90 protein-coding genes are annotated in these 115343 nt (G+C 52.3%); 43 read left to right on the top strand and 47 right to left on the bottom strand.

All coding sequences use genetic code 11. The features are described from left to right. Positions 1 to 123 precede the first annotated feature (123 nt). Positions 124 to 1071, top strand: coding sequence for a hypothetical protein (locus tag J7619_RS30905; protein WP_291208369.1), 948 nt, complete (start codon positions 124 to 126; stop codon positions 1069 to 1071). 6 nt (positions 1072 to 1077) lie between these two features. Here J7619_RS30905 and J7619_RS30900 read toward each other — a convergent pair whose 3' ends face one another. Together J7619_RS30900 and J7619_RS30895 are read right to left on the bottom strand one after the other, a co-directional pair. After that, positions 1078 to 1806: a LytTR family DNA-binding domain-containing protein gene (locus tag J7619_RS30900; RefSeq protein ID WP_291208367.1), complete on the bottom strand. Its 729-nt coding sequence runs from the start codon at positions 1804 to 1806 to the stop codon at positions 1078 to 1080. A 6-nt stretch (positions 1807 to 1812) separates the two neighbouring features. After that, positions 1813 to 2886 (bottom strand): sensor histidine kinase, encoded by a 1074-nt coding sequence (locus J7619_RS30895; RefSeq protein WP_291208365.1) that lies wholly within the window; start codon positions 2884 to 2886, stop codon positions 1813 to 1815. 346 nt (positions 2887 to 3232) lie between these two features. On the opposite strand from J7619_RS30895, the gene J7619_RS30890 reads away from it, so the two are divergent. Further along, positions 3233 to 3832: an RNA polymerase sigma factor gene (locus J7619_RS30890; protein ID WP_291208362.1), complete on the top strand. Its 600-nt coding sequence runs from the start codon at positions 3233 to 3235 to the stop codon at positions 3830 to 3832. Positions 3833 to 3838: 6 nt separating this feature from the next. On the opposite strand, the gene J7619_RS30885 is transcribed toward J7619_RS30890, so the two are convergent. The 3 genes from J7619_RS30885 to J7619_RS30875 are packed head-to-tail and all read right to left on the bottom strand — an operon-like array spanning position 3839 to position 6773. Continuing rightward, positions 3839 to 4630, bottom strand: a complete 792-nt coding sequence (locus J7619_RS30885) for a LytTR family DNA-binding domain-containing protein (RefSeq protein ID WP_291208359.1) — start codon at positions 4628 to 4630, stop codon at positions 3839 to 3841. Next, positions 4627 to 5706 (bottom strand): sensor histidine kinase, encoded by a 1080-nt coding sequence (locus J7619_RS30880; protein ID WP_291208357.1) that lies wholly within the window; start codon positions 5704 to 5706, stop codon positions 4627 to 4629. Before J7619_RS30880 ends, J7619_RS30885 begins: the two co-directional genes overlap by 4 nt. Continuing rightward, entirely contained in the window at positions 5703 to 6773 is a 1071-nt protein-coding gene (locus tag J7619_RS30875; protein WP_291208354.1) for a sensor histidine kinase, read from the bottom strand. Before J7619_RS30875 ends, J7619_RS30880 begins: the two co-directional genes overlap by 4 nt. A 338-nt stretch (positions 6774 to 7111) precedes the next feature. Here J7619_RS30875 and J7619_RS30870 point away from each other — a divergent pair, with 338 nt between their 5' ends. Continuing rightward, positions 7112 to 7528: a LytTR family DNA-binding domain-containing protein gene (locus tag J7619_RS30870; RefSeq protein ID WP_291208351.1), complete on the top strand. Its 417-nt coding sequence runs from the start codon at positions 7112 to 7114 to the stop codon at positions 7526 to 7528. A 63-nt stretch (positions 7529 to 7591) separates the two neighbouring features. On the opposite strand, the gene J7619_RS30865 is transcribed toward J7619_RS30870, so the two are convergent. The 3 genes from J7619_RS30865 to J7619_RS30855 all read right to left on the bottom strand — a co-directional run bounded on the left by J7619_RS30865 (position 7592) and on the right by J7619_RS30855 (position 10559). Beyond that, positions 7592 to 8581: a beta-ketoacyl-ACP synthase III gene (locus J7619_RS30865; protein ID WP_291208348.1), complete on the bottom strand. Its 990-nt coding sequence runs from the start codon at positions 8579 to 8581 to the stop codon at positions 7592 to 7594. A gap of 133 nt (positions 8582 to 8714) precedes the next feature. Next, positions 8715 to 9464, bottom strand: coding sequence for an OmpA family protein (locus J7619_RS30860; protein ID WP_291208345.1), 750 nt, complete (start codon positions 9462 to 9464; stop codon positions 8715 to 8717). 102 nt (positions 9465 to 9566) lie between these two features. After that, positions 9567 to 10559 (bottom strand): TonB family protein, encoded by a 993-nt coding sequence (locus J7619_RS30855; protein ID WP_291208342.1) that lies wholly within the window; start codon positions 10557 to 10559, stop codon positions 9567 to 9569. Positions 10560 to 10800: 241 nt separating this feature from the next. On the opposite strand from J7619_RS30855, the gene J7619_RS30850 reads away from it, so the two are divergent. The 5 genes from J7619_RS30850 (at position 10801) to J7619_RS30830 (ending at position 13554) form a co-directional block, all read left to right on the top strand. Then, the gene (locus J7619_RS30850) at positions 10801 to 11166 is read left to right on the top strand and encodes a virulence RhuM family protein (protein WP_291208339.1); all 366 of its coding nucleotides are present in this window, start codon (positions 10801 to 10803) and stop codon (positions 11164 to 11166) included. Then, positions 11093 to 11446 carry a RhuM family protein gene (gene rhuM, locus J7619_RS30845; protein ID WP_291208667.1) on the top strand — a complete coding sequence of 118 codons (354 nt, stop codon included), beginning with the start codon at positions 11093 to 11095 and terminating at the stop codon, positions 11444 to 11446. The genes J7619_RS30850 and rhuM overlap by 74 nt, the downstream gene beginning before the upstream one ends. Positions 11447 to 11468: 22 nt before the next feature. Continuing rightward, positions 11469 to 12071 carry a Crp/Fnr family transcriptional regulator gene (locus J7619_RS30840; protein WP_291208336.1) on the top strand — a complete coding sequence of 201 codons (603 nt, stop codon included), beginning with the start codon at positions 11469 to 11471 and terminating at the stop codon, positions 12069 to 12071. A gap of 84 nt (positions 12072 to 12155) precedes the next feature. Next, positions 12156 to 12989: a DUF2306 domain-containing protein gene (locus J7619_RS30835; protein WP_291208334.1), complete on the top strand. Its 834-nt coding sequence runs from the start codon at positions 12156 to 12158 to the stop codon at positions 12987 to 12989. Between the two features lie 88 nt (positions 12990 to 13077). Continuing rightward, positions 13078 to 13554, top strand: a complete 477-nt coding sequence (locus J7619_RS30830) for a GNAT family N-acetyltransferase (protein ID WP_291208331.1) — start codon at positions 13078 to 13080, stop codon at positions 13552 to 13554. Between the two features lie 7 nt (positions 13555 to 13561). On the opposite strand, the gene J7619_RS30825 is transcribed toward J7619_RS30830, so the two are convergent. After that, a complete protein-coding gene (locus J7619_RS30825) occupies positions 13562 to 13711 on the bottom strand; it encodes a hypothetical protein (RefSeq protein WP_291208328.1) in 150 nt (49 codons plus the stop codon). 150 nt (positions 13712 to 13861) lie between these two features. Here J7619_RS30825 and J7619_RS30820 point away from each other — a divergent pair, with 150 nt between their 5' ends. Beyond that, positions 13862 to 14479 (top strand): FISUMP domain-containing protein, encoded by a 618-nt coding sequence (locus tag J7619_RS30820; protein ID WP_291208326.1) that lies wholly within the window; start codon positions 13862 to 13864, stop codon positions 14477 to 14479. Between the two features lie 117 nt (positions 14480 to 14596). Further along, positions 14597 to 15088, top strand: a complete 492-nt coding sequence (locus tag J7619_RS30815) for an SRPBCC domain-containing protein (protein WP_291208323.1) — start codon at positions 14597 to 14599, stop codon at positions 15086 to 15088. A 27-nt stretch (positions 15089 to 15115) separates the two neighbouring features. On the opposite strand, the gene J7619_RS30810 is transcribed toward J7619_RS30815, so the two are convergent. From J7619_RS30810 to J7619_RS30790, 5 genes are all read right to left on the bottom strand, one after another. Further along, a complete protein-coding gene (locus J7619_RS30810) occupies positions 15116 to 15271 on the bottom strand; it encodes a hypothetical protein (protein ID WP_291208320.1) in 156 nt (51 codons plus the stop codon). 31 nt (positions 15272 to 15302) lie between these two features. Then, the gene (locus J7619_RS30805; RefSeq protein ID WP_291208319.1) at positions 15303 to 15794 is read right to left on the bottom strand and encodes a DUF6934 family protein; all 492 of its coding nucleotides are present in this window, start codon (positions 15792 to 15794) and stop codon (positions 15303 to 15305) included. A gap of 171 nt (positions 15795 to 15965) precedes the next feature. After that, positions 15966 to 17300, bottom strand: coding sequence for a T9SS type A sorting domain-containing protein (locus J7619_RS30800; protein ID WP_291208316.1), 1335 nt, complete (start codon positions 17298 to 17300; stop codon positions 15966 to 15968). Positions 17301 to 17348: 48 nt separating this feature from the next. After that, entirely contained in the window at positions 17349 to 18062 is a 714-nt protein-coding gene (locus J7619_RS30795) for a hypothetical protein (RefSeq protein ID WP_291208314.1), read from the bottom strand. Between the two features lie 264 nt (positions 18063 to 18326). Continuing rightward, complete coding sequence (locus tag J7619_RS30790) at positions 18327 to 19079, bottom strand: SDR family NAD(P)-dependent oxidoreductase (RefSeq protein WP_291208312.1); 753 nt, start codon at positions 19077 to 19079, stop codon at positions 18327 to 18329. Positions 19080 to 19183: 104 nt separating this feature from the next. Here J7619_RS30790 and J7619_RS30785 point away from each other — a divergent pair, with 104 nt between their 5' ends. Then, the gene (locus J7619_RS30785; protein ID WP_090154390.1) at positions 19184 to 19540 is read left to right on the top strand and encodes a helix-turn-helix domain-containing protein; all 357 of its coding nucleotides are present in this window, start codon (positions 19184 to 19186) and stop codon (positions 19538 to 19540) included. Here the strand turns inward: J7619_RS30785 and J7619_RS30780 are convergent. Continuing rightward, positions 19533 to 20162 (bottom strand): response regulator transcription factor, encoded by a 630-nt coding sequence (locus J7619_RS30780; protein WP_291208308.1) that lies wholly within the window; start codon positions 20160 to 20162, stop codon positions 19533 to 19535. The genes J7619_RS30785 and J7619_RS30780 overlap by 8 nt on opposite strands. Beyond that, entirely contained in the window at positions 20159 to 23215 is a 3057-nt protein-coding gene (locus J7619_RS30775; RefSeq protein ID WP_291208305.1) for a sensor histidine kinase, read from the bottom strand. Before J7619_RS30775 ends, J7619_RS30780 begins: the two co-directional genes overlap by 4 nt. 328 nt (positions 23216 to 23543) lie before the next feature. Between J7619_RS30775 and J7619_RS30770 the strand changes: the two genes are divergently transcribed. Beyond that, a complete protein-coding gene (locus tag J7619_RS30770; RefSeq protein ID WP_291208302.1) occupies positions 23544 to 24464 on the top strand; it encodes an AraC family transcriptional regulator in 921 nt (306 codons plus the stop codon). Position 24465: 1 nt separating this feature from the next. Here the strand turns inward: J7619_RS30770 and J7619_RS30765 are convergent, their stop codons facing one another. Continuing rightward, complete coding sequence (locus J7619_RS30765; protein ID WP_291208299.1) at positions 24466 to 24783, bottom strand: hypothetical protein; 318 nt, start codon at positions 24781 to 24783, stop codon at positions 24466 to 24468. Positions 24784 to 24993: 210 nt separating this feature from the next. Between J7619_RS30765 and J7619_RS30760 the strand changes: the two genes are divergently transcribed. Next, positions 24994 to 25647: a glycosyl hydrolase family 28 protein gene (locus J7619_RS30760; RefSeq protein WP_291208297.1), complete on the top strand. Its 654-nt coding sequence runs from the start codon at positions 24994 to 24996 to the stop codon at positions 25645 to 25647. Positions 25648 to 25659: 12 nt separating this feature from the next. Here J7619_RS30760 and J7619_RS30755 read toward each other — a convergent pair whose 3' ends face one another. After that, positions 25660 to 26697, bottom strand: a complete 1038-nt coding sequence (locus J7619_RS30755) for an alpha/beta fold hydrolase (RefSeq protein ID WP_291208295.1) — start codon at positions 26695 to 26697, stop codon at positions 25660 to 25662. 248 nt (positions 26698 to 26945) lie between these two features. On the opposite strand from J7619_RS30755, the gene J7619_RS30750 reads away from it, so the two are divergent. The 4 genes from J7619_RS30750 to J7619_RS30735 all read left to right on the top strand — a co-directional run bounded on the left by J7619_RS30750 (position 26946) and on the right by J7619_RS30735 (position 33751). Next, a complete protein-coding gene (locus J7619_RS30750; protein WP_291208293.1) occupies positions 26946 to 27557 on the top strand; it encodes an RNA polymerase sigma factor in 612 nt (203 codons plus the stop codon). 109 nt (positions 27558 to 27666) lie between these two features. Further along, the gene (locus J7619_RS30745; RefSeq protein ID WP_291208291.1) at positions 27667 to 28683 is read left to right on the top strand and encodes a FecR family protein; all 1017 of its coding nucleotides are present in this window, start codon (positions 27667 to 27669) and stop codon (positions 28681 to 28683) included. 191 nt (positions 28684 to 28874) lie between these two features. Continuing rightward, positions 28875 to 32123, top strand: coding sequence for a TonB-dependent receptor (locus J7619_RS30740; RefSeq protein ID WP_291208289.1), 3249 nt, complete (start codon positions 28875 to 28877; stop codon positions 32121 to 32123). A 17-nt stretch (positions 32124 to 32140) separates the two neighbouring features. Then, on the top strand, positions 32141 to 33751 hold the full coding sequence (locus J7619_RS30735; RefSeq protein ID WP_291208286.1) for a RagB/SusD family nutrient uptake outer membrane protein: 1611 nt from the start codon (positions 32141 to 32143) through the stop codon (positions 33749 to 33751). A 12-nt stretch (positions 33752 to 33763) separates the two neighbouring features. On the opposite strand, the gene J7619_RS30730 is transcribed toward J7619_RS30735, so the two are convergent. From J7619_RS30730 to J7619_RS30720, 3 genes are all read right to left on the bottom strand, one after another. Further along, positions 33764 to 33886: a hypothetical protein gene (locus tag J7619_RS30730; protein ID WP_291208284.1), complete on the bottom strand. Its 123-nt coding sequence runs from the start codon at positions 33884 to 33886 to the stop codon at positions 33764 to 33766. Between the two features lie 136 nt (positions 33887 to 34022). Next, a complete protein-coding gene (locus tag J7619_RS30725; RefSeq protein WP_291208282.1) occupies positions 34023 to 35570 on the bottom strand; it encodes a SusD/RagB family nutrient-binding outer membrane lipoprotein in 1548 nt (515 codons plus the stop codon). Positions 35571 to 35589: 19 nt separating this feature from the next. Beyond that, complete coding sequence (locus J7619_RS30720) at positions 35590 to 38769, bottom strand: SusC/RagA family TonB-linked outer membrane protein (RefSeq protein WP_291208280.1); 3180 nt, start codon at positions 38767 to 38769, stop codon at positions 35590 to 35592. A gap of 757 nt (positions 38770 to 39526) precedes the next feature. On the opposite strand from J7619_RS30720, the gene J7619_RS30715 reads away from it, so the two are divergent. The 11 genes from J7619_RS30715 (at position 39527) to J7619_RS30665 (ending at position 58033) form a co-directional block, all read left to right on the top strand. Continuing rightward, positions 39527 to 40423, top strand: a complete 897-nt coding sequence (locus J7619_RS30715; protein ID WP_291208278.1) for a histone deacetylase — start codon at positions 39527 to 39529, stop codon at positions 40421 to 40423. Positions 40424 to 40504: 81 nt separating this feature from the next. After that, positions 40505 to 41773, top strand: coding sequence for an erythromycin esterase family protein (locus J7619_RS30710; protein WP_291208276.1), 1269 nt, complete (start codon positions 40505 to 40507; stop codon positions 41771 to 41773). Between the two features lie 416 nt (positions 41774 to 42189). After that, positions 42190 to 47508 (top strand): S8 family serine peptidase, encoded by a 5319-nt coding sequence (locus J7619_RS30705; RefSeq protein WP_291208274.1) that lies wholly within the window; start codon positions 42190 to 42192, stop codon positions 47506 to 47508. An 81-nt stretch (positions 47509 to 47589) separates the two neighbouring features. Next, complete coding sequence (locus J7619_RS30700; RefSeq protein ID WP_291208272.1) at positions 47590 to 48909, top strand: serine hydrolase; 1320 nt, start codon at positions 47590 to 47592, stop codon at positions 48907 to 48909. Positions 48910 to 49013: 104 nt separating this feature from the next. Then, positions 49014 to 50291 carry a hydroxymethylglutaryl-CoA reductase gene (locus J7619_RS30695; protein ID WP_291208270.1) on the top strand — a complete coding sequence of 426 codons (1278 nt, stop codon included), beginning with the start codon at positions 49014 to 49016 and terminating at the stop codon, positions 50289 to 50291. Further along, a complete protein-coding gene (locus J7619_RS30690) occupies positions 50288 to 51259 on the top strand; it encodes a hypothetical protein (RefSeq protein WP_291208268.1) in 972 nt (323 codons plus the stop codon). Before J7619_RS30695 ends, J7619_RS30690 begins: the two co-directional genes overlap by 4 nt. Then, positions 51259 to 53739, top strand: coding sequence for a PEP/pyruvate-binding domain-containing protein (locus J7619_RS30685; protein WP_291208266.1), 2481 nt, complete (start codon positions 51259 to 51261; stop codon positions 53737 to 53739). Before J7619_RS30690 ends, J7619_RS30685 begins: the two co-directional genes overlap by 1 nt. Then, positions 53736 to 54833 (top strand): DUF3419 family protein, encoded by a 1098-nt coding sequence (locus tag J7619_RS30680; protein WP_291208264.1) that lies wholly within the window; start codon positions 53736 to 53738, stop codon positions 54831 to 54833. Before J7619_RS30685 ends, J7619_RS30680 begins: the two co-directional genes overlap by 4 nt. Positions 54834 to 54853: 20 nt before the next feature. Further along, a complete protein-coding gene (locus J7619_RS30675) occupies positions 54854 to 55510 on the top strand; it encodes a diacylglycerol/polyprenol kinase family protein (protein ID WP_291208262.1) in 657 nt (218 codons plus the stop codon). Further along, entirely contained in the window at positions 55507 to 56517 is a 1011-nt protein-coding gene (locus J7619_RS30670) for a hypothetical protein (protein WP_291208260.1), read from the top strand. The genes J7619_RS30675 and J7619_RS30670 overlap by 4 nt, the downstream gene beginning before the upstream one ends. Continuing rightward, complete coding sequence (locus J7619_RS30665) at positions 56498 to 58033, top strand: AMP-binding protein (protein WP_291208258.1); 1536 nt, start codon at positions 56498 to 56500, stop codon at positions 58031 to 58033. The genes J7619_RS30670 and J7619_RS30665 overlap by 20 nt, the downstream gene beginning before the upstream one ends. Before the next feature lie 56 nt (positions 58034 to 58089). Here J7619_RS30665 and katG read toward each other — a convergent pair whose 3' ends face one another. The 4 genes from katG to J7619_RS30645 form a co-directional block, all read right to left on the bottom strand. Next, complete coding sequence (gene katG / locus J7619_RS30660; RefSeq protein WP_291208256.1) at positions 58090 to 60363, bottom strand: catalase/peroxidase HPI; 2274 nt, start codon at positions 60361 to 60363, stop codon at positions 58090 to 58092. Between the two features lie 215 nt (positions 60364 to 60578). Beyond that, positions 60579 to 61478, bottom strand: a complete 900-nt coding sequence (locus J7619_RS30655; protein ID WP_291208253.1) for an SDR family oxidoreductase — start codon at positions 61476 to 61478, stop codon at positions 60579 to 60581. A 56-nt stretch (positions 61479 to 61534) separates the two neighbouring features. After that, entirely contained in the window at positions 61535 to 62134 is a 600-nt protein-coding gene (locus tag J7619_RS30650; RefSeq protein WP_291208251.1) for a Crp/Fnr family transcriptional regulator, read from the bottom strand. Between the two features lie 72 nt (positions 62135 to 62206). Then, positions 62207 to 64099 carry a hypothetical protein gene (locus tag J7619_RS30645; RefSeq protein WP_291208249.1) on the bottom strand — a complete coding sequence of 631 codons (1893 nt, stop codon included), beginning with the start codon at positions 64097 to 64099 and terminating at the stop codon, positions 62207 to 62209. A 241-nt stretch (positions 64100 to 64340) separates the two neighbouring features. Here J7619_RS30645 and J7619_RS30640 point away from each other — a divergent pair, with 241 nt between their 5' ends. The 5 genes from J7619_RS30640 to J7619_RS30620 all read left to right on the top strand — a co-directional run bounded on the left by J7619_RS30640 (position 64341) and on the right by J7619_RS30620 (position 67960). After that, the gene (locus J7619_RS30640) at positions 64341 to 65177 is read left to right on the top strand and encodes an SDR family oxidoreductase (RefSeq protein ID WP_291208247.1); all 837 of its coding nucleotides are present in this window, start codon (positions 64341 to 64343) and stop codon (positions 65175 to 65177) included. 342 nt (positions 65178 to 65519) lie between these two features. Continuing rightward, complete coding sequence (locus tag J7619_RS30635; protein WP_291208245.1) at positions 65520 to 66350, top strand: sterol desaturase family protein; 831 nt, start codon at positions 65520 to 65522, stop codon at positions 66348 to 66350. A 164-nt stretch (positions 66351 to 66514) separates the two neighbouring features. After that, positions 66515 to 67111: a DUF6134 family protein gene (locus tag J7619_RS30630; RefSeq protein ID WP_291208243.1), complete on the top strand. Its 597-nt coding sequence runs from the start codon at positions 66515 to 66517 to the stop codon at positions 67109 to 67111. A 202-nt stretch (positions 67112 to 67313) separates the two neighbouring features. Continuing rightward, positions 67314 to 67754 (top strand): rhodanese-like domain-containing protein, encoded by a 441-nt coding sequence (locus J7619_RS30625; RefSeq protein WP_291208241.1) that lies wholly within the window; start codon positions 67314 to 67316, stop codon positions 67752 to 67754. Between the two features lie 26 nt (positions 67755 to 67780). Continuing rightward, positions 67781 to 67960: a hypothetical protein gene (locus J7619_RS30620; RefSeq protein WP_291208239.1), complete on the top strand. Its 180-nt coding sequence runs from the start codon at positions 67781 to 67783 to the stop codon at positions 67958 to 67960. A gap of 58 nt (positions 67961 to 68018) precedes the next feature. Here J7619_RS30620 and J7619_RS30615 read toward each other — a convergent pair whose 3' ends face one another. From J7619_RS30615 to J7619_RS30605, 3 genes are all read right to left on the bottom strand, one after another. Continuing rightward, positions 68019 to 68279, bottom strand: a complete 261-nt coding sequence (locus J7619_RS30615) for a hypothetical protein (protein ID WP_291208237.1) — start codon at positions 68277 to 68279, stop codon at positions 68019 to 68021. Positions 68280 to 68638: 359 nt separating this feature from the next. Continuing rightward, complete coding sequence (locus J7619_RS30610; protein WP_291208235.1) at positions 68639 to 68899, bottom strand: hypothetical protein; 261 nt, start codon at positions 68897 to 68899, stop codon at positions 68639 to 68641. A 98-nt stretch (positions 68900 to 68997) separates the two neighbouring features. After that, positions 68998 to 69912 carry a DMT family transporter gene (locus J7619_RS30605; protein ID WP_291208233.1) on the bottom strand — a complete coding sequence of 305 codons (915 nt, stop codon included), beginning with the start codon at positions 69910 to 69912 and terminating at the stop codon, positions 68998 to 69000. 107 nt (positions 69913 to 70019) lie between these two features. Here J7619_RS30605 and J7619_RS30600 point away from each other — a divergent pair, with 107 nt between their 5' ends. Continuing rightward, positions 70020 to 70490: an Lrp/AsnC family transcriptional regulator gene (locus J7619_RS30600; protein WP_291208231.1), complete on the top strand. Its 471-nt coding sequence runs from the start codon at positions 70020 to 70022 to the stop codon at positions 70488 to 70490. Positions 70491 to 70504: 14 nt separating this feature from the next. Further along, on the top strand, positions 70505 to 71380 hold the full coding sequence (locus tag J7619_RS30595) for a glycosyltransferase family 2 protein (protein ID WP_291208229.1): 876 nt from the start codon (positions 70505 to 70507) through the stop codon (positions 71378 to 71380). 50 nt (positions 71381 to 71430) lie between these two features. Here J7619_RS30595 and J7619_RS30590 read toward each other — a convergent pair whose 3' ends face one another. Continuing rightward, complete coding sequence (locus J7619_RS30590; RefSeq protein ID WP_291208227.1) at positions 71431 to 71904, bottom strand: hypothetical protein; 474 nt, start codon at positions 71902 to 71904, stop codon at positions 71431 to 71433. A 216-nt stretch (positions 71905 to 72120) separates the two neighbouring features. On the opposite strand from J7619_RS30590, the gene J7619_RS30585 reads away from it, so the two are divergent. Continuing rightward, positions 72121 to 73410, top strand: a complete 1290-nt coding sequence (locus J7619_RS30585) for a M14 family zinc carboxypeptidase (RefSeq protein ID WP_291208225.1) — start codon at positions 72121 to 72123, stop codon at positions 73408 to 73410. Between the two features lie 20 nt (positions 73411 to 73430). Here the strand turns inward: J7619_RS30585 and J7619_RS30580 are convergent, their stop codons facing one another. Next, positions 73431 to 73832 carry a DUF3574 domain-containing protein gene (locus J7619_RS30580; RefSeq protein ID WP_291208223.1) on the bottom strand — a complete coding sequence of 134 codons (402 nt, stop codon included), beginning with the start codon at positions 73830 to 73832 and terminating at the stop codon, positions 73431 to 73433. 160 nt (positions 73833 to 73992) lie between these two features. On the opposite strand from J7619_RS30580, the gene J7619_RS30575 reads away from it, so the two are divergent. After that, on the top strand, positions 73993 to 74910 hold the full coding sequence (locus J7619_RS30575; protein ID WP_291208221.1) for a VOC family protein: 918 nt from the start codon (positions 73993 to 73995) through the stop codon (positions 74908 to 74910). A 60-nt stretch (positions 74911 to 74970) separates the two neighbouring features. Here the strand turns inward: J7619_RS30575 and J7619_RS30570 are convergent, their stop codons facing one another. The 3 genes from J7619_RS30570 to J7619_RS30560 are packed head-to-tail and all read right to left on the bottom strand — an operon-like array spanning position 74971 to position 78392. Continuing rightward, positions 74971 to 76014, bottom strand: coding sequence for a ferritin-like protein (locus J7619_RS30570; RefSeq protein ID WP_291208220.1), 1044 nt, complete (start codon positions 76012 to 76014; stop codon positions 74971 to 74973). Between the two features lie 24 nt (positions 76015 to 76038). Beyond that, positions 76039 to 77970: a hypothetical protein gene (locus J7619_RS30565; RefSeq protein ID WP_291208219.1), complete on the bottom strand. Its 1932-nt coding sequence runs from the start codon at positions 77968 to 77970 to the stop codon at positions 76039 to 76041. 32 nt (positions 77971 to 78002) lie between these two features. Continuing rightward, positions 78003 to 78392, bottom strand: coding sequence for a nuclear transport factor 2 family protein (locus J7619_RS30560; protein WP_291208217.1), 390 nt, complete (start codon positions 78390 to 78392; stop codon positions 78003 to 78005). Between the two features lie 282 nt (positions 78393 to 78674). Here J7619_RS30560 and J7619_RS30555 point away from each other — a divergent pair, with 282 nt between their 5' ends. Continuing rightward, positions 78675 to 81104: an ABC transporter permease gene (locus J7619_RS30555; protein ID WP_291208215.1), complete on the top strand. Its 2430-nt coding sequence runs from the start codon at positions 78675 to 78677 to the stop codon at positions 81102 to 81104. A 44-nt stretch (positions 81105 to 81148) separates the two neighbouring features. On the opposite strand, the gene J7619_RS30550 is transcribed toward J7619_RS30555, so the two are convergent. The 9 genes from J7619_RS30550 to J7619_RS30510 all read right to left on the bottom strand — a co-directional run bounded on the left by J7619_RS30550 (position 81149) and on the right by J7619_RS30510 (position 94772). After that, positions 81149 to 82006 (bottom strand): SDR family oxidoreductase, encoded by an 858-nt coding sequence (locus tag J7619_RS30550; RefSeq protein ID WP_291208213.1) that lies wholly within the window; start codon positions 82004 to 82006, stop codon positions 81149 to 81151. A 111-nt stretch (positions 82007 to 82117) separates the two neighbouring features. Then, positions 82118 to 82711: a Crp/Fnr family transcriptional regulator gene (locus J7619_RS30545; protein ID WP_291208211.1), complete on the bottom strand. Its 594-nt coding sequence runs from the start codon at positions 82709 to 82711 to the stop codon at positions 82118 to 82120. Between the two features lie 88 nt (positions 82712 to 82799). Further along, positions 82800 to 84773: a glycoside hydrolase family 127 protein gene (locus J7619_RS30540; RefSeq protein ID WP_291208208.1), complete on the bottom strand. Its 1974-nt coding sequence runs from the start codon at positions 84771 to 84773 to the stop codon at positions 82800 to 82802. Positions 84774 to 84799: 26 nt separating this feature from the next. Continuing rightward, positions 84800 to 86812: a beta-L-arabinofuranosidase domain-containing protein gene (locus J7619_RS30535; RefSeq protein ID WP_291208206.1), complete on the bottom strand. Its 2013-nt coding sequence runs from the start codon at positions 86810 to 86812 to the stop codon at positions 84800 to 84802. 43 nt (positions 86813 to 86855) lie between these two features. Further along, positions 86856 to 87962, bottom strand: a complete 1107-nt coding sequence (locus J7619_RS30530; RefSeq protein ID WP_291208204.1) for a glycosylase — start codon at positions 87960 to 87962, stop codon at positions 86856 to 86858. Between the two features lie 5 nt (positions 87963 to 87967). Further along, a complete protein-coding gene (locus J7619_RS30525; RefSeq protein WP_291208202.1) occupies positions 87968 to 89581 on the bottom strand; it encodes a RagB/SusD family nutrient uptake outer membrane protein in 1614 nt (537 codons plus the stop codon). Between the two features lie 32 nt (positions 89582 to 89613). Beyond that, a complete protein-coding gene (locus J7619_RS30520; RefSeq protein ID WP_291208200.1) occupies positions 89614 to 92991 on the bottom strand; it encodes a TonB-dependent receptor in 3378 nt (1125 codons plus the stop codon). 20 nt (positions 92992 to 93011) lie between these two features. Further along, the gene (locus J7619_RS30515) at positions 93012 to 94049 is read right to left on the bottom strand and encodes a FecR family protein (protein WP_291208198.1); all 1038 of its coding nucleotides are present in this window, start codon (positions 94047 to 94049) and stop codon (positions 93012 to 93014) included. Positions 94050 to 94094: 45 nt separating this feature from the next. After that, the gene (locus tag J7619_RS30510; protein WP_291208196.1) at positions 94095 to 94772 is read right to left on the bottom strand and encodes an RNA polymerase sigma-70 factor; all 678 of its coding nucleotides are present in this window, start codon (positions 94770 to 94772) and stop codon (positions 94095 to 94097) included. Between the two features lie 496 nt (positions 94773 to 95268). Here J7619_RS30510 and J7619_RS30505 point away from each other — a divergent pair, with 496 nt between their 5' ends. The 4 genes from J7619_RS30505 (at position 95269) to ppsA (ending at position 106261) form a co-directional block, all read left to right on the top strand. Beyond that, on the top strand, positions 95269 to 97677 hold the full coding sequence (locus J7619_RS30505) for an ABC transporter permease (RefSeq protein ID WP_291208194.1): 2409 nt from the start codon (positions 95269 to 95271) through the stop codon (positions 97675 to 97677). Positions 97678 to 97759: 82 nt separating this feature from the next. Further along, positions 97760 to 103045 carry a S8 family serine peptidase gene (locus J7619_RS30500; protein WP_291208192.1) on the top strand — a complete coding sequence of 1762 codons (5286 nt, stop codon included), beginning with the start codon at positions 97760 to 97762 and terminating at the stop codon, positions 103043 to 103045. A 150-nt stretch (positions 103046 to 103195) separates the two neighbouring features. Beyond that, the gene (locus J7619_RS30495; RefSeq protein ID WP_291208190.1) at positions 103196 to 103657 is read left to right on the top strand and encodes a MarR family winged helix-turn-helix transcriptional regulator; all 462 of its coding nucleotides are present in this window, start codon (positions 103196 to 103198) and stop codon (positions 103655 to 103657) included. A 3-nt stretch (positions 103658 to 103660) separates the two neighbouring features. Continuing rightward, positions 103661 to 106261, top strand: a complete 2601-nt coding sequence (ppsA, locus tag J7619_RS30490; protein WP_291208188.1) for a phosphoenolpyruvate synthase — start codon at positions 103661 to 103663, stop codon at positions 106259 to 106261. A 35-nt stretch (positions 106262 to 106296) separates the two neighbouring features. On the opposite strand, the gene J7619_RS30485 is transcribed toward ppsA, so the two are convergent. From J7619_RS30485 to J7619_RS30470, 4 genes are read right to left on the bottom strand one after another with little or no spacing between them, the layout of a single operon-like run. Continuing rightward, complete coding sequence (locus J7619_RS30485; protein WP_291208186.1) at positions 106297 to 108159, bottom strand: hypothetical protein; 1863 nt, start codon at positions 108157 to 108159, stop codon at positions 106297 to 106299. Positions 108160 to 108176: 17 nt separating this feature from the next. Next, on the bottom strand, positions 108177 to 108920 hold the full coding sequence (locus tag J7619_RS30480) for a porin family protein (protein WP_291208184.1): 744 nt from the start codon (positions 108918 to 108920) through the stop codon (positions 108177 to 108179). A gap of 18 nt (positions 108921 to 108938) precedes the next feature. Beyond that, positions 108939 to 110033, bottom strand: coding sequence for a PCMD domain-containing protein (locus J7619_RS30475; RefSeq protein WP_291208182.1), 1095 nt, complete (start codon positions 110031 to 110033; stop codon positions 108939 to 108941). 55 nt (positions 110034 to 110088) lie between these two features. Continuing rightward, positions 110089 to 111039, bottom strand: coding sequence for a tyrosine-protein phosphatase (locus J7619_RS30470; protein WP_291208180.1), 951 nt, complete (start codon positions 111037 to 111039; stop codon positions 110089 to 110091). Positions 111040 to 111191: 152 nt separating this feature from the next. On the opposite strand from J7619_RS30470, the gene J7619_RS30465 reads away from it, so the two are divergent. Continuing rightward, on the top strand, positions 111192 to 112772 hold the full coding sequence (locus J7619_RS30465; protein WP_291208178.1) for a Na+/H+ antiporter: 1581 nt from the start codon (positions 111192 to 111194) through the stop codon (positions 112770 to 112772). 17 nt (positions 112773 to 112789) lie between these two features. On the opposite strand, the gene J7619_RS30460 is transcribed toward J7619_RS30465, so the two are convergent. After that, positions 112790 to 115171, bottom strand: a complete 2382-nt coding sequence (locus J7619_RS30460) for an ABC transporter permease (protein ID WP_291208176.1) — start codon at positions 115169 to 115171, stop codon at positions 112790 to 112792. Between the last annotated feature and the right edge of the window lie 172 nt (positions 115172 to 115343).

Here is a 115343-nt window from a genome sequence, read left to right as displayed (position 1 = left end):
ATTCATTCATTCAAAATTCTTTACCAGATGCAACCTTACCAGCTTGGGTTTTGTCCTACACCCTGAGAAATAAGTTACTTACTGTTTATTTCTTTCGACATAATCAACCTAACCTTCTCAGCCATGAAAACATTTGCCGTCAGCTTTTTTGCAATCGTGCTATTCATAGCCGTTTTAAAGGAACGCCGGAGCACGGAGGGAACCATTAACCCGATCATCGGGGATGCCAGTTTCGAGTCGAAATTCGGTATAAGGCCCGATGCGGCGACGGATGATCAGCTTCGGATCGCGACGCATTTGGAATATGTAGAACAAAAACTGCGAAACCGCGATGTATCCCGTTTATCGGCTCCTATGCGGGCCAAACGCGCGCATTTGCTCAACTTGCTGCACGAATACCGCACGGCGGGGTTGTTTCCCAAAAACTACGAGCACGCGGAACGGAAACCCTGCTTTATCGACCGGAATGGGACGATCTGTGCAGTTGGTTACCTTATCGAGCAGACAGCGGGACGGGCAGTTGCGGAGGATATCAACAGCCGGAACCAATATGCCACGATATTTGAAATGAGGGATAAAAAGGTTGACAAATGGATTGTGGAAAGCGGCCTGAGCAAAGAAGAGTGTGCGATGATCCAACCCGCCTATAATCCTATGCCGACCTACAAACCTGAGATCAAACCTGCCTACGCGATCACGTCGTCAGTACTGATCGGGCTCAATGGGGCGTCGTCGGTTATTAATGCGATGGAAGTGGGCAAGGGAAGCCGGACGAATGCGACGCCGGTGCTCGGGATCGTGGGCGGGGCCGGGCAGTTCATTGCGGGAGCGGTCGGTTTCAACCGGGAAAACCAGGTAGACGGAGCTACTGGCACATGGTATGCGAGCAAAACGCAACGGAATATTTCGATGATGAATATGGGCCTAGGATCGCTGAGCATCGGGCTGAGTATCTGGAACCTGGCCGTGAATAACAAGCCTGTATCAAGACGTTCCGCCTGGGATTTGCGTAGCTTTCCTGATGCGAACGGAAAGTCGGGCCTGGCGTTGAGTTTTACGCACCAATTCTGACATACCTTACTGCCACTTGGCCAGTAGTTCCTTGAAGGCATCCTTGTAAAGGTCCCCGACCGGAATATCCACGCTGCCGATGTGGACGGCGCTTTTGCTGATTGAATCTACCTTACCGACGGCCACAATGAATGAGCGGTGAATGCGGATAAATTTGCCGGAGGGAAGTTTTTCTTCAATGGCTTTGAGACTGCTATGCGAAACCACCGGGCTGCCATTGGCCTGGTGGATTTTGACATAATCCTTGAATGATTCAATGAAAAGAATTGCGTCGAAATCGATGCGTACCAACTTGTAATCCGATTTGACGAACAGGTAATTTTCGCTCGAATCCAGCTCGGGTTCGTTCGAGCCTTCGCGCAGGTTTTCGAAATACTTTCTGGCTTTCATGGCTGTTGCCAGAAACTGGTTATAGCCGAACGGTTTGAGCAGATAACCCAGCGCATCCACCTCATAGCCCTGCACTGCAAACTGGTTATAGGCTGTTGTAAAAACGATGCGCGTCCGGCTGTCCGGGTTCTGGCTCAGGACTTTCGCAAGCTCCATTCCCGTTAGTTCAGGCATTTGTATATCCAGATAAACCAAATGAATATTTTCCTTTGTGATCACCTCCAGTGCATCCAGCGCATTGATATACCGGCCGTGCAAATGCAGGAATGGCGTTTGTTCCACAAATGAGCTCACGAGGCCTAATGCGAGCGGTTCGTCGTCGACGGTAATGCAATTCAGGGTCATATCGGTTTACGTCAGGTTGATGGTCAGGTTTACGGTATAGGTGTTCGCGCGTTCGTCGGTTTGGATTTCCAGCCGGTGCTTTTCGGGATACAAAAGGTCGAGGCGTCGGCGGGTATTGTTCAGGCCGATGCCGCCGCTTTCTGCTCCTGCCACGTTCTGTGCCGGAAAAATATGGTTTTCTACGCGGAGCGTCAATGAGCCGTTCGATAATCCGGCGTGGATCCTGATTTCGGATTCCTGCGAGGCATTGATACCATGCTTGAATGCATTTTCGATGAACGGCAGCAACAGCATCGGGGCAATGGGATAGTCGGGAACGGGCTCGTCGCGGGTGTACTGCACGTTGCTGCTGCTTTGCACGCGCAGCTTCATCAATTCGATGTAGTCGTCGATAAATGCGAATTCCCGGCTGAGCGGGGCAACATCCTGCTGCGTTTCGTAGAGCAGGTAGCGCATCATGCGTGAGAGCGTAAGCGTGGCCTCGCGCGATTCCTCTACGTTGGTGTACGACAGCGCGTATATATTATTGAGTGTGTTGAAAAAGAAATGCGGATTGATCTGCGCTTTCAGCAAGGCGAGCTCGGATGTGATGTTCTGTTTTTCCACCGCGTCACGCAAGCGCGCATCGGCCTGCCAGCGCTGGATTACGGCCATGCTGGTACTCACCCCGATGACGAGCAATGTGGTCATCAGCAGGATGCCATCAATCAGGTGCCGGGGCCTCGGAGGGCCTCCCCGGTGCCTCGGGCGGGGCATGATGTGTTCCATATGCCGGCGGATTTCCAGTTGCTGATCGGCTAATTTGCTGGCTGCCAGCATCAGTACAACCAGCGCTATTACCCACAAAATGAAGATGAAAATCCGGTTTTTCAGCAGGTAATTCGGTACCAGATAGTGTGAGTTGAAGTAGAACAGTGCTACGAGCAGCCCGAAATTCAGGAATTGTTTTACCCAAAACACGGCAGGCAGGCTCACGCCCCACGACAATGGCTGGTAAAATACAAGCACAAAGCCGAGCAGGGCCCATGCAAGCAAATGCATCGCGACCACTACGCCGCCTTTTGTGTTTTCTCTGGTCATTGACGTAAAAATAGCAGACAAACCACGGTATTGGATAACAGGGCACAGGTGTTTCGACGTATCGTGGCTTTTGCCGGTTAAAGGGCCACTCTTCGACGACGGGCCGATAAACTCGCCGGGTTCACGCTCCACCCGACCGGTTTATCGGTTAAAACAGCCCATTCAGCTACACTTTCGGGCTCTCCGTCCAAGCCGTTTTTATTCGCGGTTTCCATTAATTCTCTTTGTATTGGAGAGTTGCGGACGGCCAGTTGCGGACGGCCAGTTGCGGACGGCCAGTTGCGGACGGCCAGTCGCGGAAGTGTTGCGCAGACCCACTTTATGACCCTTTGAAAAGTAAGAAACTATGCTCAAATTCCTGAACAAAATCATTTTCGATCCGAACGACTTCCGCTCGGTGATTGCGGCGTGCATTGCGGGGAATAGTCAGGCTCAGCATATTTTGTTCAAAAAGTACTTCGGTTATGCCAAAAGCATTTGCCTTCGGTATACCTATTCACCGGAAGAGGCCGAGGAAGTGCTCAATGAAGGTTTTTTCAAAGTTTTCAATAATCTGGAAAGATATGATCCCGAGCAGCCTTTCAAGGCATGGCTGCGGACGGTGATGGTCAACAATGCGATCAGCTATTTCAGAAGAAACAAAAAGCACTATGCGACCCGGACGGCATTCGATGAGATTCCTGAGCCCGGCGTTGCCGATGATGCGGTGTCCGAAATCACGGCGGGCGAAATTATGCAGCTTATTCACGAATTGAAACCGATCTATAAAACAGTGTTCCTGATGTACGCCGTGGATGGTTACAGCCATAAAGAGATTGCCACAATGCTGGAAATCAACGAGGCGACCGTGCGCTCGCAATATGCGCGTGCGAGGGCGCAGTTGCAGGAGGTTATCACAGTGCATTACCCGGAACTTGCCGGCCAGTACGCGATGCTCTCGTTTTAAAATCCGCTATTTACCCATCCATATCTTAAAATCGTGGGCGCGTTCTCGGCTTACGATCGTCTCCTTGTCGAGTGCCGGGTGCAATGCAAGCGCCAGCCGGTGGTTGTAGTACGCCTGCATTTGCGCCACTGCCTGGTGCGTCACGATCAGCGCGCGGTTGACGCGGAAAAAGCGGTCGGGATCGAGGAATTCGTCCAGCTCATCCATTTTGTAGTCCACAACAAATTTCTGTCCCAGGTGATTTTTGAAAAATGTAAGACCATTGTCGATGTAGAAATAGGCTATTTCGGATGTCTCGATCGATAGCAGGCGGGCGCCCTGCTTTACCAGGAACCGCTTGCGGTACTCAGGTACAGGTGATTGCAAATGCAGGCTTTTCAAAATCGCTTCCAGGTTAAGCTGCGGTGTGGCTGCGGCTTTCCCGGGCGCGACGAGGTCGTAGAACTTACGGACCGCACGTTGAAGGTCTTCCTGCTGTACGGGTTTCAGCAAATAGTCGATACTATTCACTTTGAATGCCTGCAAGGCATATTCATCGTAGGAAGTGGTGAAAATAACGGTGCTCTGGATCTGGACGCGGTTGAATATTTCGAAACTCTGCCCGTCGGCGAGCTCGATATCCAGAAAGATGATGTCCGGCTCTGGCTGACTGCTCGCGCGGTTTTCGGTAATCCACGCCACAGTCGCGGCGATACTGGGCGTAATGCCTCGTATTTCGAACTCCGGTGCGGTTTCTTCCAGCAACTTGGTGAGCTTACGTACGGCCAGTTTTTCGTCTTCAACAATTAATATATTCATGCGTTGGTGGTTTTCTGCGTGATCAGCGGCAGGGTGACTGTAAAAAACTGTGCACCGTCGTCGATCACGGGTATACGTTCGGAAAGCAGCTCGTATTTTGCCATAATGTTGGCCAGTCCAAGCCGGGTCGACTTCACGGGCGTCGATTTGATCAGACGGTTGTTGCTGATTTCGAGCAGATCGTCGCCCAGGGAGCGTATCGATACCCGCAACGGGTTGGATTCAAGTATGCTATTGTGCTTGACGGCATTTTCCAGTAGCAGCTGCAAGGTTAGCGGCGGTATTTTTTTATCCAGGTCTTCATCGTTGACTTCCAACACAAGGTCGAAACCGATGTCGTACCGGGTACGCAGCAGGTGGTAATAAGAGCTGATAAAGCGTATTTCAGCCGAAAGGGCGGTCAGTTCGTTCTGGTTGGTTTGAAGCAGATAGCGGTAAACTTTGGCCATTTCGTCCACAAACTGCTCGGCCCGCCGGGGCTCGTCGGCGATCAGCGCCGAAAGCGTATTGAGGCTGTTGAACAAAAAATGCGGGTTAACCTGACTTTTCAAGCTTTGCAATTGCCCCTGCATCCCAGCTCTCCTAAGCGCTTCCTTATTGATTTGCAGGGTCTTCCATTTATTTAATGAGTAATTGATCTCATAGAGGCCCGTCAGCATAAGGACCGCCACGAACTCGAAAAGGTAAACATTAACCATCATCCGGGCATCGAGCTGCGCTTCGAACGGCCTGAAATGCATGATAAAAACCATGTAGGAGGTTACAAAAACAAACGTCAGGATCCAGAAGGCAACAGCCGTAAGCGCGCTTCTTTTGAGCGAGGAATCGAGCGAAGGGTATTTCAGGGCAATATACCGCGCAGCCCGGTCGTGCGGGACGAATGCCAGGATCGTCATCAGGAAGATCATCAGCGTGCCGCCGGTAAAATTGTATATACTGGCCAGATAAGGCTCGCCGATGAGCAGATAACTGATCGTTGGAACAAACCAGGGTACCAGCAATGCGAAAATCCACCTGCCGAAAAGGCTCAGCCATATTTGTCGGCCTATTCTGTTGTAAATGAGCGTTGGGGTCATGTGAATATCAGCGGCAGGATGATCGTGAATTCGTGGTCGTCTTCTTTCAGCTGAACTGCGCCCGCACGGTTGAAAAGAAATTTGTACCTGCTGATCAGCACGTGAATCCCCGGCGTATCGGGTGGCATTGTGAGCATTTTCGGCTGGCGGTTGTACCGGAATTCCAGCTGACCGGTTTCCGTGGTCGCAATGCGGATGTGGAGCGGGCGGGCGGGGGATACCATATTATAATGAATGGCGTGGTCGATCAGGATCTGGAAGGTGAGCGGTACCATCTGCCCGCTGAGAAAGACTTCGTTCATGTCCAGCGCAATGCCGATCCCGTTCTCGAACCGCGTTTCGAGGAGATAAATGTAGGATTTGATAAAACGCAGTTCTGAATCGAGCGTCACCAGAATATCCTCTTTGTCGGGGCCATTCACGCTCAGCTGATAGCGATACACTTTCGACATTTCATCCACGAACTTTTCCGCGGTACCCGGCGCGTCGGTGATCAAAACAGACAGCGAATTGAGGCAATTGAAAAGAAAATGAGGATTAACCTGCTGTTTGACCGCTTCCAGTTCGGTTTGCAGTTGCTTTTCCTGCATTTGCTCCACTTCGTTCTGGTTGGTCCTCCATTGCCGGAACGCGTAAGCAAGCTCGGTCAGTCCGGCGGCGATGAGCGAACCGCTCAGGATAAAAAAGCTCACACGCAGTGCCCAGAAAAGATCGAACCCCGCGCCCGTGAGGCCGATCTGATGATATGCCGGCAATGCCACCCAGAAAAACGCCACATTCACGACACCATACACCCCAAACCACAGGGCGACGCGGTAAATGGAATGATCGGTGTCCGGGAGCAGGCTGGTAACCCTGGGTGAAAGTGCGACGTCGATCCGGTAAGCCGCCCATATCAGGAGCATATTGACGGCACTTCCGGCCACAAACAGGCGCGAATCCGAAAAATAACGTTCCTGCCAGAGTCCCAGGCCGGCCAGCAAGGTTACCCCGGCCAGCAGCAGCACCGATGTGGTAACGCCTACCGGCTTGCGGCCGATTTTTGCCAGGTAGCTTTCAAGGATCATTTGCACGGATTGTCAATTCATGCAAAAGTAAAACGGGTACGGCCTAATCGGAAATAGGGAGTGCTTAACCGTCGTATTTATGGCCCAAATCGTCGCAAACATTGCCTAATATGATTTAAACCAACAAAAGGTATTGTCAATTGAGCAAATGGCTGTTTCAGTTTACCCCACGATTTAGCGTATTCATGAGGTAAAAGTTACAATTCAACCGGGTCGCTGTTTTCTACCGTCCCTTCTTATACCACTTTTGTATCGCAGCCAGGCCAGGCATCTGTTAGCCATCAAAGTCAATCAAAATTTTAGCCATGAAAGTAAATAACCAATTGCCAGATCAATCCATGAAAAATCAACCCGTCCTTTCACCCATGCAAAACCTGTCCATCATGCCGTCGGGCGGCGTTCCGTCGGGCGCTACCGGCGAAATCAAAAACGTCCCCGCGATTACTGTTTACAAGTTTGGGAAAGCGCTCTCCGTTAAATCCAGCGATATCACTTGTCTGGAAGGTGTTGGTAACTACACATTTGTATACACCCGGCATGAAAAACACCTGGTTTCGAAGTGTCTGAAAGAGGTACAGGATGAGCTTAGCAGCGATTTCTTACGTATCCACAAATCATACAGCATCAATGCACGCCATATTAAATCGCGGTGGCCTGATTATATTCATCTCAGCTGCGGTAAGGTGATTCCCATCGCGCGCCGTCGCATCCGTGAAACGCACGAGATATTGGGCAGAATGGCGCTTTCGGCGTAGAGGAGATGTGTAAATTATTGGCCGTCAGGATTTATAAACGTTTATAAATCCTGACGGCTTTTCTTAGTAAGCCCATTTCACATAAGCCGAGGCCCAGGTAAAACCGGCGCCGAAAGCAGAGAATATCAGATTGTCACCTTTTTTGAGCTGCTTTTCGTAGTCCCACAGACAAAGTGGGATCGTAGCGGCGGTGGTATTTCCGTAATGAGCGATGTTCATCATCACTTTATCCATTCCAACACCCATACGGTTGGCCGTTGCTTCGATAATGCGGCGGTTGGCCTGGTGAGGCACCAACCACGCAACGTCGTCGTGGGTGAGGTGGTTTCTTTCCATCATTTCCGCTGAAACGTCGGCCATGTTGCGAACGGCCGATTTGAAAACCTGCTGGCCATCCTGGTGGAGGTAATGCATGCGGGCGTCCACGGTTTCGTGGGTTGCGGGGAACCTGCTTCCGCCCCCGCGTTGTACGAGATTGTTGTAACCTACGCCATCAGCGCGGATCAGTGTATCGATTACGCCGTAGCCTTCGGTATTCGGTTCGAGCAGTACCGCGCCGGCACCGTCGCCGAACAGGATGCAGGTGCGGCGGTCGGTGTAATCCATCACGGCCGACATCTTGTCCGTCCCCACCACGACTACCTTCTTATATTTGCCGGTTTCGATGAACTGCGCACCGAGTTCGAGGCCGTAAACAAAGCCGGAGCACGCGGCATTCACATCGAAACTACCGATGTTTCGGATGCCCAGCTGGTCACAAATGAGGTTGGCGGTACTTGGAAAAACGAAATCGGGGGTAATGGTTGCGCAAATGAGGAGGTCTATTTCAGCGGGATCGGTATTGGTTTTTTCGAGGAGGCCCTTTACGGCGCGGGCTCCCATGTGTGAGCTTCCGAGTCCGGGTTCTTTCAGGATGCGGCGTTCCTTGATGCCGGTCCTGCTCACGATCCATTCGTCGCTGGTATCCACGAGTGTCTCCAATTCGGCATTTGTGAGAATATAGTCGGGTACATATCCTTCGATGCCTGAAATGGAGGCTTTTACTTGTTTCATATTCGATTTTAATACTGGTAAATTTCGCTGTTTGGGGATTCTTTTGCCCTAAATAACAAATATGCATCACAAAAGTGCGCATTTCTCCACCTTTCAATGGTTTTTTTGGGAAGTTAATTTGAAAAGAAAAATTCTACGGGACGATGCGTATTTCGACGCGCCGGTTGAGCCTGCGGTTCGCTTCGCAATCGTTCGGCGCGACGGGCAACCCGCTACCGAACGCTCTGCCACGAATGCGCCCCATCTCGATACGCTTCGAGAGCAGGAACTTTTTGACTTCATCCACGCGGTCGTAGGAAAGCAGAAGGTTTTTCCGGGGATCACCCACGTCGTCGGTATGGCCCGAAAGCTCGATCCGGGGCGCGGGGTTCCTGACCAGGTAATCGGCCAGGATTTCCAGCTCCTGGTTGCTCTCCGGCAGCATTGCCGGCTCGCTCTGGGTAAAAAGCAGAACAGTTTCGATCTCCTCCTTCAAATCCAGCTCTGATAAGGTAACGGGCGCTGCTTTGCAGGAATCGATGTTTTCTATCGGTGTTAAATAAAAAATCTTCGTTGGGCGAAGGGTGCGGGCGGCTATGACTTCCGAATGTGTTTCATAACCGTCGGCATGGATCGAAATAACGCCCATGTCCCTGGCCGACATCTTGAACTGGTAAGCACCGTCTTCGTAAATCGGCACAACCAGGTCCTCGGGGCGCTGTCCGACTACCATAATCGTCGCCTGTATCGGCTGTAAGGTGCGTTTATCGAGAACGCGTACCGCAACACGGGTTCGTTGCGGGATGATTTTTTGCTGGTTCGAGGCTACATTGGCCTGTTGCTGCCCACGAGCGGCAAAATTTGCTGCGGCCAACAAGATAAGGATGATTGTAAAAGTTTTCATTCAAGCTCCGGTTAGGTTGAACAATCGTATTTTACAAGCAGGAAAGTATTTTTATAAATATATAAAGGTTATTTATAGATAATGCTATGCCGGGCGGTTTTTTTAAGGTGCTATCATAAAATTGGGCCGTAATGGAACGTACAGCCGGGCCGGACTGGCGCCATAGCCGTACACCGAGAGTTTCGTTTGTGGCGGCTCATGGGCGGACAAATTCACTTTGCGGTTGCGGAATAACTTCTCGAATTCGTCTTTGATCAGGAAGGGAGCCTTCCAGGGTTCCAGTTTCATTTTCCTGCTGAAAAGCCTGGGCACTTCCTCCTTGACTTTCAGCGGTAGCTTGTCCAGTTCCGGGTCGAACTGAATACTGATCGTGTACCAGACCGCAATCGGTTTCCCGTCTTTCTGGGCGGGTGTCCATTTGGGCATAATGCGTATGAGCCGCATTGCCTCTTCGTCCAGTTCAATGCCGGGGCTTTTAATGATCCGCCCGCTACTGACGTTACCGTCTTCGTCGATCAGGAAGGACACCTGCACAGGCCCTTGTACACCCGCTTGCAGCGCCTCCTCGGGGTACTTGAGATTATTGGCAAGAAATTTCGTTAATCCCCTGAAATAGGGCCAGCGATCGAGCCGCAGGGAAGAACCGCTTTCGTTTCCCTGGTTTGTCTCCACGTCTTTCCGGGAAAGTTTTGATGGGCCTTTCATGCGCATGGCCAATACCTGCGGACGCATTTTCAACGCAATGAGATACTCGGTCGTCGATTTGACAATGGGGATTTGCCGCGGTTCAAAATCAGGATGCTGGATAATCAGTGTCCCGTTCAGAGGCGCATCCGCAATTTCGAAGCCGCCTGTCAGGTTAGTGACGGTGCCACGTTCTGATCCGGCGATCAGAACGGCGGCGTTGGCAACCGGCCGGGCGGATTCGTCGGTGATTTTACCGGTAATCCGTGTTGTCTGAAGAAATGCCGCCCGGATATCGAGGCTGTCGGAAATCGAATGTGCGGACGCCGTTGTACCCCAGTTGGCGGCAACGGCGAGCAGCGCGAGGGAGATGTATTTGGGGAGCAGCGGTGGAGGTATTCTTAGCAACATGAGTTTCCAGTTGTTTGAAATGGCCGATATTCACTCAACTATACCTTTTTTCCATAAACGATTGTATTTCAAATATAGGATACGCAAATAGCAGCAGAATGTGTAATTTTTTTGGAAAAAAATCGGCGATCGATCTACCAGCCGGCGGATCATCGGAATAGGTTTATTTTGTAAAAACATTTTACATTCGACCGGCGAGTTATTCAATCATCCATCTACAAACCATTCACGCACGCTGTCTATGGAAAATTTGCAAGCGGACATCCTATTTTACAATTCACCCGCAGGGAATATTAAGGTCGAGGTCATTTTTGATGATGAGACGTTTTGGTTGAACCAGAAGCGCTTGGCGGAGTTGTTTGGGGTAGAAGTGAATACGATCAACTACCATTTAAAGGAAATCTACAAATCTGGAGAACTCGAAGAGTCGGCAACTATTCGAAAAATTCGAATAGTTCAAAAGGAAGGCAACAGGGAGGTGGCGCGTGAAGTCGATTTCTACAATTTAGACGCAGCCATTGCGGTGGGATATCGTGTCAATAGCTTTCAGGCGACACAATTCCGTATTTGGGCAGGATATTGGTATAGCCAAAAACTATCTCATTGAAAAGGAGATAAAGGAGCTGGAACGCATCGTATCGATGTATCTGGATTATGCCGAAAATCAGGCGGCCAGACAGATTCCTATGAAAATGGCCGACTGGGCGGGTAAACTGGATGCTTTTTTGCAGTTTAATGAATACGAAATCCTGAAAGACGCGGGAAAGGTTAGTCGTGAAGTGGCGATTCGGCTTGCGGAAGAGCAATTCGAGAAATTTCGTGTGGAACAGGACAAAAACTTTGAAAGTGACTTTGACAGGGAGTTGAAAAAGTGGAAGTTGAGGTAGCGTTTCCCCAATTCAAACTGACATGGAACATTACTACACTGTACTCTTCGAATACATCTCCCGTATGATCGCGTTGCCTGATGCAGACCAGCAGTCGATACGAAGGTCGTTCAAGCCGGTGTTTGTACCCAGGGATACGATGTTGGAGAAGGCAGGTGAAGTGCCTGGTTATCATAATTTTATCGTATCCGGGTTTATGCGGAACTTTCATTTGGACGCGGATGGCAATGAGATCACCACCGACCTGAACGACGGTCCGCGGTTTTTTACATCCTACTTCCATTTCGTGAACCGGACCGTTTCGAATGAGAGCCTGCATTGTATCACGGATTGTGAACTGTTACGGATCAGTCGGGATGAGGCCGACGTAACTGCGGCACGCAGCTTCACGCAGAAGGACTATACGATCCGCATTTTGCAGGACCATTTGCAAAAGGACAAAGAGCGGATCAACGACATGGCCAATCTTACCGCAGAGGCTCGCTATGCGAAGTTTGTGAGCGCAAACCCTAACATCGTCCGGCATGTGCCTTTAAAGTACATCGCATCTTATCTCGGCATTACCCAGCGGCACCTCAGCCGGTTGCGGAGCGAAGGCCCGCCCGGTACTTCCACACAGAAATAGCACCGCTTATCCGTATTGGACATTTGTCTAACGTCCCTCGGCATGGCTGGTTTTAAGTTTGACCAAACTTAAATCTCCGACATCATGACCGAACAAATTTCTTATCCTTCCGTTCACGTTAAATATGATCCTCAAAAACTGTTGAATCTGGCCGTCAGGACGTGGTTTGCTGTCACCACGATCGGCCAATGGGCATTCGGAGCCTATATTGTCGTATTTTATGGCGCAAGCACGGCTTCTGGTGATCTCGCAAAATGGAACCAGGTGTTGCCGCATGGCTATGTAAAGGGCGACTGGGCAGGTAATCTGGTCGTGGAGGTACATGTTTTACTGGCGGCGATACTGGTGTTGGGCGGGCCGTTACAGTTGCTGCCGTTCGTTCGACGCAATGCTCCATTGTTTCATCGCTGGCTGGGGCGCGTTTATGTCGTTACGGCCGTTATTGTCGCGACCGGCGGTTTGGTGATGGTATGGACGCGCGGCGCTGTTGGCGATCGGGCGCAGCATGTGAGCATCAGCATTCAGACGATCTACATCATTCTTTTTGCTTGGCAGGCGTGGCGTTGCGCACGGGCCAGGCAGTTTGACCAACACCGCAAATGGGCATTGCGACTGTTCATGGTCGTAAGCGGCGTGTGGTTTTTCAGGATCGGGCTGATGTGCTGGCTTGTGATCAATGGCGGCCCGGCGGGCTTTGATCCCCGGACGTTCATCGGGCCTTTCCTCACGGCACTTGCAGTATTGGTTTACGCTTTGCCGGTATCGCTCGGGCTGCTCGAATTGTATTTCTACGCTCAAAAAGCGAAAAAACACAGCATCATAGCAGCCGCGGCCCTACTGATATTTGGCGTGACGGCGCTGATGGGCGTTGGTATTTTCGGTGCAATAGCGGGCATGTGGTGGCCAAGGATCGGATAGAGACTGTTCCCGCTATGAATCCCGGATCTGTACCTGTTCATATTGACTGTAATTTGTGAGCTTTGCGGGAAATGCAGCTTAAATATTTATGATGAATAGTACAATCAAATTGATTACTGCCAGTAGCGGAGCACATTTCCAGGACGGGAAGGCGCTGTTTCGTGAATATGCCGCTTCGTTGTCGATTGATCTTGCTTTCCAGCGTTTCGAGGAAGAACTCGATACCGTGCAGGAACAATATGGCCCTCCGTCGGGTGCATTGGTGCTTGCGTATGCGGACGAGCGTGCGGTGGGTTGTGCAGGTGTGCGGAGCAAGGGGGGCGGGATCGCGGAGCTCAAACGGATGTATGTCCAGCCCGAATTTCGCGGGCATCAGCTGGGGAAGTTGTTGCTGGAACGGTCCGTTGCAATCGCCAGGGATCTGGGGTATGAAAAACTCCGGCTGGATACGCTCGCCAGCATGACGGGCGCACGCAGGTTGTATGAATCGTTTGGATTTGAAGTCATACCGGCTTACTATGACAATCCGCATGCCGATGCCATTTACATGGAAAAGGTGCTTTGAACGTGATTCAGCGATAACGCCTCATGAGCAACGATAGCGGCCAGAAAATGGCTGTAACGATCGCCTTGCTCCAATTCGGGCGTTCCGGGTTTTCCCGGCACGCTTTCACGCAGTACCAGGTCAGGATGAACAGCGAAATGATCAGTGCGCCAGCCATAGCTTTGAAGTTTGACAGAGATAATATGTTGTAAATTAATATTTTAATCAATTGTCAACCAAAATGTTCGTACCGGCGGTAAACCGCGTCTTACGGAAGGACTTGATCCTGATATTTGCTAAATTTATGGGAATCCAAATGTCTTAGGCTATGCGAAACAAACTTTTGAACACCCTGTTGCTGAGCGCCTGTATTTATCTGATGAGCAATCCGGCAAAATGCCAGACGCAGGAAACAATATCCGATCGCGACGGAAATACGTATTCTGTCAGGATCATGCCCGACGGAAACCAATGGATGACACAGGATTTGAACATCCGGGTGGATAGTTCCTGGTGCTTTGCGGACGATCCGGCCAACTGCAAGGTTTACGGACGGTTGTACACCTATGCGTCGGCAGCGGAGGCGTGCGAGATGCTGGGTGATGGATGGCATTTGCCGTCCCGCAAGGATTGGGAAGGCCTCTCTGACCATTATGGAGGGGCCAGCAACAAATCGAAGGACGGAGGCAAAACGGCTTATAAAGCACTGCAGACGGGAGGTGAATCGGGTTTCAACGCTACGCTGGGTGGCAACCGGGAGCTCTCGGACGGCAAATATGCACGTTTGAACGCCCACGGTTTTTACTGGACAACCACTGAAATCGATGCGCTGACGGCCTGGAATTTCAATTTCGGTGCTGGAGGTAAAGCATTGCATTGCCAGGACGGCATGGGAAAACTCGAAGGGGCTTCGGTCCGTTGTATCAGAGCGCTGGCAAAGCGTTGAGATCTGTCCGGATTCCCCCGCGATAATGTCCGTTTTACACCGTTTTTGGTAGGAAGGGGCGCTGTAAATTTGTGTTGTCACTAATGACCAGCAATCAACAATTAAAATCACTCGATTATGTCAGCACAAGATTTTAGCGCAACGATCCTCGTGGATCAGACACCGGAAGAGGTTTTCGAGGCCGTCACCCATGTTCGCGGATGGTGGTCCGAAGAAATTGAAGGAAACACGGCAGCCCTTAACGACGAATTTAAATACAGTTATGAAGATGTGCATCGTTGCCATATCCGCCTGGTAGAAGTCGTTCCGGCACAAAGGGTGGTGTGGCTCATACTGGATAACTATTTCAAATTCACCGAAGATGAAAAGGAATGGACGGGTACCCGTGTGGTCTTCGACATTACCCGCGCCGGCAATCAAGCGCAACTGCAAATGACCCACCAGGGGCTCGTACCGGAATTCGAATGCTTCAACATATGCCGTGACGCCTGGAGCTTCTACGTCAAAGACAGCCTTTACAACCTGATCACCACCGGCACCGGCAAGCCGAATGCTAAGGGCAAACCTCAAACCGAGAACGAGAAGGCGATTGCGGCTGCGGAAAAATAGCGGGATTTCTAGCGACTGGAAACGCCACTATTTGGTAGGCTTAGGATATTTTTTCAAAGTCTCCGCCATGCGTAGCGACTTGAAGACAATGTTGTCTTCCTTTTGTTCGGCTTGTCGAGCCTCTTCGCGTTGTGTGCGGAGAGAGGCACCTTTGGTTACGGATTTTGTCACAGTTGAAGACATAAGCTCAGCGTGTTAGACTCAAATTTATCGATTATTTCATCGACAACAAAAAGGCATCAAAGTTGATCCCCGTCCGGAATTTGATAAATCCGACTTCGTTGTCGTTGACCAGTCCATAAACTTGGAGATTTTCAGGGATCAGGTGATGATGTCGGGTGATTTCTCGTTGATATAATCGCGTTCTGCTTGGCGTACTTCCTTCGGCATACAATGAAGCCGAAGGGTTCGCTTGAAGGAAATCCAGCGATATGTTGGCGATCGTAGCGAGTATGTGTTGAAAATCGCCATTTTTAAGCTCGACGATATCATCAACTGTGCGTTTTTCCGAATCCCAGACTCCAAACCCTAAACTGTAATAGGAATCTACGTAGTCTTTTGGTCGCGTAATAAAAACTCTGAGCTGAAAATTTCCGTTTCTACCCGAGCTGATAAATTTGCAAGCATATGCTACCTCAAGATACGGAAGGTATGCCTCGTAATCGCGAATTTTTAGCTTCTCGGTTTGATATTTGGGAAGGGTCATTGATTATCGGTACCTGTTTAAACCAGCATGTCTGGGATGAGCAAGGGATTGATAACCAATATTTAAAGGATTAGGTGTCTATTCCAAATTGGATTGTAAACCAATTTTCAAACGGCAGATTAATGTTCCAACGGAGGCGTCGGCACAAGCCGGTGCCTCCGTTGGAACAGATCACTTTCCCACTATCACTTTCTGGCTGGTTATCGTGCCGCTTCGCCAGCTTACTTCCACGATGTACAATCCGCCGGGTAAATGGCCCATGCGCAGTCCGTCAACCGGGTTGGTTGTTTCCAGAATGGTTTTCCCGTTCTGGTCGATCAGCCGAGCTTTCAAGATGGATGCCGGTTCGTTGAAGTACAGCTTGTCGGCAACCGGATTAGGATAAACGGTAGCAAATTCCACGCGTTCGAACTGCACCGCGCGTACGCGGCTGTACGCAAAGGAGCCCTTTGCGCCATCAGCAGCCTTATCGATCATTTTGAGCCGGTAAAGGTTTTCCCCGCGTAACGGCTTTTGGTCGGTAAAATCATAGTCGATCGTTACTTTGCTTTCGCCCCGCGATTTTACAGAACCAATCGCAGACCATACTTTACCATTCTCGCTGCGTTCGATTTCGAAACGATCGCTGTTGGTTTCCTCCGTCGTGGTCCAGTGGAGAATGGCGACGGTCCCTTCCGCACGTGCATCGAATGCAGCGAGCGTAACGGGCAGCGGGTTGACGCGTGAGGCGAAAGTATAGGCAGTATAGGTGTCAGGGGCAATGGCAGCATTGGTGGTGATCGATCCGGCCGTCAGGTCGCTGGCGCCGCCAAGGATGGACGTGGCATCGACGGTCGAAGGAATCGCCACCCATTGCGTCCCGTTCCACCCTGCTATGGTCAGCTTGTTAAGCTGAGCGGCAGTGAGTCCGTTGATATTGCTCGTCGCGTCCCAGGTGAGGGTCAGTTTGGTTGCATTGGTGCCGTCGATGTCCCAGTATTCAATCGTGCTGACTGCTGCCAACGCCGTTTCAAACGTTGTGGAAGGAAAAGGTCCCTCGTTGGGCAGTACGGGATAATCGCCTGAGGGTAGCATGCTGGTTATCGCTGTCGTAGGGTCGGTAAAAAAATAAGAACCCATGGTGCCGTCGCCCGCCGCTGCGAAGGGCCCGAAATGGCTATTGTCACCCACAGGGAAAATAAAGGACGATGTGCCCAATTTCCGGACATACCCGTCTACATAGTTTGCATCGTCGCCTCCCGTCGCCACATTGGCGGGCGATGCGAAGTTGAGTATCCCGAAGGGCGCGGTCCGGATCGTGTAGATCACACCTGGCTGGGTACCTCCACCACCGGTGTTGAAATTATGGTCGCCGAAGAAGGTCATTTCCGCCCCGCTGAATATGGTAGTATTCCCGGAGCTTCCTTCCTGTGCCTGCGCGAGATGTCCCAATGCGAGTAGCATCAAAAGAAGGGGTGGCTTGATCCATTTGGCGGTCAGTACGCGATTTTTGTATAAAATTCTCATTGCATAGTCAGTTATGGATTTCAGGATAGCTAATGAAACACCTGGTATCTATTTGGATACAAACAGAATATCCAGCTGACACAGCGTGAGGTTTACGTCGTCGGTGGTGGTAGTAACCCGTATGTCGACCAGGTCGCCGGCATTGAGGTGAACGATCGCATTTCCTCCGGCTGTGATGCCCGCACCGGGCCCCGAGTTACCGATAGCGAGGGGTCTTCTGTTCGTGCCGTTCACATAAATAAAGAAGCTGGCACCCAGGTTATGCGATTGCAACTGGGACGCAAAAATGCCGCTGATCTGGTAGTACCCGGTACCGTCGGCAGGTACGGTAAAAGTGTCGGTAGCGGAATTGTAGTCATTCCCCTTGTCGATCACCTCGGCGGTAAAATTGATTTTGGTAATGGCATTGTTCGCCTCGGGAGGAAGGTTTTGAAAAGGAGTGCCCGCTCTTCTTTCAAAAACAATGACCGGGGTATTTTGCACGCCGGGTGCCTGCCAGCTGCCACCGCCGTTGGCATCCGAAGTGAAAACCTTGGCTGCGCCCTCGGTACCGTCCTTGATCGAAACCTGGCCGGTCGTTTTGTTGATAAAAGTCTTGCGGTTGGCCGTGGATGCCTCTACTTCGAGGTTGTTGTTGAGATCGATCACGGTCGGGTTCGTGCCGATTTTGACCTGTGCGTTCGCCTCGGTGGCAATGAGTTGCGCCGCACCGGTCACTATTGCCGGGAGAACGAATTTTACCAGTAGTTTTTGTGCGTTCATAGTCGCTAATGTTAAAGATGAATAATGGAACAAACTGCTAGAAAGAAGGCATAGCAAACCCATCCGCTGCCGGAGGTGTCCGCAACGGCGACATTGTTACTGAAAACCAGTTCTCGAATGGGATAAACTACGAGTCAAATCTAGCAGGTGCCTATATCATTAGTTGTACCTGAACGCGATGCTTGTTTACGAAATAACTCTATAATTGCCATTTGTTTGCCTGGCGGGCATTGGCTATAATGTCCGCCAGACAAAAGTGACTGCCTAAAAAGGATAATGCCGCATACCACCGTCGACGACCACCGCTGCGCCGGTCACGTAACGTGCGCGGGGAGAGACGAGGAATACGGCCATATCGGCCATATCCTGCGGTTGACCGAAATCACCCAGCGGGATTTCTTTTTCGGCAAATGCCTTACGTGCTTCATCCGTAAAATAAGGACGGATGTTAGCCGTGTCGATCAGTCCGGGTTGCAGTGTATTGACCCGAATGTTGAATGGTCCTACTTGTGCGGCCAGTTGTTTCGACCATACTGCCATGCTGGCTTTGGCTACTGCCGATACGTTGATGCTACGGAGCTCATAAGTGCTGGTCAGGTTCAGGACCACACCCTGCCGGCGGTCGATCATATGCGGAAGTAATTCCTGCGTGAGCTGGCGGGGCCGGTCGAAATCCAGCGCCATCGAATCATTCCAGGGCTGTTCGGGGCCGGTGATCGCTACGGGGCGGCTTTGTCCGGCATTGTTGATAAGGATATCCACCTCACCTAATGCCGCCAGGGCAGCTTGCGCGATGCGCTGCGGGCCATCCGGTGCTGTAAAATCTTGTGCGAAAACAACGGGTACAATGCCCGTTTCCGCCGCTACTTCCTCCCGAAGGCTGGTCAACAGCTCCTCATTCCGGGCGGTGGCGAACACACGCACGCCTTCTCTGGCCAATTCCTTTACAATAGAGCGGCCGATGCCCTGGCTGGCCCCGGTTACGACTGCCGTTTTTCCTTTTAAATGCAAATCCATGACTGTATTTTGAATGTGTTAAAAACTGGTTGCAAACGTAGCCGGAAGCATCTATTTTTGAATGCTATACAACCAATTGTAGGGTACTAACAAAAGTGTAAGTAATGGCTGCCAGAAAAGAAAATTCTACCTATACCAGCAATGAAAAGTACATTGTGGAATGTGACCTTACCTATGCCGTGAACAAGATCGGCGGCAGATGGAAAATTTTGATTATCAGTAAACTGGAAAAAGGGAAAATGCGGTTTGGCGAGCTGAAAAAAGAGTTTCCCTACATCACCGAGCGGATGCTGACCTTACAGCTCCGTGCGCTCGAACAGGACGGGCTGGTCAAACGCACGGTGTATGCGGAGGTGCCTCCCCGCGTGGAGTACGAACTGACCGAAATGGCGGCGGCGTTTGGGCCGATATTTCAGCAGCTCAGCGAGTGGGGAGGAAAGCACCGGAAGCTGTTCAATTGAGTTTGTAGGCGTCGGCCAGTTGTACAAGTCCTTTGCGGTCGGCGATATTCAGCTTTTCGAAAATACGCCGCCGGAAGGTGCTTATGGAAGTGTATTGAAGCTGCATGAGCTCGCTGATTTGGGTAATAGTGTAATCCTGAATGATGTACATCGCCACCTGAAACTCCCGGGGTGTAAGTTCATCGAACGGGTTTATCGACTTGTGGTTCAGCGAGTCGTTCACAATGATATCCGCCAGATCGGCGCTCATGTATTTCTTCCCCGTCAGCACGACGTTCACCGCCTTGATCAGGTCTTCGGGCGAAGCATCTTTCTCGATGTATCCATGGGCACCCATTTGCAGGGCCCTTTTTCCAAAAATCGTCTCGCTGTTCATCGAAACGATCAGGACTTTTGTATCGGGGTGGAAGTTTCTGATCCAGTGCAAAATGGTCATAGGATCGGTGTCGGGCATGCCCAGATCCAGGAGAACGAGATCATATTGGTTGATTTTCAGTTGGGCCATAATCGTTTGGCCGTTCCAGCCTTCGTCCACCTGCGCATCGGCAAAATGGTTGAGCAGTGCAACCCTTAATCCGTACCGAACCAGGGAATGATCGTCGGCAATCAATATCTTTTTCATAACGTGGTAAAATTGGGCGGAGCAGTGTCCGTCAAAATAGCGTCTGTTCTGTTAGATTGGGCGGGTAAAAGCCCTGAAATAGTGACGGTTGTTCCCCCGCCGACAATGCTTTCCACTTCCAGCTGGCATTCGAGGCGGGCCACGAAATCGATGATGATCTGATAGCCCAGGCGGCCGCTTTGCTCGATCCCCGCAGTGGTGAGCACATTCTCGATGCGCCGGTTGATTTTACTCAGTTCGGCAGGCGACATACCCCGCCCGTTGTCTGAAACCGAAAGTCTCAAATATTTGTCATCCAGTTTGTCCAGTTCTACGCTGATATGTCCGCCCGTCGTGTATTTGTTCGAATTGTCGATCAGGTTACGGATCACAGCTTTCAGGATTTCGCGGTTGGTGAGGATGTCCCGGTGGCCCGGATTGAGGAATTCAAGTGTGTTGTTTTTTAAAAGAAGCATTTCTTTGAAAAACTCGCCGAGCTCGTCCGCGAGGCCGTCGAACGGAAAGGGGCGCTTGGAAAGGAAGAAGCCTTCCTGCTGCGACTTGGTCCAGAGATTGATTTCCTTGACAAATGCGTGGATATTCGTAGCCGCCTTTTTGATTTCGGCGGTGCCGGTCCTGGCGTCGTCGAGGTGGTCTTTTTCCAGCGCCGTTGTCACATGATCCGACAGCAGGTTCAGGAAATGCAGCGGCGATTGCAGGTCGTGCGCGAGCAGAAGCGTGATCTTTTCTTTCAGCCGGTTGCTGTATTCGAGCTGTTTGGTGCGTTCCTGGACCTGTGCTTCAAGCTGCTTTTTCCGCTGCGTCAGATAATGATAACGCAGTTTCACGACCACGTAAAAGGAAAACGCCAGCAGGAAAAACGCAAAAAGCGCCGCATACCAGGTTTGGTACCAGAATGGATCTACTGTAAAACTCTTGGTCAGCAGCCCCACATTATCCTTCCCGAAGCCCGCCTTTTTCCGGACTTGCAGCGTATAATTACCATAGCCTAAACGGTTGAGCGTGATGGTGAGGTTGTTACTCAATGGGTACCATTCATTATCGAGGCCTTTGATATTGTATTCCAGGTACTGGTTTTCGGGCAGCCCGAAATAGGGGGACGCCAGCAAAATCTCGATGCGATTGAAAGAAGGGGCGAGCCGGAGTTCCCCGCTGAACGGCTGTTCTTTCCCGTCTACGACAAATTTGTCGATCTGTATCCGGGAATCAGGGAGAATATCAATAATGCTGTCGGGATACACCTGTACGAGCCCATCCATCGAGGGAAAAGAAAACTTGCCATCCGGGAACGCCACCGACGACGGGTTGCAGCCTCCATTGAATTCATTGTTGGCAAAGCCGTTGCTTTTGTCGTAGTAGTAATAGAAAACGCTGGCGATTTTGCCATCGAGGTAATCGTAGAGGTCCTGCGTCCTGGCTTTGAAAAGCCCGTGATTGGTGGTCATCCACATAAATCCCTTCTTGTCTTCCAGGAACGTGTGCACGGCAAGCAGATGGTTGTTGCGGTCGAGGGGTAATGCGGTAGCCTTCCCATTGCGGATCGCGTAGAAGCCCTGCCCATAGGTTCCGGCCCAGAGCGTTTTCTTTTTATCAAAATACAATGCCCTGACTTCCTGCCCTTTCATTTCGGGCAACTCCTTGTAAGTGCCCCTTTTCACATCCATCAGGAATAATCCGGAACCGTCCGACGCCCAGAATTGGGTATTATTTATTGGAAGGAACGCTTTGATGTTTTTGGGCAAATCCAGCCATTGAATCGAATCGCCCAGGGCCTTTCCGAGTTTCCCGGAAACTGCACTGAGCCAGAAAGTTCCGTCGGGGGTCCGGGCGAACTTTAGCGCTGGGAAGTTACAGTAGAAACTATGGACCAGCTTCCAATCAGGTCTGCGCTGGTCTATTTTTTGATTCCGGCTGCTCATCCAGACATACCCATCCCGGTCCACCAGGATCGGGCTCCTTACCGCTAACGGAAACGGATCGCCGGAGAATATTCCGGTAGGGGATATGACGCCGGCTTCTGTCAGAAGACGGTCCTTTTGAAATAAATGCTGACTATAAAAATTGTTGCTGAAACCTGCAATGCGGACGGTTTTAAATAACTTCTTTTTGAAAATATACACCCCGTTGGTCAGAGTGCCCACCACGTGAATACCAGCTTCCGGGATGTTCAGATAGCAAGCGATATTGCCGATATCTCCGGTTTTCAGAACAGGTCTGCAAATAAGCTCTTCGGCATTCGGCGCTTGCAATTCATAGAAAGTATTCGAACTATGCAAGAACAGTCGTTCACCCTGTTGGTAAAGACGGGCGTCCTGCGTGAGAAGCGGAGCGCCGCTGCCAGCTATCCTGGACAGTACCTGATATTCCTTTCCCGTGGAATCGGTGCAGCGTATCCCGCCTTTCTGATCGAAATAATACATTCTGTTATCCAGCTTGCCCGCCCTGTCAAAAGTCATGGCGCCATAGTCGAATGTTTTGCTGAAGAACACCTTCTTCTGATGCAGGTACACAAGATGAACATCACCCACGCGCAGAAATCCGTCTCCGGGCGTCTTGGCCGGATAATAAAAGGACGCGGTTGCTAAAACGGCGAAAAGCGATTCGACGTGCCGGCGGTCCTGGGGGTTAAGGTTACGGATCACGTCGAACTGGTCGTTCCGGGACCGCAAAATCACTGCCCTGTTCCTGATGTGTCGGTTCAGTACGAACGTCTGGTTGTTTTGATCAAAAGAAAAGACTTTGAAATGGGAATCCTTGAAATGAATGGTGCTGTCGCCCGTCAGGCCGAGTTCAATAATGCGGTTGCTCTTGAGCTCGGGGACATTGGCGAGGTTGTAGGTCGTGAAACGCGTCCCGTCGAACCGCACGAGCCCGCCCTGGGTCGTCATCCAGATGAAGCCATTCTTATCCTTATGAAGTTGCATGACGCTATTTTGCGGCAGTCCGTTATCACTTGTGTAATGTTGTTCGGTGAAATCGGAGACCTCCTGTCCCGATGCCCGGAGTGTGGCCGTGAGGAAAATGAGAAGGGTAGTAATCCTCGCAAAATTCATAGCCGCGTTAACAAAAAATGCTTGTCCAGAAATGACAAATTTGGGGTCGGATTCGAGGATACAATAATAGCTTAGTTTTATAATAATTTCTATTCGTTGTAAAAACATTTCTAGGGATTCGGTCTGAGAAAATAGCGGCAAGGAATCGAAGCCATCAAATACTTTTGGGCGAGATGATCGCCGCGTCCCAAACCGCAGGCCGCCAGGGCTTTGCTGTCGGAAAAGATTTTCTCATGTGTCATGAAGAAAATAATGTAACCCTAATACTACAAATAATGCCACTTAATGCAAATTCAACTTATTGAGCGGTTTTTTTTACTTTTGACATATGGCACGCAACCTGGTTGTCAAGGACCTCTCCGAACTGTATGAAACGATGGGCCTGCCGGTCGACCCGGTCGACGCGTCGTCGGGCCTCACCGTCCATTTCCTGCAACAAACCTTTACTGAATTTCCATTCACATCGGTACCATTCAGGCCCAACTATTTCAGTTTCCTGTTTATCCAGGAAGCATTTGGCAAGTACACGATCGACGACCAGGTTTTTGAAGTCAGGCCGGGAACGGTATATTTCACCAACCCAGGCAATTACCGTGTTTTCGAGTGGCATAGTATTACCGACACCTGCCTGATCACATTCAATGAAGCCTATTTAAAGGAAAACGTGCACGAAGACGTGTACCGGGATTTTTCTTTCCTGCTGACGGAAACCGTGGAGCCGCGGGTTTTGTCCGACGACCAGTTTACCATCGTGCGGCAGCTCTATCAGCAAATACACCGTGAACACCGGGGAAACTCGCCCTACAAGAACCGGATCATCGGGAGTTTGATGGTCGCTTTGCTTTTGAAAATCAAGGAATATTTCTTTCAGGATTACAATCCTATTTATGAAGGCAACAGGAGTTCCCAGATCGTGAAGACCTTCAAAAGAAACCTCGAACAGCATTTCAGGGACCTTGTCAACGGAAAGGTGGAAGTTCCGCTACGCGTGCAGGATTACGCGGATATGCAATTTTTGCACGTCAATTATTTGTCGAGCGTGATCAGCAGTAAAACCGGCAAATCCGTGAGCGCCTGGATCGCCGATAAAACCATCGCCGAAGCCAAGGTGATGTTACAGGATCCGGCCCTGGCCATCAAGGAAATAGCCCTCCGGTTAGGCTTTCTGGAAGCCCCTCATTTCAGTAATTATTTCAAAAAACATACCACGCAAAGCCCGGCTGAATACCGGAAGCAGCATGCGGGTTGAGTTAATCGATGTCCTCGAAGCCATAAGCGTTGCCGTCCAGCAACAGCATCGACATCAGCCAGTTTTTGATTTCCTCATCCTCCGGTAGCGGATCCTGTGTCCATACACTCCACCCGTCGATATGCCGGTAATATTTCTGGTTGACTTGCTCGGCAAATGCCTTGGATTCGGCGAGTTTTTTCAGGGGAAATTCGACGACATCGGAGGTTTTTCGAGGTAGTTTCGATTGAAGGAATTCCGCTACTGCCCGGGTAGGCTCATCCATCCGGTTCTTAAAAGAGGCAAAGTCGGGAAGCAGACATGACGCGTAGTGACCCAATAGTGCCGACTTTAATTGAATGGGGGCGTAGGTCCTGTTGAAGCGAAAATGGTCGACGAGTATTTGCTTCCTTCGGTCCTTCCCTTTCCATTAATTTCATTTGTTGACAACCCACGATAGCAACACATCCCGGATTTTCTGCCGGATAAAATACCTCCTTTTTAAGAGTAGTTACCACCGCCCCTCGTCTTCCCGGTGAAGATTTTGGCAATGGTAGGCAGACATGACCGCCATTGCCTCGCCCGCGAGGGGCACGGGGGCATTACGTGCGGGAGTGAAACGGCCGGGATGATCCGTAACCTCTACGTCCACGACTGTGTTTTCGATGATACCGATACGGGCCTGCGTTTCAAAACGCGTCGCTCGCGTGCCGGTGGCGGCGATAACCTCACCTACGAGCGCATACGCATGATCCTGCGCGGCGACGCGGTGAAATTCGACATGCTGGGCAGCCGGCAATATGTGGGTGAGCTGGCGGATCGCCTGCCAGCCCGACCGGTCGATAAGCTCACGCCTGGGTACAGCAACATCACCGCCCGCAACATCATCGTCGAAAAAGCCCGGACGTTTGTCGATATTACCGGCATTCCGGAGTCGCCGGCGACCAACCTGCTCATTGAAAATGCCGATGTAAGTGCCCGGACGACCTTCAAGGCCAGCGACGCACTCGGCGTAACCATCCGGAATGCGTCGATTACGGTCACTGACTCGATTCTGCGTGGGCTGGATGTTCGGGATGTGCTTTTTGAGAACGTGGTTTTTAAAACACCTCAAAAACGGATATGGATGGATGTTCAGGGCGAGAATTCCAAAAATATCCGCTTTACAGAATGCCTTCCGGCAAAACCGGAAGGCTGGGAGTGAGGCAATTTGAAATCACCTGGCAAGGTTATCGGCCTCGATAATGGCATCGGCAAATGCCCTTGGTGCCTCCTGCGGCAGGTTATGCCCGGCGCCCTTTACCACATGGTGTACATGCTTGCCGGTTGATTTGCGGGCAAATGCCGAGCCGTCGCCGGCAGGTACCACGCCGTCCGAATCGCCGTCGAGCGTCACCGTAGGGACTGAAATGACCGGTCCGGCTGCGAGTTTTTGCTCGATTTCATCGTATTGCTTCTCGCCGGGCTCGATGCTCAGCCGCCAGCGGTAGTTATGGATCACGATCGCCGCATAATCCGGATTTTTGAACGACGCGGCCGAGCGGTCGTAGGTGGCCTGGTCGAAAGACCATTTGGGTGAGATATTTTTCCAGATAAGCTTGTTGAAGTCGTACCAGTTGGCAGTATAGCCTTTCTGGCCGCGGTCGGTGGCGAAATAGTACTGGTACCACCATCCCCATTCGGCTGCCGGCGACAGCGGCTGCTGGTTTCTTTCCAGGTTGTTGATCAGGTAGCCATTCACCGACACCATCCCTTTGACGCGTTCCGGCCAAAGCGAGGCGATAATGTTCGCCGTACGCGCACCCCAGTCGAAGCCGCCGAGGATGGCCTGTTTGATTTTAAGTGCATCCATGAGTGCGATAATATCCATCGCCACGGCGGCTTGCTGGCCATTCCGGAAGGTTTTGTCCGAAAGGAAGCGGGTCGTTCCGTGGCCGCGCAAATGGGGGACGATCACCCGGTAACCCGCCTGGGCGAGCAGTTCGGCGCTTTCGGCATAGCTGTGGATGTCGTAAGGCCAGCCGTGCAGCAATATCACCGGTTGCCCGCTCGCAGGTCCGGTTTCGGCGTAACCGATATTCAATACGCCCGCATCGATTTGTTTGATGTTTTCAAATGCATTGACCGAATGACCGGGCAGGCTGCCGGGTTTTCCGCCGGCCAGCGCTTTGGAAGGCAGTATTTGTGCTGCGGCGAAGGCGAGGGCGGCGAGGCCCAGAAAGTTGCGACGGCTGTATTGATGGCTATTTTCCATTTCTGCGATATTTAAGATTGATGGTTGAATGTCCGCCTGGTGATTTCCCGTTTGGATGATTCAAAATTAGCGGCATCCCCGCCCCGCAGGAATGGAAACCTGGCCCAACCGGACAAATCTGCGGGCGGACTAGACATTTCTCCCGCCGTATCCGACAGGGCAGGATAGTAGTTTTCCGGATTTTTACTTGTTTTATCTACAAAAGATCATATTTGGTATACATCGCTACCCGGGAACGGGGACTAATTATGCTGCGACAATCGATGCAGATGCAGGCAACGGATGAAAAAATACTGCTGGGCAGGCTGGCGGAAGGCGATGCGCCGGCATTCACGGCACTTTACGAAAGGTATAGTCTAAAGTTGTATGCCAATATTTTGCGCCTTGTCAAGTCCGAAGATACGGCGAAGGAAATCTTGCAGGAGCTCTTCCTGAAAATATGGGAGATGCGCGGGCAGATCGACCCGGAAAAATCTTTTAAGTCATTTCTCTACAAAATCGCCGGGAACCTGGTTTACGACCATTTCAGAAAGGTTTCCCGTGATAAAAAACTGTCGGATAGTCTGCTGTACCTGCTTGAAGAAGAATACAGCCACTCGGAAGAATCCGTCATTTACAACGAAAGCCTCGAACTAATCAACGTGGCGATCGGTCAGTTGCCCGAAATGCGAAGGCGGGTATATGTGCTGGGCAAGATTGAAGGCAAAACCTACGAGGAAATTTCAGCTCAATTGGGTATTTCGCATTCCACCATCAGCGATCACATTGTAAAAGCCAACCGTTTCATCAAAACCTATCTCACCAGCAGGACCGACGTGGCGCTCTCGCTCATTATCACGTTCATCGGTGCTGATTTGTAGTTTTAGGCTCAATTTTGGTATACATCAAAGAAAAAACTGAAATTTTTTTCGAAGCCGAGCAGAGGACAATTTCCCGCCAAACGTATTAGCGGAAACAAACGCGAATACTTTGGAAAACCCTGACCCCGTAGAAGCGCTGTTCAAGCGCTATTTGGAAAACAAATGCACGCCCGGCGAAGTAGCCTTGCTACTCGGTCACTTCCGGGCCGGCAACGATGAAACGCAACTGCGCCAGCTCATCGCGCAACAACTGGATGCTGAAAATGCCGACGCAGCGAAGCATAAGCAGGCCGTCGAGGAAGTGTATGCCTCGCTCGCCGGCCGGATTAGCGTGCCCGGGTACGGTGCGCCCGTCAGGCCGCTTATTGCACCATACCTCCGGAATGCGGCTATTTGGCTGCTGGTTTTATTTTCGGCGGGAGCGGCACTGTACTTATTCAGGCACCACGAAAAAGAGCAACGGCCTGTTGCCACGCTTCATGTGGGCGCAGCGCCCGGGGAACGGAAGGAGGTAGTCTTGCCCGACAGCTCGCACCTTTGGCTCAATGCCGGCAGCTCGGTCGATTATCCCGCCGTTTTTAACGGAAGCGAGCGGAATGTGAGCCTGAGGGGCGAGGCGTTTTTTGACGTCGCGCGCGACCCCGCGCACCCGTTTGTGATCCGTACGGGCGCATTACGCACGCGTGTGCTGGGTACGAGCTTCAATATCAAAGCATACCCCGAAGATTCCTCCATCGCGGTTTCGGTGGTCACCGGCCGGGTAAAAGTCAGTTCACCCAAAGCCTCGATGGACTTGCAGCCCGACCAGCAGGCGGTTTACGGCAAATCGGACGGCCAGCTCGTTGCACAGCCTTACCCGGGTGCCAGGGCGCTTGCCGCGTGGAGGGAAGGCAAGCTGCAATTCCGCAACAGACCGCTGCGCGAGGTGATACGGACACTGGAACGCCGGTACGCCGTTTCGGTCAGCCTGGACAACCGGTCGCGGGATTGTCCCGTGCTGCACGCGGATTTCGACGACACCGAGCCCGTCGGCCGCATTCTCGAAATGCTCGCGGTTTCATTGAATGGCAGGGTCGAAAAGGAAGGGGAAACGGGCTATCGCCTCACTACCGGCGGATGTTTTTAGATACACACCACTACCATGAAAGTAATCACCTAAAACCGGAACTATGGAGCACATTACCTAAAAGAAATCCCCGGACATGAACCCGGGGAAAGAGCCAAAATGCAAGTTCAAAATTGCGCCGGTGCCACAGGGGTCGAAGTCTAGGGCATCGCGCACAACCAGCTGATTTACATTTTAAACCTGTCAAAATTATGAAAAAATCTCTCCCAAGGGGTGAAGTGATTCACTATATTCTTATTGCGATGAGATACAGCGCTATTGTCATCTTCCTTGTTTGTTGCGCTGCTTCCCTGTCTGCTGCCCATGATTCGAATGCGCAGGCGCTGGAAAAGCCCGTGACAATCCACCTCAAAAATGTTACGCTCAACGAAGCCCTGGACGAGATAGCCGCCCAGGTGAATGTGAATATTGTTTTTACGGGCAAAGTCGCCGATCTGCCCAGAACGAATCTCCGGGCCAGAAATGCGAAGCTGCGCGATGTGTTGCCGAAGCTGCTGGGGGCGTACCACCTTTCCTACGCGCTCATGGGCAACAGCATTGTGATCCGCCGGGATGTGACGCCGGAAAAAGGTAAATCAAAGGCCGTCCGGGCCGATACGATCCTTGTGCGCGGCCGCATTCTCGACCAGAAGGAACCACCGGGCCCATTGACCGGCGTTACGGCGATCATTAAGGGTACCCAAAAGGGCGCTACCACCGACAGCGACGGTTTTTTTGAGATTTATACCCAAATAGGCGATGTGCTGGTATTCAGTTTCGTCGGTTTTACCGGCAAGGAGTACGTCGTGAATGGCAACGAGCGCAACCTGACCATTTCATTGCCCGAAACCACTACGGCATTGAACGAAGTGGTGGTAACCGGCTTTTCGGAGCAAAAGGTGAAATACCTGGCCAGTTCGGTCAGCACGGTTTCGATGAGTAACGTCAACAACAAGCCCATTACCCAGCTTTCGCAGGCGTTGCAGGGCGGTACTACGGGTATTAATGTCAATCAAAGCTCCGGGTTACCCGGTGGCGATGCGGCGTCGATCAAGATCCGCGGCGTGGGTTCGTTGCTAGGTTCTTCGCCGCTGGTACTGGTGGATGGTGTGCCGTTTGACATGAACAAACTGGACCCCAATACGATCGAGAGCATTTCGATCCTCAAAGATGCTGCTGCGGCATCGGTGTATGGGGCGCGGGCCGGCAACGGCGTGATCCTGATCACCACCAAACGGGGCGTGGCCGGGAAAGTGGACGTGCAATACAATGTGTTTTACGGGAACCAGACACCTATGTACAAACCCGATTTCGTGGACGCGGCCACCTACATGGAAATGGTGAACGAGGCCCGCAAGAATACCGGCGGCGATCCGACTTATTCGCAGGAGGTGATCAGCAACACCCGGAATGGCGTGGAGCCGCTGCGCAACCCCGATACCAACTGGGGCCGGTTGCTGATGAAGTCCAATTCGATGATCCAGCAGCATGGTTTGCAGGTGTCGGGCGGGAACAATTCGGCGCGGTTTTCGCTGGCTGCCAATTACATGAAACAGGACGGGATGCTTCAAAACTCCACTTTCAACCGGGCAAACGTCCGGGCGAACACGAGTATCGACCTGCGCAAGAATGTGGTGGTATTTATGGACCTGTTCGCCTCGCGCGACGACCAGTTGCAGCCCTACGCCTACGGAGGCGAAAGTGGGCGGCTGCTGAACTGGATTTACACCGCACCGCCGAATATCATGTCTAAATACCCCGAAAAGCCCGACCGGCCTGGTTACAGCTACTATGGAACCTATGGTGAAAGCTGGAACCCGCTCGCGCAGATCGAAAAGGGTGGTACCATGCAGCGGATCCGCGACGAGGTCCTCATTAACCTTCGTCCGAAATGGGATGTTTCGAGGGATCTGACGGTAAAGGGGCAGTTCAGCTACCGCGTTTCTTCCGGCGCCGACAAAGTCAACCGGGAGTCATTCGTATTCTTCGACTACTTCACCGGTGAAAAGGCGGGCTGGGATTATGGGACGATCAAATCGGCCGGGCCCACCAACCGTTCGAGCTATTATTATGCAGGCGGTAACCTCGATTACAACAAGAACTTCGGGGATCACCGGGTGAATATCATTGCCGGTTTTTCACGGGAGATGAACAATGCGGACGCCTGGCAGGAAATCGGACTGCTATCTGCATTTGGGAAAGCTTATTATAGTTTCAAGGATAAATACCTGCTCGAAGCCGGGATGCGCCGGGATGGCTCTTCGCTGTTTGCTCCGAAAAGGAAATGGGGGAATTTTCCTTCGCTGGCGGCAGGCTGGAACGTGAGCAACGAGGGCTTTATGAAAGAGCTTCGTGTGGTGAGCCAACTGAAACTGCGCGGCTCTTACGGGATGCTCGGTAACAACAATATCACGCCTTACCGCTACCAGTCCACGGTGAACACGTCAAATGGTACGGAAAACTCCATCGGCAACCCGGATATTACCTGGGAAAAAGTGGGGATCCTCGACATCGGTGCCGATCTCAGCCTGTTTGGCCGCAGGCTCGACTTTACTTTTGACTGGTACAACAAGAAAACCACGGACCTGATCCTGAACCCGCAACCGACGCTTACCTCGGCATTGCTCCCGGGACCGATCAATATAGGCAGTGTCGTCAATCGCGGCTGGGAGTTGAAAGCGGGCTATAACAGGTCCCTGACGGACCACATCAATTTCAGCCTGAATCTTGGCTATTCGCGGAATACCTCGGAATGGCTGAAACTGTCGCAGGAAACGCCTATCATCGACGACAACAAGATCAGGCAAAAAGGCCGGGCGATTTCGGAATACTACGGGTACAGAAGCCTGGGGCTGATCCAACAGGCGGATATGGATGCAAATGTCCCCATCATCTCCGGGCAGGGTGTGGGCGACGTTCGCTATGCCGATATGAACGGCGACGGGGTGATCAGCAACGACGACCGCGTGGCGCTGGGCTCGGTAGACCCGGTGTCGACCTATTTCGGTAATTTTTCCCTGAAAGTCAGAAATATTGATTTCGAGGTGCTGGTGACCGGTACGGGCAAAGTGCCGGTATTCTATTCCAGCCGGATCGCATTACCTTTGAATGTTTCCGGCGAAGGCGGCACGCCTCTGAATTGGCATCGCGATTACTGGACGCCCGAAAATACCAACGCCCGCTTTCCCAGGCTGCTGACCGCCCCCGGTAACAACGGCCTGCAGTCCGATTTCTGGAAGGCGAACGGTGCATTTGCCCGCGTGAAATATGTGCAGCTGGGTTACAACCTGCCAACCTCGCTAACCAGCCGCTTGCACATTCGCGGCGTGCGCGTGTATGTGAATGCGCAAAACCCGCTGACTTTGACCAAACTGAAAATCATCGACCCGGAAACGAAGGGGGACCAGGGCACTTATCCGCTGTTCAAAACCAACACCATCGGCCTGAACGTGCGCTTTTAACCAACATCGACATGACTATGAAAAGATACAGAATGATTTTGTTGAGCCTGGCAGTGCTGTTCGTCCAGGCCGGATGTTCCGATTTCCTGGAAAGGGATAATCCAACCGCCACCACGGACGATAAATGGTGGAACCTCGAATCCGATTTGCGGGCCTCGCTGGAAGACGTCTACGCGGGTGTGCCCTCGGGCGTGATCGTTTACAACGGCTTTTATTCCAACGCACGCGTCCATTTGTCGGGAGCGTCCGACGAATCCGTTTTCCGCGCCAACTATACCGATTTCGAGGTATTTACATTAGGTACAGCCACCAGCTCGTCGGGGATACCTGCCCAGCAATACGCCAATAAGTACAGAACGATCCGCAATGCCTGCCGGTTTCTGGAAAATTATTCCAAAGCGTACGTGCAGGACCCGGCGCTCAAAGAACGCTACGCCGCCGAAGCGAGGGCGCTGCGGGCCTGGTACCATTATGAACTGTTTGCCTACTTTGGTCCCGTGCCCATCGTCGACCATTCGTTTACGCCTGCGGAGCAATACGCCTCCCGGCCGACGCAGGAACAGATGGTGTCGTTTATCATAGCCGAACTGGAAGCTGCTGCGGCTGTCTTACCGGTCAAATACCCCGATAGCGAGGCTTACCGGATCAACAAGGCCATTTGCTACGCGATGCAATGCCAGGTGTATATGTTTGTGAATGATTATGCCCATGCAGCGGCGAAAGCCAAACAGGTGATGGATCAGAACATTTACGAGCTCTACCAGAGCTCCGATCCGAACATCGGCAATTACGCGGCGTTGTTTACCTACACCGGCGTGGTGAACAAGGAGAGGATATTCTTCTACCGGACCGGGCAGCGCCAGGCATTCCTGAGGCTGGGGCCTAAAAGTTTCGGCGGGGCCAATTCAACCACATCGCCCACGGCCGCCATTGTGAATACCTATGAAACCAGGCAGGGCAAGACAATCCAGGAGCTGGGTGCGGATAGCCTGGCCATTTATATTGAAAATCCCAATTTCAACGACAACCGCGACCCGCGCTTGAAAGCGTCGATCCTCGTTCCCGGTGAAATGTTTTTGGGTAAAAAAATGGACCCTTTTACGACCACCAGTGTGGATCTGATAGGGCAGACGCAATCGACGCAGACGGGGTTCTGGATTAAAAAATGGCTGGATTCCAGGGATATCAGCAACCAGGCCGACGGCCAGCTCGATTTCTTCATTATCCGCTATGCGGAAATCCTGCTCAATTATGTGGAAGCGCTCGTCGAGACCGGCAAGTGGCAGGACCCTGACGTCGCTAAATACCTGAATATGATCCGCAAACGGGCCGGAATGCCCGACGTGGATGTGAAAAAATACAATACGCAGGAGAAAATGCGGGAGTTTGTGCGCCGGGAACGGCAGGTTGAACTGGTATTTGAAGGACAGCGCTTTTACGATATCCGTCGCTGGAAAATAGGGGAGAAGGTTCTGAACGGCACGGTGTACGGTGCTGTGGATCCTGCTACCGGCAAACCGGTCGTGGTGGAGCAGCGGAAATTCAATCCGGGTCGCGATTACGTGTGGCCAATCCCGCTGACGGAGTTGAATGCCAACAAGAATATGCGGCAAAATCCCAATTGGTAAAACCGGGGCACGTCAATCCTGAGATTCGAGCAGTGCCTTCAACGCTATGAAACACATATAGGCGAGGTAGATAGGCACCAGCACCGGCAGAAAAACAGCCGTTTTCAGGATGTCGTCGTTCGTAAGGTTTTTCATAGTAGAATGATTTATACAACTTATTCTACATATAGATAAAAGTTGTGCCACAAATATAGGTTAACAAATTTTAAATTCCGGCAAAAAAAAGGCTGCTCACCGTTAAATGAGCAGCCTTTTTCTTCATGACCGTTTTTTACTTGTTCCACCACAGGGGCGTCGTAATGTCGTCGTTGCCTTGCGCCTTCACCGCATTCTGGTAGTTGGCCAGGTTTACGCTTTGTTCTTTCGGTGGGTAATACAAGCGCTCCGGGACGCCTTCGCCGAATAGCGGCTGGAATTTATAATCGGTGGTTTTGCCATCCACGGTGCGGCTCCAAACGATATCGCCGGGTTTCACCAGGAAGGTAGGATAACCGGTACGGCGGATTTCTGCCCAGGCCTCGTCGCCCTGCGTGTAAAGTGCCAGGTATTTCTGATTCAGTACGTTGGCTTTGTCGGCTTTCGGAAGCGCAGCCAGGTAAGTAGTGATATCGGCCTGTGCAATACCCCATTTTTGCAGGGAAGCGGTCACGCCGTTGATGTACTCCTGCTGGTCCCAGTTTTTGTATTCCGAAATCAGGAAGGCTACTTCGGCATATTCCTGCAAAACCTCCCCGTAATTGGCCGCATTCACTATGGCACCCGGAAGGCTCACATCGGTGGCGGTAAGCAACCCGGCTGCTGCCACAGGAAGCCCGTATGGCTGACCTACGTAATTGCCGGCGGCATTCTTGGTGGCATATATCCCCAGGCGTGGGTCTTGTACTTTCACAGTTCCCAGATCGCCTTTCAACACATTGATGATCACGTGCGAAACGGCGAAATCTTTACGGTTCGCGGTGACAGTCGCGCGGTAAAGTGGCGCTTCGTTCGGTGCGAGTGGCTGGTATTTGAATACCGCATTATCCGCATTCGAAGTGAAAACCCCTTTGGCCAAAGCATCGTCGAAATGCGTTTTGGATTCGGCGGGCTGCTGCTTGCGGATGCGCGTCGCAATACGCAGGCGCAGGGAGTTGGCGAATTTCGCCCAAAGGTCGTTCCTACCCTTATAGATTACGTCGTAGTTACCGAACGTCGTGGCGGTTTTATACTTGGTCAGCGTGTCACCGGCGGCTTTCAGCTCGTTCAGAATGTCGAGATAGATCTTCTGCTGGCTTGCGTAGGCGGGACTCAGGTTTTCGGGTTCCTGCTGTAATGCCTGAAACTCGGGATCCTGATTGCCGTACGATTGGTAAGGAATATTGCCAAACACATCCGTCAGGTTCTGGAACGTATAAGCTTTCAGAATGCGCGCGATCGCGATCTGGTTGGCATTGCTTCCCGCCGTACCGGCCGTGGCAATGCTTTTGGTAGCCGGGTCGGTATTCAGTTTGATGATCTCGTTGAGGTTGTTCAGCGCCTTGTATGCATTGCTCCAATAAGTATCGGAATAAGACCGTGGAATATCGTACCGCGATTGGTCGCTGTAAATGTTCTGGCTGTAATACTGCGCAAAAAGCTGTGAGCCGCGCAGGGAGCTGTTTTCGTTACGGATATTGTCGATCACCTGTTTTTCGGCGGAGAGCAGAATCGTGGTGGTCGTCACGTTCTGGGGACGGTTCGGATCTTTGTTGATGTCCTCGAAATGGCTGTCGGAGCAGCCGGCAAGCAGCGCGCCGATACCGAGCGCCAGGATGCCTTTTGGATATATGGTATTTTGCATGATTTTCTGTTTGAGGTGGTTAGAACTTCACATTTACGTTCAGGCCATATGTAGCAGGTACCGGAATGTTACCGCCTTCGAGGCCCTGGATGTTGCCGCCGCCATTGGTGAACTCGGGGTCGATATACTTGCTGGCGGTGTAAATGTTGGCCAGGTTACGACCATACACGCCGAAATAGACTTGCTTCACCGCTTTGCTGTTCAGCGCCAGGTTGTACCCGAATGTGATCTCGCGGAGCTTCACAAATGTCGCGTCGAAAATCGTTTGCGGGGTAGGACCGCTGTATTCTCCGCGTGACCATGCTTGTGCGGTAATACGGGTATCGTTCTGAGTGGTGTTGGTCACCTGGTAAGTACCGTCGGCATTGTAGGTAACGGTCCCTTTCACGCCGTCGAGCACCACGCCGGTTTCGCGGACGTTGTTGGCGGCGGTTTTATCCAAAACACCGGCATACATCGCCACTTTGTAGGTCTGCGAGAAGAACTTGCCGCCCACACGTCCATCGACGAGGAAGCCCAGGTTGAAATGCTTGTAAGTAAAGTTGTTCTGGAAGCCGAAGAGATATTTCGGCAACACGCTGCCCAGCGGGGTAAGCTGCTGAGCGCGTTCGTAGGTACCGTCCGCCTTGATCACCTTCTGACCGTCGGGCGCATACACGAAGTCGTTGCCGAGGATCTGGCCATAGGGCTGGCCTTCGCGCGCCACGAGCGTCACCAGGCTGTTGGCCAGCTGGAAAGTGTTGATGCCCGGCGCGAGTGCAATCACCTTGTTACGGTTTCTCGACCAGTTGAGGCTTGAATTCCACTCGAAACCATTCGAGCGTACCGGCGTGCCGGTGAGCGTTACTTCTATACCCTTGTTATTGATCTTACCCGCATTGATCACCTTCGAATCATACCCGAATGCCGACGACACCGGAATATTGATGATCTGGTTGCGGCTCACATTGTCATAATAAGTAATGTCGAGGCCGACGCGGTTTTTCAACGCCTGGATATTCAAACCGGCCTCCCATGAACTGGTAATCTCGGGTTTCAGCGACTGGTTGTTCAGCTGCGCCGGCAGTTTGTACGATGGCAAACCATCGAAAGATTGGCTCGCCTCGTAGGCACGTTGCAGCTGGTAAGGGTCGGTGTCGTTACCCACCTGTGCCCAGCCCAGGCGCACTTTGGCAAAATCCAGCCAGTTGATGTCCTTCACGCCATTCAGTTCAGTCAGTATCAAACTGGTAGTAAGCGACGGGTATGCGAATGAGTTGCGGTTCAATGGCAGGGTAGACGACCAGTCGTTACGCAGCGTTCCGTCCAGGAACAGCAGGCTCTTCCAGCCGAGCGAGAAGCTGCCGAAAATCGAGCTGATCTGCTTGCGGTAAGCATTCGAATTCACGAGTACCGAGCTCGCATTTTTCAGGTTATAGTATTCCGGGATGATCAACCCGCCCTGCGTAACGGCGTCGCTGATACGGCGGCGCTGGCTCATGATGTTACCGCCTGCATTTACATTCAATGAGATATCGCCCCAGCTCTTGGTCGCCGATGCCAGCAATTCGTAGTTGAACTCGCTGAAATTGTTGTTGTATTCCTGGTATTGCGATTGCGTCCGCGAGTATACGGCAATGCGGTCCTGGTATTGGTACTGGTACACGTCCGCATTCACTTTTCCGCTCAGTTTGAGCCAGCTGTTCACGTCGTAAACGACGCCCACGTTGCCATAGAAACGGTCACGGTTTTCTTCGAGGTAGCTCTGGTACGCCGACCAGTACGGGTTGTCGATGAACTTGGCCGCTTCGCCGGCGGGGGTATCCTGGTAGCCGCTCCGGTTCCAGAGGATCTGGCTGCCGTCCGTACGCTTGTAGTTTTTCAGCTTCTCATAATCCACCTGCACCTGTCCCCATTGGAAGGCTTCCAGGATAATGTTCCGGTTGGTAGCACCTGTCCAGGGCCGGCCGGTCGACTGGTTTTTGATATAGTTGAAATTATTATAAAACTTGAACTTGCCCGCTGTCGTCGAACCGGAGAAGTTGATCGAATTCCGTTTCAATGACGAGTTCGGAACGGTACCTTTTACGTTTTTATTGGTAAATGAAATGCGGTAGGTCGAATTCGCATTACCACCGCTCACCGCCAGGCTGTTGGTGTTTGAAACGCCGGTTTCGAAAAAGGTATGCACGTCGTTTTTGGGATAAGCCCATGGCTGCGGTTTCAGGTATTCGGAAGCATTCTCGGGATCAAGGTTGTACCAATGCAAAACAGGCGTGCCGTCCAGCTTCGGGCCCCAGCTTTCATCCACGGCATATTCGGCGATGTTGTACTCTGTGCCATTGATGGTTGCTTTCTGGAATGTACTTGAAAACCCGCCGCCGTACAGTTGCTGGCGTTTCGGCAGGCGCACGATGTTTTCGAACTCCACACCCGTGTTGAGCGTGATATTCACCTTGCTGTTTTCCTTGCCTTTTTTGGTGGTGATCAAAATCACGCCGTTCGCGGCACGGGTACCGTAAAGTGCCGCTGCGGACGGCCCTTTCAGTACCGAGATATTCTCGATATCGTCGGGGTTCAGGTCCTGGATCATATTACCTACGTCCTTCCCGCCGCTTCCCGCGCTGGTAGCCGCGCTGTTCAGGTCCGCATTGTCGATCGGCGTACCGTCGATCACGTATAAAGGTTGGTTGTTACCCGAAATGGAGTTGATCCCGCGCAGCAACACGCGCGACGAACCGCCCATATTCCCCCCTGAGGTAACCACCTGCAAGCCTGCCACCTTTCCCGACAACGCGCTCAGGGCGTTGGTTGGGCGCGTTTGCAATGCTTCGCCCTTCACTTCCTGCACCGCATACCCGAGCGCACGCTTCTCACGCGAGATGCCCAATGCGGTTACCACCACTTCGTTCAGGATTTTCGCGTCCTGTTTCAGGGCAATGGCGATTTTGTCGCTGTTGCCCACGGTCACTTCCTGGGTAACGTAGCCGATAAACGAAATGACCAGCACGGGCGACCCGGTGCTAACGTCCAGGCTGAAACCGCCGTTAGCGTCGGTCAATGTGCCTGTCGATGATCCTTTTATCGTGACGGACGCCCCGGGAAGCCCGCTGGCGTCGTTGGCGTCGGTGACAGTACCGGTAATGGTCCGTTGCTGCGCATGCGCGAGCCCGGTCGCAAGTAAAGTCACCAGAATGAAGTAGATAAATCTCGTTTTCATGAATTGTATTTTGGTGAGGATTTGTTGGTTTGTTGTTTTGAAATTTTCTCCTGTTTTTGGCTAAATAACATTAAAATTGATTTCCTGTAAACCGGGTTTTGAAAAATTAAATTCCGTTAAATCCGGCAATTTGAAGTTATTGTAAAGTTTGTATTATTAAATATTTTGTAAATGTATTAAAAATGAATTAAAACGCTTAATATCTATCGGAATAATAGATTAAAATATTAGAAAGGTGGAAATTGGATTGTTTTGAGTTTTAGGCTTCATGCTGAGCCGTGGTGGCTTAGAGGGGATCCGGGTACGGAGACTACTTGCGGCGGTTTAACAAAAATAACCCCGATTTTAGGGTGGGCGGTTAGTCAACCTTTCTTACAAACGATTCCCGGCGACGGTGCATTCATCCCGGGCGTTTGGGATGATAAGGGTGGTAATTGCCATGAGCGGCCGGGCGGTGCAGGCATCAGATAATGCTGATTAAGCTATGTATCCCGGGAGCTTCGGCCGGCAGGGAACGGCAAACCATGGTAGAATGAATTTCCGGCCGTGAGGTGAAACATTTCATCCCACGTTTCCCGATGTTCGCCCCAAGGCCAGGGTTATTTGCCCCATACTATCGAATTAATTATGCTGAATTCGCGGAGTTTGGCGTAATTGCCGGTGACAATGAATAATCCAGCACCCGTTTTTGAAAGCGGCCCTTTTCGGAGGGTCGCTTTCTTTTTTGCAAATTTGTGCCCCAGTACTGTCCATTTACATGTTTCCGATTGCATTTCATCCCGTCTTCAAGTATCCTGTTCCGGAAGGTCATCGCTTTCCAATGGATAAATATGAATTACTGCCTTTGCAGCTCCTGCGGGAAGGTATCGCGGAAGAATCGGACTTTTTCAGTCCCGAACCGATTGATATGCCTGCCGTGTATGCCGTACACGACAGGACGTATGTCGATCGCTTCGTAGCGGGTACGCTCACTCGGCAGGAGGCGCGCCGGATTGGGTTCGAGCAAACGCCTATGCTCGTGGACCGGGAGTTGCGCATTGCCCGTGGAACCGTGGCCGGTGCACTCAAAGCGCTCGAAACTGGCATTGCATTTAATATTGCGGGCGGTACCCACCACGCTTCACGCGATGCGGGAGAAGGCTTTTGCATGATCAACGACCAGGCTGTGGCGGCTCAATACCTGGTGGATCACAAAATGGTCGGAAAGGTGCTGATCGCGGACCTGGATGTGCATCAGGGCAACGGCACGGCTGACATTTTCGCCAACGAGCCGCGTGTTTTTACCTTCTCTATGCACGCCGGGAACAACTATCCTTTTCGTAAAAAGAAAAGCGACCTCGACGTAGACCTGCCCGACCGCATGGAGGACAATGCGTACCTTACGCTGCTCCGCGGAACATTCGCCAATCTTGTAGAACGCGTCAAACCTGATTTTATCTTCTACCAGGCCGGCGTCGATATCCTGGCAACCGACAAGCTGGGAAGGCTCTCGTGTACCATCGATGGTTGTCGCCGGCGCGATGAAATTGTCCTCCAAACCGCTCACCGGCTTGGTATACCGGTCCAATGCAGCATGGGTGGAGGTTACTCGCCGCTTATCAAAACGATCATCGAGGCCCACGCGAACACTTACAGGGTTGCCAGGCAGCTATAATTTCCCAAGAAAAGGGAAGTAAACTATGGGTTATAAATCTTTTATATAAAATTTAATTATATAATTGATTTAAACCTGTTCATGATGAGACTATCCCGCTTCCCCTTTACGCTGATTTATTTGTTGTTGTGCCTTTGTAGCTCCCCGGTGCCTGTGAATGGCCAGGGCGACCGTCTGGTCGATCAATTAAAGGGCTATGTTGTGGGACTCGATTCGGCCGATCTTGCGGGAGAAGGTAATGTTCGTGCGCTGAGCGGGGCACTGCCGAGGGAGTTTCAGGTTTTGGGAATAGGGGAGCAGTCGCATGGTACTTCGGAGTTTTTCACTGCCCGCCTGCTGCTGATCAAGGCGCTGGCTGCGGATCCTGCGTTCGCAAAAATCGGGCTTGAAGCACCCATGGCCGAAGTCGAAAAACTGAATGATTACCTGCTGGAAGGCCGTGGTGATTTAAGATCGATTTTGCGCTCTTTCCGGTTGTACGGGTACGAATGCCCGGAGTTGGTGGATTTGGTAGAGAGCGTGGGCCGGATAGGTAAAGCGCGCGGCAAGGCCATTCGTTTCTTTGGTTTTGATATACAAAGCCCATTTCAATCGTTGCAAAACCTGCGGGACTCCGGCGTGACGAGCGACATCGCAGATTCGCTGAAAAGCCTTTTGCACTCCTATGAATTACTTAGTAATGAGATTTATAACCATTCTTTTGGTAAGACGGATTTTGCAGAGTTGAAAGCATTAAGCGACCAGGTGCTGGATAAACTGGCTGTCCGGGCGCAGCGCGATGCGGTGGTTAGAAAAAACATACGCAACTACCGGCAATTTCTGTTGCTCAACGATCCTGCGTATGCCGGTGCGATCGACGCACAATCGGAAATCAGGGACTCGCTGATGGCCGAAAACGTACTGGCGGAGATGGAGCCCGGCCAAAAAATGGTGCTACTGGCACACAACGCGCATTTACAGCGGACGCCGAACATCTTTTCAAAAAGTGTCGGCTCGTTTCTGGCGAAGCAACTAGCCGGTGCCTATCAATGCATTGGGCTGACAACCTCCTACGGTTTTTATACCACATTTGATCCGAAAGCCGGCCATATTACGGATAAAAATAAAGTCTTCCCTGGCGACAGCACTACCTGGGAATACCATTTCTCGAAACTCGATCAACCGGTGTTCTTTTTCAACACGGCTCTTTTGAAGAAGCAGCCGAAAGGTGAGCGTTTGCCGGGCCGGTACAGGTTGCTGGTTTATGGTCTGGCCGAGAAACAGTTTTTCGACGGCTCCCTTCCCGATGATTTCGATTATATTCTTCACATCAGGCAAACAACTGGTAACCATAGCTTTTACCTTAAATAGTTTTTGTTTAAAAATTGGATTAAAATAATATTTAGAACCGCTTATCTGGTGGTGTCTGATTTGTGAATTAATGAAATGCTTCGTGTGCTGCTCCTCGCGCGGGCCAAGACTTCACCTTTGGTTTTGACAGAAAAAGGTTCTTGAAAACAGGTTAGGACATCGACCGGAACGGGCTTGCGGGAACGGGCCGGTCGGGTATCAATTTGCCTTCGCGATATGCGGTCGACGAACCGGTCCGCATTTGCGGAATAGCCATGCCGCTGATTTGATGGGAACAATAAATACTTCGCGTTAGTAACCGAATTTTTGAGGTTTTTCTATTGAAAAACAAATAGTTACATATTGTATGAAATGTTGAAAAAAGGGTTACATTCGATGTTCAGAAGTAAAAATTGACCCTTTCAATACTCCTCTATATGTGTTCGTTGAAGTATCGCTGCGTCCTCGTAGTAGTACTACTGGTACAGCACCTAACTAACGTTACGGCTCAGAAAAATAGGGCTTACAACCTTTACCTCAAAAGTGGTACAATCACGCCTGTACCCACGCTTGAACTTGTACGAAAGCGACCGGATAACAGGCTTCGTGTTGCTACTGTTGATGATGATGAATTTGTAATAATCCAATTTTTCAAAATTCCGGAAGCGTCGCAGGTTCAGCAGTTGATGACAGCCGGAATCACCCTGCTCGACTATATTCCCGAGAATGCTTACGCTGCCGTTGTCCACGGGGAGCCTGACCCGAACGTATTGCAAGCGACGGGAGTAAGGGCGATTCTGGAATTGCAGCCTGAACAGAAGATTCAGCCGGCATTGCTGGGACGTAACCTGCCACCGCACGTAGTACGGGAGGCGGGGAAAGCGGATGTACGGATCAGCTACGTAAGAAGATGGGGTCCCGACCGTGTGCGTCAGGCGCTCGATAAGCAGGGGGGGCAGCTACTATCCGACGCTTTGAGCATTTACCAGATCGTTGAAGCGAGGATCGCGATCGATGGGCTGCGCGCATTGGCAGAGCAACCATGGGTCCAGTATGTTGAAGCTGTGCCGCCGCCCGACGAGCCGCTTAATGACAAGAGTGAGGCAGCGACACGCGCGAACATACTCACATCGTTGTTGCCCGGTCAAAGGCAGCTTACCGGCGAAGGGGTGGTCATCGGGATTGGCGACGGCGGGATTTTACAGGATCATATCGACCTGAGCACGAAGGTGATCAGCTATAATACCGAGACTAGCTACTGGCATGGCACTCATGTGGCAGGAATCGCCGCCGGCGGGGGGATTGTGAATGAAAAATACAAAGGATATGCGCCGAGGGCGTCGCTAGTCAAGCGTGCCAACTCGGAAATCTGGAAACAAGCGTCAAATCTTGTTCGGGATTTTGGCATAGTCGTTACCAATAATTCCTACGGCGGAAGTGTCTGCCCTGACTATGGTTCCTACACTTTCGACTCTTACATTCTTGACCGTCAGGCGGCCGATCTGCCCAATTTACAACATGTATTTGCTGCCGGGAATAGCGGTCTAGAGGCTCCATGCGAAGGTTTTGTGGCGGGTTTCGGCAATGTAATCGGAGGAAGTATTTCTTCTAAAAATGTGATTAGTACGGGGCGGACGGGAGCAGGCGGCCTTATCAGCGTCAGTTCGAGCAAAGGGCCTACCCGGGACGGGCGCATCAAGCCTGAGATCGTCGCGCCTGGGACTTCCATTGTTTCGACGCTTCCGGGAAACACTTATCAGGGTGCCTCTGGGACCAGCATGGCGGCGCCCGCAGTTACCGGGGGGCTGGCGTTGTTGTATCAGCGGTACAGGCAGCTGAACGGAGGAAACAATCCCAGGAATGCGTTGATGAAGGCGCTGCTATGTAATGGAGCTACCGACAAAGGACTGGCGGGGCCGGATTTTACCTACGGTTTCGGTATGATGAATCTGTTAAGGTCGGTTTCCATGCTGGAAAAAGGGCAATATTTTAATGGTTCGGTGGCCAATCAGGCGAAGAACGGCTATGAAATATCGGTACCCTCGAACACGGCGCTGGTTAAGATCATGCTGTACTGGAACGACGCCGCGCCGGCGGTGCTCACCGGGAAAACGCTGGTTAATGACCTCGACCTGACCGTGATCCGGTCGGGTAGAGCTGAAATACAGCCGTCGTTTCCGAGGGCTGCCAATCCGGCGGGTGCGGCCGAGCCGGGTGTGGATAGTGTGAATAATGTAGAACAGGTCGTTCTCGCAGCGCCCGCGGCGGGAACTTACGTGGTGAATGTGTCCGGTAAAAAGGTGCCCAGCGGGCCGCAGGAGTACTTCGTCGTTTACGATATCATCGAAACTTCCGCTGTTCTCACGTACCCTGCCGGAGGGGAGCGTTTTTCCAAAGGCGATGTGATCGATATTTACTGGGATAGCTATGGTAACACAGGCAGCACGTTTTCGGTGGCCTATTCGCTCAATGACGGCGCATCGTGGACGAACCTGAATGACGCGGTTCCGGCCGGTACGAGCCAGCTCAGCTGGACGGTGCCCGATGCTTCTACGACCACAGCGAAGGTGCGCATTACCCAGAACAGTACCGGAGCGGTCAGGGAGAGCGCTGCATTTACCATCATGGGTATTCCGGTGATTACCTTATCGGCAAACCAATGCGAAAGCTATGCGGCGGTACAGTGGACGGCCGTTAGCGGCGCCACCGATTATGAGGTCATGCGTTTGCAGGGGCACGAAATGCAGTCGGTGGCCGTTACCAGTGACTTGAAATATGTGCTCAGCGGGCTCTCCCGCGATTCCACCTATTATATTTCCGTGAGGCCCCGGAAAAACGGAGTTCCCGGCCGGAGAGCGTTGGCTATCAGCCGAAAACCCGATTCCGGTACCTGCGAAGGGTTTGTCTCGGATGGCGACCTGGCTGTGGACGCGATCGTTTCGCCTTCGGGATCGGGCAGGTTGCTTACTTCCACCAGCCTGGGCGAATCCCAATGGGTGAAAATACGGCTCAGGAATTTCGATGACCGACCGGTGGTACAATCGTTTCAGGTAGGGTATTCCGTAGGCGGCGGAGCGGTTCACTGGGAGACGGTCACCGCGGATGTTACGGCCAATGGTTACCTGGATTACACTTTCGTCGACGCCATCGACATGCATAATGCGGGTTCGTATTCGCTCACGGCAGTAGTGAAGCTGGACGGGGACCAGGTCACGACGAACAATCAGAAATCGGTATTGATCCGGCAGCTTGCCAATGCGCCCGTAAGCCTGCCTTTTAGCGATGATCTCGAATCGCTGCAAAATGCAGAAGTCAATGTGAACACCATGGGTATTGGTGGGGCCGACCGCTATGATTTCTCTCAGGACCGTAATCTGGGGCGGTTAAGGACGTCGGTTGACCCGGGTCTGGCATATTCGGGTACCAAAGCATTCACAGTTGATGCCAACAGCAGCGATAACTCGCAGTACCCGACTTATCTGGATGCGACTTATAATCTGGCAGCTTACCATGCGGACAACGATGAAATCCGGCTGTCGTTCCGGTACCGGCTCTACGCGGCGACCTCGCCCGCCTGGCCGTTGCGCGTGTTCATACGCGCGAAAGATACCGATCCGTGGATACAGGCATTGGAAAGCACTGTTGTTCCTTATTTTACCAAAAACAACAATTACTGGCTGATGTCGATCGAAGTGAGCGATTTGTTGAAGCGGAACGCGAAGGATTTCAGCACCAGTTTTCAGGTGAGATGGGAGCAAAATTTCAGGTATCCCGCGCAAACGGATGGCTCTACGATCGACGATATCCGTTTATACACTGCCAGCAGCGATATGGCGGTGAGCAGGGTGAATGCGATTGCTATCCCTTCCTGCGATAGCAATGGGTACCAGGAATATAATGTACTGATCAAAAATAATGGCGCTGAGGATTGCTACCGGGTGCCCTTCGAGGCGCTGATCAACGACCAGTTGGCTTATCAGGGATATGTGCCGGTGGTCAGGGCGGGGGCTGATACGCTTTTTTCATTCAATTTTTCTTCCACGCTGTTTATGGACAGCGACCGGAACGTCAAAATCAAAGTCAAAAAAGCATTTGATAAGAATGCAGGGAATGACGCGGCAGGCACAACCGCGAAGGCCGCACAGGTGATTAGCCGTTTTCCATACCTCGAAGACTTCGAAAATGGCCAGGGCGGCTGGTATCTGACCGAATCGAATCCGTTGTGGGTATTTGGCACACCCAATACCGGAAAGGTAACGGCAGCAGCGAGTGGTAACAATGCATGGACGACCAACCTGGGCGGCGCGCGTTCGGGCGAGACCATATCCTATTTGTATTCGCCCTGTTTTGCCATGAGCGGGATGGCGCAACCTGCGTTGAGTTTCAGTGCGTCGATCGACCTTGCCGCTTGCGCCGGTGGCGCGTGCGACATCGCGTATGTGGAGTATAATGTAAGCGGAAATACGTGGACGCGCCTGGGGGCGATCAACAGTGGTACCAACTGGTATAACTCGCGGCCGGACGGTTCGGATGTGTGGAATGTGCAGGATTATACCCGGTGGCATGTGGCTACGGTACCGATCCCCAATAATTTCCCCGGTGGCTACGTCCGTTTCCGTTTTGTGATCAAGAGCAAATCGGCCGGGCGGGCGGGCATTGCGATCGACGATATCCATATTTATGATTCGCCGGCAATGGTGTATTTCAGTGCGGTTCAGAGCGACCCGGCTGCGTCCGCCGACGTGCAGGGCGACGAATGGGTGCCTTTCAAGCTGAATAACGCACTGGTTGCGGCCATTAACCCGCATGGTCAGTCGATGGGGCAGGTCTCGGTGAAGGCTTTTCAGGATAACGGGCCAATGCGGATTGAAAACAAGCTGTACTATCTGGGAAGAAGTTTCACGATTTCAGCAACGCAGTCCGACTTCGCGCAGCCCGTGGGCGTGCGGCTTTACATTACGGACGAAGAAACTGAAAGACTTATTTCCGCGCCCGGAAAGGAAGGTATTGTCAAACCGGCATCGGCCTATGAGCTGGCGGTTACCAAGTACTCCGGCAGTAACGAGGACGGCGATTTAACCAATGACGGCAGCACCGCATGGACTTTTTATCCCAAAAACGCGGTCAGAAAGGTTCCGTACGCACAGGGATATTACCTGGAATTCAGTGTGAAAAGCTTTTCTGAATTCTGGTTCGCCAAGGATTTTATCGGGTTCGGAACGCCGTTGCCGGTGCGGCTTGCAAGCTTTTCGGCCACGCCCATCGAAAATAATACCCACCTTGAATGGCGGACAGCCGAAGAAGAGCATGTCAGTCATTTTGAAATACAACGAAGCCCCGACGCCCGTACCTGGACTGCACTACCTGGCAACATTCCGGCGATGAGCGAGGGCGCGCATCGTTACGAGGCAGTTGACGCTGCGCCATTGGCGGGCGTGGCTTACTACCGGCTGAAAATGGTCGATTTTGATCAGACCTTTGCTTATAGTCAGATCGTTTCAGTCGATTTTGCCGGCACGGGTAATGTCCCGGTTGTCCTGTTTCCTAATCCGGTGACCGACAAGCTGTTCATCCGGACCGGTAACAGGCGTTTTTCGAAAGTTCAGCTGCATTCGCTTTCGGGGGTACACCTGTATACTTCCGCTGAAAATCAGTCGGTGCTGGATGTGGGCAGGTTGGCTTCCGGAATGCATTGGGTTACAATTCATTACTCAGACGGTTCTCAAAGCAGCCACAAAATCGTGATTGTGCATTGATTTAAATTAACAAAAATGTGACGATCGGTTACCTTAGATTCCGGGCTTATGGTTTATTTGCAAAAAAGACCATATCCTCTCATGAAGATCAAACTGATACCGATCGTCGCATTGCTTTTCGCGTTTTCCGCCTCGGCCCAGCAAATCAATACTGCCGATCTCGACCGGCTTTTCGACTCCCTTGCTGTACACAATAAGTCGATGGCGAGCGTGTTGCTGACGCACAAAGGGCAAAAAGTGTACGAACGGGCTATCGGCTATGCGGTGATCGACAGCGCACACAGTATCAATGCGACTCCACAAACCCACTACCGGATCGGGTCCATTACCAAGACCTTCACCGCAACGATGATCATGCAGCTGGTGGAAGAGAAAAAGCTCTCGCTGGATTCGCATTTGGATAAATACTTACCCGCCATTCCGAATGCGGGCCAGATCACGATTGAAATGATGCTACGCCACCGGAGCGGCATCCACAACCTTACCGACGATGACGCTTACTGGAAAAGCCAGACGGAACCCAGGACGCGCGCTCAAATGCTGGCCGTTTTTACCAAAAGCAAACCCGACTTCAACCCCGATGCCGAGGCAAAGTACAGTAACACCGGTTATATTCTCCTGGGGTATATCATCGAGGACGTGACCAAAAAGCCTTATGAAAGGAACCTGCAAGAACGGATTCTTTCCCGTTTAGGCCTTAAAAACACAAGTTTTGGCGGAAAAATTGATCCGGCTCGCGGCGATGCCTATTCCTATTCATTTTCAAAACGTTGGGAAAAACGGGAGGAGACCGATTTGAGCCAGCCGGCAGGTGCCGGGGCCATTGTTTCGACGCCGGGCGATGTGTTAAAGTTCATCAATGCGCTTTTCAGCGGGAAACTGGTGTCGCAGCAAAGCCTGACGCAGATGACAAAAATCGTCGACATATTTGGAATAGGGTTGGCACCTACTCCCTTTTATCAACGGAAAGGATACGGCCATACCGGTGGCGTGGACGGCTTTCAGACCATCGCGACATACTTTCCCGGTGACAGCCTGGCAGGCGCCGTTTTCTCCAATGGGGCGGATTATCCGCTGAACGACATCCTGATCGCCATGCTGAGTGCCTACTACAAGGTTCCGGTTATTATCCCCGACTTTAACGCAATGCAGCTTAGCCCGGAGGAGGCCGAACGATACGTGGGCGTGTACGAGAGCAAGCAGATCCCGTTGAAGGTGACGATCAGCTGTAAGGACAATAAGCTCTTCTTTCAACCGACGGGCCAACCCACATTTCTCCTGGCGTTCGTTAAAAAGGATACATTTAAGATCGATACCGTAGGCGTAACCATGGAGTTTCGGCCCGAGCAGAAAGAAGCGACGATTACGCAGGCTGGACAAGCTTTTCTGTTTACTAAGTGACGGGCGTTTGAATATGATAGGTATGTGAAATTTAGTATGTTAGCGGTTGCCAATGGATGCGTCCTTTGGTGCAAGCCCTTTGCTATCAAATACTTGTCCGTCCTATGTCTTCAACCAGCGAAACCACGAAAAAAGCGCTTCATGCCATGAGCGCCCTGCAGGACCTTGAACAGCTCCTGGAAGAGATCAAAAATAAGCCGTTAAGTAAATCGCTGCCCGAAAGTTTACCCTCCGAAATACCGGTTTCGGTTGAGGGGATCAGGAAGCGGCTTGCATTTCTTTTGGAAAAAACGGACCATGATTTTCCCTACCTGAGCGGGAAGCAGCAGTTTTCGGATGTTTCAAGGCTGGAAGGCAATATTGAAAACTATATCGGGATGTCGATGGTCCCCACGGGGGTGATCGGGCCGGTGTCGGTGCTCGGGTCCATGGCGAAGGGGGACTTTTACATACCGCTGGCGACGAGCGAGGGCAGCTTGCTGGCATCGTACCATCGTGGCGCGCGGGCGTGCTACCTGGCCGGGGGCGCTACATCGGTATGCCTGATCGACGGCGTACAGCGTTCGCCGGTTTTCAAGTTCGATAACCTGGGGAACCTGGGTACTTTTTTGGTCTGGATTATAAGCCAGCTGGAAGAATTCCGCCGCATTACCGAGTCGGCCAGCCGCTATGCGAAGCTGATCGACATGAAATCCAATATTGAAGGCAACCACCTCATTCTCACATTCGAATATCACACGGGCGACGCCTCCGGGCAGAATATGGTGACGATCTGCACGGATGCCATTTGCCGGTATATCATCCAAAATGCGCCGGTGCAACCGCAATTCTGGTTTATCGAAAGCAATTTTTCGGGCGATAAAAAAGCGACTTCGCAGTCATTCGCGAATGTGAGGGGTAAGAAAGTCACCGCGGAAATCACGCTCCCGCAAAAAATCGTGCACGAGGTGCTGAAAACGAGTCCCGAGGCCATGGCCGAATACTGGCGGTCATCGACGATCGGTACGATCCAAAGCGGCTCGATCGGTGCCCAGGGGCATTACGCCAACGGCCTTACGGCATTATTCATCGCTACGGGGCAGGATGTGGCTTGTGTGTCGGAAGCTTCGGTCGGCATTACGCGCATGGAACTTACATCGGATGGTGGGCTTTATGTGTCGGTCACCCTACCCAACCTGATCGTCGGGACGGTAGGTGGCGGTACGGCACTCCCTACCCAAAAGGAATGCCTCGAACTGATCGGCTGCGCCGGTGCAGGCAAGACCCGGAAATTTGCCGAAATATGCGGCGCGTTGGTGCTGGCAGGTGAAATATCCATCGCGGCGGCGCTTTCGGCGGGCCGTTTCACCGCAGCACACCAGAAATTTGGCCGGAAAAGATGAAGCTACCGGTCCAGGGGAATGCATTCAGCAATGCCGGGGAGAACAGTGCGTCGTTTTTCCGCCGGTTTTATATTTATCAAAAGGAGCGGTTTCCGCTGCTCGGTCACGGCTTGCTCGTAGCGGCTTTCAGCTTCTCGGCCATTTCCTATTCGCGCATATGCCGGGGGGCGGAAGGGTTTGTGGATCTCACAACATTTGCGGTCGGGATTTTTACGACTATATCGCTTTTTCTGCTGGTCAGGATATTCGACGAATTCAAAGACGCGGAGGACGACGCCCGGTTTCGCAAAGAACTGCCTGTTCCGCGGGGACTCATTACATTTCGTGAACTGGCCGTAACGGGTATTGTCGTCGCCATGGCGCAAGTGCTGGTAAACCTGATTTTCTTCCCCAAAATGCTTTGGATATATGCGGTGGTCGTCGGGTACTTGTCGCTGATGGGAAAGGAGTTCTTTGTCGCCGAATGGCTCAAAAAGCACCAGTTCTGGTACGTTACTTCGCATATGTTCATTATCCCGCTGATCGACATATATGCCAGCGGGCTGGACTGGCTCCTGGCCGGTGTGAAGGCGCCCGAAGGCCTGTTTTTCTTTTTTGCAGTATCTTATATGAACGGCATAGTGCTCGAAGTGGGCCGGAAGATCCGCGCCCCGCAGCAGGAGTCGGAAGGGGTACTTACCTACACCTCGATGCTGGGCGTGCCCAGGGCCATCGCGTTATGGCTTGCGGTGCTTGCGGTGACGCTTTTGCTTAGCATGGCCGCTTCGGTATTTGCGGGTTATGGCCCTGTGGTGTTGGCGGTTTTGGGCGTCGTGTTCCTGGTGTGCGAGTTGCCGGCCGTATTGTTTTGGAGGACCAGGACAGCAAAACTCTCCAAAATGGTCGAATATGCGTCGGCGCTCTGGACGATCGCGATGTACCTTACGCTCGGTGCGGGGCCGATGATCTCAAAACTGCTGTTCCATTGATGCATTTCATTTCCGATACAGAACCACACAAGGCAACCGGTGCTACAATAGGCGGGAAGGCCGGAAACCTGCTTCGTTTGAAGGCGCTCGGCTTGTCGGTGCCGCGTTTTGTGGTGATCCCGTGGGAGACGTTACGGGCCGATATTCCCGAATCCGGGCTTGTTCCGGGTCTGTTAAATGCTTTTGAAGAAACCCGCCTTTTCGCGGTGCGCTCGTCGGCGACCGGGGAGGATGGCGCGGCGTTTTCATTTGCGGGGCAGTTTGAAAGTTACCTGAATGTCCCGCCGGATGAACTAGCTGCGCGGATAGCGGATGTCCGGCAATCGGCGTTTTCGGACCGGGTAACGGCTTACCGGAAACACCACGGACTTTCCGATGCCGGTGGCGTGGCGGTGATTGTGCAGCAAATGGTCGATGCGGAAGCGGCGGGTGTGGCGTTTGGTGCTAACCCGCTGACCGGTAACCGGCAGCAGAAGGTGATCAATGCGGTGTTCGGCCTGGGCGATCGCCTGGTTTCCGGAGAGGTCAATGCCGACGAGTTCGTTTTGGAAAGTGGCGTAATCCAGTCCATTCTGGCCGATGGCCGGCAAGACCAACCGGCGCTTACCGATGGGCAGATCCGCCGGTTGGGCGAAATACTGGATTTGCTCGAAAAGGAGCTGGGCCGGCCGCAGGATATCGAATTCGCTGTCCGAAATGAGAAGGTCTATCTGCTTCAAACCAGGCCCATTACGACATTGAAGGCGAAGTCCACAGGCAATTATATTCTTTGGGACAACAGTAATATCATTGAATCATACCCCGGCGTAACCACCCCGCTGACTTTCTCTTTTATCAGCAAATCCTACGAAATAGCTTATAAGCTTTTTAGTGCCTACCTGGGTGTAAGTGAGTTGGTTATCAGGAAAAATGAAAGGGTGTTTGCCAACACGCTCGGTTTTTTGAACGGCCGGGTTTACTATAACCTCAAAACATGGTATCACATGCTGGCCATGCTGCCCGGTTACAGCATCAATGCCCGGTACATGGAGAAAATGATGGGGGTAAAGGAGCCATTCGATATCCCGGAATCCTACCGTTTACCGAAGGGAAAGGCGTGGTGGAGCATTGCGAAAATGGCGGTGCAGATGCTATTCCGGTTTCGAGCCCTGCCGCGGAAGCGTCGGGAGTTTATGCAGCTGGTGGACAGCACGATCAGCGAGTATAAGGCGATCCCGTTTGCAGAGAAGAGCGCCGACGAGCTCATGCATTTGTATCTGAATTTCGAACGTAAGCTCCTGCTCGAATGGAAGGCCCCGTTACTGAACGACTTCTTCGCCATGATCTGGTTCGGTATGCTCCAGAAGCAATGCGAGCCATTTACCGGAGGTAGCAACCCGAATCTCCATAACGACTTGCTGTGCGGCAGCAACGACATTATTTCCGTTCAGCCCGTGCATCGCAGCATTGCCCTGGCCGCACGCATTGCCGCGGTTCCGGCGTTGAAGGAGTTGTTTCTGATTGAAAACGAACAGGTTATCTACGAAATGCTGAGCACTAGCAACGATCCGGAATTCGTGGGGTTGAAGGCCGATATCGACCGCTACATCGCCGATTTTGGCGAGCGTTGCGTGGGAGAGCTGAAACTCGAAACGATCTCGTACGGCCAGGAGCCGCCGCGTTTCATCAAAGTGCTGAAATCTTACGTAGAGACAGGCATTACGGGCGCGCAGTTTTCGGGCGAGCGGGAAGACGTGATCCGTACGAATGCGGAGCGGGAAACAGCCAGGCATTTGAAAGGCAAGACATTGGGCCGGTGGAAAATGGGACTCACGTTGCGCTACACGCGCGAGCTCGTGAGCGCCCGCGAGAACCTGCGTTACGAGCGTACGCGTGCATTCGGGATCGTGCGGGAAATTTTTACATTCATCGGAAAGCGGTTTTACACCGATGGCCTCCTCGACAATGCGAGGGATATTTTTTACCTGACTAAAGAGGAGATTTTCGACTATATCGAAGGCACTGCAGTGACACAGGACATTAAAGCGCTGGCAGCATTGCGGCAAAAGGAATTTCATACTTATCAGCAAATGGGGCCGCTTTCGGAGCGGTTTGCGACTTACGGCGTGCCTTACGACGGTAACGATTTCTTCAATATTGATAGGGTCGAAAGGCCGGAGGGCGATTTGAAGGGCATCGGCTGTTCACCCGGGCGGGTAACGGGGCGGGTAAGGGTCGTGACCGACCCCGCCGAGGCGCCTTCGTTGAACGGCGACATCCTCGTGACCACCAGCACCGACCCCGGCTGGGTTACCCTTTTTCCGGGCGCGTCGGGCATCATTGTGGAGCGGGGCAGCTTGCTGAGCCACTCGGCGATCGTTTCCCGCGAAATGGGCAAGCCGTGTATTGTGGGAGTAACCGGTCTGCTGAAAAGCCTCAAAACAGGGGATGTAATTGAAATGGATGGCAGTACGGGCATAATCAGGACTATTTCCCAATGACGAAAGAGGATTTAACCCAAAGGGTCGATTTTGATATGATCCGGTACACCAATTGCTGGGAGGACGCGGACATTCTGCTGGCCGGGCTTTCGCCTGCGCCCGGAAGCAAGGTTCTTTCCATTGGTTCCGCCGGGGATAACAGTTTTTCATTCCTGGTCACGGATCCTGAGCTGGTCGCGGCGGTCGATATTAACCCTACTCAGCTTTTTCTGATTGAATTGAAGAAGGTTTGCATTCAAAACCTGGAATGGGAGGAAGTGCTGGCTTTCCTCGGTTTTTCGGAGTCGGAGAGGCGTCTGCAGTGCTTTCATACGTTGAAAAATCAGTTGAGCAGCGCCACCCGGGCCTATTGGGAATCAAACCTGGCGCTGATTGCCAACGGCGTTATCCACCAGGGAAAATTTGAACGATATTTTCAACTGTTCAGTGGGAGAATATTACCGTGGATCCATTCAGAACGCGTGGTAGATGCACTTTTTAAGCCCAAAACAGCGGAGGAACAGGCCCATTTTTACCAAACCAAATGGAATACCTGGCGCTGGCGGCTGCTGTTCCGTATCTTTTTCAGCAGGTATGTGATGGGGAAATACGGGCGCGATCCCGAATTTCAGAAACAGGTCGAGGGATCCGTTTCCAAGTTTATTTTCGGGAAGGCCGCAGTCCAACTCGCCTCGGTAGCCGCGCAGGACAATTACATTTTAAGATATACCCTCACAGGCTGTTTCGGGGGCCTTTTGCCGCATTACCTGCAAAAAGAGCATTACCCGCGGATACGTGCGAACCTCGACAGGTTGCATTTGAAGGAATGTTATGCGCAAGGCGCCATCGCGCACTATGGGAAATTTTACTGCATGAATCTCTCCGATATTTTTGAGTATATGGATGCGGACTTGTTCCGCGAAACGGCCAGCGCGTTGGTTACCGGAACGGAACAGGACGGCAGGCTGGCTTACTGGAACCTGATGGTACCACGCCGGATTTCACAGATTTTGCCCGAAAATGTCAAATACATACACACCGAAGCCGAACGTTTAACAGCGATCGATAAAGGCTTCTTTTACAAGGGTTTCATTGTCGACCAAGTCGTTCGCTAACGGGCCCGCATTACATAGCTATGAAAGAAATTGTCCCGCTGCTCATTCTCGCCTGCTGTTTCCTCGCACTCTTTGGACTGGCCGAATTGCTGTACCATTTTGGAAAGGTTAGAGCTGAATGGACGCGCAAGATCGTGCATATAGGCACCGGGTTGCTGACTTTGCTTTTCCCAGTCGTGCTGGTCAGTCATTGGCAGGTCCTGTTCCTCTGTGCCAGTTTTCTGGTGATTCTATTGGCCAGTTTGCGATTCGGCTGGCTACCTTCCATCAATGCAATCGATCGTTTTTCATACGGTAGCATTCTGTTTCCTATGATCGTTTACCTGCTTTTTGTGGTATTTCAAATGATGGGTAAAGGCCTGATCGTTTTCTACCTGCCGATCCTGGTACTTGCTATTTGCGACCCGGTGGCGGCGCTTGTCGGGAAGCGTTTTCCTTTCGGGAAGTACCGGATTATGGGTGGCGGCAAATCGGTGTCGGGTTCGCTGGCGTTTTTTGCGAGCGCGGTGCTGGTTACCGGCATTACCATTTCTGCATTCAACGACACGCATTCCGGCCTGCTGCTGATCCTGCTGGTCCCGGTAATAGCGACGATAGCGGAAGCATTGGGTGTGAAAGGAATGGATAATTTCACCATACCCGCAAGTGTGGTATCAACCCTCTTTATAGCATTATGATCACGATCACCGAAACGGGCCCCGGACATCCTGATTTTTCTTCTTTTCTGGATTTAACCCAAAGCATTTATCCTTCGGTAGATACCCGGTTCAGGATCCCTGACGGTATTCCAGCCGATTTCCATCGGGCATCCTTTTTATTAAAGGATGGAGACAAGGCAGTTGCCAGGGCAAATGTTTACGACAATCCGCTCCTGCAATATGCGGGGCGTCATGCCTTTTCTATCGGTGATTACGAATGCGCTGACCGTGAAGAATATGCGTCGGAGTTGCTGTCACATATTGCCTCGGTTGTAAAAAACTGGGGAGGCAGGTACCTGATCGGTCCTATGAACGGCAGCACCTGGGAAGGTTATCGTTTCCTGGCCGACGATGTTAACCGCTGGTTCTATACGGAGCCTTACCACCACTTGTATTATAATCAGCAATTCAAATCGGCCGGGTTTGAGCCGATCGCGCATTATTACAGCAATATCGATCGCGATATGAAGCTGGATAACCCCGAAATCCTGGCTCGGGAACGTGAGTTGTTGAATCAGGGCGTAACAATCCGACCGATCGATCTGGCCAATTTTGAAGCGGAAATCGGCCGGGTTTATGATTTTAACCTGGTAGCATTCAAGTCTAACTTCCTGTATACGCCCATCAGCAGGGAGGCTTTCATGAATAAGTACCGGCCATTAAAATCCTTCATCAATCCTGCTCTTACGCTCCTGGCCGAGGATAAAGCGAATAACCTGATCGGGTACTTTTTCTGCATTCAGGATTTGGCCGATGCCAGCAGAAAAACCCTGATCGTCAAAACCCTCGCCCGGCATCCGGCCCCGGAATGGAGGGGGCTGGGGCATGTGATCGGCAACGTGATCTACCACAAAGCGGTGGAGCTGGGTTATACCAGTGCCATTCATTCGTTCATCTACGAGCAGGGTACTTCCACGAAATTATCCACGCATTTCTCCGGTACCCATTACAGGAGCTACGTTTTGTATGGAAAACACATTGGCTGACCGGTTCAATATCGTCGATCTTTTTCACGATGCTGCGCGTGTAAACCCGGGCAAGCCGGCGATCATTTACCGCGGAAAAGCCATTTCATTCGGGGAGCTGAAAACGGCCGTGACGCAGACCGCCGGCTATTTCCTGCGCAAAGGCATCCGTAAGGGCGATCGTGTGCTCGTGTTCGTGCCTATGAGCGACGACTTGTACCGGACCGTGCTGGCCCTTTTCCGGATCGGGGCGGTAGCGGTGTTCCTGGATGAATGGGTGAGTGTGAAACGGCTCGTTGAATGCTGTCGCCTCGCGCAGTGCGCTGCGTTTATCGGGACATTCAAGGGGCGGGTATTGGCCCGGCTTTTGCCAGGCCTGCGGTCGATTCCGCTGCATTTGGGTTTGAAATACGATACGGGCCACACTGCTCTGCCGTTTCCCGAGACGGGCCGGGACGATATGGCCCTCATTACTTTCACCACGGGTAGCACAGGCATTCCTAAGGCGGCTATCAGGTCGCACGGCTTGCTTTTGGAACAGTTTCAGGCGCTGATCCCGCTCATTGAACCGGCTCCCGGAGCTATTTGTATGCCGGTACTGCCTATTGTTCTGCTCATTAATCTCGGCGCCGGCATCACGTCGGTGATCGCCGATTTTAATCCGCGTAAGCCGGATACCATAAAGCCGGAGCGTATTGCAGGGCAGATCAGCGCGTTTGGGGTTACTTCCATTATCGCTTCCCCGTTTTTTGTCAAGCAATTGTCGCGGTACTTGCGGGGTAATGCATTGTTTTTAAATACAATACAAAGGATACTAACCGGCGGTGCACCGGTGTTTCCTGCCGAAGCAAATATTTATCGGGAGGCTTTTCCGCATGCACATATCGGTATCGTGTATGGCTCCACCGAAGCGGAACCGATGAGTATGATTGCTGCCGACGAACTGATCGCTTCCGAAACGACCAGGGGATTGAACGTAGGGAAAGTGGAGCCGGTGGCGACGGTAAAAATCATCGGAATCAGCGACGATGCCATCGCAGTGCCTGACGATGAAGCACTCTCCGCGCTGGAAGTGGTGCCGGGCGAGATCGGGGAGATTATCGTTTCGGGAAAGCATGTGCTGCGGGATTACCTGAACAACCCCGAGGCATTGAAGCGCAACAAAATTTTCGTGGGAAACAAATGCTGGCACCGCACCGGCGACAGCGGCTTCCTCGACGGCAACCTGTTTCTAACCGGCAGATGTGCATCGCTTATCCCTACCCCGAATGGGCTTTTATCGACATTCCTGATCGAAAACCGTTTGCAGACGATGAATGGCGTGGAAATGGGTACCGCGATGCAGTTGAACGACCAGCTTACTGCGGTGATCGAGCTCAGTGATTCTGCGCAGCGGGATGCTGTTTCGGTGGAGATCAAATCACTGCCCGAAGCATTTGCTGATATTGTTTTTATACCAAAAATTCCCAGGGACCCGAGGCACAACTCTAAAATCGATTACGAGAAGTTGAGGAATTTGTTATCACGTAGAAATTAAAACGCCGGCCGGGAATGACCCCGGTCGGCGTTGTTCAAGGTGAATGTATGAATGAATCAGGCCAGATCGAACCGGTCGAGGTTCATTACTTTGTTCCAGGCAGCCACGAAGTCTTTTACGAACTTCTCGCCGGAATCCGAACTACCGTATATTTCGGCGATCGCCCGGAGTTCCGCATGTGAACCGAATACGAGGTCCGCACGGGTGGCAGTCCATTTGGGTTGGCCGCTGGCGCGGTCGGTACCCAGGTAGGTTTCCCTATCCGGCCCCATGGCTTTCCATGAAGTGTTCATATCCAGCAGGTTCACGAAGAAATCATTGGTGAGCACACCCGGGCGCTGCGTGAATACCCCGTTTTTGGAACCGTCGAAATTGGTGTTCAACACCCGCAAACCTCCGATCAGGACGGTCATTTCCGGGGCGGTAAGCGTGAGCAACTGTGCCTTGTCTATGAGCAATTCTTCGGTCATCGCACTGAATTTCGCACCGCGGTAGTTGCGGAAGCCGTCCGCGATCGGTTCCAGGTAACCTACTGATTCCACGTCGGTCTGCTCTTGTGTGGCATCGGCCCGGCCAGGCGTGAATGGGACGGTAACGGCGTGTCCGGCATCCCTGGCTGCTTTTTCTACACCGGCTGCACCAGCCAGCACGATCAGGTCGGCGAGTGAAATCTTTTTGCCTGTCGATTGCGTGCTATTGAACTCCTGCTGAATGTTTTCCAATGTACCAAGTACCTTTTGCAGCTGTGCCGGGTTGTTCACTTTCCAGTCCTTCTGCGGAGCAAGACGAATGCGTGCGCCATTGGCACCACCGCGTTTGTCCGAACCACGGAATGTCGACGCCGAAGCCCACGCTGTGGAAACCAGTTCGGAAACGCTCAGGCCGGATGCCAGGATATTGGCTTTCAGGCCCGCGATATCATTGTCGTTGACGAGCTCGTGGTCAACCGCCGGAATCGGATCCTGCCAGATCAGGACTTCCGCAGGGACGTCCGGACCCAGGTAGCGGGCACGAGGGCCCATGTCACGGTGGGTGAGCTTGAACCACGCACGGGCAAATGCATCCGCGAATGCGTCAGGATTTTCAAGGAAATGTCGTGAAATCTTCTCGTAAACCGGGTCGAAGCGCAGCGAGAGGTCGGTGGTCAGCATTGTAGGACGGTGCTTTTTAACGCTGTCGTAAGCATCGGGAATAATATCACCGGCGTCTTTGGCCACCCATTGGTGCGCACCACCGGGGCTTTTGGTAAGCTCCCATTCAAATGTAAACAGGTTTTCGAAGAAATTGTTGCTCCATTGGGTGGGAGTGGTGGTCCAGGTCACTTCCAGACCGCTGGTGATGGTATCGGCACCTTTTCCGGAACCGAAGCTGTTGCTCCAACCCAATCCCTGGTGTTCGAGATCCGCGCCTTCGGGTTCTGCACCGACGTGATCGGAAGGGGCTGCGCCGTGGGTTTTTCCGAAACTGTGACCACCGGCGATCAATGCGACGGTTTCTTCGTCGTTCATGGCCATCCGCCCGAAAGTGACGCGGATATCGTGGGCTGCGGCGATCGGGTCGGGGTTACCGTCCGGACCTTCCGGGTTTACATAAATCAAACCCATATGCGCCGCGCCAAGCGGTTCTTCGAGATGGCGGGAGTGGGTTTGACCATTTGCATTTTCGTCGGTTGACACTACACCCGGCTCGTCCAGGCCCGGTTTACCCTGTGCGTACCGGCGGTCGTTGCCGAGCCAGGTATTTTCCGATCCCCAATATACGTCCTCGTCAGCCTCCCACACGTCCGCACGGCCGCCTGCAAAACCGAAGGTTTTAAAGCCCATTGATTCGAGGGCGACGTTTCCGGTCAGGATCAGCAAGTCGGCCCAGGAAATTTTGTTGCCATATTTTTGTTTGATAGGCCAGAGCAAACGACGGGCTTTGTCGAGGCTGACGTTATCCGGCCAGCTGTTCAGTGGTGCAAAACGTTGCTGGCCCGAACCGCCGCCGCCGCGACCGTCGAATACACGGTAAGTACCGGCGCTATGCCACGCCATGCGGATGAACAATGGTCCGTAATGCCCGAAGTCGGCCGGCCACCAATCCTGCGAATCGGTCATCAGTGCATGAAGGTCTGCTTTTACTGCTTCCAGATCGAGGCTTTTGAACGCTTCCGCGTAGTTAAATTGTTCTCCCATCGGATTGGACAGGGACGAATGCTGGCGCAAAATGCTCAATTTCAACTGGTTTGGCCACCAGTCGCGGTTCCTGGTACCGCCGCCGCCTACATTGTGATTCAGTGTCCCATTGTGAAATGGACATTTGCTAATGTCGTTTGATCCGTTTTCCATTACGATAAGTTCATGTGTTAAACCATATTGCCTGCCTCTGGTATTTGTGCAGCGGGATAAAGGTATAATACTGAAATTGATTGTCAAAATCGATTAATTCTATGATTCAATAGTGAAAATCTATTTCGTCGCATTGTCAGCCCGTTGCAGGTTATGCGGCCCGGTTGGTAACACACGAACTTTTCGAAAGTCAGATGAAAGGAGTGCAGACAGTGCTAGGAGGCGGTGAGGTAGCCTGCTGTGGCAATGTCTGTGAGAAGGCCCGGGGCGGCGGGCTGCCAACCCAGCGCTTCACGGGTTTGGATACTGGACGCCACACAGCCGATGGCCGCAAAATGTTCGAACCAGCCGAAATGCGCCGTCGCTGCCTCACCGGTTTTGCTTTCCACCGGCAGGTCCAGGCCGGTACCGATCGCCGTAGCGATTTCCCGGAATGGAATGCCCTCCTCCGCCACCGCATGCAGGACCTTGAGCGCGGGACGTTTCTCCACGACTAACCGGTAAAGCGCTGCCGCATCGGACCGGTGCACAGCCGGCCATGGATTATTGCCGTCGCCGATGTAGGCCGATTCGCCCTTTTCTTTCGTAATACCGATAATCATCGGCACAAATCCATGATCGCCCGCGCCATGCACGCTCGGAGGCAGGCGCACCAGGTACACGTCCACGCCTTGGGCCGCTATGGCATTCGCCGCCTCATCGGTGGCCGCACGTGGGATCACATCCGATTTTACATTCAGTATATCATCCTCGGTTACGGGCCGGTCGTAGCGCAAAAGGCCCATTCCGGTGGTGACGACCAGTGGTTTTCCCGAGCCGGCCAATGCTTCGCCCATTATTTCAATGACCTTCCGGTCGGCTTCACAGCTCGCTTTGAACTGGGAAAAATCGTGGTTGAAAGCGGTATGGATGACGGCGTCGGATGCCTCGATCCCGCGGCGGAGTATTTCCGGATCATTCACATCGCCCAGAAGCGGCGTAGCGCCGGCGGCGGCCAGTAACTCAGCCGATTTTTCAGAGCGTACAAGCCCTAGCACCTCATGACCATTTCCTGACAATTCCTTGACAATGGCGGAGCCTACAAATCCTGAGGCCCCTGTTACAAATACACGCATGTTGGTTTCAATTTTGTTCAATGCAAAATTGACATGCTGCCAATGGGCAAACAAGGTCATTTGACCATACTTCGGGCCCCGCGTTGGAGTTGTGCGTGGCGTATGCGTGTGAGGGTTTTGAGGGAAATGCCGAGGTAGGCGGCGATCATTCGTAACGGCAATCGCGTGAGGTAATCGGGGTGTGCGTTAACAAAATCGGCATAACGTTCTTCCGGGGTGCCGCTGAGGATCGTCAGGATCCGGTTGCGATTGTTGTAAACGGTGCGGGAAATAAGCCGTTCCGAAAACTTTTTGAGCTCCGGGATGTCTTTCAGTAGTTTGTCAAAATCGGGTTTGGCCCAAAGCAAAACCGTACTCCGCTCCACGGCTTCGATGTTGACCAGCGAAGGAGTCAGGTTATCGTAGCTCTCCACATCCAGCGTCCAGGTGTGCTGCGGTGAAAAGTGGAGAATATGCTCATTGCCGTCCGGTTTGATATGATAGGTCCGCAACAATCCATCGCTGATGAAAACCTTGTGCCGGCATATTTCCCCAGCATTCATCAGTACCTCGTTTTTATGCAATCGCCGCACGGTGGCCATGCTGCTGATATGCCGGATCGTTTCGCCGGGCAGGTCGGTTTGGGAAGCCAGATAGTTTTCGAATTCGGTACGCATATACCAAATGTAGCAAAAACCAGCCCCGGTTCGACATGGTCAGGCGGGGCTGGCGACGGTATTTCCGGATTGTCAGTTAAAACTCACACAATTGCATATCGCCTGCATATTGGCCTGGGTAACATCGGCCAGGTATTTCCGTCCTTGTTGGGAGCTGTTCATGGTTACGTTCGTGAGTTGGTCTTGAATATAATTGTAAACAGCACCGATCACATCCGAAGCATAGTAGGAAGTACCCGACGAAACGTTGTTGTATGGCGGGGTCATGATATTGGTATTGGACCCGTCGGTGAACTGGACGGTCGCCTGCGCGAAGGTGAGCGTCGGCAGGTCGCCTGCCGTGTTTGGTATTCTAAAACCGAGGAGCAGGATCACGTGGTCGTCTTTGGAATTGTCGCCGATCTCGTAGTCGAGCTTGCAGGAAACGAATATCCCGAGCTGGGCCGAAACGGAAGATTCCTGGTACCAGGTGCGGAACGGGTAGGAATCGTATGTGTATTCCGCCGCCTGATTGAACGGATAGGTGCCCCCATTTCCGGTGTTTTCCTGTTGCCAGTTCTGCACCGAGCCGTAACCGGAAACAACCGAGTTCAGGCTGTTCGGAAAGGCGCTGTTATCGAATGCCATCGAGTAATTTTGGCGTTGATCGCCCGACTGTGTGTAAATCTGCGTATTGAATGGCTTGGCTACCGTTGTGCAAAGACGGTTGAGCGTGTGGCAGACAACAGGCAGGAAATAGAATTGGCCGCCGTTATCCGACACCTTGTAGATCGCAGCCGAAAACTTGTTGAATGCGGCTGTCACAAAGTCGAACACATCCACAAATGCATCCGCCGCTTCTTCCGAAATGCCGAGCGTTTCGATGGCGCCGGTAGTACCATAGTACCAGGCCACAAAATCGACCGTGTCGATCAAAGCCTGGGAAATCTGCATCGCCCCGTTCAGCTGCATGTCGAAATGCTGGATCGATACCAGCGTCCCGGTATTGTCAAAGTAAGCGTCGAATGTGCAGGTATCGTCACGGGTGAGTGCCGGGTTCTCGTGGGTGAGGCTCATGCCGTATTTCGTCCAGCCCTCGGCGGGCAGGTTGGTCGTATCGTCGTTCTCGTAGCTGGAAAGCGACTGCGTGGTGGATTGCTCGGTGAAATCGGGGCAGTCCACGGTGTAGGTCGAATCTTCCACCATGTACACCACCTTGTTGTCCGATTCGCTGCTCGTAGGGTAGGGATAAAGGCCATAGAACGTCGAAAAATCTACATAGGGACGGGAGTAGGGCGTATTCCAGAATTCGGGTTGATAAGCGTACAGCAGGAATGACTGGATCTGGTTCTTCCAGTCGCCGTCGTTATCGCCGTTGAGGTTTTTACGTTCCACATTATTGAGGTCGGGATAAGTAACGTTCGGCCCGATTTTGAGAAAATCCCCGTCAAAGTCCGTATCGTCGAAAATGATCAGCCACGAGCCGTTGCCGGTTCGCAGGGCTGTAACGCCACCGGTTCCGGTCATCTTGTCGCTGTCGTTCGCGTAGCCGATGTCCGAAAGCGAACCGGCGTTGTAGGGGCCGGTAAATACACGGTTATCCCCCTCGAAATTGCCGTTCTCCGTAAACAGCGCCTGGTTCTCCTGCAAAGAAATCAGCTCGCTTTTACTCGGCCATGACGAATTGTTCCAGAAAGCGGGCTCCTGTTTGTAGAGGATAAAACTCTGGATAGCGTTTTTCCAGACACCCACCTTGCTGCCCGAGGAATCGTAGCGGTCGACATGATTGAGGTCGCTTTCGTACGTACTGGGGTTAATCTTCCAGATATTGCCTGTGTATTCCGTTCCGTCAAAAACAATTACCCAGGTTCCGCTGGAAGTTTGCAACGAATCGTTGTTGGCGTCGATGTTTTCCTGGCCCTGCGCGCCGGCATAGGAATCGCTGCCGCCGCCCTGGTCGTTGTTGTTCCAAAGAATAAAGTCCATTGTAAAGTTTGTTTGAAATGTTGAAACAGGAAGGAAAGACTTGTAGAAATTATTTGTACAAGTAGTTTAGAATCAAAACCTACCTCTGCGACTGAGTACAACTGATTTAACGGTTGAATGAGGCCTGAATTGAAATAAAACCATTGCCGTTTGTGGTTTTGATCCGGTTCCCTGCTTACTTTAGGCGCCGGAGCCACCGTTATTTTCGATTAGCACTACTGCGATATTTTTATTCAATTCAATGCGTAAAACAGCACTGATTACCGGGCCCACTTCGGGCATCGGCCGCTTTACCGCCCTTGAACTCGCTCGAAGGGGGTATGATCTGATATTGGTAGCCCGGAACGAGGCAAAGGCCCGCGAGTTGCAACGGGAGATCGGACATGGCGTTAGTACGGGCTTTGTTCAATGCGATCTGTCGAGCATGGCGTCCGTCAAACAGGCGGTGGAAGAAATCAGGGCTAATTATCATCAGATCGATTTGCTCATCAACAATGCGGGGCTCATTGTCCAGCATCGCCAAACGACTGCCGACGGCATCGAAATGACCTTTGCTACCAATCACCTGGGACCTTTTGTGCTCACAACCGGCCTGATCGATTTACTCAAAGCAGCCGAATCGGCGAAGGTTGTTAACCTGGCCTCCGAGGCACATTTTTTCGCATTCCGGTACCAGACGGCCAAGCTCGCGAACCCACCGCATTACCACGATCTGGTAATTTACGGACGCTCCAAGCTGGCCAATATCCTGTTTTCCAACGAGCTTTCGGAACGGCTGGCGCCTTTTGGCATTACATCCAATGCGGTGCACCCGGGCACGGTTTCGAGCAGTTTTGGCGGCAATGGCAATGGGGCTACTGCCTGGTTTATGAAGATTTTCAAACCGTTTTTCCGCAGCCCGGAGCAAGCCGCCGCAGGCATCGTCCACGTGGCTACTGCGCCGGAGCTGAATGATGTTACAGGGCAGTATTTTGCCAACGGAAAACCTGCGAGATCTTCCGCCAGGGCGAAGAGCAGGGCACTGGCAAGGGAGCTATGGACGTTTTCCGAGGCGTTGACGGAGGCAGTTTGGATATAAATCTATTAAATCCATAGAGTTTGAATACTTTTTTACCGAAACACTTGGAAGTTAAATAGGCAATGCATTAACTTTGCATGCAATCTGATCATTCAATCGAGCTGAGAACCACCCGAAGCTGTGTCCATTTTTTACCGACATCGCATATGCGTTCGATGAAACCTACACATAATGCCCCTTTTGCCGGCCGCCGCGCCGCCGTCCTGTTTGCTTCTTCCGAAGCAGGCTGTTGTTGTTGCTAGCTGAGTCCCTGCATGCCGGAGTTTTCCCGGTAGGTCCCCCTTTTTTTCTCATTGTCAATACGTCGTCCGTCAGCGGTGCGACACAGATTTCCCATGCAACATGAAATTCACAGACAGCCATATTTACTACGAAATCCTCATTCTTTTTGCGGTGATCAGCTTTGCGGAAGCGTTTACGGGCCTTTATAAAAGCGAGAAATGGTCCAGAAATGAGTGGTACATCAATTTTGCGGGGCTTTTCCTGTCCAGCGTCATTACGCGGCCGCTCAGTTTCCTGCTCTCGGCCTACGTGCTCAACTATTTCTTCGCCGGCTATTATAATGTATTCGAAAACGTGCCGCTATGGGCGGGTGTACTCATTACGGCATTGCTCGAAGATTTTACGCAATACTGGTGGCACCGTGCCGCCCATACGTATACGTGGCTGTGGAAAGGGCACCGCGTGCACCACAGCGCACCCGAAATGAGCGTGTTCCTCACCGGCCGCAACTCCTGGGTTTACCTGCTGCTGTTCCCGCCGCGTATCGTTTCGACGGTCCTGATATTCCTCGGCTTCGGCCAGGCATTCCTGGTAGGGTATTTTTTCAAAGTATTGATCGGCATTTCCGCGCATTCGAGCGTGCGCTGGGATAAGCCGCTCTACGCGATCAAATGGCTGCATCCGGTAATGTGGGTGCTCGAACGGACCATTTCTACCCCTGCCACACACCATGCACACCACGCCGCCACCGACGCCGACGGTATTGGGGTGATCAACGGCAACTATGGTAACATGTTCTTTATTTGGGATATGCTGTTCGGTACGGCCAAAATCACACGACAGTTTTCGGAACATATTGGCCTCGAAGATTATCAGGAAGAGCCGTGGTATGTGCAGCTGGGTTATCCGCTATTCAAGTCGAGCGACCAGCGTAGCGAGCTGTCGAAGTGAATGGGTAAGTGGTTAGGTGTATTGTCAGGAATAGTCAGGTGTTGTCAGATTTGGCTTTGATTACATACACATTCGTTTTAAACATGTATGTGCAGCAATTTCTGACCATCAATGACAATACCTGACCACATTTTGACTATTCGGTCATTTAAAATCAAATAGACATGACAAAAACGCTACTAACGCTATTCCTATTGGCGTCGTTCGCGGGATACGCCCAGGTCGCGACATTCGATGTGGTCATGGCCGGGCATACGATCGGTTCGGTGAAGGTGCTGCCGCAGGACGACGGCGCACGCCTCCGCAAGCGCATCGAGGCGGAGTTCAGCGTGCCGTTTTATTCCGGCAGCTTTGTCTCGGAAAACCAGTTTTCGGATGGTGCGCTGCACAGTTCGCTCACCGAGCAGACCGTGAATGGCAAACGGCGGGAGCAGACGGTCACCACACGGCTGGCCTCGCAGCATTACCGCTTTGATTTATCGGAAAAAGCCGACCGGAACCGCAAATGGGAGGTAGTGGCACCTATTGCGCACACCATCACAGGGCTGTATTACCAGGAGCCCGCGCAAGTTCAGATGGTGTATTCCGAGAAGTTCGGCGCCATGTGCAAGGTTCGGAAGCTCGGTAATGGCAGTTACAGCGTGGAGTTGCCGAACGGGAAGGAAAGCGTTTATAGCTACGAGCACGGGCATTGCGTGCGGGTAATGACGGAATTGGCGGGCGTGAAGCTCAGCATCGTGAGGAAGCAGCGGCCTTTGTAATGCTGGTATTTCAGGTATAAACCAAGGTTCGTATATCGTCTATCGTTCAAAGTGGCCCGGATCACATTTAAATCAGTCTGATCCTGTATTGCCCACGCCCCAGGGGCAGGTCATCGGTGGTACGGTACCGGATTTCCTCACACGTCCTGGCGCGAAAACCGCCGACGGGCCATTTAATTTTTTAGTTTTGTATATTAAATCTATGAAAATAGTAGATTATTTTATCCCTATGAAGAAGCTATCTTTCCTGATCATCCTCTTTTTGGCGTCGACCATGGCTGTACAGGCGCAGCATTCCGCGCCTAAGAATATTGTCAAACCTGATCCGCAGGCATTGGCGCAGATCAAGGCCGGCAAGGCCTACCTGGTGGATGTGCGTACGCCCGAGGAGTTCGACGGTGGTCATCTGCAATATTCCCACAATATCAACTTCAACAGTCCTGACTTCAAGGCGCAGATCGCCCAACTCGATAAAAGCAAGCCGGTGTACCTTTATTGCCGCTCGGGCAACCGCAGCGGGAAGGCGGCCGACACCCTGAAAGCATTGGGTTTTCACTCTTATTACAACATTGGCGGTTTTGAGCAGCTCAAAGCCGACGGCTTCCCGGCCGAGCAGTTGCAAACCAGCGCATCCAGAAAGTAGTCCCGTCGTTGCAGGCATCAAAAAACATGAAGCATACCCCTGTTGAGAACTTCGTGATATTCGTCGTGCTGCTGTTGCTATACGTGCAGATTTCCGCGCAGCATTACTTCGCGGCGGAGCGCATGGGTGGCGACCGTTTCAAGAATCGGGTGCTTTATGCCGACGTAATGTTTCCATTAGTTAGCTCAAATTGCTGGAAGAGATAGCTAATGCTGGGAAAGATGGGATTGAGTTGGAGTGGAGAGGGTTGAAAACGATTGCTTTTCAGGCCTTTACATTCCAAAACTCCTCCGGCACCGAATTGTTTTTGATAGACATAGGCATCAGTCCGTCTTCAAATTCTGACAATTCCATTGATATTTTCCTGGCACCTTTGATTTTCACCTTCTTTTTACAAAGCCAGTAGCTATAAAGGTAAGATGGCAATGTGAAAATACCCGGATCTTTCAGGAAGATGTTGCCGTAATTTCTCTTAATATAGTCCCTATACTCGCTATTGAGTACGGGATATAAAGTGACCATCATTCCCATGGGTAGTAAACTATCGATAATGAATTGCCAAAAGATTATTAACGCACTGCGATTGTGATAAAGATACTTTTTGTTGATGGTTCATCAATAGCCCTCACTTGTCGTTATAATGCCCTTTTGCAGCCACAACATAAACGGTTATTGTCTCTTCAATGACTTGATATACAATGCGGTGCTTTTTGTCTATTCATCTTGACTATAGAGCGGCCGGATCGTGTTTAAGCGGTTCCGGCTTTCCCACGTCGAAATACGGGTGTTCTCCGAGCTCCTCCAAAATTCGGTCGATGCGGCGAATCACCGCTCTATCGCCTTAAATAGGAATGAAAGGTCTTTTTTTGCTCTGTCCGAAATCGTTACAGAATATCTGCCCATATGTTTTTGAGGTCGCGGATGGAAGTCACTCTTCCAGCCCTGACGTCCTCAATACCTTCCTTAATGGCATTTAGAACCTGCGGGTCCGAAAAAAAGACATCAGTTTCAGTGCTTTCATCAAGAGGCGTGAGCAAAACTGATTTCTTATTTTTTCCCCGGTGAATGATCACTCGTTCTGTCTCGGCCAGATCCAGATAGTCCTTCTGTTTCCCCCGAAACTCTCTGGCTGATATGATTCTCATGGGTGTACATGTTTGTGTACACAATTATAATAAAAGATCGGGACTTATTGTACTAATTTACACTTTCTTGCGACGATGTGATAATATTGTTTGGCGCCTCAAATCTCCCGCGACTCCACCGCGACGTCCCGCTCCATCGCCAGCAGAAATACCGTGGAAATGATCAGCCCCGCCCCGAGGTAGTCTACCAGAAGAAATGGTACGCCCAGCCAGCTTACGGACAGGAGCGCGGCGGAAAGCGGTTCGGCGGAGGTGAGGAGGCTTGCTTTCTGGCCGCCGATCAGTTTTACGCCGGTGAGGTAAGCGTAGAAGGGGATGAGGGTACCGAAAAGAACGACGAAGGCGGTGTAGGCGTAGGTATGCACGTCCCAGATCCCGTCGGTGTGCCAGGGGGCGCGTACGAGCGATATGCCGATACCGCCAATGAGCAGGCCCCAGCCGATGATGGTGGTTTCATGGTACCTTTTGAGCAGTGATTCCGGTTGGATGGTGTACATGGCCAGGCTCACAGCGGAGGCAAGGCCCCAGGCCAGCGCGGTGCCCGAAATGGCCAGTTCTCCCGGTTTTCCGTGTGTTACGAGCAGGAATGTGCCCAGCATGGCGACGGCTATGGCCACCAGGTTGAGCGGTCGCAATGGCCTTTTGAACTTGACAGCCAGGTAAACGGCGATGATAATGGGACTGGTAAATTGCAATATGGTAGCGGTAGCCGCATTGGAATGCTTGATGGCCGCGAAATAGGTGTACTGGACGGTAAGCATGCCCAGAATACCGAAGGATAACAAACGGATAGCGTCACGCTTGTCCCTCCAGGGGGCGAACGTATCCGAATTTTTTCTTGCCGCGCTGATGGCCACGAGGACTATCCCGGAAATGAGCATCCGTACCGACATCAGCCACTCGACGCTGATATGCTGTTGCTGAAATAAAAACTGACTGAATGTGCCCGATACACCCCACAAACTGGCGGCCATCAGCACCATAGCGATTCCCTTCCCCGCCTGATTCTGCATTTGACTTTGATCGAATTAAATTGTCACGCAAAATTAATTTTGGCCGGGCGTAATTTTTCCTCGATTTTGAGGGCAAATTTGCAATTTTGTTTCGTTGCGCTGACCTTATGATTACACTCGATTCCTTCGATATTTCCATTCTGGCGATCCTGCAAGCCGATAATACCACACCCCAGCGCGATATCGGGGAGCGGATCGGACTGTCGGCACCTGCCGTTCAGCGGCGTATCAAGCGGCTTCGTGAAACGGGTGTGATCAGGGCGGATATTTCGGTGCTCGACTCGGAAAAGCTAGGCCGGCCGATTACCATTTTCGCGGAGGTGAAGATGGAAGTGGAGAAGGTGGAAATTATCCGGCAAGCCAAAGCGATTTTCAGCAGTACTCCCCAGGTGCAGCAATGCTATTACGTAACGGGCGATGTGGATTTTATTCTGATACTGGTCGTTTACAGTATGAAAGAGTATGAAGAACTGACCCAGCAATTGTTTTTTGGAAATAACAATGTTAAAAGCTTTAAAACGAGTATCGTATTGGATATTGTAAAAGCCGGATTAAGTATTCCGATCAATAAGCCATAACTTTGGCGCACGTCATGGACAAAAGTGTATTAGCCATCATGTTTTCTATTCAGAATTTGCTTTCCCGATTCCGTAGCTCCCGCGCCGGTGAATCGATTGAACCTCAGTACTATTTATCCGTTTGCTGCATTGTAAAAGACGAGAATGATTACCTGTCCGAATGGCTGGATTATCACCGCAAAATAGGGGTCGAACATTTTTATATTTATGATAACGGCAGCAAGAGCCCGGTTAAAGATGTTATCGCTGCACTCGGTTATGACGAATGGGTAACGGTTACGCGCATTCTCGGGAAGAGTATGCAGGTGAAAGCGTATCAGCATTGCATTGATAACTTTGGTTATAATTCGAGATGGATCGGGTTCATTGATATGGACGAGTTTATCGTACCCAAAAACGAAAGTGCAAACCTGCCCCGGTTGCTTGAAAAGTATGAGAATTATGGCGGCCTTGGGCTGTCGTGGTTAATATTCGGGTCGAATAACCATATCGAAAAGCCTGCGGGAAGTCAATTGGAAAATTTTACCAGACGATCGGATGCCTCATTCCCGCCTAACCGCCATATTAAAAGTATTGTACAACCACGTTTTGTGCAGTCGGCATACAAATCCCATAATTTCAGATTCAAGCCCGGATATTTCTGCGTGAATGAGCATTTCGCGCCAATTGAAGGGGCGTTTACGGACGTAAGTGTCGACACGGTCCAGCTTAACCATTACTATTGCCGGTCGCTGGAAGAGTACCGCAAAAAAGTGGAGAGGGGCCTCGGCGATACGAAGCGACAACGCAAAATGGAGGAATTCCACTATCACGATAGCGAATCCAATGTGATAGAGGACACGACGATATTGAGGATTTTGGAAAAATTGAAAACGCCGCAAGGCAACTGAATCCGCCAAAGCAAAGCCCCGGGGCTTTGCTTTGGCAGATAACCACGGTTCTATTCGCGCGATGGTACGCCGCTGGTCTGTGTAGCCAGGTTCCGGTAGTTGCCGGTGGTACCAGTGTGGTTCTTGGTGTTCTTTGGCGCCGAGCCGCTGCCTTCCTTCACGGTTACGTCCGGTTCGGTGTGGTTTTTGCGGCGTATGGCAATGGCTTCTTTGGAAAACAGCATTGAGTTTTCGTCTTCGCGGTCGGAGTATCGTCCCACGTCGTTAGCGTTTTCATGGGTGGCGCCTCCCGGACGGTTGCTGCCGTCGTTTTCGCTGCTTTTCTGGGCTACCTGGTCGGTTGGATTGGCCTTACCCGACTGGTCAGTGCTTTTTTTCTCGCTTTCGGGGGCAGGTGTTTTCACGCCTTGTCCCGAAGCCTTCGTTGTTTTCGCCTTGTCGGTGGAGCTGGATGTACTTTGGGCAAATGCAGCCGTCGTTGCGCAGAACAATACCATCGCGGCGGTGATCACTATCTTTTTCATGCTTTCTATCAGTTAGTTGTTGATTTCTTACCATGAATATAGTTAAAAATTGTGCCAACGATTCCTCGGGATGGGTGTAGATTTTTGACAGTTCAGCGGGGTAGCGAAGCGGATTTATTTTTGAAAGTAGAACAAGGTTACAAACTGCTTTTGTGAGCTACGTGCACGTGCACATAATTTGGTTTGAGATGTAAAACCCGTAATTCAGGTTGGACGATGAAATTCCCGATATTTTCGACAATACTTGTCGGCTTACTCATTACAGGCGCCGGTGTGTGTACGGGGCTGCGTGCGCAAAGTTCCGGCGACAAGGCCGACAGCATCGCCGCGTCCCGAATTTTTATCCATACCGGTTTCGAGAATGCTTCGCCCATGAACTGGCGAATCGATTCGGCCGGCAGGGTGGTGGGCAGCCTGGTGTACGACCGCGAGCGCTTTTCGCGGAACAGGGCCGTGAACCACTTTCATTTCAGGGTGGAGGCAGCAACAGGTACGGAGGTGACCGTGATCCTGGAAAATTTTGACAATATCTGGAACAACCGGTTCGCCAGCGATCTTTCGGAACGTTCCCGGTTCGTATTGTCTTTTGACCAAAAAAAGTGGGAAAGTCGCCCGATAGAAGTATTGCCGGGTGGCGGCGCGCCGTCGGGTGGTGGTCCGTCGCGCGGTGGTGCCCAGGGCCGCAGGATGCTGTTCAAGTTCAGGATGGAGGCGCCATTTGCCTACATTGCCAGCGTGGAGCCCTACCGGATCAGCGACCTGGATATGATGCTGGCGAGAATCGGGAAGAACAAGCTCGCCGCTGTTACGACCATCGGTAAAACGTCGGAGGGCCGGTCGCTGGAAATCATCCGGATCGGGAGCGAAAATGCCCCTAAACGGCTCTTCCTGCGCGCGAGGGCGCATGCGTTCGAAGCGGGCGGGAACTGGACCGTGGAAGGACTGGTGCAAAAACTCCTCAGCAACGACGCGGATGCCCAACGCTATTTGAAGCGATACTGTGTTTACATTCTCCCCATGGCCAACAAGGACGGCGTCGCACGGGGCAAAACGCGGTTCAATGCCAACGGCTATGACCTGAACCGGAAGTGGGACAAGCCGGCTGACGAACGCATAGCGCCGGAGAACTACTATCTTGAACAATGGCTGCAACAGATGATCAAGGCGAACAAAAAGCCCGATCTCGCGCTCGATATCCACAATGATGCCGGCGGAAACCTGCATATCAGCCGCCCTGATGGCGATATTACCAGCTATTTGGCCAGTATGGACAAACTGGAATCGCTCCTGCGCAAGCATACCTGGTTTACGGAGGGCGCGACCAAGGCGAGTTTCAAAAATCCGGGGACATTGGGGGAGGGCTTCCTGACCCGGTTCGGTATTTATGCAGCGGTGTACGAGCTGAACTACGAGTGGATAAAAGGCCTGAATAAAGCCCCTCTTGCCGCCGACTGGATTTCACTCGGAAACAAGCTGCCGGAGGTGTTTTACCATTATTTCGAATAACCGCTGGACGGGCTGCACGGTTACCGGGCCTTATTGATAAATTTTACTTTGGATTTGATATCGGTCCGCAGCACGCTTTGCTGGCGGAAGCGGCGCAGGTAACGTTGGGCAATGCTGTCGAGCGCGGCGCTTCTTTCTTTGGTTTTCTTACCAAAAAAAGTGACCACTTTCGTCGGTTCCGTGATCGTTTGCCTGGTGTCGGTATCCTTCCAGCGGCCGTTGGCATCCCACTCGGTGTAGCCTTCGGGGAAATAGTTGCTGATGACGCTATCGCTAAAATTCTTCCATTGAGGCTCGCTGACCACGCCGCCGCCGGGAATGTCCCGGCCGAAATAGAGGTCGGTGCGCTGGTAGCTTGCACATGAAGAAAGGCACAGGCAGCCGATCACCGCCCATTTTCGCAGTTGTTCCAGGTTGATCATCGTTCAGGATTGAATGTATCCATAAACATACCATAAGTTATTACAAGCGAAAAGAGCTATCGAAGTAAAATGACAGACTGCTCGAACCGACCAATTCGTTACCTTTACAATCCTCCCGTCAGCACATCCCGTTCGAGTCATCAACTAAAATCAAATGGTCATGCAGAAAATCGTCCCGCATTTATGGTTTGATAAGGAAGCTGCCGAAGCGGCAGCGTTTTACGCTTCGGTATTTCCGGAATCACAGGTTAACAGCGTCACACGGATGGAAGATACGCCTTCCGGGGACGCAGATATGGTTATATTCGAGCTTTGGGGCCAGAAATTCATGGCGATCAGCGCCGGGCCGATATTCAAGCCCAATCCTTCCATTTCTTTCATGGTTAATTTCGACCCGCTGCTGTTTGGCGGTTCGGGAGACTCGGCGCGCGCGAAACTCGATGAGGTATGGAACAAGCTGGCCGAGGGCGGAAATGCGTTGATGCCCATCGATGAGTATCCGTTCAGCAAGCGGTATGGCTGGGTACAGGACAAATATGGTGTTTCCTGGCAGCTGATCCTTACCAACCCGGAGGGAGAACCACGACCGCCGATCATCACCTCGTTGCTTTTTGTGGGGGATCAGTGCGGCAAAGCGGAAGAGGCCATCAATTTTTACTGCTCTGTTTTTGAAAAATCCAGGCTGGGCTCACTGCATCGCTACCCCGAAGGACATGCGCCCGACAAGCCGGGTACGGTCATGTTTTCGGATTTCAAGCTGGAAGATTCGTGGTTCACGGCCATGGACAGTGCCCATCAGCATAAATTTGGCTTTAATGAAGGTATTTCGCTGGTAGTGAACTGCGAAGACCAGGAGGAACTCGATTATTTTACGCAAAAATTATCAGCAGTTCCCGAGGCAGAGCAATGCGGATGGGTCAAGGATAAATTCGGTGTTTCCTGGCAAATATCTCCGATCGAGCTGGAAGAAATGATGGTCAACGGCACCCGTGCGCAGCTCAACCGGGTCACCCAGGCATTGCTACCGATGAAAAGGCTTGACATCGCGGCATTGAAAAGCGCTTTTGAAGGAGTGTAAAGCATTAAATGCAGATCGGTGGCGCTGAAATGATCCGCCGCCGATCTGCAATAATATACCTTAACTTCCGACAGGAACGATAAACTCGAACGACGGCCCGATGGTATAGCCGGGTTTGCCGGGGAATGGCATGGCGCACAGTTTTTGGGCGGTCAGTTTGAGGTCGTACATGACGCCCACGGTATTGTCGAGCATTCCGGGCTGGCCGTTGAACGTCGTGTGAAGCCCCGAAAGCAACGAGTAATAGCTCGTATTGAACTCATTCATCCGGTTTAGCTCCTCACTGCCGGCAGGCAGCATGCTCGTTTTGGTGTTGGGAAACAACGGGAAAACATCGTCGGGTGAGAATGGGATTGTAGGCCCGGAGAATGAATAACCATTGGGCGCGGCGGGATCTTTTACCAGTCTTTTTCCCTTGTACAGCTCTTCAAACCGGTAGTAATGCGCGAGCTCGTCTTCCTGGTCGAGCGGGGAGGTCGAAGTCCCTTCGCCTTGCTCGATGATGATGTTAATCGCGTCGATCGCATTTTGCTTGGTGTAAATCGGAAAAAGCTCGTCGGCCGGGAAGAACGACGACGTAACCTGTTTGGCTTTGTCTCCCGGTAAGTCGTCTGGCGCCAGTTCTTCTATCTTTTGTTGAATGGCCTGGTAAAACTGGCCTATCGTGCTGTACGTAGGCATGGCAGCCAGGCTCACGGATTTGAAAACCAGCGGGTTCTCCGGCTCTTCAATCTCCATAAATACATTTTTGACAACATCTGTCGAATATTTTTCCAATCCGACGATGAGTCCATTGCCAATACCCATAGGCAACGGGCCGGGGTATTCGGGCACGAAATCGGCCTGGTCGATCACGGGGTTCCCTCCAAGGGCATTCAGGATATTCGCGGCAATGGTCATGTGCAGCATCTCCTCGATCACGATCGAGTGAATAATCTGCCGCTGCACGAGGTTGGAGCCGGGTTTCAGCGAAAACATCGCCGTGAGGTAAGGGGGGATGGTCGAATGTTCCAGTTCGACGGCGTTCTGAAGAAGCGGATAGAGCTCTTCCAGGGCATTGGCGCTCAATGCCTTCTCAATATATTTTGAATCTATTTGTAGCATGGTGAAGAAATTTTAAACCGTAAATCACAGATTTTCAAACAAATCGTTGGTAGCGGAGAAGCCCGGGAACGACCCGTTTTTCGCTTTCACGGCTTCCCGGTACCTGGTTTGTTTGTCGGTCAACGCCGTGCCGGGTGCCACCGGGTTGGCGGCCCTTACCTCCCTGGCATCGGACCTTACCACGCCTTTTGGAGCTATTTGCGGGTTATTGAGCCAGTTCAGGATGGTGTTGCGCTTGGTGGTCGACAAGTCGCGCGTTACCGGCATGTGCATCGTGTCGTTCATATCACGCGAGAATGCGAAAATCAGGATGTTCTTTTTCTCTGCAAGTGCCATAGGATCGGCGAGGTTCACGACATATTTGCTCATGATCGGGTAAAGATTGCTGTACTGGATCATCATCTCGGAAATGTCGTCCCAAACCGGCTGTGCTATCTCCTGGAAATAGTCGCGCAGGTGCACGACGACCTGTTCGGTACCAAATGCCTGATCGACGGTGGCCGTCTGGTAGGTAATGAAGTAGATCTGCCCGTCGATGTACACCCGCGGGCTGTAAATGGCATTGCCGGCCAGCAGCATCTGCGCTTTGCCTTTCGGATCGGTCGAAATCTGTCCGTTGAAGGTCAGGCCGTCCGCCGGAAAGTTATTGCCGTAAATTTCCGAGATCGGGTTTTGCGGGCTCACCGGCGTATCCGGGGTAGGTGGGTCGAGTGTCACGCTGATGCTGGCGTTCGGAAGCGGTTTCCCCCATTGGTAGGCATAAAAATCGATGTTCACCGATTGCCCATCGTCCAGTCGCTGGATGAAATTGTCGGCCCTGGCTACCAGTCCGTCGATCGCCTCCCGCGCGATAATCGCAAACTGTCCGGGCTGGCTTGTCGATGGCGTGATTAATATCAGCTGGTTATTGCTCAATGCCGATAATGTCGCATCGGGGAGGTTATTGAACGAAACGATCCCGCCCGTCTGATTCAGCCAGTTCGGGTCGGATTGATAACCCAGCGCCCCGATTTCGATAAAATCATTAGGATTAATGTAAAAAGTCGGTGTCTGGCGGCTTGCCACGCCGGTTTGCGGCACCTTGCTGACGGCCAGGCGTAAATCCTGGTTATAGTTAATGGTCCCGATAGAGTTAGCTACCGGAAAGCTCGCTCCAAAGTCGACGCTTACCCGTTTGGCATCGGGCTCCACCAGGAAATTGGAGGTGCTGAAATACGTACCACGTGCACTTGCGGTGTAGTTGATGCCGTACAACCTGCGTGCAGCCGCGAAGGTGAGCGGTTCTCCTTCGAAATACGGCCCGATGGAGCCGATGATCCTTCCCAATGAAAAACGGCCGTCGTTATGATTGTAATAATAGCCGAACGGGTTCATGTTAATAGCCAGGGTATTGTTCTGCGTGGTTGCGCGCAGTGCTTTCAGGAAAGCCGACTGCTCCGCGAGCGGGCCCCATTCGACATTGGTAATGACTGATGTCCAGCTGGCGCCCAATGGCTGTCCATTGCTCTTACCGCCGTCGAGCTGTCTCATCTGGAGGTCGCGGAACGAGGTGGTGGTAATATCACCCTTGAACAGCAAGTCGCCATTGGCGGCACAAATGCGAAGCTGGACGCACCATAATGCGGAAAACATCTGGGCATCGGGATCGAGGTCCACCATTTTACCCGTCGGACGCCCCTGGGCGCCTACCACGGCCTGGCCGATGATGATGTCGTCGGACTGGGAAGTCTGGGTGGTGCCGTCCGGAAGGAAAACCTGCTTTACCGCACAGTTCTGGAAGTCGAAAACCGCCCCTCCTTCGGGGTTCCACCAACCATTGGTGGCGCCTTTACCGGGCTCCTGGAAATTGGGTTTGAAAGTGGTGTTGTTGTAGTGGGCCGTGTCGTTATTGACCGTGCTGACGTCGGACAGGAAATCGCCCGTGAACACGAGCCTTGGCGCATGAAGATAGGACATGGTGTTTTAATTTATTGTGAGGATAAAATTCTTTAAGCGGCTGTGTTCCAGATAATGAAATGTTGCAGCCATGCTTCATTGTACTTTTTGTAGATCCAGAGCATCCTGCCTGTTTCCGAAGCTTTTTCGCCGGTTTGCTTGTCGGTGGTTGTCTGCTGGTAGATCGCCCATTCATAGGCAAGGTCTCCCCTGATCTCGATATCCTGCGATTCATAGGATATCTGAATGTAAAAAGCATCGAACCAGGAGCGCAGGAATTCTACACCGCCGGCTTTGGTGTTGATAACCGGCGAACCGGGCGCAATCACAGTGATGTCATCGGCGAGGATGGCGGTCATCATTTGCAGGTTGCCGGTGTTTTCAGCTTCCTGGACAATCAGCCGCAGTTTTTCAATTTGTTGTCTATCGTTGTCTCTGTTCATGGAGATGAAATTTGTTTGAAGGAGGAAGCGACCGTAGCGTTATTTTTTACTTACTAATTCGATTTGTTTGTAGAATTAGTTATTAAACGGTTGCAATGCATACTGCCGAAGCGGTTTTTTCTGCATGCTATCATGTCCGTTTTGGTACGTTTAGCGTTCGAAAGCGGACATTTTCTTTTGGGATAATCAATAAAAAGGGGCCGGATGTTTCCCATGCGGGTTTACTGAAAACTGGCATGCCATTAGTGGGTCGCGAAGCGAATCAAAACTTCGCGCCCGGTCATGATCAAAAACCACTTAACCATCGCTTTCAGGAGCTTTTTCAACGGAAAAGGCTACACGGTCATCAATGTAACGGGCCTCGCCGTAGGCATGGCCTGTGCGATACTGATCTTTATGGTCGTGCGGCATGAGACAAGCTACGACTTGTCGCAATCGAAGCTGGCCCGGATCTACCGGGTTGAAACCGAGAATATCAAGGAAAATCATACTTATCCGGGCACTTACACCGGCATGGCCAACGCGCTGCGCACCGATTTGCCCGAAGCAGAGACCATCGCACCGCTCATGCAAACCGGCGGGCGGACGCTGGCGGCAGGCGATCCTGCCGCAGGATCGCCTGCCGCAGGATCGCCTGCCGCAGTCGACAAGAAGTTTAGGGAGTCGTTCGTGTTTGCCGACAACGGGATCTTCCGGACGCTCGATTATACCTGGCTAGCCGGAGACCCGCGCCGTGCATTGGATCAGCCGGGTACCATTGTCCTCACGCGGGCCTACGCGAACAAGTATTTCGGCACGGTGGACGTTCTCGGCAAAACCATCCGGCTGGACAACAAGCAGGACCTGACCGTAACCGGCGTCGTGGAAGATTACCCGGTTACTACCAGCTTCCCGTTCAATATGCTGGTGTCTTTCGCGACGGTGAAGCAGATGAACCCCGGCTTTGAAGACAACAAATGGAATGGCTGGAATGACAACTTCCAGGTATTTGTATTATTGAAAAAAGGCGTCGACGCTTCGAAACTGGCAGGACGTTTCGAAGCTGTGGTAGTGAAACACATGGGTAAAGAAGCCTTGCCCGACAAACGTTTCAAACTCAGTCATTTGTCCGAAATCCATTATACAGGCAACCTGGGGGGCAGGAGCGCCAATGTAGGATTGCTGAAAACGCTTGCGGCGATCGGTACCCTCGTGCTCCTCATCGCTTGCTTCAACTTCATCAACCTGAGCACCGCGCGTGCATTCAAGCGCGCGAAGGAAGTGGGGATTCGCAAAGCAATAGGGAGCGACCGGAAATCGCTGATCTACCAGTTCCTGACCGAAGCGGGGCTCATTACTTTTTTCGCGGGCGTAGTTGCTCTTATATTAGGTGTGCTGCTGTTGCCGGTTTTCGCGGCTGCGCTGGCTATTCCACTGACGTTGAATGACCTGTTTGCACCGCAAACTGCGTTGTTTTTCAGTGTTTTGCTGATGGTAACGACATTGCTGGCGGGAATTTATCCGGCATTGCGGTTGTCGGGCATGGCACCTATTTGGGCACTCAAAAACAACGCCGTATTCCGTGCCGGACAGTGGTTTTCCATGCGCGAAGGACTTGTGGTGGCGCAATTCACCGTTTCACTCGTGCTCATTTGCTGCGCGATGCTGATAGACCGGCAACTGGATTTCTTCCGTAATGCGGATCTCGGCTTCAATAAATCGGCCATTGTCACCGTGGGCCTTCCCGACAATAAACCCGAAAAGCTGCAAACGCTTCGCAACCAGCTGATCCGTTCCGCGCAAATCAAGGATGTGAGTTTTTCGTTCAATAGCGCTTCCGCCGAAAGTAACTGGATGCAGGCGATGGAGTACCGCCAGGGGCCAAAGGTGGTTCAGGTCAAAACCCAGATGAAAATGGGCGACTCGTATTACTTCGATACCTACGGTATTCAACTGCTGGCCGGGGAGCCGCTGAAAGACAGCGATACGACCGATTTCAGGATTATTGTCAATGAAATATTCCTGGGCCACATCGGGATTTCCGATCCCCGGGCAGCCCTCGGACAAAGGGTGTATTACGGCGACGGCAACGAGTTTGCCACAATCGTCGGCGTTGCCCGTAACTTTCACGTCAACTCGCTGCACCAGAAGATCGACCCGACGATGATGCAGGTTGTGCCCAACAATTTTTATCAGGCGGGTATCAAGCTGCAAAGCGAAAACGCAGCTTCTATTCAAACCGCATTGGCTGATATTGAAAAAGCCTGGACCGAAGCATTCCCGGACCAGGTTTTTGAATACAGTTTTCTGGACGAAACGTTGGCGCAAGCCTACCAATCCGAAACGCGCACCGCCAGGCTCATCGAAGCAGCCACTATTTTGGCGGTACTGATCGCCGGCATGGGGCTCTTCGGTCTTGCCACCTTCACCGCCGAGCAGCGGACCAAGGAAATAGGGGTAAGGAAAGTCCTCGGCGCCTCTGTGAGCAGCGTAGTCGCATTGCTCTCCCGCGATTTTCTGAAACCAGTCTTTTTGGCGATCGTTATCGCTTCGCCCATTGCCTGGTACCTGATGAACCAGTGGTTGCAGAATTTCGAGTTCAAGATATCCATATCCTGGTGGCTTTTCGCTGCCGCCGGATTGCTCATGACCGTCATCGCGCTACTCACTGTAAGCTTCCAGAGCGTACGGGCTGCGATGGTGAACCCTGTACGGAGTTTGCGAAGTGAATAGGGGGGCGAAATATCCTGATACACGAGCCTGCAGGCAGGCGAGGGCTACTCCATATAAGCCGCTACCCATTTGGCTTTGATGTTCGCCCGCGCTTCGATGAATTCGACGTCGGTGCCCTGTGCGATGGCGTCGAGGGGGAAACGCAATGGGCGTTGGCCTGCTGGCATTTGGATCAGTTTGAGCACACCGTCGGCGATGGTTTGCGGGTTCATGTCAAAAGCGGCCATTTTACCAAAAAGGCCCTGGCCAAGCGCATTGAACTGTTCCGATGCCAGCGGATCGTACTGCTGGGCGATCACCGGTTTGTCGCCGTGGATGCCGGCTTTGGCACCCGTATTCATTTCGGTCGGGTATACGCCGGGCTGTATCGACACATTATCGATTCCAAACTGTTTCAATTCATCCTGCAAGCCCTCGGTAATGCTCTCCACGCCAAACTTGGAAGCCAGGTACGGCACCATAAAGGGAAGGGTATGGCCGCTGGCGCCGGAGGTTATATTGATGATCAATCCGCTTTTTGCCGCACGCATGGCCGGCAGCACGGCCTGGTAGGTCCTGACCACGCCGTAAAAATTGATTTCGAACATTTCACGGATCCGGTCCACACTATATGATTCGAATACCCCGAAGCCGCTCACCGCGGCATTATTCACGAGTACATCGATCTTGCCGTGGCGCGCCAGGACTTGCTCAAAGGCGTTGTTCACCGAAGTATCGTCTGTCAGGTCTATTTCTACCACCTCGATGTTGGGAATGGCGCCCAACTCTTCTGCCACCGCGCGGTTTTTATTCCCGATGTTCCGCATTCCTGCTATGACGGTAAGGCCTGCATTGGCCAATGTGATTGCTGTGAGTTTACCAAAACCGGTGCTGGTTCCGGTAATAAAAACTGTCTTGTTCATCGTCTTAAATGTTAAAGTTGACGATGCAAAGTTGCAAGCCGGAAGGGGCGGTCTCCATTGACATTTATTGGAAAAAATACCAATCAAATGTCAATGGAAATGATAAAACGGCTATTTGCCGGCGTTGCTCCGCCTGATCCGCGTCAGTGTTTCGGGCGTTATGCCGATGTAGGATGCGATCATATGCTGCGGCACACGGTTGGCGATTTGCGGGTACTGATTGAGAAATTTCTGGTATTTCTCTTCGGCCGAAAGGCTGATGCCGGCATGGATGCGGTCCTGCGATACGATGAAGCTTTTATGCAAAATGGCGTTGACCAGATCGTTCAGTTGGGGAATATTCCGACAAAGCAGATCGAAATTCTCTTTGGTGATCAACACGACATCCGTGTCTTCGATCGCTTCAATATTGAACCTCGAGGGATTACCCGTCATCAGGCTTTCCCGGTCGCCACACCAGTAGTTCTCCGGAGAAAAGTTCAGGATATGCTCGTTGCCTTTGTTATCGATAGAATAAGTCCTCATAAAGCCGTGGCCCACAAATGCATTGTATTTCCAGGTATCCCCTTCCTGTAACAGCAACTGCCGTTTGCGGATTTTCTTTTGAATGGCTACCTGTTTGATTTGTGCGATCTCGTCGGCCGAAAGCGTGATTTTATCGGTAAGGTATTGAATGAATTGGTCAATTGTAGTGCCTGGGTTCATACTCAGTTTATCAAACGGATGGATGCGTATCCATATAAAAAAAATGACGGAATGAAGGTTCACTCCGTCATGACATACTGCTATGAAATTATTCTGCAATCCTGATATTCTTCATCTTTACGGGCAGCCATACCTGCATCGGTCCGCGACCGCGGTTTGCCCAGGTGTAGTACGGAATCGCGGTCACGGTCTGTGGCTCCGGCTTTACGTTCAGGCCGTCGGGGGTCGGTTTTAATACCTGCAGGTTGGCCCTGATCGAGACGACGGATTCGTTCAGAATCTGGCTGTTCCGGATATTGAACGAGGGGTTTTCGGGCACGAGCAGGTTCCATACCTCGCCCGCATTGTCGGCGCCTTCCACACAGTAGACGATCGGGCCGCGTTGGAGGGCGATCCGGTCGGCATCGGCCTTCACTTCATTGCGGGCCCTGATTTGCCGTACTTCCATGGGCAGTTTCAGTTCGATTTCGTCGCCATTCTGCCAGGTGCGGTCGATCACCGCATAACCTTTGTCCGTTTGATAATTGACGGGCTTGCCATTCAGCCATATTTCGACTTTGCTGCTACCGGCTGCCGCAAAATTGTATAGTCCGCCCGGAACGGCGGTTTCGGTTGCCCAGCCCGGAATGCGGATGTTCAATGCATATTTTACTTTCTGTGCGGGCGAGACCCTGATCTTCACTTGACCGTTCCACGGATAGTTGGTGTCCATTTGAAGGGGTACTGCCGTTTTTCCGAACTGAAAAGTAGTATTGCTGCCCACGAAGAGGTTCACCCAAATCTTTCCATCGGATTTACCATAAATATAATCTCCGACAGACGCGACCAGCCTTGCGATATTCGAAGGGCAGCAAGCCGTTCCGAACCAGGCGCTCCGTGCATTGGTACCTACCGAAGAAAGCGGGTTTCCGTAAAAGAAAGTATCGCCATTCAGGCTGAGGCCGTCCAGCGCGCCGTTGTACAGGCTGCGTTCGAGGACGTCGATGTACTTGGCGTCGCCTGTGAGCGCGTTCATGCGCTGGTTCCAGAACACCATTCCTACCGATGCGCAAGTTTCGCTGTATGCGGCCCCGTTGGGGAGGTCGTAATCATCCGTGAAACCTTCGTTGTGGCCGGAAGAGCCTATACCACCCGTCAGGTACATGTTCCGGTAAACGACATCTTCCCACACGGCGGTCATGGCATTCATATAACCCGGGTCCTGCGTGACGGACGCTACGTCGGCCGCGCCCGTGTACTGGTACATGGCACGCACGGCGTGGCCCGTGATTTCTTTCTGCTGCTTCACCGGCACATCGTCCTGGCAATATTTGGGATCCTTCCATTCGTCCCAGATCTTCCCTTTTCCATGGCCGTGGCCCCGCTGATCGAGGAACCAGTCGGCGAGTTTCAGGTAGCGGTCTTCCTTGGTGAGGTGATACAACTTCATGAGCGCGAGCTCGATTTCCTGGTGACCGGATACCCACGGCCGGTTGGCCACACGGAATGTCGAATCGATGTGGTCGGCGAAGCGAATGGCTACATCGAGGAGTTTACGTTTGCCGGTGGTGTTGTAGTAAGCCACCGCCGCCTCTATTAAATGCCCCGCACAGTAGTCCTCGTGCTTTTCCATGTCGGTCCAGCGCTGTTTGAGGTCGGTTAAGGTGTAATAGGTATTCAAATAGCCATCCGGAAGCTGGGCTGCTGCGATCTTGTCGATCCATTCATCCGCTTTACGTTCCAGCGCGGCATCGGGGCGGTTTTTGAGTGAATAGGCCATGGCTTCGATGGCTTTGTACACATCACTGTCGTCGTAATAAATGCCTTCGTGCTTTTCACCCTGCCTGCGTGCCGCTTTCTCGAAATTCCGGATCCGGCCCGATTTTTCTTCGGTTTGGATAATGCACGCATTCAGCGTGGCCGTGGCCACTTTTTCCTGTTTGGGTTTCCAGAACTGGTCGGTAATGTTGACCTCGGAGAACTTCACCGGCTGAATGCGCTGCTGGGCGTGTGCAGGGTTTGGAAATGCCTGAATACACCAGACAAGCGCTGCGCCGACATATATTTTAATAGCTGACTGCATTTCGAAATTCGTTTTGAATGATAATCCTATTTTTTCTTGTGGATCACCGGAAATTGGGCAATCCGGAGATTGGTACATCCGTAAGGGATCAGCACGATGTCTTCTTCCTCGTCTTCGGTTTCCAGCTGATACGTCATACTGTACGGAATCGGGCCGGCCATTTCGTTGTATAAGCCCCACGACGGAATGCGGCGGGCCTTCGTTTTGATCTGCAACGGCGCATTTTCGGGGTTCCATGGATAGTTTGAAACCGGTTTCGCTACTTCCCATTTGTACTGTTCTTCCAGTTTGCTGTCGGGCGTGAGGATCAATCCGTAGTTCCAGGGCGTGGTGGGCCGCACTTCCGTATAGCTGGCGCCGTAGTCGATCGGATCTTTATCATTTTTCACCAGTTTGGAGGTTTCGCCCACTTTCAATGCATACGTAAGCGGTCCGCGCTCCACGGAAATGGAGTTTTCTACCCAGGTGTTTTTGAAAATATGCATAGGCAATGTCAGCTCCACCACATCGCCTTTTTCCCATTCACGGGTCAGTTTCACGATCTGGTTGCCATCCGGTTCGAGCCAGAGTTTGCCATTTACTTTGATAACTCCCTTCTTACACCACGCCGGAATGCGCATATGGAACGGGAATACCGCTTTGGCAGAAGGATTAACCGTGAATCTGATGGTTTCCTCAAAAGGATAGGAGGTTTCTTCCTTCACACCCACGCCAATGCCGCCCGGCAGTTTGATACTCGCTTCGCTGGCTGAATAGGCCAGGGCCGCAATGCCCTTGTCGGCGGTCGCGTACCAGAGATTTTGTACAAATTTTGGCCAGCCCTGGTGCATATTGGACGTACAACACGGATAACCCGTAAGCAGCCCCATGCACACGTCGGTGCCGCCGTGGTTCACGTCGAAGTTGCGCTGGTGTCGGGTCATCATCACCTGGTTGGCCTGCTGGAAATACTGGCGGGTCATAAAATCGTCGGAAGCCTGCGTCGGTAATGCATTGAATGCCACTTTTTCGAGCATATCGGCATAGCCCACATCGCCGGTGATTTCGAGGATGCTTTCGAGGGAAAACATCATTTCCACGGCCGAGCAGAGTTCGGAACCCTGGGTAGGATCGTTGCCGTGCAGCGCCTCGTCGCCGCCGTACAGACCATGGGCGAGGCCGTTGAACTTACGAAGATCGGCGAAACCCTTTTGGGTAGCGTCCAGGTATTTCTGTTCGGGATGATGCTGGAAATAGACCAGCGGCGCCTTGATACCCTGCGCGAGATTGACGCAATGAATGCTGCCGCGCGTCGAAAGCAGGTCGGTATTCAGGAATGCATTGGTATAGTCGAAGGTTTGAAGGTGAATGAGGTTCCCCAGGTCGAGCAGGAACTTGTCGCCGGTGATGTTGTAGAGCCAGTACACCACCGCGAGGTTATCCGCACCACGGTACCGCGCCCAGAATGTCCAGTTATCCAGCGGTTTCGAAGGGAGTTCTTTGAGCTGGTATTTGAAATAGTTGGTCATTAAAGTAATAACCCGCTGGTCGCCGGTGGCGGAATAGTATTGTTTCAAAATTTTCAATACCACCATTTTGGGCCACCAGTCGCGGCTGTTGTCACGCTGCACGCCGGGTTCATGGCCATAATCTTTGGACGGCCCGAAATACCCGTCGGGCTGCTGGCTCGCAATGGCCCATTCCACCCAGGGTTTGGTTTTGGCGATGAGTTCTTTGTCGTCGAGGATGTAGGCGAGCGGGAGCAGGCCGTCTATCCAGTACGGGCCGCGTTCCCATTGGTCGCCGTCGCCGCCCAGCCAGCCGTTGCGCTTGCCCATCACGAGTGGGTAAAGTTCGTCGAGCTTGCCGGTGGACCCGTTTTTCTGGCGAACGAGCATTTCTTTGAGCCAGCCTTGCGGTTTAATGGCGCCCAGTGGCAGCTCGCTGTACGGATTTGACCTTAGCGGGGCTTTGCCGGGGGTGTAACTAATTTCTTTTCCTGGTTGTGCGTGGGCTTGCAGGGTAATGAGCAAGGCAGTTGAGAACAGGAGTTTTTTCATTGGTCGGTTTTAGTTGGGTATTGTCAGGTGTTGTCAAGTATGGTCAGGGGTTGTTTTGGGTTCTTAAATCTTTGGAAGTGGCTAGTGCGATGACGCGGCCCTGGTCGCCTACGGCATTGTAAAAATGGTATACCACGCCGTTCCATTTGATCACCCAGGGCTTGTGGGCATAGGTTTTATCGTACGGTTCGGTGGGGGAAATGAGGTCGGGGCCGGTCCAGTCTGTCCAGTTTTGGAGATCGTAGGAGCAGGCGAAGCGTTCGAAAGCGCCCGGTTTCCAGAATGCCCCGAAATAGAACATCACGTACACATCCCCGATTTTTGCTATTTGGGCGTCGCCGCAAATGCCGGTGTTGCGGGTGATCAGCGGCTGGTCGCCGGTACGTTTCCAGTGCTTCATATCGTCGGACACGGCCATGGCGATGCTTTCGAAACCGTTGCCCTTGTCGTCGCCCTTTTCGCCTTTGGCATTATAATACATCACAAACGGGTGGCCGGTAATGCGGGATTTATCGCGGATGACGAGGCTTTTGTAGATCGTTTTATCGTCGTACCAGCGTACGTCCTTGTCAACTGCCGACAATACGGGCTGCGGGAACCGGTCCACCTCACTGGCCCGGGTCAGGTCCGACGTGGAAGCTATGCCGATGCCGAGCCTGCCTGCCTCGTACCCCTTTTCGGAGCCGCCGAGGTAGGAGAGCCAGTATTTGTTTTCAAACTTTTCGGCTTCATAGCTGCCGCCCCATTCGGTGTCGACCAATGCCACGTAGCCTGCTTTTTGCGTGGCGTCCCAGGTATTTTCGGTGAACGACATGATCCTGCCCAGCGAGGTCCATTGCAGCAGGTTATCACTTTTGGAAAGCCAGGTTTCATAGCCTTTGCCGTCAAAAATGATGTAGGTCATGTACCAAATGCCGCCTTGTCGGAACACCGTCGGGCTGTCAACCATCCGCCCTTTGTTGGGTTGCAGGATCACCACGCCGTATTTGTAAGGGGTTTTCACTTCTTCAAAGATGTTCTGCATAACCTGTTGCGGGACTTTGGTCCCGCCGTCGGAGCGGCCGTCGCCCGATTGCGCAACAACCGCTCTGCCGGCCAAACCAAAGCCCGCTGTCCAAAGCAATACACATCCAATCAGCACTTTCTTCATATCCACTAGTTGTAATCCGGGTTTTGTTTGAGTTTAGGATTGGAGTTAATGGCGATCTGCGGGATCGGGAACACGGCCCTGAAAGCGCCGGTGGGCTTGTGCGAGAGCCAGCTCCTGGTGGTATAAACCCCGAAACGGATCATGTCGCGGCGGCGGAAGCCTTCCCATGCAAATTCCCAGCCCAGCTCGTCGAGCATCCTGCCGTACTGTACGGCCGTCGCATTGCCGGGGTCCACTACTTTGTAATTCTCGACATAACCATATTGATATGCGCTGCTCTTTTGCAGGTCGGCGCCGGTAACCGTTGCTTTGGAGGGTTTGGCCGCGAATGCCCGTGTGCGCACCTGCGATACCACCGTGGCAGCATCGTTGGCTTTGCCAGTCCGCAAGAGGCATTCCGCTTTCATCATCAGTACCTGAGCGTAGCGGAACACCGGAAAATCGTTGCCCAGGCTTCCCTGCGCCTGCGTTTTTACTTCGAATTTATTCATCCGGTATCCCTCCGCTTCGCCGGTGTACAGGCCGTCGGGCAGTTCGTTGGTGAGCACCACATTCTTGCCGGCCTGGTCATACGAGCCTTTCAGCGGCGTTACGCCGTCTGCCGCAAACTGCGGACCGATCATCCACGTCGCTTTCAGGCGCTGGTCGTCGGCGTCGTAGGTATTGATGAACTGCGGCACTCCTTTTGCCGAACCGGCACCCCAGGGCGTCGCCAGCATATTGACCTTGTTTTTCAGCGAGGCATGCCACGAAAACATGTGCGCGCTGAACCCGCCGGCCAGGTTTTCTTCAAAAGGGATTGCAAACACGATCTCTGGCGAATTTTGGTTTTCGGTAACAAAAGGCGCGGCGAGGCTGGTTTCTAACTGGTATTTCCCCGAAGCGATCACGTCGTTGCATTGTGCGAGGCATTCCTCCCATTTGGTTTCGCCCGAATAAATTCCGGCATTGAGGTACACGTTCGCGAGCAGCGTTTTAGCCGCCCATTTATTGAACCGTGCGTACAGCAGCGTGTTCCGGTCTTCGCTCAGGTTCGGGATTGATTCGGTTAATTCCTTGACGATGAATTGGTAAATACCCTTTCTTCCGGTTTTTTCGGGCAGCGCGTCGGAGCGGTCGGTAATGAGGGGTGCGTCACCGAAATTGTCGCAAATGAGCCAGTAAAAGAACGCCCGCACTGTCCGTATTTCGGAGATTAACGCCTCTTTGGTAACACCGGACGGAATGGTGATCTTGTCGTTCGATAGCTGGTCGATGAGCCGGTTCGCATTGATCACCCCCGAATAGAAGGTATTCCACATGCTGCTGATCTGCGGATTTTCCGAGTTCCATGTGTGCAGGTGCATGCGCTTGTAAATCCCGCCGTCATCCCAGCCCGAGGCATTGGCGGGCATCACGATGCCGTCGGCGGTCGATTCCTGGGCCATGTACCAGTGCGTGTGCGAAATCAGGTTCCGCATATTGGCATAGCCGATGCTCATGGCCTGGTAGGCATTGGAATAGTTGTAGGTATCTTCCGTCACTTCGGAATAGATCTTTTCGGTCAGGTCATTGTTGCAGCCGCTCGCGGCGATCATCAGCAAAAGCGCTGTTCCTGTATATGGTTTCAATGGCTTCATCTTGGATAGTCTTTTGGAAATTGGAATAAAAACTAGAATGTCAGCATGGCACCTGCGGTGAAACTGGTCGTGGCAGGATAGCGGTTCTTGTCGTCGATGCCCGGCGACATCCCGCTGATACCCACTTCCGGGTCAATGCCCTTGTAGCCAGTGATCGTGTAGAGGTTGGCTACGGCCAGGTAAATGCGGGCGTGGCGGAGGTATTTGTTCTTCAGCCGGAGGTCGTAGCCCGCCGTGATGTTGTCGATTTTCCAATAGTTACCGTTTTCGATGTAGTAGCTCACGTAGTTCAGCGACTGGTCGTCGGCGAGCGGGCGTTTGCTGTAGATCGGGTCGTACGCGTTGGAGCGCAGGTTACCGCGGGTGAGCATCACCGGTGCACTCCAGAACATCTCGGTCATGTTCAGGATCTGGAAGCCGAATGCGCCGCGCATGGTGATATTCAGGTCGAAGTTTTTGTAGGTCAATGTGTTATTCCAGTTGAGATAACGCTTGGGCAAGCCATTGCCGATAATCTGTTTGTCGTCTGCCTGCTGCTGGGCGATGGGCTTCGGCTCGCCGTTTTTGCCTTCGATGATCCAGTGGCCGGTTTCGTCGATGTCGATGGTTTTGAAGCCCCAGAAATTACCCAGCGGTTGGCCTACCTGCACGCGGTGGGTAGTTTGCTGAATAGGCTCGCCGGTATTGCCGGTATCGAAGTAGCCGCTGGCTAATGCAAACTTGTCATCCGACAGGGAAAGGATTTTGTTCGCGTTGGTCGAGAAGTTGACGGAGGTGGTCCATCGGAAAGCGGCGGTTTGGAGCGGGATCGCATTCACCTGAATTTCCACCCCTTTATTTTCCATGGAAGCCGCGTTGGCCGTGATGGTGCTGTACAAATAGGGCGGGTTAGGCACGGGGAAGTTGGCGATCAGGTCGCGGGTAGTGCGGCGGTAGAGATCGATCGAGCCGGAGAGGCGCTCGTTCAGGAAACCGTAGTCGATACCGATATTCACTTCCTCCTTACGTTCCCAGCGGAGGTCGGGGTTGGCGTTGTTCGATGGGTTAATGGCTTGTACCCACTGCCCGTTGATGAGGACATTGGTATTGAAATTGATTTTATTCAAGGAAATGTAAGAGCTGCCTGGTTCCGTACCGGTTACGCCGTACCCACCCCGTAATTTCAGGTTGGAGATCGTGTTGGAATTTTCCAGAAATGCTTCCTTTTTCAAGTTCCAGCCTAGCGAAAATGCCGGGAAACTTCCCCATTTGTGGTTGGCCCCGAAGCGCGAGGAGCCTTCATGACGGATACTGGCCGAGAGCAGGTATCTGTTCATGAAACTGTAATTGACCCTGAAAAAGTAGCTGATGAGCTTGTTCTCCGACTGCTCCGACAACTCCGGCGCCTGTCCGCGACGTAATGCGAGCCCAGCGTTGATGTTGTTGTAGGAAAAATTGTCTGTCGGGAAATCCCAGTTCTGCATCCAGTAATTTTCGGTATTGTACCGCCGCCAGGTGTGGCCGGCAAGGATCACGAAGTTGTGGTCGTGAAGGGTTTTGTTATAGTTGGCCGTAAGCTCAAACAGGTCGTCCTGCGTACGTGTAGTGCCGCGCGACGCGAAGCCGTTGCGGCCGTTGCGGCTGGTGGAATAATGGTTTTTGGTTTCGTAATAACCCCGTGTGCTGTTGAACATATCCCGCGCAAGCAATGCCTTGATTTCCAGTCCTTCAATCGGCGCGAGCGAAATCGTGCCGTACGTGCGAAGGTTGTTGTTGCGGTTCAGTCCGTTCGTTTCCTCGATCAGCGCGACCGGGTTCATGTAATCCGTTTTGTCGGTGCGCTCTGTCCATTTACCGTTCGCGTCCTTCAATGGCTCGGTCGGGTTGAAAGTGAGTGCGTTGCGGTAGACCAGGCCGGAATACGAGCCGCCATCGACGGAGTAGTACTTCTGCTGGTAACCGCTCAGGTTCGCATTGATTTTCAGCAATCCGTTGAACATCGAATGGTTGACCTCGATGCGCGGGAACACCGTCGTATTGTCCGATTTTTTCATGATGCCGTTCAGCCGGCGGTATTCCATGCTGACGATGTAGTTGGTGGTGCGGGAGCCGCCGCGGAGGCTGATGTTATGTACTTGAGATAATGGCTTTTGGGTTACCTGGCCCAGCCAATCGGTGCTCTGGCCGTAGTCGATCGCGCCGGGTTTGCCCTGGGCTGCCAAAGCGCGGTACTGGTTTACATCCATGAAATCGAGCTTGCGGGTGAGCCTTTGGGTAGTGAAGTAGGAGTTTACTTCGAGCGTCGCAGGGGTTTCGCCTTTCACTTTCCGGGTAGTGATGAGAATCACCCCGTTGGTGCCGCGTGTGCCGTAGATAGCTGCCGCGGAGCCGTCTTTCAGCACGTCGATGGATTCAATATCCTCCGGCGCCACGGTGTTCAGCCCTCCCGGGACACCGTCGATCAGCACGAGCGGGTCCGAGCTCGCATTGATGGTCGCATTCCCCCGTAATGTGATCTGCGCGACGGCAGTAGGGTCGCCGCTGGGCGTGATGACGCTCAACCCGGCGACCTTCCCGCGAATGAGCTGGGCCGCATCCTGCACCGGCCCTTTCACGAAATCCTCGGACTTGACGCTCGCAACGGCGCTGGTGATCTGCTCGCGCTTTTGCGTTCCGTAACCTACTACCACCACTTCTTCGAGGCTTTTCAAGTCGGGGGCCAGGGTAATATCAATGGTGGAACGACTGCCCGCGATCACTTCCTGGTTCTGATAGCCGACATAGGAGAATACCAGCGTCACGTCTGCCTTGGGGTCGTCGCTGACGGCGATGCTGTATTTACCGTTGGCATCGGTGGTGCTTCCGCGGGTGGTGCCTTTGATGAGCACACTCACACCGGGCAGCAACTCGCCGCCATCTCCTTTCACGACACCGGATACCGTCCTGTCGGCCGTTTTTTGGGTTAATTCCAAAAGGGAAGAATTGTTTTGGAGCGACATAGCGAATGTTTGCCGGGTGGCCGGCGTAGCTTCTTCCGGGGTAATCGGCTCGATCTGCTGTGCGCCAGTTTTACTTTCGTCGGCGGTCGTCAGGATAAGGTAAGTTTGTTTGCTGACCTTCTTGTAGCGGAGTCCTGCCGGCAAGATATTGTTGAGCTTATGCTCGATCGTTTGCCCTGCCTGGACCTGCGCTGGTGATACGAATTGCCCTTCAAGCAGTTTTTCTTCAAAAAGGATATCGACTTTGTACTGTTTTTTAACCTGCATCAGCGCATCCCGCAGCGCGATCCGGCTGCCGGGAATGATCGTGGGTACCGGATTGCTTTTGGGTGGGCGGTTCTGGGCCATGAGCTGGGCTTTAATCGGGGCGCCATCCAACAGGCATCCCACCATTAAGGTTACCAGAACTTTAACGTGTAATAGTTTCGTCATGATTATGGATGATTAAGGAATTACAGATGGTTCGTGTCGAGCACAAAGGTCTCGGCCCGGTCGTCACCCGGAGGTGAGTGCGTTACGCGTGCGTTCAGGACGTCGGAAAGGACTTTGAGTACATTCGCCGGATCGCTTGCATTGAATGTGCCGCCGATCGTCCGCCGGGCCAGTGTGGAGTCGGCCACCACCACGTTCACACCGAAATGCTCGCTGATCTGGTAGGCGATTTCCGAAACCGGCGTGTTCTCGAACATGAACAAACGCTGTTTCCAGGCCTGGTGCGTCGAGAGGCTTTCGCTGTGTTTGAGGGTGAGCGTACCTTGCATCGACATAGTGGCCACGTCGCCGGGTTTCATCAGCATCGGTCTGGGATTCAGCTCTTTCAGCGAACGGAGTTGCACACTTCCCTGACTTAGTACCACTTTGGAGCCACGCTCGCGGCTGTATACGATGAATTCGGTCCCTAGTACTTTGACTTCCAGCTTGTCGGGTGTCCGGACTATGAACTTGCTGTGGTCGACGGTGTGTTTCACGGCAAATTCCGCCTCTCCTTTCAACTTCACCTCGCGCGTGCCGAATCCGAAACGCGGGACACTCAGCACGGAGTTGGCATTGAGCGTCACCCGGCTGCTGTCGGGCAGTACCACCGTCCTGATCTCGCCATAGCCGGTTTCATATTGTTTGTAAAACCAGAAGTCGGACAGCAGATAGGCGCCCGCGATGAGTGCAATGGAAGCCGCGGCGACCCATTTGATTACAAAAAGCCGTCCCACCAGCGCGCCCTGATTTGCCCTTGCTACTGTGTCGGGAGCCGCGTAGTTGGGGCTGGGAAGGTCCGTTTTGTTTTGAACGGTATCCAATGAACGTTGGTAGGCCTGCTCCACATCCGGGGTGAACTGCGGGTTTTCGGTTTCCCATTCATCCAGCCATTGAAAATAGCGCTCGCGGTTGGCGGGGTTTTCCAGCCATTCTTCGATCAGGATGTTCTGCATCCGTGTGGTTTTCCCTTCGAAGAAGTTCTGGATGACCTGTTTGGAGAGAAGTGATTTCTTCATGCTTTGTTAAATTCAGGATGACATATATCCGAGGGCGTTAGGCCGTCAGACGAATAGGAGTAAAATCTGGATCAATGAGAGCAGCCCGTGGTCCTGCAATGCTTTCCGCAGGATCGACAGCCCCTTGGTAATGTGCCCCTCGACGGTTTTGACCGAAATCCCCAGCTCTTCGGCGATGGTCGTGTTGCGTTTCCCTTCAAAACGGCTCATTAGGAACACCTTCTGATTTTGGGGCGATAGCGACCGGATCACCTGCTCGATTTTCAGTACCAGCTCCTGGAATTGCAGCTCCTGCTGGGGCGAGCTGGCCGGGGTAGCAAGCGGCAGTTCGGCCAGCTCTTCCGTTACGGTTTCCTTGCCAAAATTTTTACGCATATGATGAAATGCCGCATGCCGCACCGTGGTGAACAGGTAGGACCGGTACGAAGTCGTGACGGCCGTGTGCAACTGCTTTGACCAGAACTGGCTGAAAACCTCCACTACAATATCCTCCGCGACATCGCGTGCATACACAAACCGTACGGCGTGGCTGCATAATTGCTTGTAATATCGTTTGAAAAGCAACTCGTACCCCCGACCCGGATCCGTGATAAATGCCTGTTTGATAAATAATTCAGAATCGACAAAGTCCGCAGGTTGTTTCCTGATAGCCGGAAAATCGGATACAGGCCCGGTGGGCTCGCCCGCATCAGTTTTATTTTCTACGGAATACTTCTGGCTCATACAAATCACATAAGTAGGTTATTCATAAGAGTGTTTTGTACCCGCGCTACCCTCGTTTGTTTTGTGAAATTTTTATTTTTTTTGGGACTTTTTGCGTCTTTCGGGGCGGTCGGCAAATGCGTAGGGGGGTATGGTGGGCCAGGTGTGGTCAGGGATAGTCATTGGTGGTCAGGTGTGGTCAGGGGTAGTCAAGGATAGTGCGGGGAATTGGGAGATACTATGACTAGTCGTTCGCGCGCGTACGTGTGATGTCCGAATCTGGACGGTTTTTTGACGAGTAAGATCAAAAAAAAGCCTTAGGGCCATAACAGGCAAAGGTTGTAATCCAGGCCTGATTTTTGAGTAATGCAAGAATTCCCGACCAGACCACACCTGACAATACCTGACTATTCCTGACCACGCCTGACCACACCTGACCACACCTAGCAACGCTTGACTATTCCTGACCACACCTGACTATTCCTGACCATCCTTTCCCCCTAAACTGTTTCGGACTATGTTACGTAACTATTTGAAAATCGCGTTTCGCCAGTTGGCCAGAAACCGCGTGTATTCCTTCATTAATATCGGTGGACTGGCTGCCGGTATGGCGGTGGCCATGCTCATCGGTCTCTGGGTTTATGATGAGCTTTCGTTCAACACCTATCATGAGAACTACGCACGCATCGCGCAGGTACGCTCGCGGGAGTTCGGAGAGCATGGGGTGGGGATTAATTCGTCCGTACAATATCCGCTCATGACCGAGCTGAAAAATCACTATAAGGAGTATTTCAAACATATAGTGGGTGGTTCCTGGGACGCGGGGTGCGTACTGTCGGCAGGAGAAAACAAAATTTCACGTTCGGGGCTTTTCCTGGAACCGGACGCACCCGAGATGCTTACCTTAAAAATGGTGTACGGCACCCGCGCCGGACTGCGCGATCCGTATTCGGTCATGCTTTCGCAATCGACTGCGCTTGCATTGTTTGGCAACGTAGACCCTGTGAACCGTGCCCTGAAAATAAGTAACAAACTCGACGTAACGGTGACAGGCGTCTACGAAGATCTCCCACAAAACACACAGTTCAACCAGATGAAGTTTCTGGCCCCTTTTGCGCTTTGGGAGCTCGATAATCCGTGGATCAGGGAGCGGGCCATGACCGACTGGCAGAATCATTTTATGAAAATTTACGTCGAGCTTCGTCCGGAAACTGATTTTGAACAGCTCTCTGCGGATATCAGGAATGCCGAAATGAAAAACCTCGCGGGATTTCCCGCCGAGGCCAAAAATAGACCGGAAGTATTTCTGCTGCCGATGCGCGACTGGCATTTGCATAATTTCAAACGGGGACAACCGGATGTAGGCCCGCTGCAAATGGTGTGGCTGATCAGCATCATCGGGGCATTCGTACTGTTGCTTGCCTGTATCAATTTTATGAACCTTTCCACTGCACGTTCTGAAAAACGGGCGAAAGAGGTCGGTATCCGCAAGTCAATCGGATCGGTGAGAAGGCAGCTGATCAACCAGTTTTTCAGTGAGTCGTTTGTCGTCGTAATACTCGCATTCCTTTTTGCGCTTGGGGCTGTTTCGCTGGCATTACCCTGGTTCAACGAGCTGGCAGCCAAACAAATGTCGATCCCCTGGACGAATGGCGGTTTCTGGGCGGTGAGCCTGGGCTTCATTGCCCTCACGGGTATGCTCGCGGGAGGTTACCCTGCATTGTACCTGTCGTCGTTCCAGCCTGTAAAAGTTCTGAAGGGGACATTTCGAGCCGGACGTTTCGCGTCGGTTCCGCGTAAAGTACTTGTAGTCGTGCAGTTCACTGTTTCTGTCACGCTGGTGATCGGTACGATTATCGTGTTCCGCCAGATCCAGTTTGCTAAAAACCGGCCGGCCGGGTACACGAGGGAGGGGCTGCTGATGGTGGAAATGAAGTCGGGGGACTTTTATGGCAAGCACGAAATACTCAAAAATGAACTGCGGAGCACGGGAGCCGTAACCGACATTGCCGAATCGATGGGAAAAGTGACGGAAGTGTGGTCCGGTAACGACGGGTTCGAATGGCGAGGCAAGAGCCCGGCGGCCGATGAGAGTTTCGGTACGCTGATGGTCAGTTCCGAATATGGCCGCACCGTTGGCTGGCAGTTTGTGCAGGGCAGGGACTTTTCCGGGACACTGGCCTCCGATTCATCGGGTATTGTCATTAATGAAGCAGCGGCGAAATATATGGGGCTCAAAAATCCGGTAGGAGAGCCGGTGAGCTGGAAATTCCAGGACATGCCCGTGATGCATTACCGCATCCTCGGGGTGATTAAAGATGTGGTCATGGAATCACCGTACGAACCCATCACCCCGACGATATTTATGATCAAAGCGCACGGCGGCCCCAACTGGATGCATATCCGGATCAATCCCGGCATGAGCGTCAGCGAGGCGCTGCCCCGCATTGAGTCCGTATTCAAAAAAGTGATCCCGCTCGCCCCATTCGAATATCAGTTTGCCGATGAAGATTATGCGTTGAAATTCGCCGCCGAGGAACGTGTCGGCAAGCTGGCCTATTTCTTTGCCGTCCTGGCTATTCTGATCTCCTGTCTTGGCCTATTCGGTTTGTCGTCCTTCATCGCCGAACAGCGCACCCGTGAAATCGGCGTGCGGAAAGTGCTGGGTGCTTCGGTCTTCAATGTCTGGAAACTGCTCTCGAACGAGTTCATTATGCTTGTCACGATCGCATTTGGCCTGGCCTCGCCCGTGGCGTATTACCTGTTGGGTCACTGGCTGGAAAAATACACTTATCGTATCGAGCCTTCCTGGTGGATTTTCGCTGCCACCGGCCTCGGCGCAATGGTAATTACGTTGTGTACGATCAGTTTTCAAAGTATCCGGGCGGCGTTGACGAATCCGGTAGTGTCGTTGCGGGCGGAATAAATTTTTGTAACAGAGAGTAGACAAAAAGATTATTTAGATTTGAAGGAACATAACTCTTTGCGTCTCCTCTTTCTGTATGTGTTTGCTCAAATTTCGCCACCTGTTCTGGCTGATCGTCGTATGGCTGTACGGTCACGCCCTTTTTGCCCAGAAAAATGCTGATTACAAGCTGTATTTGAGAAACGGGACGTTTTCGCCTCCGGCTAATTTGTCGGGTGCGGCAGCCGGTGCGATACTCCGCGAAAAAGCATTTCCCGCAATCGGGAAGCTGGTCATTATCCAATTCAACAACATACCCGAGGAACAGGCCGTCGCGCAGTTGAAAAATGCGGGCATCGAGCTGCTGGCGTATGTTCCCGACAATGCATACACCGCGGTGATCCGCCAGGCGCCGGATGCCGCATTGCTCGTTTCAGCCAATGCCCGGGCCATTATCGAACTCACGCCCGACCAGAAAATTCATGCGGTATTAACCGCCCCGACGCTTCCTGCACACACCCTGAAAGTGCCCGGTAAAGTGGATGTTTCCGTCAGCTACCCGCGTTCTATCGCATTATCGGATGTCAGGCAGGATCTTCAAAAGCATAATTTCGAAATCATTTCCGAAACCCTGAGCCGGTACCAGGTGCTCGAAGTTCGGCTGGATACGAACCGGCTGGAACAGCTCGCGGCCTTGCCGTGGGTGGAGTATATTGAACCGGTAGCGGCGCCCACTGTGCCTCTGAATGACAAAAGTACCGCTGGTAGCAGGGCGAACATGCTGGCGACGGGGTTGCCTTCCGGGGTTAAACTGGATGGGGAGGGGATAGCGATTGGTATCGGGGATAATGGAAATCCGACTGAACATGGCGACATGAGCGGCCGCATCGTTAGTTATATCCCTGTAATGGGCGACTGGCACGGGGTACACGTGACGGGGACAGTGGCCGGGGCAGGAATCATTAATGAGAAATATAAAGGATATGCCCCCAAAGCAATGATCGTCAAACGCTCGAACGATGAGATATGGCGGCGGGCTTCCAGTTTGTTCCAGGAGTTTGGAATGGTATTGACAAATAACTCCTATGCCAGTGATGGCGGAGGAAATTGCGAGGGTTACGGGGCCTATACTTTTCATTCCAATGTGCTCGACAAACAGGCAAACGACCTTATTCATGTCCAGCATGTTTTTGCTGCCGGAAATAGTGGCCAGTACGCACCCTGCGAAGTATATCCGGCCGGATTTGGTAACGTTCAGGGCCATTATGCCTCAGCCAAGAACGTAATCACCGTGGGACAAATCGCCCAAAATGGGTTAGTATCTCCTTATTCAAGTAAAGGGCCTGCACAAGACGGCCGAATGAAGCCTGAACTGGTAGCACCGGGGACTGACATTTTTTCAACTTTACCCAATGATAAATACGACGATGCCACCGGAACAAGTATGGCGGCCCCCGCTGTAACCGGTGGGGCGGCGCTACTGTATCAGCGGTACCGGCAACTTCATGACCAGCAGAATCCGAAGAGTGCGCTGATAAAAGCGCTGCTTTGTAATGGCGCTTCGGACAAAGGTCTGCGAGGCCCGGATTTCAGCTATGGCTTCGGAGCTATGAATCTGCTTCGCTCCGTTACGATGCTCGAAAAGGGGCGTTACTTTAATGGAACGCTGGCCCACGAGGGAGAAGCCGAGTTTCAGATTTCCATTCCCGCAGGTGCGGCGCTGGTGAAGGTGATGCTCTACTGGAACGATACTGCCGGAACTGCGGTGGCGGGCTCGAAAGCAATCGTGAACAATCTGGATCTGACAGTGGCACCACCTGTCGGTTCCGATCTGCTTCCGCTCGTGCCCGACCCTGCATCACCCCAGACCGCCGCGGTTGCGGGTGTCGACCTTATCAACAATGCGGAGCAGGTAATGCTTGATAGCCCTGCTGCCGGTATCTACACCCTCAAAATAAAAGGGACCAACGTCCCGTCCGGCCCACAGGAGTATTTTCTGGTGTACGATATTATTGAGAAATCCGTCGTACTCACTTATCCGGCAGGCTCGGAGCATCTCGCCGGGGGAGACGTGGTCAATGTTTGCTGGGACAGCTATGGAAATCCCCAGAGCACATTTGCCGTATCCTATTCCCTGAACAATGGGGCTACCTGGGCTGTGATTAACGCGTCGGTGCCTGCTGGAACCAATCAGCTGCGATGGACGGTGCCGAATGCGTTTACCGCGACTGCCAAAATCAGGCTTGTTCAGAACGAGACGGGTATTGTTAAAGAAAGTGGAACGTTTTCGATCATGGGGTTGCCGGTGGTTACCCTGGCTCCGATTCAATGTGAAGGTTACGCGGCGGTGCAATGGACCGCGGTCACAGGTGCCACAGATTACGAGGTAATGCGGTTGCAGGATGCCGAAATGACATCTGTCGGCGTTACGACAGGGCTGAATTATACATTCACCGGGCTTTCACGCGATACGACGTATTATTTCTCAGTTCTACCGCGCTTGAACGGCACACCCGGCCGAAGAGCGATTGCGGTTAAACGAAAACCGGACAGTGGCACTTGCGAGGGTGCTATTTCGAACAATGACGTGGGTGTGGAATCCATTGTCTCACCAAAGGGATCGGGCAGGATGTTTACTTCCACCAGTCTCTCGGCGACGCAAGCCATTACGATCCGTATCCAAAATTTCGACGATCAACCGGTAACGCGGTCATTTGAAGTAGGATACTCGACCGGCGGACCGGGCGCTGCTGTTCACTGGGAAACGATTACCTCCGGTATTCCTGCTCTGGGTTTTTTGGAGCATACATTTAATAAAACTGTTGATTTTTACGCTGCCGGCGACTATCAGGTGAATGTTTTCGTAAACATGCAAGGCGATATAATGCAGGTGAATAATCAAAAATCCATTCAACTCGTCCAGCTTCCCAATCTTCCGATTACTTTGCCCTACACGGAAGGTTTTGAGTCGTTGCCGCCACAGCTTCTGCGTGCCGACAGGATGGGATTGATGAATGCACCTGCCTATGATTTTACTACTGAGCAAAAAATAGGGAGATTAACGACTTACGGTGACCCAGGAGCCGCCTATTCCGGCGAAAAAGCACTGATAATTGATGGCGATAACGGGAATTACAGGGGCTACGAGTCGTCGGTTTGCGGCACCTACAACCTGGCAGAGTACAAGACGCAGAGCCAGGAAATACGCCTTTCGTTCCGGCTCCGCCAAAATGTTAACAGCGGTGGGGTATATGTGCGAGGGAAAGATAGTGATCCCTGGGTTCTTGCGACCTCTTATCATCAATATCAGTATGGGCCTGTCGACAAGGATTTCACGCTTTTTACGATCCAGGTAAGTGAACTGTTGAAAAACAATTCGCAGGAACTTTCGTCCAGTTTTCAGGTGAAATGGGAGCTGGGCTGGGGTCGAGGAACGTATATAATTGATGATGTAAGATTGTACACAGCCCATAGCGATGTTGAAATGATAGAACTGTCCGCGCCGGAGCTGTCCACTTGCAGCTATGGTTCGCAGAACCTCTCTGTACTGGTGAAGAATAATGGGGATGAAGATATATTCAATGTACCATTACTGGTAACGGTTGACGGTCAGGAAGCGGCCAGGGAAACCATTCCCGTTGTAAGGGCCGGGTCTGACACTCTTTACAGGTTTAACGCCTATTCTAATTTATATGTGGAAGGTGATCATGTGGTAAAGGCCCTTCTTAACTACGGTTTTGACGTCAATGCGGCTAATGATTCCAGGCGAACAATAATTACCACCCCGCCGGTGATAGCGACCTTTCCCTATCTGGAAGATTTCGAGGAAGGGCCGGGTGGTTGGCAGACGCTCGGCCCGAATTCCGCCTGGCAGTTTGGGCGGCCGAATTCCGCCAAAGTGAAAGGCGCCGCGAGTGGAGAGAATGCCTGGAAAACAAACCTCACAGGGACCTACCAAAGCGACAGTGCTTATTTGTATTCGCCTTGTATAGATCTCAGCAGGATAGGTTCGGTTCGGCTGAGTTTTAGTTTTTTTATTGACAAGGAGGCATGTGGAGCCGGTTGCGAAATGCCGTCCATAGAGTATGAGTTCACTAAAGGTGTTTGGTTCAATTTGTATGGAATTGAATGGGGGGATTTGCAAGGCCAAAGTCGCTGGCGTAGCGCGTCGATTCAAATTTCCGGCTATTCGCTTAAACGGTTGCGCATTGCAATAAAAGGCATCTCTTTGAAAAATACAGAAGGAATGGCGATTGACAACATCCACATTTATGAAATGCCTGGCGAAATAACTAATGAATCGTCCCCGCTGCCGATAGTCCGACAAAGTGTTCAGGGCAGTAATTGGGTGGATTTTACGCAATTCGGGTCGATGGTGGCGTCCATACAACCTAATGGCCAGGAACTAGGCGATCTCTCTTTGATGACCTATCTGAAAAATGACGAAGTCGGAGACCGGAATGGGCAATATTATATGGGCAGGAGCTACAAATTTGGTGCGTCACAACCGAGTTTTCCCAAGCCTGTCGGCGTACGGTTTTATTTCTTGGAATCAGACGTCGAGCGGCTTGTGAATGCACCGGAAAAGCCTGGTGTTTCCAAACCCGCTTCGGCCTATGAAATGACTGTTACCAAGTACTCAGGGATCAACGAGGACGGCGATTTGGTCAATAATGCGGGTAAAATCTGGGGTTATTTTCCCAAATCGGAGGTAAGGCTTGTGCCTTACTGGAACGGCTACTACGCAGAATTTCAAACCAAATCCTTCTCCGAATTCTGGCTGGCGAAGGGATTTCTGGGGCTTGGCGACCCAATGCCGGTCACCCTCGCCACCTTCACAGTCAAACCCCGCACGGATGCCGAGAACAAACAAACGGTCCTGGTAGAATGGCAAACGGCCCGCGAGGAGGCGTTCAGTCATTTCGAGGTCGAGGTGGCGAAGGATCGGGAGGGGCTTTTGGGAAACAGGTTTACAAAAATCGGCGAGGTGCCTGGGCTGGGCGGAAGTTCACGGTATGCATTTACGGATAATGCGCCCTTGGCGGAGCGTACGAGTTACTACCGCCTGAAAATGGTCGATACGGATGGGAGCTTTGCGTATTCCAGCGTCCGCGCCGTCAATTTCGAAGGCGAAAAGTTGTGGAAGGTATTTCCTAACCCGGCGGAGAAGCGGATTTTCGTGGAATTTGAGGAAAAAGCCGGAAAGGTGCTGCATTTCAATGTTTCCGATGTCGGCGGGCGGGTTGTTTTTACAGACAAAGCAGTGGCCGACGGACGTGCGCAGCAAAAGGAAATAGACCTTTCCACGCAGGCGACGGTGCCTGGCGTTTATTTGCTGAAAGTCGTTTCGGAAGATCGCGAACGGATTTTTAAAATCATCAGGAAATAAAAATCAGTAGTTACCAGATATCAAATCCCTGCTGGCGAGCGCTGGCGGGGATTTTTGGTTTTGGGAAGAAAAATAATTTCCCTCAGCATTTGACGAACCCTTTAAAATAAAATATCTTTGTAACTAAGATATTTAGAAACAAAGATAAATATGAGCCAGGAACTGACTGAACGGGTGCGAAAGCTGAGCCAGCAATACGCATTCGACTCCATCCAGATGCACGAAGCCATCGGCCGGCAGGCCGGGCTGTCCGGGACCGATCACAAGTACCTGGGTTTCATCATGCAGAAAGGGCAGATGACAGCCGGTGAGCTTTCGCAGCTGACCGGCCTTACCACGGGCGCCGTAACGGGCCTGATCGACCGGTTTGAACAGAAAGACCTGGTGAGGAGGCGGTTTGGCGAGGGCGACCGGCGGAAGGTGATCGTCGAGGCGAATAATGAAAAGGTCATGGCGGTTTTCGAGCCGTTGTATAAGGAGTTCCGGCAGCGGTCGGGTGAGCTGATCGCTTCTTTTTCAGAGGCGGAATTGAAGGTTATAGAAAGCTACTTCTCGAAGGCGATTGAAGTGATGAATGACACGACCAGTAAATTCAATACTAAACAGCAGTGAACTATGGGGGCTTACATTCTTGGTTTTGAAGAGATTGATAAAACGCAGATCGCGGTAGCGGGAGGGAAGGGCGCTAACCTGGGCGAGCTCGCTCGGATCGGCGATATTCAAGTGCCGGATGGTTTTTGCATTACGACCGACGCATTTAGCGAGGTGATCAGCGGTGCGGAAATCGGCAGCCTGCTGGAAAGGCTGGCCAATGTAAAGGTCGGGGATACCCAGTCAATTATGGCGCTGGGACGCGAAATCCGCGGTGAGATCGAAGCGGCAACAATCCCGGGGAATGTCAGGGAGGAGGTCCTTCATCACCTCACAAAGCTTGGCGAAGGGGATGCCTATGCCGTGCGGTCGAGCGCGACGGCGGAGGACTTGCCGAATGCGTCGTTTGCCGGGCAGCAGGATACCTATCTCAATATCGTCGGAAGCGATGCCATTTTGCAGCACGTGAGCAAATGCTGGGCGTCACTGTTTACCGACCGGGCGATTGCTTACCGGATACAGAATGGTTTCGATCACCGAAAAGTGAGCCTGGCGGTGGTGGTTCAACGAATGGTTTTCCCAGAGGCTTCGGGCATTATGTTCACGGCCGATCCGGTGAATTCAAGCCGGAAGGTGGTTTCCATTGATGCGAGTTTCGGGCTCGGCGAAGCGCTGGTGTCCGGCCTTGTGAATGCAGATATTTATAAAGTACGGGGCGGAGAGATCATTGAAAAGAAAGTTGCCGCCAAAAAGATAGCGATTTACGCCTCGGAGGCGGGTGGAACGCGTGAGCAGGAGCTCGGACGGGCGCAGCAAGAGCTTCAGACGCTTGCCGACGACCAGATTTTGCAGCTGGAACAGATCGGCAGGCGAATAGAAGCGCATTTCGGCAGCCCGCAGGATATCGAATGGTGCCTGGCCGATGGCGCATTTTACATCGTGCAAAGCCGGCCGATTACAACATTGTACCCCATCCCGGAAGCCAACGACGGGAAAAACCATCTTTACGTGTCGGTAGGCCACCAGCAAATGATGACCGACGCGATGAAGCCGCTGGGGCTGTCGGTCTGGCAGCTGACGTCGCCCCGGAAAATGGCGCTAGCCGGCGGAAGAATTTTTGTAGACGTCACGCAGGACCTGGTTTCGCCTGCCGGAAGAAGGGTAGTGCTCGATGTGCTTGGTAAATCCGACCCGCTGGTGCGAAAGGCGGTGACGGAAATTCTGGAACGGGGGGATTTCCTGGATGTCGAAACGGCTGAACCCTCCGCTAGTCAACCGGCGCAGGGGCCGCCGCCACACGATTTTTTTGCGCTCCATAGCTACGATCCTTCCATTGTACAGGAACTGATCGGCCGCAGCGAAGCAGCTATTGCGGCATTAACTGAAAATATCCGCGCGAAATCGGGGACGGAACTGATCGATTTTATTCTTGACGATTTTCAGCAACGCAAGAGCCAGGCCGATCCGCAGAGTTTCGGGGTGATCGTGACGGCGATGAATGCCGCGCTTTGGCTCAATGACAAAATGAGTGAATGGCTGGGCGAGAAAAATGTCGCCGATACGCTTTCGCAATCGGTGCCGCATAATGTAACCTCCGAAATGGGGCTGGCATTGCTGGATGTGGCCGACGCTATCAGGCCGTATCCGGAGGTAGTTGCCTATCTGCGGGATACGGATGCAGATAATTTTATGGACGGGATGCTTGCATGGCATGGTGGTAAGGAAGCTGTGAGCGCTATCCATACATTTTTGTCCAAGTACGGGATGCGTTGTGCCGGCGAGATCGATATCACCAGGACGCGTTGGAGTGAAAAGCCCGCGATTCTCATTCCGCTGATCCTGAGTAATATCAAAAACCAGGAACCGGGTGCCGGCCAACGGAAATTCATGCAGGGACAACAGGAAGCCGCCCGGAAAGAAGCGGAATTGCTGAGCAGGCTGTGGGAATTGCCCGACGGAGAACAAAAGGCGGAAGAGACGAAGCGGATGATCGGACTGCTGCGTAGCCTGGCCGGTTACCGCGAGTATCCCAAGTATGCCATTGTAAACAGGTATTTCATTTATAAAAAGGCCCTGATGGAAGAAGCCGCCAGGCTCGTGAATGCCCGCGTGCTCCGGGAGAAAGAAGATATTTACTATCTCGAATTCGAAGAAATACGCGAAGTGATCGTTTCGCAGCAGGCAGATTACCGGATCATTAACCAGCGAAAAGAGGCATACCAGCAATTCGAGAAGCTTACTCCGCCGCGCGTAATGACCTCCGATGGGGAAGTAGTGACAGGCCGGCATAGCCATGAAAACCTGCCAGCGGGCGCTATTGTAGGCCTGGGCGTGTCGGCGGGGACGATCGAGGGGCGGGCGCGGGTGATACGGAAAATGGAAGACGCCAATCTGGAACCCGGCGATATTCTGGTAACTACTTTTACGGACCCGAGCTGGACGCCGTTGTTTGTGGCTATCAAAGGGCTGGTGACGGAAGTGGGCGGGCTGATGACCCACGGAGCAGTGATCGCCCGGGAGTACGGGTTACCGGCGGTGGTGGGTGTGGAAGATGCGACCCGGCTGATCAAAGACGGGCAAAAAATACGTGTGCACGGGACGGAAGGATACATCGAGCTCCTGTAACGCCACGTGCACACACGGCTGAATGCAAGCCTGGCCTAGTTTTTCAGCCAGGCTTCATTCAAAGCTTTTTTCGAATCGTCGCCGAAACGGAAGCCGTCGCCGTCTTTGTAATTGAGTTTGACCGTACCTTTCAGCTCCATGTCCTGACCGTTCCGGTTCACCTTTACGGTGATCGGACTGCCTTCGTCGAGGTCGTAACCGAGGTAAACGAGTGCCATCAGGTTTTTCGGGTCGACCGGTATTCCGTTGAACTCCACGAATACGTCGTCATCCTGTATGCCCAGGCTTTTGTAAAACTCGTTCTGGTTGTCGGGCGCGTGCGCGAGTACGTGCGTACGCGAGGCATCCGGTTTGATGTAAATGACGTCGTTGCGCAGGAAAACGATCGGTTCGGGGAAGGGGATCGTCTGCTTTTTGAGACCTACTTTGCCGAGGAAATCTTCATAGCGGATCGGTTCTCCCATGACTACGTGTTTGTCCAGGAAGGCGCCCGCTTCGGGACCGGCTATCTGCGTAATGACCGGAATCAGTTCGGTGTCGTCGAAGGGCTTTTGAGGGCCGTATTTTTGAGACAATTCACCCATGAGCCACAGCAGGCCACGCTGGCCCTGAGTTTGCTCACGGATCACAATGTCGAGGCACATGGCGATGAGCGCGCCCTTTTCGTAAACGTTCGGGTACTGGGGTTTCAGCTTCGGATCGAGGATATTCCGGCTCATTTCGGTGAAAGAAAGGCTGTCGGAATAGGACTGCGATTGCTCCACCTTTTTGGCCATTAAATCATAAAATGCATCCGGCCCGATAAGTCCCTGATTTACCTGGAAAAGGTTGGAAAAATACTCGGTAACCCCCTCATAGAACCATAAATGCTGGCTCATTTTAGGCGCATTGAAATCGAAATAATGGATTTCCTTCGAATGCACTTTCAGCGGCGCGATGGTATGGAAGAACTCATGGCTGATCACGTGGATCAGGTCCTTACTTTTCATCGGCTCCCTGAAAACCGCCGTTGTGGAGGCATTGTGTTCCAATGCGCCGATGCCCTTGGCGTCGTTGGCCGCACCGGACGACACGTAGGTGAGCACCGCGTATTTAGGCGTATCGTTGATTTTGCCCAGAAACTTTTTCTGCGCGCGCATCATCTTTTCCAGGTCGGGTTTCAATGCCGAGGCGTGAATGTTGCCGCGCTGTGAGTAAATGCCCAGCAGCACCTCCATGCCGTCTACCTTGAAGGAGAAAGTATCCGGCGCGGCGTACATCACAGGGTTATCGATTACATCCGGGTAACGCGGGATCTGGAACACGTCCTTGCGGGTATCATTGTCGGTATCCACAAGCGCTGTGGTGCCGTAGAGCGTCTCGGGGTGTGAAACGGTGATCCGGTACGGAGTTTCGGTTTGTCCGGAGAAGTAGCCTACGAACCCCGCCATATTCAGCAGAAAGTGCTTTCCCGCCTCGATATTGGTCCCAGCGGGAGAAAAAATGGTTTTATTGTTCTCGCCAAAAGGGTCGCTTTCCACTTCCGTATCGAAAGTGTCGCCCACCAGGTAGGAAATGCGGGCGAGCTTCCTGGAGGGTGAAATGGTAACTGTGTTCGAATCGGTGCGGGTTACGCGCAGTGCCTTGCCTTTTTTATCGAAAGCCTGGATATCCTGCACATACCGGCCGTAATCGGCAATGGCGTAGGTGCCGGGGATAATCTTGGGAAAATTATACGTAGCCACCTCGCCTGTCTGCGCGGGGGGCGTGACGGTTACGCGCACGCGATCGGCATCGACATGGACGAGGTCAATCCCAACTTCTACTGCTTTGGAGCCGGAAGCGGGACCGGGTTTGCTGCCTGCGCAGGAATACAAAATGGCTGTGAGCAACAGCCCGGGCAAAAAATGTGATTTCATAGGGGTTTTAATAGCGTTCAGTGAAACCGGTATCCGATTCCGAGGTTAAGGTAAATATTGTGCATGCCGAAAGCGATGCTATGGAATTCCGGATCCATCAGCGGCGACAATGCGTAGTTCAGGTTTGCAGAAGCAAAAACGTGACGGCTGAAATGATAATCGGCACCGATTTCGACACCGGCATTGAACCGCCTGACATTATATGCGAAATCATATGAGGCGGCGTCGATATTCTCGCGTTCGCCTATGGGCGTTTCGTGACGTATGTACCCGTCGCGTGCGTGACCCGAGAAGCGGGCGTCGAGCAACACCGATAGAAATCCGCCTGCCTTGAAGCTGAAATCGTTGTCGGGATGGTAGGTCAAATGCAGCGGAAGCGTCAGGTAACTGTTTTTGATTTTCGTGGTGACCCGTCCCGTGAAATAGCCCGTCACCGACTGATTCCCTTCGCTGCCGGCTTCGTTGAAAGTGGTATAGTAAGCTTTTACACGCGCGTCGGTAGTCATTCCTTTTTGCTCAAACCGCAGGGCGGTTGCTACCCCCAGCTTTTCGGTAAACCGGTAGTCCAGCCCCACTTCCAGGCTTGGCAGCAATCCCGGATCGTAAGATTCTATTTTCCGGATCGACTCGGGCATGCGCACCGGTGTGACGGCCCCGACCGAAAATCCCGCCCTGGCATTGAACGAAATTTTTTTTCCGTTCTGAGCGGTGGTTTCGAACGCAATAGCCAGTAAAAGGAGCAGCAAATGGAGACGTTTCATCGGGATGGTTTTGAAATATTATTGCGTAACGATCTGCACGTCGTCGATATATAACTTGCTGCCGACGGCTCCTTCAAAGACCGCGCCATTTTTGCTGGAAGAAAACACGATGGCAATTTTATAGGCAAATGCGGCCAGGTCGTCCGCGTTGATTTCCAATTTGTAGCTGAACAGCAGGTTGAATGCCTGGTAGCCGCTGCCGGATGTGGGCGCGCCGGAGGCCAGCTGGGCAATCGCCACCACAGTGGGATCGGTGAGGATATTGGCACCGTTGAGAAACGGTTTTTCAGGACTCGCCTTGAAAAGCACTGCATAAATGTCGCAAACGTCCTGCTGCTCCGGGGTGATGGGCTTGCCCGTTTTATCCGTGACCGGTCCACCTGAAATGTACTTGTACCAACCAGTGAGCCGCAGCGGTTTCTTATTGAACGGAACGCCAAAAACGGTTGCTTCCAGCGGGGCTGTCAACGCTTTCGCAGCGTCGAAGCTGCCCAGAAAGAGATTGCCCGGTGCAATGGGCATGCCTACCAGTGCACCCAGCGCACCGGTTGATTTGGTTTCAAGATACGCGGCATATTGCCCCTGTTTGGCATCGCTACTGCGTTGGGTAGGGTAGGCTTCCGGCTGTTTTTCCGGTGCAATCAGCGAAAAGCCGCTGTTACCCGATGCCCAGATATTCTGGTGCTCGCCTTCGACGAGTTCGTACGGGACGTAATAGTTGCCGTCGGGATTGACCGTCCAGTTTTCAAACATGAAGTTGTCCGGCGCCAGGTTTTGCAGCAAGCTGACCCGGTATTGTTTCTGCCAATGCCCATCCTGGGAGGTAACTGTGTAGGTTACGGGTTTGGAAAAATCCTGAGGGGTACCCGAAGCCGGTTGTATGCTGGCGCCCTCTGTGATGGTGAACTGCGGCGCTACGGCTTTGATATTAAGCTTGGAGAAATTGACAAACGCGGTAACGCTGGTATTGGTAATGGATGGCGGGGATATCAGTACGGAATCCGGCAATGTCATTACCAGGATATCAGCCTCCATGTTTTCCGCTTCCGGTTTGATACACCCCGATGCGGTCAGTAATATTCCCAGTATGGCCAATAGTACGGTACTTTTCATACGCAATACTAAACAATTTTTTTGCCAGCGTGAATTTTATCACCGCTCGTATCGATCATTCGGTAAACTTGGCGATCAATTTCAGCCGGGCCGCCTGATCGATTCCAAGCTGGTTTTCGATGAACGGCCCGATCCCGCCGTAAGTACTGTCGATGGCATTGAATGTAGCATTAATGAAGCTTTCGTCGACGGTCGAAAGGATCTCGATAGCGTCCATATTCAGTTTCGGCTTGATAACGCGCCCGAGCTTTGCCTTCCCCAGCGTTTTTTCGGCCCGGTTGCGGCGGTAGTAGTTGGATAACATGTAGTCGTCGACGATCACCTGCCGGTCCACATTCAAGATGGACAAAATCAGGGCTGAGACAATGCCGGTCCGGTCTTTTCCCGCCGAACAATGGTAAAGTACCGGTTGCTCCGAAGAAGTAATGCCGTTCAGGATCGCCTTCACCGCGCCCACATGGACGGTTACCGCGTCGGCGTAGAATTTGGCGGTCATGTCTTTCGCTTCCTGTTCGGTGATCTTCCCGTTGAGCACGCGTTTTTTCAACCCCTTGATTTCTCCGGCATTGTCTTCCACAACCGGTGTATGCAGGTAGCGCACCTGGGCAGGTAAATGGTCTTCTTTTCCTTTGATTTCGTGATCGGTACGGAGGTCGTACACGCTGGCAATCCGCAGGTCGTTGAATTGTCCGAATTGGCCTGTTTCGAGTTTCGAGAGATTGTCGGAGCGATAAATCATCCCCTTTCGAACGGTCTTGCCATCCCTGGTCCTTAAACCGCCAAGGTCCCTGAAATTGACGGTGTTTTCCAGACCCACATAGCGATGTGCTACCGTTGCCGAATCACCGCCATGCACGAGAAGGTCGTGGTAGGCCGCTTTCCCGTCATGTTCCGCGGGTACACTGACTTTGCAGGAAAACATTAAACTACCGAGTGTTGCGTAAAACCACCAGGCCCGGAATCGGGGCATTTTGCCGAAGGTATTGCTGTATGGACAGGTATTCATTCCAATTTGTTGATGTAAATGGGCCCTGCATTTTTGCTTTCTGCGAGATGCCCTTGTAAAATCAGCAACAGAATACCCGGAAATTAGGTTTAGAAAGACCGCCGGATTCGGTGTGTTTTTCTATTTTGCATGATCAAGAAACGCTGATTTTCATGCATAGTATTTTACCTTTTTTGCTGGCGATGGTCGCGGCAGTAGTTCTGCTCTGTATGCTGGCCAGTAAGCTGCGGATTGCTTACCCGATATTACTGGTCGTCGCGGGGTTGCTGACGAGCCTTGTACCCGGGCTGCCGGTAGTGAAAATCGACCCCGACCTGATTTTTTTTATTATGCTTCCACCGCTGCTCTTTGAAGCTACGTGGACGATCTCTTTCAAGGAGATGAAGAAATGGTGGCGGATTATCAGCAGTTTTGCTTTTCTGGTGGTTTTCTTTACTGCATTGTCTGTTGCCATTGTTACCAGCCATTTCATTCCGGGTTTTACACTAGCGTTAGGCTTCCTGCTGGGCGGCATTGTATCTCCTCCGGACGCGGTCAGTATCGGTGCCATCACGCGGTTTGTGAAGATCCCGACCTCGACTTCCGCTATCCTGGAAGGGGAGAGCCTGCTGAACGACGCTTCCTCGCTCATTATCTTCCGTTTCGCATTGCTGGCGGTAGCTTCGGGGCAATTTGTGTGGCAGGATGCGACGCTGAGTTTTTTCTGGATGGTGATTGGCGGCGTGGGTATCGGGCTGGCGCTGGGCTGGGTTTTCGTACAAGCGCACCGGCGCTTACCCACCGACGCACCTTCGGACATAGCTTTTACACTGATAGAACCCTATTTTCTCTACTGGATTGCCGAACAGCTTCATAGCTCGGGCGTGCTGGCGGTGGTAAGCGGAGGGCTGTTTATGGCCAACCGTCGTTTGCAATTTCTGAGCAGTTCCAGCCGTATCCGCGGTTACAGCGTTTGGGAAAGTTTCGTATTTATCCTGAACGGCATCGTGTTTCTGCTGATTGGCCTCGAACTTCCCGAAATAGTGGAAGGGCTAAGATTGAAAGGTATGCCATTGCAGACGGCAATCGGTTATGGCGTGTTGGTAACCGTTGTGCTGGTGGTGGCGAGGTTGATCAGCTCTTATGCGGCGATGATCGCCACGATGATCTTCCGGCCTGCCGTGGTACCCCGCGCGGGTTCCCGGCGAAGGCAGTGGCTTATTCCGGTATTTCTGGGCTGGACAGGCATGCGTGGCGTGGTATCACTGGCCGCGGCGCTGTCGATACCAGTCATGCTCGATAGCGGCACCGAATTCCCTTACCGGAATCTGATCCTCTTCATCACTTTTGTGGTGATCCTGCTCACCTTGCTGGTACAGGGCCTCACATTGCCTTATATGATCCGGCGGGCCAACATTTTCGAACGGCTGAACACCGAGTCGCCCGAGGACATGCGGAAGCGCCTGAAACAAGGCCTGCGCGAGCACACCTACGTATTTCTGCGGAGCAAGTATGAAAGGGATTTCGATGGCCACGACGGCATGCGAAAGCTTTTGCAGCATTGGGAAGAAAAGCTCAGAGCCTCCGACGACGACTGGATGAACCACAAAACCAAACTAATCTTTCTGGAAATGCTCGAAAGTCAGCGCGAATACATCGTCGAGGCCAATAAGGACCCTGCCATGGACGAGGAAATCATCCGGGAACAGCTTTTCCTGATCGACCTCGAAGAAGAGCGCTTAAAAATGCAATGACCCGGCTCTCGTATGCATCATTCCGAACGCAGCGATTGGACCGGATTGGCCAACGCGGCTTTCAGGGATTGATAAATGACCGTCAGCCAGCAGATCAGCAGCGTGGCCACGCAGGACGCGATAAAGATCCAGATGCTCATATCCGCCTTGTAAGGAAAACTCTGCAACCAGCGGTTCATCGCAAAGTAAGCCACCGGTATGGCGATCGGGAAGGAGAACAGTACAAGCCTTGTGAAATCTCTGGACAACAGCAGCACGACACTGGAAACCGACCCGCCCAATACTTTCCGTACACCGATTTCTTTCACACGCTGCTCGGTCGTGAATGTCGCCAGGCCAAACAGCCCCAGGCATGCAATCAGGATGGTGAGGCCGGAAAATGCGGTGCAGATTTTTCCACGCAATTCGTCGGCGTGGTAGGCATTCTCGAAATCCTGGTCAAGGAAACGGTATTCGAATAGCTTGTCGGGGTAGGTCTCCTGCCATTTTTTACCGATGTATTCCAGGGTTTGGGCCGTGTTTTCGGTCTTGATTTTAATGTGTATGACGCCATTGGCCCGGCGGTACACCATGATCATCGGCTCAATGGGGTTATACAACGATTGTTGGTGAAAATCCCGCACCACGCCCGCTACCTGGGTGGTAGGCGGTGGATTTTTGCCATCGGCCGGAACCGTACCGAGGATAATCTTCTTGCCGATCGGTTCTTTCCAGTTCATCCGTTTTACGGCAGCTTCATTGACCAGCACGCTGTTGGCCGTATCGGCGGGTAGTTCGTCCGAAAAATTCCGGCCAGCGACGAGTTTCATGCCCATTGTTTTGAGATAATCATGGTCGATCGCCGTTGGTTTGAAACCCATTTCCTTCATTCCGGTATTGGATTCGACCGTGAAAATGATCCTGCCTCCGATATTACTTACCGGCGCCGACGCGGATGCCACGCTCCGGATATTCGGGTTATCGAGCAGTTCCTTTCTGAATGCATTGTATTTGTCTTTGGGTTGATTGTCCTGGTAGTCAATCGTGAGTACCTGTTCCCGGTCGTAGCCCATGTCCTTGTTCCGCATGTAATTCAGCTGCTGGTAGACGATCCAGGTACAGATAAGCATGATCAGCGAGATCGAAAACTGAGTGACTACCAGTGCTTTCCTGAAAAAGCCGCCCCCTCGCGCCTTGAACGTTCCTTTCAACACACTGGCAGGCTCGAACGACGACAGGTAGAATGCCGGGTAACTGCCACTGACCAACCCGGTAAATACGACGACTGCGAGGCCGATAAGGACAAACTGGGGGCTTAGCAATTGCATATAGCTGATTGCTTTCCCAGAAACATTATTGAAAAATGGTAACAACAGTGCCACCAAAATGAGGCTCGCCACCAGAGATATGAGCGTAATCAGGATGGATTCGGTGAGGAACTGGCGGATGAGAGCGCCTTTGAGCGAGCCCATTACTTTCCGCAAACCCACTTCCTTCGCCCGCCGGGCCGACTGCGCGGTGGCGAGGTTCATGTAATTGATGCTTGCGATCAACAGCATAAAGAACGCGACCGCACTGAACGTGTACACATAACCAATGTCCCCATTGGCCTCCCCATCGAATTTGGAATGCAGGTGGATGCTCGTGAGCGGCTGCATCTGGTAGGTAATGTGAATGCCCATGCGCTTGAAAATGCCCGACATGTATTTGTCGTAAAGACCGGGGAAACCTGCTTCCAGTTTTTTCAGGTCGGCGTTTTTGGATAGCAATAAATAGCTGTTGATATAAAACCCGCCCCATCCGTCGGCATTGCGTTGGTTCTGGTCCAGCGACACCAATGCATTGAATGTGAAGTGCGAATTTTTCGGCACGTCTTCAATCACGCCTGTGACTTTGTAGGAAGTACTGTCGTTGGTTTGCAATATCTGGCCCAGGGCGGGAGATTTGCCGAAAAAGCGTTCTGCGACGCGCCGGGTGAGCACGACGCTGCCCGGCTGCTGCAATGCCCTGGCGTTGCCTTCTACAAACTGGTAAGTGAAAACGTCGAAGACGGTGGAGTCGGCTGCGTAAATATCTTCCTCGTAAAACCGGCGCTCCCCTTGGCGGAATGCCATCCGGCCATTGGGAAAAAAGCGCACGTAGTTCTCCACGAACGGATAATCCTGTTTCAGGGTTTTGACGAGCGGTGGTTGGGTGCTCACCCATTTGTTGACCTTGTCCGGTTCGCGGATGTAAGATACGATCCGGTATATCCGGGAAGCTTTTTCGTGGTAACGGTCATAGCTAAGCTCATCCACCACATACAGGAACAGCAGCATGCCGCAGGTAACGCCAATGGTAAGGCCGAGAATGTTGATCAGGCTGTAAAATTTGTCTTTAACCAGGTTACGAAAAGCCAGTTTGAGGTAGTTTTTAAGCATCGGAGTCCGGATTGGGTTCGGAGTGGCCCGTGCAAAATTTATTCCAGTGATTTAAATTGTTGTTTTACAATGAATTATATTGATTTTTATGTTCGAAAATGAACGTTTTGTAAGTGGCGATGTTCGCCGACAGCCGACAGCCGACAGCCGACAGCCGACAGCCGACAGCCTG

Origin of the sequence: Dyadobacter sp. (assembly GCF_017744695.1) — a bacterium.
Lineage (GTDB): Bacteria > Bacteroidota > Bacteroidia > Cytophagales > Spirosomataceae > Dyadobacter.
Note: the sequence above shows the minus strand (reverse complement) of the source record. Positions and strands in the feature narration are given on the sequence as shown.

What these genes read in the sequence shown, in the direction of transcription:
- J7619_RS30905 (WP_291208369.1), top strand. Translation starts at nt 124, where the DNA reads ATGAAAACATTTGCCGTCAGCTTTTTTGCAATCGTGCTATTCATAGCC.
- J7619_RS30900 (WP_291208367.1), bottom strand. Translation starts at nt 1,806, where the DNA reads ATGACCCTGAATTGCATTACCGTCGACGACGAACCGCTCGCATTAGGC.
- J7619_RS30895 (WP_291208365.1), bottom strand. Translation starts at nt 2,886, where the DNA reads ATGACCAGAGAAAACACAAAAGGCGGCGTAGTGGTCGCGATGCATTTG.
- J7619_RS30890 (WP_291208362.1), top strand. Translation starts at nt 3,233, where the DNA reads ATGCTCAAATTCCTGAACAAAATCATTTTCGATCCGAACGACTTCCGC.
- J7619_RS30885 (WP_291208359.1), bottom strand. Translation starts at nt 4,630, where the DNA reads ATGAATATATTAATTGTTGAAGACGAAAAACTGGCCGTACGTAAGCTC.
- J7619_RS30880 (WP_291208357.1), bottom strand. Translation starts at nt 5,706, where the DNA reads ATGACCCCAACGCTCATTTACAACAGAATAGGCCGACAAATATGGCTG.
- J7619_RS30875 (WP_291208354.1), bottom strand. Translation starts at nt 6,773, where the DNA reads ATGATCCTTGAAAGCTACCTGGCAAAAATCGGCCGCAAGCCGGTAGGC.
- J7619_RS30870 (WP_291208351.1), top strand. Translation starts at nt 7,112, where the DNA reads ATGAAAAATCAACCCGTCCTTTCACCCATGCAAAACCTGTCCATCATG.
- J7619_RS30865 (WP_291208348.1), bottom strand. Translation starts at nt 8,581, where the DNA reads ATGAAACAAGTAAAAGCCTCCATTTCAGGCATCGAAGGATATGTACCC.
- J7619_RS30860 (WP_291208345.1), bottom strand. Translation starts at nt 9,464, where the DNA reads ATGAAAACTTTTACAATCATCCTTATCTTGTTGGCCGCAGCAAATTTT.
- J7619_RS30855 (WP_291208342.1), bottom strand. Translation starts at nt 10,559, where the DNA reads ATGTTGCTAAGAATACCTCCACCGCTGCTCCCCAAATACATCTCCCTC.
- J7619_RS30850 (WP_291208339.1), top strand. Translation starts at nt 10,801, where the DNA reads ATGGAAAATTTGCAAGCGGACATCCTATTTTACAATTCACCCGCAGGG.
- J7619_RS30840 (WP_291208336.1), top strand. Translation starts at nt 11,469, where the DNA reads ATGGAACATTACTACACTGTACTCTTCGAATACATCTCCCGTATGATC.
- J7619_RS30835 (WP_291208334.1), top strand. Translation starts at nt 12,156, where the DNA reads ATGACCGAACAAATTTCTTATCCTTCCGTTCACGTTAAATATGATCCT.
- J7619_RS30830 (WP_291208331.1), top strand. Translation starts at nt 13,078, where the DNA reads ATGATGAATAGTACAATCAAATTGATTACTGCCAGTAGCGGAGCACAT.
- J7619_RS30825 (WP_291208328.1), bottom strand. Translation starts at nt 13,711, where the DNA reads ATGGCTGGCGCACTGATCATTTCGCTGTTCATCCTGACCTGGTACTGC.
- J7619_RS30820 (WP_291208326.1), top strand. Translation starts at nt 13,862, where the DNA reads ATGCGAAACAAACTTTTGAACACCCTGTTGCTGAGCGCCTGTATTTAT.
- J7619_RS30815 (WP_291208323.1), top strand. Translation starts at nt 14,597, where the DNA reads ATGTCAGCACAAGATTTTAGCGCAACGATCCTCGTGGATCAGACACCG.
- J7619_RS30810 (WP_291208320.1), bottom strand. Translation starts at nt 15,271, where the DNA reads ATGTCTTCAACTGTGACAAAATCCGTAACCAAAGGTGCCTCTCTCCGC.
- J7619_RS30805 (WP_291208319.1), bottom strand. Translation starts at nt 15,794, where the DNA reads ATGACCCTTCCCAAATATCAAACCGAGAAGCTAAAAATTCGCGATTAC.
- J7619_RS30800 (WP_291208316.1), bottom strand. Translation starts at nt 17,300, where the DNA reads ATGAGAATTTTATACAAAAATCGCGTACTGACCGCCAAATGGATCAAG.
- J7619_RS30795 (WP_291208314.1), bottom strand. Translation starts at nt 18,062, where the DNA reads ATGAACGCACAAAAACTACTGGTAAAATTCGTTCTCCCGGCAATAGTG.
- J7619_RS30790 (WP_291208312.1), bottom strand. Translation starts at nt 19,079, where the DNA reads ATGGATTTGCATTTAAAAGGAAAAACGGCAGTCGTAACCGGGGCCAGC.
- J7619_RS30785 (WP_090154390.1), top strand. Translation starts at nt 19,184, where the DNA reads ATGGCTGCCAGAAAAGAAAATTCTACCTATACCAGCAATGAAAAGTAC.
- J7619_RS30780 (WP_291208308.1), bottom strand. Translation starts at nt 20,162, where the DNA reads ATGAAAAAGATATTGATTGCCGACGATCATTCCCTGGTTCGGTACGGA.
- J7619_RS30775 (WP_291208305.1), bottom strand. Translation starts at nt 23,215, where the DNA reads ATGAATTTTGCGAGGATTACTACCCTTCTCATTTTCCTCACGGCCACA.
- J7619_RS30770 (WP_291208302.1), top strand. Translation starts at nt 23,544, where the DNA reads ATGGCACGCAACCTGGTTGTCAAGGACCTCTCCGAACTGTATGAAACG.
- J7619_RS30760 (WP_291208297.1), top strand. Translation starts at nt 24,994, where the DNA reads ATGGTAGGCAGACATGACCGCCATTGCCTCGCCCGCGAGGGGCACGGG.
- J7619_RS30755 (WP_291208295.1), bottom strand. Translation starts at nt 26,697, where the DNA reads ATGGAAAATAGCCATCAATACAGCCGTCGCAACTTTCTGGGCCTCGCC.
- J7619_RS30750 (WP_291208293.1), top strand. Translation starts at nt 26,946, where the DNA reads ATGCTGCGACAATCGATGCAGATGCAGGCAACGGATGAAAAAATACTG.
- J7619_RS30740 (WP_291208289.1), top strand. Translation starts at nt 28,875, where the DNA reads ATGAAAAAATCTCTCCCAAGGGGTGAAGTGATTCACTATATTCTTATT.
- J7619_RS30735 (WP_291208286.1), top strand. Translation starts at nt 32,141, where the DNA reads ATGAAAAGATACAGAATGATTTTGTTGAGCCTGGCAGTGCTGTTCGTC.
- J7619_RS30730 (WP_291208284.1), bottom strand. Translation starts at nt 33,886, where the DNA reads ATGAAAAACCTTACGAACGACGACATCCTGAAAACGGCTGTTTTTCTG.
- J7619_RS30725 (WP_291208282.1), bottom strand. Translation starts at nt 35,570, where the DNA reads ATGCAAAATACCATATATCCAAAAGGCATCCTGGCGCTCGGTATCGGC.
- J7619_RS30720 (WP_291208280.1), bottom strand. Translation starts at nt 38,769, where the DNA reads ATGAAAACGAGATTTATCTACTTCATTCTGGTGACTTTACTTGCGACC.
- J7619_RS30715 (WP_291208278.1), top strand. Translation starts at nt 39,527, where the DNA reads ATGTTTCCGATTGCATTTCATCCCGTCTTCAAGTATCCTGTTCCGGAA.
- J7619_RS30710 (WP_291208276.1), top strand. Translation starts at nt 40,505, where the DNA reads ATGATGAGACTATCCCGCTTCCCCTTTACGCTGATTTATTTGTTGTTG.
- J7619_RS30705 (WP_291208274.1), top strand. Translation starts at nt 42,190, where the DNA reads ATGTGTTCGTTGAAGTATCGCTGCGTCCTCGTAGTAGTACTACTGGTA.
- J7619_RS30700 (WP_291208272.1), top strand. Translation starts at nt 47,590, where the DNA reads ATGAAGATCAAACTGATACCGATCGTCGCATTGCTTTTCGCGTTTTCC.
- J7619_RS30695 (WP_291208270.1), top strand. Translation starts at nt 49,014, where the DNA reads ATGTCTTCAACCAGCGAAACCACGAAAAAAGCGCTTCATGCCATGAGC.
- J7619_RS30690 (WP_291208268.1), top strand. Translation starts at nt 50,288, where the DNA reads ATGAAGCTACCGGTCCAGGGGAATGCATTCAGCAATGCCGGGGAGAAC.
- J7619_RS30685 (WP_291208266.1), top strand. Translation starts at nt 51,259, where the DNA reads ATGCATTTCATTTCCGATACAGAACCACACAAGGCAACCGGTGCTACA.
- J7619_RS30680 (WP_291208264.1), top strand. Translation starts at nt 53,736, where the DNA reads ATGACGAAAGAGGATTTAACCCAAAGGGTCGATTTTGATATGATCCGG.
- J7619_RS30675 (WP_291208262.1), top strand. Translation starts at nt 54,854, where the DNA reads ATGAAAGAAATTGTCCCGCTGCTCATTCTCGCCTGCTGTTTCCTCGCA.
- J7619_RS30670 (WP_291208260.1), top strand. Translation starts at nt 55,507, where the DNA reads ATGATCACGATCACCGAAACGGGCCCCGGACATCCTGATTTTTCTTCT.
- J7619_RS30665 (WP_291208258.1), top strand. Translation starts at nt 56,498, where the DNA reads ATGGAAAACACATTGGCTGACCGGTTCAATATCGTCGATCTTTTTCAC.
- katG (WP_291208256.1), bottom strand. Translation starts at nt 60,363, where the DNA reads ATGGAAAACGGATCAAACGACATTAGCAAATGTCCATTTCACAATGGG.
- J7619_RS30655 (WP_291208253.1), bottom strand. Translation starts at nt 61,478, where the DNA reads ATGCGTGTATTTGTAACAGGGGCCTCAGGATTTGTAGGCTCCGCCATT.
- J7619_RS30650 (WP_291208251.1), bottom strand. Translation starts at nt 62,134, where the DNA reads ATGCGTACCGAATTCGAAAACTATCTGGCTTCCCAAACCGACCTGCCC.
- J7619_RS30645 (WP_291208249.1), bottom strand. Translation starts at nt 64,099, where the DNA reads ATGGACTTTATTCTTTGGAACAACAACGACCAGGGCGGCGGCAGCGAT.
- J7619_RS30640 (WP_291208247.1), top strand. Translation starts at nt 64,341, where the DNA reads ATGCGTAAAACAGCACTGATTACCGGGCCCACTTCGGGCATCGGCCGC.
- J7619_RS30635 (WP_291208245.1), top strand. Translation starts at nt 65,520, where the DNA reads ATGAAATTCACAGACAGCCATATTTACTACGAAATCCTCATTCTTTTT.
- J7619_RS30630 (WP_291208243.1), top strand. Translation starts at nt 66,515, where the DNA reads ATGACAAAAACGCTACTAACGCTATTCCTATTGGCGTCGTTCGCGGGA.
- J7619_RS30625 (WP_291208241.1), top strand. Translation starts at nt 67,314, where the DNA reads ATGAAAATAGTAGATTATTTTATCCCTATGAAGAAGCTATCTTTCCTG.
- J7619_RS30620 (WP_291208239.1), top strand. Translation starts at nt 67,781, where the DNA reads ATGAAGCATACCCCTGTTGAGAACTTCGTGATATTCGTCGTGCTGCTG.
- J7619_RS30615 (WP_291208237.1), bottom strand. Translation starts at nt 68,279, where the DNA reads ATGATGGTCACTTTATATCCCGTACTCAATAGCGAGTATAGGGACTAT.
- J7619_RS30610 (WP_291208235.1), bottom strand. Translation starts at nt 68,899, where the DNA reads ATGAGAATCATATCAGCCAGAGAGTTTCGGGGGAAACAGAAGGACTAT.
- J7619_RS30605 (WP_291208233.1), bottom strand. Translation starts at nt 69,912, where the DNA reads ATGCAGAATCAGGCGGGGAAGGGAATCGCTATGGTGCTGATGGCCGCC.
- J7619_RS30600 (WP_291208231.1), top strand. Translation starts at nt 70,020, where the DNA reads ATGATTACACTCGATTCCTTCGATATTTCCATTCTGGCGATCCTGCAA.
- J7619_RS30595 (WP_291208229.1), top strand. Translation starts at nt 70,505, where the DNA reads ATGGACAAAAGTGTATTAGCCATCATGTTTTCTATTCAGAATTTGCTT.
- J7619_RS30590 (WP_291208227.1), bottom strand. Translation starts at nt 71,904, where the DNA reads ATGAAAAAGATAGTGATCACCGCCGCGATGGTATTGTTCTGCGCAACG.
- J7619_RS30585 (WP_291208225.1), top strand. Translation starts at nt 72,121, where the DNA reads ATGAAATTCCCGATATTTTCGACAATACTTGTCGGCTTACTCATTACA.
- J7619_RS30580 (WP_291208223.1), bottom strand. Translation starts at nt 73,832, where the DNA reads ATGATCAACCTGGAACAACTGCGAAAATGGGCGGTGATCGGCTGCCTG.
- J7619_RS30575 (WP_291208221.1), top strand. Translation starts at nt 73,993, where the DNA reads ATGCAGAAAATCGTCCCGCATTTATGGTTTGATAAGGAAGCTGCCGAA.
- J7619_RS30570 (WP_291208220.1), bottom strand. Translation starts at nt 76,014, where the DNA reads ATGCTACAAATAGATTCAAAATATATTGAGAAGGCATTGAGCGCCAAT.
- J7619_RS30565 (WP_291208219.1), bottom strand. Translation starts at nt 77,970, where the DNA reads ATGTCCTATCTTCATGCGCCAAGGCTCGTGTTCACGGGCGATTTCCTG.
- J7619_RS30560 (WP_291208217.1), bottom strand. Translation starts at nt 78,392, where the DNA reads ATGAACAGAGACAACGATAGACAACAAATTGAAAAACTGCGGCTGATT.
- J7619_RS30555 (WP_291208215.1), top strand. Translation starts at nt 78,675, where the DNA reads ATGATCAAAAACCACTTAACCATCGCTTTCAGGAGCTTTTTCAACGGA.
- J7619_RS30550 (WP_291208213.1), bottom strand. Translation starts at nt 82,006, where the DNA reads ATGAACAAGACAGTTTTTATTACCGGAACCAGCACCGGTTTTGGTAAA.
- J7619_RS30545 (WP_291208211.1), bottom strand. Translation starts at nt 82,711, where the DNA reads ATGAACCCAGGCACTACAATTGACCAATTCATTCAATACCTTACCGAT.
- J7619_RS30540 (WP_291208208.1), bottom strand. Translation starts at nt 84,773, where the DNA reads ATGCAGTCAGCTATTAAAATATATGTCGGCGCAGCGCTTGTCTGGTGT.
- J7619_RS30535 (WP_291208206.1), bottom strand. Translation starts at nt 86,812, where the DNA reads ATGAAAAAACTCCTGTTCTCAACTGCCTTGCTCATTACCCTGCAAGCC.
- J7619_RS30530 (WP_291208204.1), bottom strand. Translation starts at nt 87,962, where the DNA reads ATGAAGAAAGTGCTGATTGGATGTGTATTGCTTTGGACAGCGGGCTTT.
- J7619_RS30525 (WP_291208202.1), bottom strand. Translation starts at nt 89,581, where the DNA reads ATGAAGCCATTGAAACCATATACAGGAACAGCGCTTTTGCTGATGATC.
- J7619_RS30520 (WP_291208200.1), bottom strand. Translation starts at nt 92,991, where the DNA reads ATGACGAAACTATTACACGTTAAAGTTCTGGTAACCTTAATGGTGGGA.
- J7619_RS30515 (WP_291208198.1), bottom strand. Translation starts at nt 94,049, where the DNA reads ATGAAGAAATCACTTCTCTCCAAACAGGTCATCCAGAACTTCTTCGAA.
- J7619_RS30510 (WP_291208196.1), bottom strand. Translation starts at nt 94,772, where the DNA reads ATGAGCCAGAAGTATTCCGTAGAAAATAAAACTGATGCGGGCGAGCCC.
- J7619_RS30505 (WP_291208194.1), top strand. Translation starts at nt 95,269, where the DNA reads ATGTTACGTAACTATTTGAAAATCGCGTTTCGCCAGTTGGCCAGAAAC.
- J7619_RS30495 (WP_291208190.1), top strand. Translation starts at nt 103,196, where the DNA reads ATGAGCCAGGAACTGACTGAACGGGTGCGAAAGCTGAGCCAGCAATAC.
- ppsA (WP_291208188.1), top strand. Translation starts at nt 103,661, where the DNA reads ATGGGGGCTTACATTCTTGGTTTTGAAGAGATTGATAAAACGCAGATC.
- J7619_RS30485 (WP_291208186.1), bottom strand. Translation starts at nt 108,159, where the DNA reads ATGAAATCACATTTTTTGCCCGGGCTGTTGCTCACAGCCATTTTGTAT.
- J7619_RS30480 (WP_291208184.1), bottom strand. Translation starts at nt 108,920, where the DNA reads ATGAAACGTCTCCATTTGCTGCTCCTTTTACTGGCTATTGCGTTCGAA.
- J7619_RS30475 (WP_291208182.1), bottom strand. Translation starts at nt 110,033, where the DNA reads ATGAAAAGTACCGTACTATTGGCCATACTGGGAATATTACTGACCGCA.
- J7619_RS30470 (WP_291208180.1), bottom strand. Translation starts at nt 111,039, where the DNA reads ATGAATACCTGTCCATACAGCAATACCTTCGGCAAAATGCCCCGATTC.
- J7619_RS30465 (WP_291208178.1), top strand. Translation starts at nt 111,192, where the DNA reads ATGCATAGTATTTTACCTTTTTTGCTGGCGATGGTCGCGGCAGTAGTT.
- J7619_RS30460 (WP_291208176.1), bottom strand. Translation starts at nt 115,171, where the DNA reads ATGCTTAAAAACTACCTCAAACTGGCTTTTCGTAACCTGGTTAAAGAC.